Consider the following 115,343-nt stretch of genomic DNA (forward strand, 5'->3'; position numbering starts at 1 on the left):
GTACGCGCGGGTGACCTGTTCCTCGCCGTGCCGGGCGGCAAGTTCGATGGCCGTGCGCACATCGCCGATGCCTTGCAGCGCGGCGCGGCGGCGGTTGCCTATGAAGTGGAAGGCGCCACCGTGCTGCCGATCACCGAAGTGCCATTGATTCCGGTCAAAGGCCTGGCGGCGCAGCTGTCCGACATCGCCGGGCGCTTTTATGGCGAGCCGAGCCATCACCTGAACCTGATCGGTGTCACCGGCACCAACGGCAAGACCAGCGTGACCCAATTGGTCGCGCAGGCACTCGATCTGCTCGGTCAGCACTGCGGCATCGTCGGTACGCTGGGCTCCGGCTTCTATGGCGCGCTGGAAAGTGGTCTGCACACCACGCCGAATCCGATTGCCGTGCAAGCAACTCTTGGCGACCTGAAAAAGGCCGGGGCCAAAGCCGTGGCCATGGAAGTGTCGTCTCACGGTCTGGATCAGGGCCGGGTCACCGCGTTGGCGTTCGACGTCGCGGTGATGACCAACCTGTCCCGCGATCACCTGGATTATCACGGCACCATGGAGGCGTATGCCGAGGCCAAGGCCAAGCTGTTCGCCTGGAATGACCTGAAGTGCCGCGTGGTCAACCTCGACGACGATTTCGGTCGGCAACTGGCCGCCGAAAAACGCGATTCGCGCCTGATCACTTACAGCCTGCTCGACAGCAGCGCCTATCTCTATGTCCGCGAAGCGCAGTTCGATGACCACGGCGTACGCGCCACGCTGGTCACGCCGCAGGGCGAACATCATCTGCGCAGCACGCTGCTGGGTCGTTTCAACCTGAGCAATGTACTGGCGGCAGTCGGCGCCTTGCTCGGTCTGGATTACGCGCTCGACGAAATTCTCAAGGTGCTGCCGAAACTCGAAGGCCCGGCCGGACGCATGCAGCGTCTGGGCGGCGGTACTCAGCCGCTGGTGGTGGTCGATTACGCCCACACCCCGGATGCCCTGGAAAAAGTTCTGACTGCATTGCGCCCACACGTCAAAGGCCAGTTGCTGTGCCTGTTCGGCTGTGGCGGTGATCGTGATCGCGGCAAGCGTCCGCTGATGGCCGAAGTGGTCGAGCGTCTGGCTGATCGCGTGCTGGTCACCGATGACAACCCGCGTACGGAAGATCCGGCACAGATTTTCGACGACATCCGCGCCGGTTTCACCGCTGTGGATAAAGTCACTTTCGTCGCCGGCCGCGGTCAGGCGATTGCTCAACTGATTGCTTGTGCTTCGGCGGATGACGTGATCGTGCTGGCCGGCAAAGGTCACGAGGACTATCAGGAAATCAATGGCGAGCGGCACGCTTTCTCCGATCTGGTCGAGGCCGATCATGCCCTCACCGCGTGGGAGGTGGCCCATGCTTAAGGCCCTGACATTGAGCGAACTGACCAACGTGCTCGACGCCCGTCTGATCAGCACCGATGCCAGTTTCGCTGGCGTCAGCATCGACAGCCGTGCGATCACCGCTGGCCAACTGTTTATTGCCCTGACTGGCCCACGCTTCGATGGTCACGACTATCTGAATGACGTTGCCGGCAAAGGCGCGGTCGCGGCACTGGTCGAGCGCGAAGTCGTCGACAGCACCTTGCCGCAACTGCTGGTCAAGGACACCCGCCAGGCCCTCGGCCAGTTGGGGGCGCTGAACCGCGCCGCGTTCACCCAGCCAGTCGCGGCCATCACCGGGTCCAGCGGCAAGACCACGGTCAAGGAAATGCTCGCAAGCATCCTGCGTACCCGCGGTCCGGTGCTGGCGACGCGCGGCAATCTGAACAACGATCTCGGCGCACCGCTGACCCTGCTCGAACTGGCGCCGGAACACACCGCCGCCGTAATCGAACTGGGCGCTTCGCGTCTGGGCGAAATCGCCTACACCGTCGGGCTGACCAAACCACACGTGGCGATCCTCAGCAACGCCGGCACCGCCCACGTTGGCGAGTTCGGCGGGCCGGAAAAAATCGTCGAAGCCAAAGGCGAGATCATCGACGGACTGGCGGCGGATGGCGTCGCTGTGCTTAACCTCGATGACAAGGCTTTCGGCATCTGGAAGCTCCGCGCCGGCGCACGCAAGGTGCTGACCTTCTCCCTGAACAATCCTCAGGCGGATTTCTACGCCAGCGACCTGAGCACCGATGCCCGGGGTTGCCCGGCCTTCAACCTGCATACACCTGAAGGTGTGGAGCACGTTCAACTGAACCTGCTCGGCACCCATAACGTCGCCAACGCCATGGCTGCCGCCGCTGCCGCTCACGCCTTGGGCGTGTCGCTGTTTGGCATCGCCACCGGGCTTGGCGCGGTACAACCGGTCAAGGGTCGCACCGTCGCGCAATTGGCGAAGAACGGCATGCGCGTGATCGATGACACTTACAACGCAAACCCCACCTCCATGTGCGCTGCCGTTGATATACTCGCCGGCTTTTCCGGCCGCACCGTCCTGGTGCTCGGAGATATCGGCGAGTTGGGCGACTGGGCGGAGCAGGGGCACCGCGACGTGGGCGAATACGCCCGGGGCAAGGTTTCCGCGCTTTACGCGGTCGGGCCGAACATGGTCCACGCCGTGAACGCATTCGGTAAAGAGGCGCATCACTTCGGCACGCAAGCCGAACTGATCCAGGCCCTCGACGCCGAGCAGGACACAAACACCACCATTTTGATCAAGGGTTCGCGCAGTGCAGCGATGGAAAACATCGTTGCGGCTCTGTGCGGGCCCAGTCTGGAGAAACATTAATGCTGCTGCTGCTAGCGGAGTATCTGCAACAGTTCTACAAAGGCTTCGCGGTCTTCCAGTACCTGACCCTGCGCGGGATCCTCGGTGTGCTGACCGCGCTGGTTTTGTCGCTGTGCTATGGCCCGTGGATGATCCGCACCCTGCAGAACCGTCAGATCGGCCAGTCCGTTCGCAATGACGGCCCGCAATCACACCTGTCCAAGTCGGGTACGCCGACCATGGGTGGCGCACTGATTTTGTCTTCCATCGGTGTCAGCACCCTGCTGTGGGCTGACCTCAGCAACCGCTACGTGTGGGTCGTGCTGCTGGTAACTCTGCTGTTCGGCGCCATCGGCTGGGTCGACGATTACCGCAAAGTGATCGAGAAGAACTCCCGTGGCTTGCCAAGCCGCTGGAAATATTTCTGGCAGTCGGTGTTCGGTCTGGGCGCAGCAATCTTCCTTTATATGACCGCCACCACGCCGGTGGAAACCACGCTGATCCTGCCGATGCTCAAGGATTACAGCATTCCGCTGGGCGCCGGGTTCATCGTGCTGACCTACTTCGTGATCGTCGGTTCGAGCAACGCGGTCAACCTGACTGACGGCCTCGACGGTCTGGCGATCATGCCAACCGTGATGGTCGGCGGCGGTCTGGGGATCTTCTGCTACCTGTCGGGTAACGTGAAATTCGCCGAATACCTGCTGATCCCTTACGTGCCGGGAGCAGGCGAACTGATCGTATTCTGCGGCGCACTGATCGGTGCCGGTCTGGGCTTCCTCTGGTTCAACACCTACCCGGCGCAAGTGTTCATGGGTGACGTCGGTGCTCTGGCACTGGGCGCGGCACTGGGCACCATCGCGGTGATCGTCCGTCAGGAAATCGTCCTGTTCATCATGGGCGGCGTGTTCGTGATGGAGACCCTGTCGGTCGTCATTCAGGTTGCTTCCTTCAAGCTGACCGGTCGCCGTGTGTTCCGCATGGCTCCGATTCACCACCACTTTGAACTCAAGGGCTGGCCCGAGCCGCGCGTGATCGTCCGTTTCTGGATCATCACCGTGATTCTCGTGCTGATAGGCCTTGCCACCCTGAAGCTGAGGTAGAACGAGTGTCTCTGATCGCTTCTGACCACTTCCGCATCGTTGTCGGCCTCGGCAAGAGCGGCATGTCCCTGGTTCGCTTCCTGGCGAACCGGGGCGTGTCGTTTGCCGTCGCCGATACGCGGGACAATCCACCGGAACTGGCCACGCTCAAGCGTGACTATCCGCACGTGGAAGTGCGTTGTGGCGAGCTGGACGTCGAATTCCTGTGCCGCGCCGACGAGCTCTACGTGAGCCCCGGCCTGGCGCTGGCGACCCCGGCCCTGCAAGCCGCTGCAGCCCGTGGCGTGAAAATGGCCGGCGACATCGAGCTGTTCGCGCGTAACGCGCGGGCGCCGATCGTGGCCATCACCGGTTCCAACGCGAAAAGCACCGTCACCACTCTGGTCGGCGAGATGGCGGCTGCGGCCGGCAAACGCGTCGCGGTGGGCGGCAACCTCGGTACGCCAGCGCTGGAGTTGCTCAGCGATGACGTCGAGCTGTACGTGATGGAGCTGTCGAGCTTCCAGCTGGAAACCACCGACCAGCTCAACGCTGAAGTGGCCACCGTGCTCAACATCAGCGAAGACCACATGGACCGCTACAGCGGCCTGCCGGCGTACCACCTGGCCAAGCACCGGATCTTCCGTGGCGCGAAGCAGTTCGTGGTCAATCGTCAGGACGCACTCAGCCGTCCGCTGATCGGCGAGGGCCAGCCATGCTGGACCTTTGGCCTGAACAAACCGGATTTCAAGGCTTTCGGCCTGCGCGAGGAAGACGGCGAGAAATACCTGGCCTTCGAATTCCAGAACCTGATGCCGGTGCGCGAACTGAAAGTGCGCGGCGCGCACAACCAGGCCAATGCCCTCGCGGCGCTGGCGCTGGGGCATGCGGTCGGCCTGCCGTTCGACGCCATGCTTGATGCCCTGCGTAACTTCACCGGCCTCGAACACCGCTGCCAGTGGGTGCGGGATCTCGACGGCGTCGGTTATTACAACGATTCCAAGGCCACCAACGTCGGTGCTGCACTGGCCGCCATCGAAGGCCTGGGCGCGGACATCGACGGCAAGGTTGTGCTGATCGCCGGTGGCGATGGCAAGGGTGCCGAGTTCAACGATTTGCGCGATCCGGTAGCGGCCAACTGCCGCGCCGTGATCCTGATGGGCCGCGACTCCGACAAGATCGGCGAGGCTATCGGCGACGCGGTGTCGCTGATTCGCGCCACGTCGCTGGTCGACGCTGTCGCGCAGTGCCGCGCAGTCGCCCAGCCGGGTGACGTAGTGCTGCTGTCGCCGGCCTGCGCCAGTTTCGACATGTTCAAGAATTACGAAGACCGTGGTCACCAGTTCGTCCGCGCCGTGGAGGATCTGGCATGAGCCTGCGCAATATCATCAAGCCGTACCCGTCGCCGATCATCACCGGCCGTGGCATCGACCTCGACTTCCCGATGCTCGCCGGCTGCCTGGCGCTGCTGGGCCTGGGCCTGATCATGATCGCCTCGGCCTCCACTGAAGTGGCGGCGGCGCAATCGGGCAGCGCGCTGTACTACATGATTCGCCACCTGATCTACGTGGCACTGGGTCTGGGCGCCTGCATCGTTACCATGATGATTCCGATCGCCACCTGGCAGCGCCTGGGCTGGATGATGCTGATCGGCGCGTTCGGTCTGCTGGTGATGGTGATCATCCCGGGGATCGGCCGTGAAGTGAACGGATCGATGCGCTGGATCGGTTTCAGTTTCTTCAACGTGCAGCCGTCCGAGATCGCCAAGGTGTTCGTGGTGATCTACCTCGCCGGTTATCTGGTGCGTCGGCAGAAAGAAGTGCGCGAGAGCTGGATGGGCTTCTTCAAGCCGTTCATCGTGCTGCTGCCGATGGCGGGTCTGTTGCTGATGGAGCCTGACTTCGGTGCCACCGTGGTAATGATGGGGGCTGCGGCAGCGATGCTGTTCCTCGGCGGAGTCGGGCTGTTCCGCTTCTCGCTGATGGTGGTACTGGCCGTCGGGGCCGTGGTGCTGCTGATTCAGATGCAGCCGTACCGGATGGCACGTCTGACCAACTTCGCCGACCCGTGGGCCGACCAGTTCGGCGCCGGTTATCAATTGTCGCAGGCGTTGATCGCCTTCGGTCGCGGTGAGTGGCTGGGCGTTGGCCTGGGCAACAGCGTGCAGAAACAGTTCTACCTGCCTGAAGCACACACCGACTTCGTGTTCTCGGTGCTGGCCGAAGAGCTGGGCGCCGTCGGTTCGCTGTGCACCGTCGCGCTGTTCGTCTTCGTGTGTATTCGCGGCATGTACATCGGTTTGTGGGCCGAGAAGGCCAAGCAGTTCTTCGCCGCTTATGTGGCTTACGGTCTGTCGTTCCTGTGGATCGGTCAGTTCCTGATCAACATCGGCGTGAACGTCGGCCTGCTGCCGACCAAGGGCTTGACCCTGCCGTTCCTCAGTTACGGCGGCAGTTCCCTGGTGATCTGCTGCGCCTGCCTTGGCTTGTTGCTGAGGATCGAGTGGGAGAGTCGAACCCACCTGGGCAGTGAAGAGATGGAGTTCCATGAGAGCGACTTCGCCGAGGAGCCGAACCATGGGCGCTAACGTATTGATCATGGCCGGCGGCACCGGCGGCCACGTGTTCCCGGCATTGTCCTGTGCCCGCGAATTCCAGGCGCGTGGCTACACCGTGCACTGGCTCGGCACGCCACGCGGGATCGAAAACGAACTGGTGCCGGCTGCAGGTCTTGAACTGCATCGCATCAATGCCACCGGGTTGCGTGGCAAGGGCAAGCTGTCGCTGCTCAAGGCACCGTTCATGTTGCTCAAGTCGGTGTGGCAGGCGCGGGCGGTGATTCGCAAGCTGCGTCCAGTCTGCGTGGTCGGCTTCGGTGGTTATGTGACCGGGCCTGGCGGGATTGCCGCGAAACTGGCCGGTGTGCCGGTGATCGTTCACGAGCAGAACGCCGTGGCCGGCACCGCCAATCGGTTGCTGGTGCCGTTCGCCGCCCGGGTGTGTGAAGCATTCCCCGACACCTTTACTCTGTCGGACACCCGCCGTACCACCGGAAACCCGGTGCGCAGCGAGCTGTTCCTCGAAACATCGCGACCAGCCCTGGCCGGTCGCAAAGCGCGTTTGCTGATCCTTGGCGGAAGCCTGGGCGCAGAACCGTTGAACAAGTTGCTGCCTGAAGCCCTGGCGCAAGTCCCTGCCGATTTGCGCCCGGAAGTGTTTCATCAGGCCGGCAAAAACCACGATGAAGTGACTGCAGAGCGCTACCGCGCCGCCGGCGTGGATGCGCAGGTGCAGCCGTTCATCAAAGACATGGCCCAGGCCTATGGCTGGGCTGACCTGGTGGTGTGCCGCGCTGGCGCGCTGACCATCAGTGAGCTGGCTGCCGTTGGTCTGCCCTCGATGCTGGTGCCTTTGCCCCACGCGATCGACGATCACCAGACCCGCAACGCCGATTATTTGGCCCGTGAAGGCGCAGCCTTCGTGATGCCGCAAAGAACGACTGGTGCCGCGGACCTTGCCGCGCGCCTGACAGAGGTCTTGATGCAACCGCAACGACTCGAAGAAATGGCCCAAGCGGCCCGCCGTCTGGCCAAACCCGATGCCACCCGTAGCGTGGTCGATACCTGCCTGGAGGTGGCCCATGGTTGAGAATCAGAAAGCCATGCCGCAACCGGAAATGCGCCGCATCCGTCGCATCCACTTCGTCGGTATCGGCGGCGTGGGCATGTGCGGCATCGCTGAAGTGTTGCTGAACCTGGGCTATGAAGTGTCCGGGTCCGACCTGAAAGCTTCGCCGGTGACCGAGCGTCTGGAATCGTTCGGTGCGCACATCTATATCGGCCACCGCGCTGAAAACGCTGCGACCGCCGACGTGCTGGTGGTCTCGAGCGCCGTCAACACTTCCAACCCGGAAGTGGCGACCGCTCTTGAGCGTCGTATCCCGGTGGTACCGCGTGCCGAGATGCTCGCCGAGCTGATGCGCTATCGCCACGGTATCGCCGTCGCCGGCACCCACGGCAAAACCACCACCACCAGCCTGATCGCTTCGGTGTTCGCTGCCGGCGGTCTGGACCCGACCTTCGTCATCGGTGGCCGTCTGAATGCGGCGGGCACCAATGCCCAGCTCGGCACCAGCCGCTACCTGATCGCCGAAGCCGACGAAAGCGATGCGAGCTTCCTGCACCTGCAACCGCTGGTGGCCGTGGTCACCAACATCGACGCCGACCACATGGCGACCTACGACGGTGACTTCAACAAACTGAAGAAAACCTTCGTCGAGTTCCTGCACAACCTGCCGTTCTACGGTTTGGCGGTGATGTGCCTGGACGATCCGGTGGTGCGTGAAATCCTGCCACTGGTCAAGCGTCCGACCGTGACCTACGGCTTCAGCGAAGACGCCGACGTGCGCGCCATCAATGTGCGCCAGCAAGGCATGCAGACCTTCTTCACTGTGCTGCGTCCGGATCGCGAGCCGCTCGATGTGTCGGTGAACATGCCGGGCAACCACAACGTGCTCAACTCGCTGGCGACCATCTGCATCGCCACCGACGAAGGCGTCAGCGACGAAGCCATCGTCCAGGGCCTGTCCGGGTTCCAGGGCGTTGGCCGACGCTTCCAGGTCTACGGCGAACTGCCGGTGGACGGCGGCAACGTGATGCTGGTCGACGACTACGGTCATCACCCGACCGAAGTCGCCGCGGTGATCAAAGCCGTGCGCGGTGGCTGGCCGGAGCGCCGTCTGGTGATGGTCTACCAGCCGCACCGTTATAGCCGCACCCGTGACCTGTACGACGACTTCGTCAATGTACTGGCCGACGCCAACGTGCTGTTGCTGATGGAAGTCTATCCGGCCGGCGAAGAGCCGATCCCGGGCGCGGACAGCCGCAAGCTGTGCAACAGCATCCGTCAGCGCGGTCAGCTCGACCCGATCTACATCGAGCGCGGTGTCGACCTCGCGCCGCTGGTCAAACCATTGCTGCGTGCCGGCGACATCCTGCTGTGCCAGGGCGCCGGGGATATCGGCGGTCTCGCGCCGAAGCTGTTGAAAAGTGAATTGTTCGCCGGCGCCGTGGCTGCGTCGGTCGAGGGGAAGTTGAAATGACTGCTGCCTACGCCAACCTGTTCTCCACCATTGCGCCGAAAGACTTCGGCCGTGTCGCCGTGCTGTTCGGTGGCATGAGTGCCGAGCGTGAGGTTTCGCTGAAATCCGGTAACGCCGTGCTCGACGCGCTGCAAAGTGCGGGTGTGGACGCGTTCGGGATCGACGTCGGCGAGGATTTTCTGCAGCGTCTGCTGAACGAAAAGATCGACCGCGCGTTCATCATTCTCCACGGTCGTGGCGGTGAAGACGGCTCCATGCAGGGCCTGCTCGAATGCGCCGGCATTCCCTATACCGGCAGCGGCATCCTCGCTTCGGCACTGGCGATGGACAAACTGCGCACCAAGCAGGTCTGGCACAGCCTCGGGATTCCGACGCCGCGTCACGCCGTGCTGTGCAGCGAAGCCGATTGTATTTCGGCGGCGACGGAACTGGGCTTCCCTTTGATCGTCAAACCGGCGCATGAAGGTTCAAGTATCGGGATGGCCAAAGTGAGTTCTGCGTCCGAGTTGATCGACGCATGGAAAGCGGCCAGTACCTACGATTCGCAAGTCTTGGTTGAGCAATGGATTCAAGGTCCGGAGTTCACCATCGCCACCCTGCGTGACCAGGTGTTGCCTCCTATCGCCCTGGGTACACCGCACACGTTCTACGACTACGACGCCAAATACATCGCCAACGATACCCAGTACCGCATTCCGTGCGGGCTGGATGCCGCCAAGGAACAGGAACTCATGGATCTCACGGCCAAGGCCTGTGAGGCGCTGGGTATTGCCGGTTGGGGCAGGGCGGACGTGATGCAGGACGCCGACGGGCAGTTCTGGTTCCTGGAAGTGAACACCGCACCGGGCATGACCGATCACAGCCTGGTGCCGATGGCGGCCCGTGCTGCCGGTCTGGACTTCCAGCAACTGGTTCTGGCCATTCTGGCCGCCAGTGTTGAAGGCTCCGGTAACACAGAGGCGCGAGGTTAAGACCATGCAAGGCGCTCATCTCAGACATCAGCCACCCGCACCCGGCCGCAAGCCGGTGCCGCGGGGTGCCAGCCGAATGGTGGCCAAAGAGCCGATGTCCGCGCGCCTGCCGAAAGCCAATTTCGGCTTTCTGAAAAGCCTGTTCTGGCCGGTGCTGCTGGTGGCGCTCGGGTTCGGTACCTACGAAGGCGCACAGCGTTTGCTGCCGTACGCCGATCGGCCGATCACCAAGATCGCCGTGCAGGGCGACCTGAGCTACATCAGTCAGCAAGCGGTGCAGCAGCGAATCGCGCCGTACGTGGCGTCGAGCTTCTTCACCATCGACCTGGCCGGGATGCGTACCGAGCTTGAGCAGATGCCGTGGATCGCCCACGCCGAAGTACGCCGGGTGTGGCCGGACCAGGTGGTGATCCGCCTCGAAGAGCAACTGCCGGTGGCCCGTTGGGGCGACGAGTCGCTGCTGAACAACCAGGGCCAGGCGTTCACGCCGAAGGAACTGGCGAACTACGAACACCTGCCACAGCTGTTCGGCCCACAACGGGCCCAGCAGCAGGTGATGCAGCAGTATCAGGTGCTGAGCCAGATGCTCCGGCCGCTGGGTTTCTCGATCGCGCGCCTGGAACTGCGTGAACGTGGCAGCTGGTTCCTGACCACCGGTGCCGGCAGCTCCGGCCCCGGCATCGAGTTGCTGCTGGGACGCGGCAACCTGGTGGAAAAGATGCGCCGCTTCATTGCCATCTATGACAAGACGCTTAAAGACCAGATTACGAACATTGCGCGCATCGATCTGCGCTACGCCAACGGCCTCGCTGTTGGCTGGCGGGAACCAGTAGCGCCGACGACAGCCCAACCCGCTGTCGCAAAGAATTAAGAAGAGGCAGGACCCATGGCAAACGTGCAAAGCGGCAAAATGATCGTCGGTCTGGATATCGGCACCTCCAAGGTGGTGGCGCTGGTAGGCGAGGTCGCGGACGACGGCACGCTGGAAATCGTCGGTATCGGTACTCACCCGTCCCGCGGCCTGAAGAAGGGCGTGGTGGTGAACATCGAGTCCACCGTGCAATCGATCCAGCGCGCGATCGAAGAAGCCCAGCTGATGGCGGGCTGCCGCATTCACTCGGCTTTCGTCGGCGTGGCCGGCAATCACATCCGCAGCTTGAACTCCCACGGCATCGTGGCGATTCGTGACCGCGAAGTGAGCTCGGCTGACCTGGAGCGCGTACTCGACGCTGCCCAGGCCGTGGCGATTCCGGCTGACCAGCGCGTGCTGCACACCCTGCCGCAGGATTACGTGATCGATAACCAGGAAGGCGTCCGCGAGCCTCTGGGCATGTCCGGCGTGCGTCTGGAAGCCAAGGTTCACGTGGTCACCTGCGCCGTCAATGCTGCCCAGAACATTGAAAAATGCGTGCGTCGCTGCGGTCTGGAAATCGACGACATCATTCTCGAGCAACTGGCCTCGGCCTACTCGGTACTGACCGACGACGAAAAAGAGCTGGGCGTGTGCCTGGTCGACATCGGCGGCGGCACCACCGACATCGCGATCTTCACCGAAGGCGCGATCCGCCACACCGCGGTGATCCCGATTGCCGGTGATCAGGTGACCAACGACATCGCCATGGCGTTGCGCACCCCGACCCAGTACGCCGAAGAGATCAAGATCCGCTACGCCTGCGCCCTGGCCAAACTGGCCGGTGCCGGCGAAACCATCAAGGTGCCGAGCGTGGGCGACCGTCCACCGCGCGAACTGTCGCGTCAGGCCCTGGCCGAAGTGGTCGAGCCGCGTTACGACGAACTGTTCACCCTGATCCAGGCCGAGCTGCGTCGCAGCGGCTACGAAGACCTGATCCCGGCGGGCATCGTCCTGACCGGCGGTACCTCGAAGATGGAAGGCGCCACCGAACTGGCCGAAGAAATCTTCCACATGCCGGTGCGCCTGGGCGTGCCGCATGGCGTGAAGGGCCTGGATGACGTGGTGCGCAACCCGATTTATTCCACTGGCGTTGGCTTGTTGATGTATGGCCTGCAGAAGCAGTCCGACGGGATCTCGTTCTCGGGCATCGGCAGCCGCGACAGCTACAGCAACGAAGAGCCACAGGCGCCGTTGCTGGACCGATTGAAGAAGTGGGTTCAAGGCAACTTCTAAAGCTTTACCGCAACACCGCTACAAAAATGCAGTAGGCGAAAAAACTAGAGAATGTAAGGAGAGGGAAAATGTTCGAACTCGTAGACAACATCCCCGCAAGCCCGGTAATCAAAGTTATCGGTGTTGGCGGTGGCGGCGGCAACGCTGTCAATCACATGGTCAAGAGCAACATCGAAGGCGTCGAATTCATTTGCGCCAACACTGATGCTCAAGCGCTGAAAAACATCGGCGCGCGCACCATCCTGCAACTGGGCACCGGCGTGACCAAAGGTCTGGGCGCTGGCGCCAACCCTGAAGTAGGTCGTCAGGCCGCTCTCGAAGACCGTGAGCGCATTGCCGAAGTCCTGCAGGGCACCAACATGGTGTTCATCACCACTGGCATGGGCGGCGGTACCGGTACCGGTGCTGCACCGATCATCGCCGAAGTGGCCAAGGAAATGGGCATCCTGACCGTTGCGGTCGTGACCCGTCCGTTCCCGTTCGAAGGCCGCAAGCGTATGCAGATCGCCGACGAAGGCATCCGCATGCTCTCCGAAAGCGTCGACTCGTTGATCACTATTCCCAACGAGAAGCTGCTGACCATCCTCGGTAAAGACGCAAGCCTCTTGTCGGCTTTCGCCAAGGCTGACGACGTACTGGCCGGTGCCGTTCGCGGTATCTCCGACATCATCAAGCGTCCGGGCATGATCAACGTCGACTTCGCCGACGTGCGTACCGTGATGAGCGAAATGGGCATGGCGATGATGGGCACTGGCTGCGCCAGCGGTCCGAACCGTGCACGTGAAGCGACCGAAGCGGCCATCCGCAACCCGCTGCTGGAAGACGTGAACCTGCAAGGCGCACGCGGCATCCTGGTGAACATCACCGCCGGTCCTGACCTGTCCCTGGGTGAGTACTCCGACGTGGGTAGCATCATCGAAGCCTTCGCTTCGGAGCACGCGATGGTCAAGGTCGGTACCGTTATCGATCCGGACATGCGCGACGAACTGCACGTCACCGTGGTTGCCACCGGTCTGGGCGCGAAAATCGAGAAGCCTGTGAAGGTCATCGACAACACCGTTCACACCTCCATGGCTGCCGCTCAGGTTCAACAACCGGCTCCTGCGCGTCAGGAAGCTCCGGCGGTGAACTACCGTGACCTGGACCGTCCGACCGTCATGCGCAACCAGGCTCAGGCCGGTGCTGCGACTGCCGCGAAGATGAACCCGCAGGACGATCTGGATTACCTGGACATCCCGGCATTCCTGCGTCGTCAGGCCGATTGATGGAATGTATCAGGGCTATGACGGTGATTGGTGTTCAGCAAAGGCTCGGTCTGCTATTATCGCCAGCCTTTGTTGATACCAGTTCGCAATTTGCGCTGAAGCGGCCCAAGCCATGATTAAACAACGCACACTGAAAAATATTATCCGTGCCACGGGTGTAGGCCTGCATTCCGGGGAGAAGGTCTACCTGACCCTCAAGCCTGCGCCTGTCGACACTGGCATTGTGTTTTGTCGCGCTGACCTCGACCCTGTGGTGCAGATTCCTGCCCGCGCGGAAAACGTCGGTGAAACCACTATGTCGACGACGCTGATCAACGGCGACGTCAAAGTGGACACGGTAGAGCACTTGCTCTCGGCCATGGCTGGCCTGGGCATCGATAACGCCTACGTCGAGCTCTCCGCGTCCGAAGTCCCGATCATGGATGGCAGCGCTGGACCGTTCGTATTCCTGATTCAATCGGCTGGCCTGGAAGAGCAGGACGCCGCCAAGAAATTCATCCGCATCCTGCGTGAAGTGACAGTGGAAGACGGCGACAAGCGCGCCACTTTCGTCCCTTTCGAAGGGTTCAAGGTGAGCTTCGAGATCGACTTCGATCACCCGGTTTTCCGGGACCGCACCCAAAGTGCAAGCGTGGATTTTTCCAGCACTTCGTTCGTAAAAGAAGTCAGCCGCGCCCGTACTTTCGGTTTCATGAGTGACATCGAGTACCTGCGCAAGCACAACCTCGCACTCGGCGGCAGCGTTGAAAACGCGATCGTGGTGGATTCCGATGGTGTACTGAACGAAGACGGCCTTCGCTACGAAGACGAATTCGTGAAGCACAAGATCCTCGATGCGATTGGCGACCTGTACCTGCTGGGTAACAGCCTGATTGGTGAGTTCAAAGGCTTCAAGTCCGGTCATGCACTGAACAACCAGCTGCTGCGCAAGTTGATTGAGCAGACAGATGCGTGGGAAGTGGTGACGTTCGAAGACGCCAGCACTGCACCGATCTCTTACATGCGCCCGGTTGCGGCAGTGTAAGTAAAAAACCTCTCTAGTTTTTTGAAGGCCATCCTCGGATGGCCTTTTTTTATGCCTGCGGTTTTTGTGTTGCCTGGGCTGGCCTCTTCGCGAGCAAGCTCGCTCCCACATTTGGAATGCGTTCCCTTGTGGGAGCGGGCTTGCTCGCGAAGAGGAATCGCCGCAAAAATCAGCCAGCCACCACCACCCGATTGCGCCCACCTTCCTTTGCCTGATACAGCGCCTTGTCCGCTGCAAACAACAACTGCTCCAGCGTCATCTCGCTCGCCGCCGTCCACGTCGCGATGCCAATACTCACCGTCATCGGCCGTTCGGCCCCGTCGACCAACGGCAACTGCTCGACCGCCTGACGAATATGCCCGGCAATCTGCTGTGCACCATGGCCATCGGTCTCGGCGAGGATCACCGAGAACTCTTCGCCGCCGTAACGGGCGACCAGATCCGCCGGTCGTCGCACGTTCGCCGTAATCACCTTGGCCAGCTCACGCAACGCCTGATCGCCGGCCTGATGCCCATGACGGTCATTGAAAGCCTTGAAGTGATCGGCATCGATCATCATCACCGACAGCGGCTTGCCCGAGCGCTGGGCGCGGAACCATTCGTGGCGCAGCGCCTGATCGAGCATCCGCCGGTTGGCCACGCCGGTCAGCGCATCGGTGGCGGCCAGTTGCGCCAGTTCACGCTCGGCGCGCTGGCGCAAGCGCAGCTCACGGGCGAGCAGCCAGGTCAGCCACAGCAGCCCGGCGCACAGCACGCCGGTGGCGCCGCTGATCAACAGCGCGGTGCGGCGCCAGGTGCCGAACACCTCATCACTGGACAGCGCGACCATAACGGTCAATGGCAGATTGCCGACCCGCGAGTAGGTGTAGAGCCGTTGCTGATGATCCATGCTCGAGGTGCTGGTGAAACTGCCACTGCCATCCTTGTCGCCGAGAATCCGCACCACGTTGGGCCGGTTGCTGAAACTCTTGCCGATGGAATCGCTTTGCAGGTACGGCTTCTGCGCGAGCAGTATGCCGTCGCTGTTGATGATGTTCAGCGTGCTGTCTTTGCCAATGTCAAGGCTATTGAAGAGTTGATCGAAGTAGTCGAGTTTCATCGAGGCCACGGCCACGCCAGCGAATTCGCCGGTGTCCGAGGAGATCCGCCGGCTGAAGCTGATGCGCCATTGATTGGCTTCGTCGCAATCGCAGCGGGTCTTGAACGGGCGGCTGATAAACATGCCGGTATCGCGGTTGAAGGCGTGGGCGAGGAAGTAATCGCGGTCGGCAAAGTTGCCTGGCTTGGGTTCGATACGGGATGAGTCGGCGACCACATCGCCTTGCTTGTCCAGCAGCAGGATGTCGCCCTTGAAGCGTGCGGTGGTCGAGCGGTCGAACAGTGCCAGATGGCGGATCTGCGGGGTGACGTCGCGCAAGTCGTCGCGTTGCGCGGCGGCGATCAGGCCTTGCAGGGTCAAGTCGTACAACTCGACCGTGCGCAAGACATCGGCGTCGATGAGCTGGGCGATGGTGGTGGCACTGCGGGTGGCCGATTCCTGAGCGTTGGCGTGCTCACGAATCAGCAGAAAGGTGACGATGCACAGAATCGCGATCACGGTCAGCGTACTGCCGCAGATCAGCAGCAATTCGGGGCGTCCGGTCTTGCCCGCCAGAGGTGGGGTACGGCTCGCGATCATGATGGGGGCTGTCGGTTGAGAGGATCTTATTAGCGTAGTTGCATGAAGTCAGTGACGGTATTCCATTGTGGGAGCGGGCTTGCTCGCGAATGCGCCGTGTCATTCAACATGGATGTCGACTGATGCAGCGCATTCGCGAGCAAGCCCGCTCCCACAGGGTACATCTCTCAATTCAAGACCGTGGTGCAGGGGGGATCTTAGAAGACGTTGATCGGGTAGTCGACAATCACCCGGTATTCATCGGTATCCGTATCAATCGCGCCGTAGCCGTTGCCACCCCGATTGGTCGCCCATTGCAGGCGTACCGCGAGGTCTTTCGCCTGGCCGCTCTGCACCACGTATTTCAGATCAAGATCGCGTTCCCAGTGCTTGGCGTTGCGACCGTCGGCGCTGTACCACGAGGCATAGCCCTTGCTGTGCGGATCGACCTTGGTCAGGTCCACGGTGCCGCGCGAATAGGAAACCGCCGAAGTCAGGCCCGGCAAGCCGAGACCGGCGAAGTCGTAGGCGTACTTGAGCTTCCACGAGCGCTCGTTCGGGCCGTTGAAGTCCGAGTACTGCTGCGAGTTATCGAGGTAAACGCTGTCGCCCTGGCTGATGTAGTCGAACGGCGTGTTGCCGTTCACGCGCTGGTACGCAGCCGTGACGCTGTGGTTGCCGATGCCGACGATGAAATGCAGGCTGTAGGTGTTGTTGTCGATGTCGCCCAGCAGCGCGTCGCCGGTGTCCTGCGTGTGATAGAAGTGCAGGCCCGGGTTGAGGCTGACCAGATCGTTCAACTGCCAGGTGTAGTCCAGGTCGTAGTAGTACTGGTTCCAGATGTCCTTGAGCTCGGCGGCGTACAGATTGCTGGTCAGGCCATCGACGCCGCTCCAGGACACGCCGGCCCAGTTCAGGTGGCGGCTTTCGTCGCCCTCGGCGAGTTTGCCGTAGGACGTGCCGATGCGCTGGCGACCGCTCTGGTTGTACGGCTTGGTGAAACTGGCCTGGCCACCTTCGAACATCCAGCCGTCGAAACTGTGGTTGGTCAGACTGACGCCACGGAAGGTCTGCGGCAGCATGCGCGAATCACCACCGGCAATCACCGGGTTGGTGAGGAACAGGTCACCGGCCTTCAGCTCGGTATCGAACGCGCGCATTTTCAACGTGCCGCCCGCAGTCGAGAACGAGCCCGGCGCTTTGCCGTTGCCATCACTGATCGGCAGGATGCTCGAGCCATCGGTGCCGCCACCGCCGTCGAGCTTCAGCCCGAGCATGGCGTGGGCATCGATGCCGAAGCCGACCGTGCCTTCGGTGTAACCCGACTGGAAGATCCCGAGAAAACCCTGGCCCCACTCGATGTTGTCGTCCGTCTGCTGCAGACGGTTGCGATTCATGTAGTAGTTGCGAGCGTTGAGGTTGAGGCTCGAGCCTTCGACGAAACCTTCCCTGGCGGCTTCGTCGGCATGGGCGGCGGGGGCAATCGTTGCGGCAATTGCAATGAACAGCGGGGTGAAGCGGACTGGGTAACGCACTTGCGATGGAGCTCCTTGGGTCAACTGACACTTCAATGTCTTGAGGTGCGGGATGTTTCTTGTTTTTTACAGACGAACCAAACGGCTTTCAGACCACAACGAAAAAAGGCCGCTGAAAGGCAGCGGCCTGGAAGGACGACGGTTGAACGGGAAGAGCCAAACAACCGCGTCGAGGGAAATGTTTCGCGGTGCGCGACTCAGCTGTCTTTCTCGAATGCTTGAGCCTGGGAAGTGGCGGCTTGAGGGGCTTGCGAGGCGTCCTGCGACTTGACCATCACTTCTGCCTGAGACTGCTCGAAGGCGTGAGCGCGAGCGGCATTCTGCGCTACGAACGCTTGCGATTCTTCAGCCATCGCCATCGGCGACAGGATCAATGAGGACAAAACGAAAGCGCTGGCAATACCCATACTGTTGGACATCTGGAAAACCTTCTTGCTTGGCAAGTGCTGTTTGGTGCGGGCAAAGATAAGGTCGCCGGGCGTTGGGAAACAGCGTGATTTTCATAAATGACTGTTACAGCAGAAGCAAAGATCAATCACGGGTGAACGCCATTCCTTGTGGTGAGGGGATTCATCCCCTCGCCACAGGGATTTTGCTTTTCAGTTAGACCGGGAGGTGAATCCCGAAGGTATTCATCCCCCGATCACTGCGCACAAACACATCCCCACCATGCATCAGCGCAATCGCCTTGACGATCGCCAGCCCCAACCCATGGTTGTTGCCGCTGTTGCTGCGCGAGGCATCGACCCGGTAGAAGCGCTCGAACAGACGCGGCAAGTGCTCGCTGGCAATCGGAGTGCCCGGGTTGGCCACGCCGATGCTGACCTGATGGTCTTCAACTTCGATGCGCACCTCGATCACCTGGCCCGGCTCGGTGTGCTGCACGGCGTTGCTCAGCAGATTGATCAGTGCCCGACGCAGATGCGCGATCTCGATCCGCACCTGCGCATCGCCACTCACGCGCACCTGCACCTGTGCGTCTTCGAGGATGAAATCCAGATACTCCAGCGTGGTCGCGACTTCATCGGCCAAAGAAGTCTCGGTCAGTTTGGTGGCCTTGCTGCCCTGGTCGGCGCTGGCCAGAAACAGCATGTCGTTGATGATCGAACGCAGGCGTTCCAGCTCTTCGAGGTTCGATTGCAGCACTTCGAAATAGTGTTCGGCGGAGCGCCCGCGGGTCAGCGCGACCTGGGTCTGACCGATCAGGTTGGTCAATGGCGAGCGCAGCTCATGGGCGACGTCGGCGTTGAACGATTCCAGGCGCGAATAGGCCTGTTCGACTCGCTCCAGCGTCGAGTTGAACGAGTCGACAAACTGCTCCAGCTCCGGCGGTAACGGCGACATGCGCAGGCGTCCGGCCCGTAGTGGCGGTGCCAGGCGCTGGGCTTCGTGAGACAGTTTGATCAACGGCTTGAGGCCGATCCGCGCCACCCAGTAACCCAGCGCCGAGGCCATCAGTACACCGACAATGGCCAGGCTGACGAGAGCGATCAGCAGGCTATGCTGAGTCTCGTGGAAAGTCTCGGTATCGATGCCGATCATGAAGCGCAGCGGTGGGCGTTGATCCTTGGCCGGCAGTTCGGTCAGCAGCACTTTCAGCGGATAGGGATGGTCGGGCAACTGCAGGTCATGCATGCCCGTCGGGCCTTTGGCGAAGGCGCGGATCCGCGCGTCCGGCGCGCCGTACTCGTAACCGGGATCGCCGCTGACCACCCAGAAACGGATGCGCTTGTCCTCTTCGCCGAGCAGCTTGAGCTTGGCGTTGATCTTCACCCAATGCTCAGGCGTGCCATAACGATTGAGCGCCGATTCAAGCACGCTGTAACGCGCGTCCAGCTCGGCTTCCGGCAGCAGGCCCAGGCCCTTGTCGACCTGCTGATACAGCGCGCCGCCGATCAACAGAAACACCAGCAGCGCCACGAGGGTGAACATGCCGCTCAGGCGCAGGGCAATCGAGTTACTGGACACCACGGCTCTCCAGCACATACCCCATGCCGCGAATGGTGTGCAGCAGTTTCTCGTCGAATGGCCCGTCGAGCTTGGCTCGCAGACGCTTGATCGCGACTTCGACGACGTTGGCATCGCTGTCGAAATTAATGTCCCAGACCATCTCGGCAATCGCGGTTTTCGAGAGGATTTCACCTTGTCGGCGTGCCAGCACGCTGAGCAGCGAAAACTCTTTGGCGGTCAGATCCAGCCGCGTGCCGGCGCGGGTGGCCTTGCGGCTGATCAGGTCGATCCATAGGTCGGCGATGCTCACTTGCACCGGTTCATGACCGCCGCTGCGCCGGGTCAGCGCTTGCAGGCGGGCCACCAGTTCAAGGAAGGAAAACGGCTTGCCGAGGTAATCGTCGGCGCCGTCACGCAGGCCCTTGATCCGGTCTTCGACGCGCTCGCGGGCGGTGAGCATGATCACCGGGGTCTGCTTGCGGGCACGCAATGCGCGCAACACGCCGAAACCATCCAGGCCCGGCAACATGACGTCGAGGACGATCACCGCGTAGTCGCTTTCCAGCGCCAGATGCAGGCCTTCGACGCCGTCGCGGGCCAGGTCCACGGTGTAACCCTGTTCCGTCAGACCGCGGTGCAGATAGTCCGCGGTTTTTTCCTCGTCTTCGATAATCAGAACGCGCATGACCCTGCCTCAGTCTGTGGTCGCCAGTGCCGTCGTGGGCATTGGTTTGGGCCTGTGAAATAGCCGCTCAAGCCACAAGTATATGACCGGCGTGGTAAACAGCGTCAGCATCTGGCTGACCAGCAAGCCGCCCACCACCGCGATTCCCAGCGGTTGGCGCAGTTCGGCGCCGGTGCCATAACCGAGCATCAGCGGCAACGCGCCGAGCAGCGCCGCGAGGGTGGTCATGATGATCGGCCGGAACCGCGTCAGACAGGCTTCGAAAATCGCATCCTGCGGCGCCAGTCCGCGATTGCGCTGGGCTTCCAGCGCAAAGTCGATCATCAGGATGCCGTTCTTCTTGACGATACCGATCAGCAACACCAGCCCGATCAACGCCATGATCGAAAAGTCCTGACCGCAGATCCACAGCATGATCACCGCACCAAGACCGGCCGCCGGCAGGGTCGAGATGATCGTCAGCGGATGCACGAAACTCTCGTAGAGCACGCCGAGAATGATGTACACCGCCACCAGCGCCGCGAGAATCAGCCACGGCTGACTGGCCAGCGAACTCTGGAACGCCTGCGCCGCGCCCTGGAAATTGCCGCTGATCGCGGTGGGCATGCCGATCTCGGCCTTGGCCTGATTGAGCAGGATCACCGCGTCGCCCAACGCCACGCCGGGCGCCAGGTTGAACGACAGGTTGGCGGCCGGGAACATGCCGTCATGGGCAATCGACAGCGGGCCTATGGTCGGCGCATCGAATTTGGCCAGCGCCGACAGCGGCACCATCTCGCCACTCAGCGGCGAGCGCAGGTAGAAATAGTTGAGGCTTTCGGCCTTGCCGCGTTGTTTGGTGTCCAGCTCCAGAATCACGTTGTACTGATTGACTTGAGTCTGGAATTCGTTGATCTGCCGCTGGCCAAAGGCGTCGTACAGCGCCTCATCGACATCGCTGGCGGTCAGGCCGAAACGCGCGGCAGCGCTGCGGTCGATGCTGATGTGGGTGATGCTGCCGCCCAGTTGCAGGTCGTTGGAAATATCGCGGAACGCCGGGTTGCTGCGCAGTTTTTCGGTCAGGCGCTGGGTCCAGGTGGCGAGGGTCGCGCCGTCGTTGCTCTTGAGCACGTATTGGTACTGCGCGCGGCTCGGGCCGGAGCTGAGGTTGATGTCCTGGCCGGCGCGCAGGTACAGGACGATGCCCGGGACTTTCATCAGTTGTGGACGAATGCGGTCGATGAACTGGCTGGCCGAGACGTCGCGGTCACCGCGTTTTTTCAGGGTAATCCAAAAGCGGCCGTTGGCGATGGTCTGGTTGCTGCCGGACACTCCCACCGTGTGCGAGAACGCCTGCACGGCCGGATCGGCGGCGACGATTTCGGCCATCGCCAGGTGTTTTTTCACCATGTCGCCGTAGGAAATATCCGCAGCGGCTTCGGTGGTGCCGAGGACGAAACCGGTGTCCTGCACCGGGAAGAAACCTTTGGGGATAAAGATGTAACCGGCGATGGCCAAAGCGAGGGACAAACCGAACACGCCGATCATCAGTTTCTGGTGGGCGAGGGCGCGGCGCAGACCTTTTTCGTACCAGCCGAGCAGGCGTTCGCTGAAGCCCGGTTTGTCGTGGGCGTGATGCACCGGTTTGCGCATGAACAGCGCTGCCAGCGTCGGCGCAAGGGTCAGCGACACCACCACCGAAATCAAAATGGTCGAGGTCGCCGTCAGGGCGAATTCCTTGAACAGCCGCCCGACCACGCCGCCCATGAACAGCAGCGGAATGAACGCCGCCACCAGTGAGAAACTGATCGAAACCACGGTGAAGCCGATCTCGCCGGCACCCTTTATCGCCGCCTCGCGCATGTCGTCGCCGGCCTCAAGGTGTCGGTGGATGTTCTCCACTACGACAATCGCATCGTCCACCACAAACCCCACGGCCACGACAATCGCTACCAGCGTCAGGTTGTTCAGACTGAACCCGAGAAGGTACATCAAAGCGAAACTGGCGATCAGCGATACGCCGAGCACCGCTGAAACAATCAGGGTTGCCGACAACTGCCGCAGGAACAGCGCCATCACCGCCACCACCAACAGGATCGCGATCAACAGGGTGATCTCGACTTCATGCAGCGAGGCGCGGATGGTCTGGGTGCGGTCGATCAGGGTTTTCACCTGCACCGAGGCCGGGAGCATGGCTTCAAGGCCGGGCAGGGCGGCTTGAATGCGGTCGACGGTTTCAACGATGTTCGCCCCCGGTTGCCGCGAAATCACCAGGTTCACCCCAGGTCGATCACCGGCCCAGGCTTGCACGTAGGCATCTTCCGAACCGTTGACGACTTTGGCGACATCGCGCAGGTGAACCGGGGCGCCGTCCTTGTAGGAAACGATGAGTTGGCTGTAATCCTCGGGATGAAACAACTGGTCGTTGGTCGACAGCGTCGAGATACTCGATTCGCCGTATAACGCACCTTTGGCGAGGTTGAGGCTGGTCTGCTGGATCGCCAGACGAATATCGGCGAGGGTCAGGCCGATCGCCGCCAGTTTGTCGGCCGAGGCTTGCACGCGGATCGCCGGACGTTGCTGACCGGTGATGTTGATTTGTCCTACGCCGTCGATCTGACTGATCTGGCGCGAGAGCAGGGTTTCCACCAGGTCGCTGAGTTCGGTGCCGGGCATTTGCGTCGAGCTGACGCTAAGGATCAGCACCGGGCTGTCGGCCGGGTTGACCTTCTTCCACGTTGGCAAGGTCGGCATGTCCTTGGGCAGTTTGCCGGCAGCGGTGTTGATCGCCGCCTGGACTTCCTGAGCGGCGGTGTCGATGCTCTTGTCTAAGGTGAATTGCAGGGTCAGCAGACTGGAGCCGAGCGCGCTGCTGGAAGTCATCTGGGTCATGCCGGGTATGGCGCTGAATTGCACCTCCAGCGGCGTGGCCACGGACGAGGCCATGGTGTCGGGGCTGGCGCCGGGCAACTGCGCCGAGACCTGAATTGTCGGGAATTCCGCTTCCGGCAGTGGGGCAATCGGCAGGCGCGGGAAGGCAATTACGCCGACCAGCACCAAAGCGATGGTCAGCAGAATCGTCGCGACCGGGTGATCGATGCACCAGGTGGAGACGCCTTTGTGCGCCTTCATGGTTTCGGCTCCGCTTGCACCACTTGCGGCGGCTCACTCATGACCTGCACGGTCGAGCCGGGTTTGAGCCGCGACTGGCCGTCGGTCACCAGCACGTCACCGGCCTTCACGCCTTTGATGATGTCCTGGCCGCTGCCCTGATAGACCATCTGCACTTGTACGGCTTCGACTTTGTCGCCATTCACGCGGTAAACGAAGTGTTGATCGAGACCGCGCTGTACGACGGTGGGCGGCACCACCAGCGCATTTTTATCCAGTGCCGTCTGAATTTTTACCGTCACCAGCAGGCCCGGCCAGAGCTTCTGGCTGGCATTGTCGAATTCGGCCTTGGCGCGGATGGTGCCGGTGTTGGCGTTGATCTGGTTGTCGATCAGGGTCAGGTGACCTTCGCCGAGCAGGTTGCCGGTTTCGCCGTCGGTATCAGCGCCGATGTAGGCCTTGACCTGTGCGTGCTGCGGATCGTTGATCAAGCCTTGCAGGGTCGGCAGCATTTGTTGCGGCAGGGAGAATTCCACGGCGATCGGGTCGATCTGGGTCACGGTGAACAGGCCGGCGGTGTCGGTCATGCGCAGGAAGTTGCCTTCGTCGACGGTGCGAATACCGACGCGGCCGGTGACCGGGGAGCGGATCTGCGTGTAGGAAAGTTGTACTTGCGCCGCGTCGATTGCGGCCTGGTTGCCTTGGGCGGTGGCTTTGAGTTGGTTGACCAGTGCTTGTTGCTGGTCGTAGGTCTGTTTGGAGACGCCGTCGTCGACGCTGAGCAGTTTGTAGCGTTTGAGGTTGACCAGGGCGACTTGCAGTTGCGCCTGGCTTTCGCCCAGTTGTGCGCGGGCCTGGTCGAGGCTGGCGCGGATCGAGCGGTCGTCGATGGTGGCGAGCAGGTCGCCTGCTTTGACGAGTTGGCCTTCTTTCACGAGGATTTTGGTGAGGATGCCGTCTATTTGTGGGCGCACCACGACGCTGTGTAATGAGAGTACGGAGCCGATGCCGGTGGTGTAGCGGGGGACGTCTTTTTCGCTGACCGCTATCACTCGCACGGGGATGGCGGTGGGGGTGGCGAGTTTGGTCGGGGCGGGTTTCAGGGTGTACCACAGACCTGCGCCTGCGAGGACGATCAATAGGGTGGCGAGCAGGGCTTTGTTCTTTTGGATTCGCATGCGGGGTGGGCGCCGGACGGAGTTTGGGCAGGGTTGTTGTCTTTATAAACCTGTCTGCAGGTCAGTAGGGTGACGGCTAGCTGTCAGCGCTGTCAGTTTCGCCGGGGTGTATATCCGTTTCTGCGGGTGTGGCTGATTACGGTTTCGCCCTTACGGCGAGTCACTTTTGACAAACGCCTCAAAAGTAACCAAAAACGCTTGCTCCTGCGTTCGGCCCGCTCGCTGGGGCTCGGGGTCCCTTCGCTGCGGGATTGATCCGGGCGCAGCGCCTACGGTTTGCTTCGCTGCACCTCCTCTCGCTGTGTTTGGCTTCGCCAAACGGTCGCTGCGCTCCCACCCCCGGATCAATCCCTCCACTCAGCCTTCCGACGTCGCCCGTGGATCAAGATCAAGAGCTGCAGCCGAGCTTGCGCTCATCCTGGAGTGGGGCGGCATGCGCCGCGTGCGGGTTGTACTTATGTTCCCTGTAGGAGCTGCCGGAGGCTGCGATCTTTTGATCTCGCTTTTGCTTTGCTCTTTTGTGGGAGCTGGCTTGCCAGCGATGGCGGCCTGATAGCCGACCAATCTCCAACTGACTCACCCAATCCCACTGTGGGAGCGGGCTTGCTCGCGAAGGCGGCCTGATAGCCGACCAATACTCAACTGAATGCACTCAATTCAACTGTGGGGAGCCAGCCTGCCGGCGATGAGGCCAGTCCATCCGCCCCATGGTCTGAGGCTGTTTAATTCTGTGCCAAACAACCAGAACCTTCCCACAAGGTTTTCAGGTTGTCCGTCGGAAGTGCGGTCTTTAGGCTTTGGTTGTCACCGCAAATCGGTGATCGGGTGTGAGAACCCGCTGAGAGGTTTTAATCAAGCGCCAGCCGCACCATAATCGCCGTCAGCTTATTTGCTGCCGACGATCTTCTATGGCGGCTGTGTGCGGGCGGACTTCGGTTCGGCCGGGTTGATCTCTTACCGGTTTCTCACTCCGCACATAGCTGCCACCTCTTCGTCGCGTGAGAAACGACAGAGATGGCTTTAATCAGATGATTAGAGATCAATTCAATGTCGAAACCCGTACCCGATCCTCCCGTAGAAACCACAACCCCGCTCGCCGAAGCCATCCGCGCTGAAGACCTCGCCAAAAACCGCGAAGCCATCAAACGCGCACTCGATTTCTACCTCAGTCCACAACCCGCCCAGCCGCGACAGCCAAGCACGATGTTTCTGGTCAACCCAGGCATCGACACCGAAACCCTGCTCGCCCACGCTTACGAATCGTTGGCCTCTGCCAGTGCCATGGCCAGCAATTTCGCCAATGAACTCGGCGGTCCGCAACGCAGCACGGCGTTGGCGATCCAGCAGATCGTCATGCTCGCCGAACTGGCGGTGAACCGGGCGCTGGATCGGGTCGATCCACGCACTTGATTCGTCCGAGCACCGCGTCATCGTTCATCGCGAGCAGGCTCACTCCCACAGAAAAGCGCACTCCACCTGTGGGAGCGAGCTTGCTCGCGAAGGCGTCTGTGCGGGCGACGCATCTCTCTCGGCTCTTGTTGTTAGCCAGTCCCAAAAAGGGACCGATCATTCCCAATTTGGCAAACATTGCACCATCACCTACCTCTAAACCGTTCGGCGTGCGCTGCAAATCTTCAGGTGCTGTCGCAAGGCGCGCAGGTATACTGCGCGCCTTCGCGGCTCACTGTTCGGGCCCGACTTTTTGCTTTGCGGAGCTTTTATGACTTCCCCGATCCAACCGCCGGTTGACGACGCTTTGAGCGATGTCCCGGCCGAGCTGACTGACGCCAGCGAAACCAAACCCGAGATCCCGGCTTTCAAGTTCCCGTTCAAACCGGGGGAGCTGGCGGCGGCCAAGGGTTCGAATCAGCCCTGGTACAAGAACGGCGCCAAGAACGGCCACACCAAGACCCCGGGCATGGCGCCGCCAGGTACCCGTCGCTCGATGGGCAAGCGCTGAGTTTCATCCCTCTTTTGGCCATCGACTGCGATTTTCGGTCGCAGTGATGGCTAAGTGCTCAGATCCTGAGCCAGATCAATATTTGACCAATTGGTGCGCTTAGAGTCAGCAGCCCTGCCGACTCTTCCCATAAAACGAGCGCGCTTTCCATGAAGATCAATCTCCCGGTAACCGGCCGTAACGTCGATGTGGCGCCGGACGCGAACATTCTTTCGACCACCGATCTGACCAGCGCGATCACCTACGCCAACGAAGACTTCATCAGAATCAGCGGTTACAGCCGCGACGAATTGCTCGGCACGCCACACAACCTGTTGCGCCATCCGGACATGCCGGCGCAGGCGTTTGCGCATATGTGGCAGACGCTGAAGGGCGGACGCTCGTGGATGGGGCTGGTGAAGAATCGTTGCAAGAATGGCGACCATTATTGGGTCAGCGCGTATGTCACGCCGGTCACGCAGAGCGGCGTGGCGGTGGAGTATCAGTCGGTGCGCACCCGGCCTGATGCACGGCGGGTGGCGGCGGCAGAGCGGGTGTACGCGCAGTTGCGCGGAGAAATGAAGGGGCGGCGGCCGCTGCCCACGTTAGGTCTGCGCGGCAGGATCACGGCGTTGGCCAGTGCGTTGCTGGGGTTGGTGTTGGGGATCGAGGCCTGGTTGCGTCCGGAGTCGGCATGGATCGATGGGCTGGCATTGGTGGTCGGCAGCAGTCTCTGCGCGTTGGGCGTGCGCTGGATCTTGCGGCCGCTGGAACGCCTGACCGAGCGCGCGCGGCAGGTCGCGGACAATCCGTTGAGCCAGAGCATCTATACCGGGCGCCGCGATGAGTTCGGCCAGATCGAGTTTGCCCTGCAAATGCTCGAAGCCCAGGTCGGCGCGGTGGTCGGGCGTATCGGTGATGCGTCGCAGCAGTTGGCCGGGCATGCGGCGCAACTGGTCGATCATCTGCAAAGCAGTCACAACAGTTCGCTGGCGCAACAGGCGGAGACCGATCAGGTGGCGGCGGCGATTCATCAGATGGCCGCCAGCGTCGCGCAAGTTGCCAGCCATGCGCAGCAGGCGTCGGTGGCGGCGGACATGGCCGGCACGGAAACCCGCGAAGGGCATTGGCTGGTCGGTGAAAGTCGCAGTGCGGTGTTGCGTCTGGCCGAGGAGTTGCGGCGGGCGACCGAGGTGATTCATCAGCTCGAAGGCCACAGCAGCGAGATTTCCGGAGTACTGGAGGTGATCCGCAGCATCGCCGAACAGACCAATCTGCTGGCGCTCAACGCAGCGATCGAAGCGGCGCGTGCTGGCGATGCCGGGCGCGGCTTTGCGGTGGTGGCCGATGAAGTACGTGGGCTGGCGCAGCGCACGCAGCAGTCGACCAACGAGATTCAACGGATGATCAGCACCCTGCAGAACGGTGCACGGGACGCCGTGCTGGTGATGCAGCAGAGCAGCGAGCATGTGGATAACAGCGTCGAACAGGCACAGCGCGCGGCGCGGGCGTTGGACGGGATCAGTGAGCGGGTCGAGCAGATCACCGAGATGAGCCTGCAGATCGCCGCGGCGGTGGAGCAGCAGAGCGCGGTGAGCGAAGACATCAACCGCAATATCGTCAGCATTCGTACGGCGTCCGAGTTGACGGTGAATGAGGGGCGGCAGAGTCAGCGCAATTCTGAAGATGTGGCGGGGCTGGCGGGGGATTTGCGGTTGCTGGCGCGGGAGTTCTGGGGGCGGCGGCAGGTTCGGGATTGAGGTTATCTGGGCCGGCCTCTTCGGGAGCAAGCCCCCTCCCACAGGTTTGTGAGTTGATCATTTATTCTGTGTACAACTCAAAACCCTGTGGGAGGGGGCTTGCTCCCGAAGGGGCCATTGCAGGCAGTACAAAATCCGGATCAAGCCGCCCGCAGCGAAATGAATGCATACGTCTGCGCCGGCTCAGTCACCACCCGCGCCCCAGCCGCCACCAACTGCCCGGCCACATCATCCCCGGACAAATGAAACAGCCATTCGCTGGACGCTTCACTCAGCGGCTGTGCTGAAACCTGATCGATCACGGCCGCAAAAGCGTCCATCTGCGGCAAATACGCGGTAAAGCCGTCGCCCTTGAGCGCCGTGGTGCGAATCCCCAGCGCGGCGCAGATCGCATCCTTGATGCGGATATCATCGCGATCGGCCTGACGCGAACGCTGGATCAGCTCCAGCAGTTCCTGATCGACCAACTCCCCGCCGACAATCAGCAGCGGCCCCTGTTGCCACGACTCTGGCGGACAATCCTTGGCCGCCGGATTGAGCGGGATGTGCGGGTTGATTTCCGCCGGATAAATCCTGCACACCAACGGCCGGCGTTCGTAGATGCGGCACAGGTTTTCTTCGTCAAGATTCCGGCAGCGCCCGACGTTGTATGCGGCGAAGGTGATGGCCACGTGGGCCTCGGTCGTGCCGCTGCGTACCACCAGCGAACGTCGTTCGGCGTGCTCACGCTGCTGCGCCGGCAGGCCCAGGCCGTTGCCGAGAAAGGCCTCCACCAGCACGATCACCTGACCGCCATCCGCCGCCCACATGCGGGCTTCGGCGAGGGTCAGGGGCACATGGTGGTCGGTGCAGCATTTGCCGCAACCGACGCAGGAAAATGTCGTATTCATTGCACGATCAATCTTCAATCAGGGGGTGAAACGGCGACGTAAAGTCGTCAGGCTGGGGCTGATCGAAGCAAGTTGTACGCCAGCCTTCAAGGCTTGTTGGTGGGGCGGATCGAGTCCCATTCGGTGACGAACGCGGTTTTCGACTTTTTGCTGTACAGGCACAGCTCGCTGCCTTGCTGGCCTTTCATGTGTTTTTGCGGGTATTGGCCTTGCAGCAGCACGGCGGTGTAGCCGACGCGGTCATCGAATTGCGCGGGGCTGCCGACGGGTTTGGCGTCTTTCAGGCCGCTGGCCTTGGTGCAGCTGGCGAGCACGGTTTTGTCGTAAGCGGCCCAGGCGTCGGGGCTGGAGGAGTGGGCCTGGGAGGCCAGGGCGGTGAGGCAGAGCAGGCTCAGGGAGAGGGTTTTCATGGTTGGGCATCCTTGGGTTTGGCCAAGGTTTGAGTATGCCTGAGGGGGAGAAGTTGCCTGGGCCGGCCTCTTCGCGAGCAAGCTCGCTCCCACAATTTGAAATGCATTCCAGGGTGGGAGCGGGCTTGCTCGCGAAGACGGTCGATCAGTCCGGCACAAGTTCCCGGCGAACCACAATCATCCCGGCACTCTCATACAAACGCTGCGCCCGCAGGTTGTCTTCCAGCACCTTCAGATCGACAAAACCTTCACGGCGTTGCTGAAACACCTTGAACGCATTCAGCAACAGCGCTCGACCCAGTCCACGACCCTGAGCGCGCGGATGCACCACCAGATTCTTGATGTATGAACTGGTCCAGCATTGCGCCACGCCGATCACGCCTTCGTTATCGCGGGCGATGAAGCACAAATCAGGATCGTATTCGGGATCGCTTTCGAAGCGCTGCTGCCATTCCTCCAGTGCTGGCACGCGGCCGCCACCCTCGCGGTAGCCGAGTTGCATCAGCTGATGCACGGCCGCAGCGAGTTCCGGACGATAAGTGTTCAGCTCAATGCCTTCCGCCCAGTGGATCGGCGGCACGTCTTGACGAAGGTCGCGCCGCATCAAAAAGCAGTATGTCTGGCCCAAGACTCAGTGACCGTTGGCGGCGACGTGTTTGGCCGCTTCGATCAGGCGCTGGGTCAGCTCTGGCGAGGAGAACTTGGTCAGCACCGCGTTGGCCCCGGCCAGGCGTGCTTTCTCGCTGTTCATCGCGCTGTCGAGCGAGGTGTGCAGCAGCACGTAGAGGTGGGAGAAGTCCGGCGTCTCGCGCAGGGTGCGGGTGAAGGCGTAGCCGTCCATCTCGGACATTTCGATGTCGGAGACGATCAGGTTGATCTGCTGTGCGGTGCCTTGCAGATCCAGCAGGCAGTCGATGGCTTCCTTGGCACTGCGCGCGGTGTGGCATTGCAGGCCGAGGTTGCGCAGGGTGTGCACCGATTGCTGCAACGCTACTTGGCTGTCATCGACCACCAGAATCCGCGCGTTGCCTAACACTTCGGCGTCTTCCATGCTCAGGTCGGTCGGGGCCATCTCGATCTGCGCCGGAGCGATGCTGTGGATGACTTTCTCGATGTCGAGCACTTGTACCAGCGTGCCGTCCACCGAGGTCACGCCAGTGATGTAGGCGCGCGAACCGCCGGAGCCGAACGGCGGCGGCTTGATGTCGGTGGTCAGGCAATGGACGATTTTGCTCACCGCCTGCACATGCAGGCCCTGCTTCGAACGGCTGACATCGGTGACGATCAGGCAGCCGCCGTTCGGGTCTTCCAGTGGTCGTTCACCGATGGCGCGGCTGAGGTCGATCACCGACAGCGACGCGCCGCGCAGGGTGGCGATGCCTTTGATGTGCGGGTGCGACTCGGGCATTTTGGTCAGCGGCGGGCAGGGGATGATTTCACTGACTTTCAGCAGGTTGATCGCCATCAGCTTGCCGCTGCGCAAGGTAAACAGCAGAAGCGAAAGTGAATCTGCGCGGGCTTTGGTGGAAGACATATAAACCTTCTGTGGAAAAAGGTGATGGGCGAGGGTGCAAATCGCCAGAAACTATTGATGCCGGGTTATCGACTTGTCGGGGGCAGGCTTTAGGCTCAATCCTCAATCCGGGTCAAACGGTGTGGCGAGGGAGCTTGCTCCCGCTGGAGTGCGAAGCGCTCCCATAACCATCCACCGCGGTGTATCAGGTTGGTCATGTCCGCTGCTTTTGCGACTGCTGCGCAGCCGAGCGGGAGCAAGCTCCCTCGCCACAATGGAGGTCTATCTCATCCCAAGGCGTTTAGCCATCCGCCCTAGATTCGCCCGGTCCAGCCCCAACTCTCGCGCCGCACTTGCCCAGTTATCCTGATTTCGCGCCAACGCAGCACTGATCAACTGCCGCTGATATTGCTCGGTCGCGCTGCGCAAATCGCCGCTGATCAACGGCATCGCGGGCACCTCGGCAACCGGCTCCACCGAGTTATCCACAACCTCCCGCGGCAAATCCAGATCCGCCGCGCTCAAACTGAGGATCTTCGGTCGCACCTTACAATTGCCCAGCGCCTTCAAAGCACTACGTCCGATCAAGTGTTCCAGCTCGCGCACGTTGCCCGGCCAAGTGTAGGCGAGCAACGCGTCCTGGGCGTCGCTGCTCAGGCGCAGGCTGTTGAGGCCCATGCGCGAGCGGTTCTGTTCCAGAAAGAAGCCGCTGAGCAGCAACACATCGCGGCCGCGATCGCGCAGCGCCGGGACTCGCAGCGGGTACACGCTCAAGCGGTGATAGAAGTCGGCGCGGTAGCGGCCGCTGCGCACTTCTTCGGCCAGATCGCGGTTGGTCGCGGCGATCAGGCGCACATCGACCTGATGTTCCTTGTCCGAGCCGAGCCGCTGCAACTGGCCGCTTTGCAGCACGCGCAGCAACTTGGCCTGTACGGTCAGCGACAGTTCGCCGACTTCATCGAGAAACAGCGTACCGCCATTGGCCAGTTCGAACTTGCCGCGGCGGTCGCTGGTGGCACCGGTGAAAGCGCCGCGCACGTGGCCGAACAGTTCGCTTTCGACCAGAGTATCGGGCAGGGCCGCGCAGTTGAGGCTGATGATCGGTTTGTCGGCGCGCGGGGAGGCGGCGTGGATCGCTTGCGCCACCAGTTCCTTGCCGACCCCGGTTTCGCCGGTGATCAGCACCGTCAGATCGCTGCCGCCGACCAGGTTGATTTCCTCCACCAGCCGTTTGTGCGCCTTGCTCTGGCCGATCATTTCGCGCTGCTGACCGCTGGCCTGGCGGTAGACCTCGGCGCGCTGGTGCTCGTCTTCGGCACGTAGCGCCAGGCGTTCGATGCGTTCGGCGGCGTTGACCGTGGCCGAGGCGAGGCTGGCGAAGGCTTGCAGGGCGTCGAGTTCAATCGGTTCAAAACGCTCCGGATCAAGCGCGTCGAGGGTGATCAGGCCCCAGAGTTTTTCATCGACGAACAGCGGACAGCCGAGACAGTCATGTACCTCAAGGTGATCGCCCAGACCATCGACCAGACCGTCGTAAGGATCGGGCAAGTCGCTGTCGGCGGCGAACCGCGTTGGCCCGGCGCCGTCCAGCAGGATCTCGAAACGAGGATGTTCACTGACCTTGAAGCGCCGGCCGAGGGTGTCGGTACTCAAACCATCCACCGCCAGCGGCACCAGCCATTCGCCGTCCAGGCGCAGCAGTGCGGCGGCATCGCACGGCAGCAGGGCGCGCATAGCTTCGAGCAGGCGTCGATAGCGCTCGCCCTCGGGCAGTTCGCGGGACAGGTCGGAGACCAGTGGCAGTAGAGCGGTGAGCAAGGATTTCGCGGTCATGGTCTTGTAGTCAAAGAGACTCTATGTAGTCGCGATGACTATAAAACGCTTTGAGTCTAAATGACTACGTAAAAAATAAACCATTGATTTATAACGATAATTAATCTGGCACGAAAACTGATAAGCCTAAGGTAATTCTCAAAAAGCTCAGGAGTCACTCTTATGCTTAGCGTCCAGGATCGTGCCATTATCAAATCCACTGTGCCGCTGCTGGAAAGCGGTGGTGAAGCGCTGATCACCCACTTTTACCGCATGATGCTCTCTGAATACCCTGAGGTTCGCCCGCTGTTCAACCAGGCGCACCAGGCCAGTGGCGATCAGCCGCGCGCGTTGGCCAACGGTGTGTTGATGTACGCCCGGCACATCGATCAGCTCGACCAGTTGGGCGATCTGGTGGCGAAGATCATCAACAAGCACGTCGCCCTGCAAATTCTCCCGGAGCACTACCCGATTGTCGGTACCTGCCTGCTGCGAGCCATCTCCGAAGTGCTCGGTGACGAGATCGCTACGCCGGAAGTGATGAGCGCATGGGGCGCGGCGTACGGGCAACTGGCCGAGATCCTGATTGGCGCTGAAGCCGCGATCTACGACCAGAAAGAACAAGCGGTCGGCGGCTGGCGCGGGGCGCGGGAGTTCATCGTGGTGGACAAGGTCGAGGAGAGCGCGGAAATCATTTCGTTCTACTTCGAGCCGGCGGACAAAGGCCCGATCCTTGCTGCAGAACCGGGACAGTACATCGGCATGAAGCTGATCCTCGATGGCGAAGAAATCCGCCGCAATTACTCGCTGTCGGCACTGGCCAATAAAGGTCAGTACCGCATCAGCGTCAAACGCGAACCGGGTGGCCGTGCGTCCAACCACTTGCATGATCAACTGCACGTCGGCGCGAGCATTCAGCTGTTCCCGCCATCGGGCGAGTTCACCCTGACTGAGAGCGACAAGCCGTTGGTGCTGATCAGTGGCGGGGTCGGCATCACGCCAACTTTGGCGATGCTCGAAGCAGCGCTGCAAACCGAGCGCCCGGTGCACTTTATCCACTGCGCGCGCAATGGCAACGTGCATGCGTTCCGCGACTGGGTCGATGGGCTGGCGGCGCGTCATCCGCAGCTCAAGCGCTTTTATTGCTACGCCGAAGACGACGGCGTGAGTCCGGCGGCGGACAAAGTCGGGATCCTCAGTCAGGAGCAGTTGGGCGAATGGCTGCCGGCGCAACGGGATGTCGACGCTTACTTCCTCGGGCCGAAGGGCTTCATGGGCGCGATCAAGCGGCATCTGAAAGCGTTGGGCGTGCCGGAGCAGCAGAGCCGTTATGAGTTCTTCGGGCCGGCTGCTGCTTTGGAATAATCCTTAGGACTGAGTCGCCTTCATCGCGAGCAGGCTCACTCCTACAGGGGCGGTGGCGTACATGAAAATGGTGTACGAAGCAGATCTCTTGTAGGAGTGAGCCTGCTCGCGATGGCCGTAACGCAATTTTGATTCTTAAAAAGTGTTTAAAGGTTAATCGTTTCTTAACCGGTTTATCGTTTATTCCCCGATGCTGATGATAGGCGCTCGTTCGTTTAACTGATCAGGATCGCCCCCATGTCGCACATCATCTTCTCCTCTCGTTTGAGCCTGGCAATGCTTGGCTTGTCGGCCGCTTTGCTGGCCAGTCCGTTTGCTTCGGCCGAATCGGCGTTGATCGCACCGCAGAGTCTGATCGTCGATCAGAGCCTGCCCAAGGCGCAGCGCGATGCAATGGAATTGGCGGCGCGGCGTTACGGCAGCTTCTGGAACAGTGGGGAAGAGGCCCTGGCCACGGCAGCCTTGTCGCCGCAGTTTGTCGACAAGACCCCGCCTGAAGGTCGAGTGCAGGGCCCGACCGGGCCGTTGCTGGCATCGAAGTTCTTTCGTACGGCGGTGCCGGACCTGAGCTGCGAGATCGAGCAAATGATCATTGCCGGTGACCGCGTGGTGGTGCATCTGCACTTTCGCGGACACTTCAGTGGGACGTTCAAGGCTCTCAAAGGACAGGGCCAGCGTGTAGACTTCCGGGCAACCGATATCTATCAGATCGACAACGGTCGCATCGCGGCCAATTGGCATATCGAAGACAACATCAGCCTGCTGGCGCAACTGCAAGCGCAGCCGCCAGCCAGCTGAACCATGGACATACAAGGGAAACGCGATGAGCGAGGAAACGATTCGACTGGGACGTGAGCGGCGCTTTCTGGTGCTGCTGGGCATCATCTGCCTGGCGTTGATTGGTGGCGCGCTGTACATGCAGATCGTGCTGGGCGAGGCGCCATGCCCGCTGTGCATCCTGCAGCGTTATGCGTTGCTGCTGATTGCGCTGTTTGCCTTTATTGGCGCGGCGATGCGCACCCGCCGCAGCATCACGGTGTTCGAAGTGCTGGTGGTGATCTGCGCGATCGCCGGTGCCGGTGTCGCCGGGCATCATGTGTACACCCAGTTCTATCCGGCGGTGAGCTGCGGCATCGATGTGTTGCAGCCGATTGTCGATGACCTGCCGCTGGCGAAGATCTTCCCGCTGGGCTTCCAGGTCGACGGTTTCTGCTCGACGCCGTACCCGCCGATCCTCGGTCTGTCGCTGGCGCAATGGGCACTGGTGGCGTTCGTGCTGGTGGTGATCCTGGTGCCGCTGCTGACCTCCCGTAACCGAAAAGCACTGCGCTGAATCAACTCTTCGGCAGATTGGCCGATACAGAAAACGCCCCGATTTGCGTATCAGCCGATCGGGGCGTTTTGCATTTCAGAGTGATTGTGAAATCACCGTGACGAACGGCAATGGAGAGTGCGGCAGATGTGCGACATGTTGTCACACGCGCCCTGTCGCAGGGGCTTTCGGCGACCCGGATTGGCGTAATGTTACAAAAAAGGATTGGTCTGTTTCGGCGTTTTTCTGGTTTTGCACGCGGGTGCCAGATCAGGCAGTTTTAACAGGCTCTGGCAGATGGCCAGAGGCCTTTGAATATCGGGCTTTGCGCCGATTCGCTGCCGGGAAAATCCCTTCAGAGCTGTCTGAACTGAGGTGTATAGGCCTACATTTTTTGGTGTTTTTGTTGAGAATCGATTTCGATAACATGCGGAACTTTTGCAAAAACGGTGATGGATTGTTGCTCTGAGCGATAAAAATTATTTCGGGATAAGACATGGTGTATAGGGCGCTACCTATCTACAATCGCCCGCACTGAATTCCCGGCACTGTTCAGCCTTTATTAAGGAACTGGACAGGAAGTCGGGTGTCGAGCGGGCCGAAAGGCTTTTGCGACACCCAGGTGTCGGTGCCTTCCAACTTTCCGCACCAAATGGAATTGGTCTGTAACAAGGCCTTTGACCACGAATTCGAATAAGAACTGACCGCTGTCCCAAGGTTTTGTCGAGCGTCTGACGCGCGACGGGCGGCCCTTATTCAATCCAAAGAAAATGCCAACCCTTGGCAGGGTGAAGTGTTGGCGATCAAAACCCAACTGCATTGCGCAAGCTGCTTTAGAGGTCGTGAGATGAGTAAAAACAGGTACCCCAGATTACTAGGCCTAGTGCCGCTGCTCGGCACGTTGTTGCTGGGAGGCTGCAACATGACCCTGCTCAATCCAACGGGCCAGGTCGGCCTGGAACAGCGCAACCTGATCATCACCGCCACGCTGCTGATGCTGTTGGTCGTTGTGCCGGTTATCGTCATGACCTTCCTGTTCGCCTGGAAGTACCGCGCGTCCAACAAGGATGCCGTCTACACCCCGAAATGGTCGCACTCGACCAAAATCGAAGTGGCGGTCTGGACCATCCCGGTTCTGATCATCATCGCCCTGGGTTACATCACCTACATTTCGACCCACAAACTGGACCCGTACCGTCCGATTGAATCCGACGTCAAGCCGGTGACCATCGAAGTCGTTGCGCTGGACTGGAAGTGGCTGTTCATCTACCCGGAACAAGGCATTGCCACGGTCAACAAGATCGTGTTCCCGGCGCACACCCCGGTCAACTTCCGGATCACCTCCGACGCCGTGATGAACTCGTTCTTCATCCCGGGCCTGGGCGGCCAGATCTACGCGATGGCGGGCATGACCACCAAGCTGCACCTGATCGCTGACCGCAACGCTGAAATGGACGGTATCTCCGCCAACTACAGCGGCGCTGGTTTCACCGGTATGAAATTCAAAGCGATCGCAACTTCTCAGGAAGATTTCGACGCCTGGGTAAGTGAAGTCAAAAAGGCACCTAAACAGCTTGAACAAGCTGAATACGCAGCCCTTGCCAAGCCAAGCCAGAACAATCCAGTCGAGCTCTACTCCTCGGTCACGCCGAACCTGTTCCAGACCATCGTCGACAAGTACGAAGGCATGAAACCGGGCAAGCCGCTGAAGCACGAGAAGAAAGAGAAAGAAGTGGCGGCAACGGACATGGACTCGAATTCGCATTCAGCTGCCGGGGCAGAGGAGTAAACGATGTTTGGTAAATTAAGTTGGGAAGCGATCCCTTTCCACGAGCCGATCGTGATGGTCACCATCTCGATGATCGCGCTCGGTGGTCTGGCGTTGTTCGCTGCAATCACCTACTTCAAGAAGTGGACCTACTTGTGGACCGAGTGGCTGACGTCGGTCGACCACAAGAAAATCGGTGTGATGTACATCATCGTTGCCATGGTCATGCTGCTGCGTGGCTTTGCCGACGCCATCATGATGCGTACCCAGCTGGCCATGGCCACCGAGGGTTCGCCTGGCTACCTGCCGCCTGAACACTATGACCAGATCTTCACCGCTCACGGTGTGATCATGATCATCTTCATGGCGATGCCATTCTTCACCGGCCTGATGAACCTTGCAGTGCCGCTGCAGATCGGCGCGCGTGACGTTGCCTTCCCGTTCCTGAACTCCCTGAGCTTCTGGCTGCTGGTGTCCGGCGTTGTGCTGATCAACCTGTCGCTGGGTGTCGGCGAATTCGCCAAGACTGGTTGGGTTGCCTATCCGCCGCTGTCGGGTCTGCAGTACAGCCCTGGCGTGGGGATGGACTATTACATCTGGGCGCTACAGCTATCCGGGTTAGGTACGACGCTGACGGGGGTCAACTTCCTCGCCACCGTGCTGAAAATGCGTACCCCTGGCATGAAACTGATGGACATGCCGATCTTCACCTGGACCTGCACCTGGGCTAACGTCCTGATCGTGGCTTCGTTCCCGATCCTGACCGCTACCCTGGCACTGCTGACCCTCGACCGTTACATGGATTTCCACATTTTCACCAATGAACTTGGTGGCAATCCAATGATGTACGTCAACCTGTTCTGGGCCTGGGGCCACCCTGAGGTTTACATCCTGATCCTGCCGGCATTCGGCATCTTCTCGGAAGTGATCTCGGCGTTCACCGGCAAGAAACTGTTCGGTCACCACTCGATGATCTACGCTTCGGGCGCGATCTCGGTACTGGGCTTCATGGTTTGGCTGCACCACTTCTTCACCATGGGTTCGGGTGCCAGCGTCAACGCCTTCTTCGGTCTGGCGACGATGCTGATTTCCATCCCGACGGGTGTGAAACTGTTCAACTGGCTGTTCACCATCTACCAGGGCCGTCTGCGCTTCACCAGCCAGGTTCTGTGGACCCTGGGCTTCATGGTGACCTTCGCCATCGGCGGCATGACCGGCGTACTGCTGGCCATCCCGGGTGCTGACTTCGTTCTGCACAACAGCCTGTTCGTGATCGCGCACTTCCACAACGTGATCATCGGCGGTGCGGTATTCGGTTACATCGCAGGTTTCGCGTTCTACTTCCCTAAAGCGTTCGGCTTCAAGCTGCACGAAGGCTGGGGTAAAGCAGCGTTCTGGTTCTGGATCTCGGGCTTCTTCGTCGCGTTCATGCCGCTCTATGCACTGGGCTTCATGGGCATGACTCGTCGTCTGAACGCCACCACCAACCCTGAGTGGGTACCGTACCTGTACGTTGCCATGTTCGGTGCGGTGATGATCGCTGTCGGTATTGCCTGCCAACTGATCCAGCTGTACGTCAGTGTGCGTGACCGCAACAAGCCAGAGAACATGTGCGAACACGGTGACCCGTGGAATGCCCACACTCTGGAATGGTCGACCTCGTCGCCACCTCCGTTCTACAACTTCGCTGTGCTGCCTAAGGCTGACTGCATCGACCCGTTCACCGAAGCCAAGGAAAACGGTACTGCGTACCAGGCTCCGGCCAAGTACGAGCCGATCCACATGCCGAACAACACCGCCACTGGCGTGGTGATGGGCGCACTGCTGACCGTCTTCGGTTTCGCGATGATCTGGCACATCTGGTGGTTGGCGATCGCCAGCCTGGCCGGCACTGTCATCTACTTCGTGATCCACGCGGCACGTGACGACCAGGGCTACATGGTTCCGGTTGAAACGATCGAGCGCATCGAAGCCGAGCAGCACAAGCGTCTGGTCGCGGCAGGGAAAATCCCGGCCAATGCCACCCGTGTAACCTCGTTGGAACAGGCTTAAACCATGTCGAACTTAGTGACCAATGTTGGACACGCCCATGGTGACCATGGGCACGATGACCATCACCACGACTCGGGCGAGATGACCGTATACGGTTTCTGGCTCTACCTGATGACCGACTGCATTCTGTTTGCGTCGATCTTCGCGGTGTACGCGGTACTGGTAAACAACGTCGCCGGTGGCCCGTCGGGCCACGACATCTTCGAACTGCCATACGTGCTGGGCGAAACCGCTCTGCTGTTGTTCAGCTCGATCACCTACGGCTTCGCCATGCTGGCGTTGTACAAAGGTAAAAAGCAGCAGGTTCTGGGCTGGTTGTTCATGACCTTCCTGCTCGGCGCAGGCTTCATCGCCATGGAGATCAACGAGTTCCACCTGCTGATCTCCGAGGGCTTCGGTCCTAGCCGTTCGGGCTTCCTGTCGGCGTTCTTCACCCTGGTCGGTACCCACGGTCTGCACGTATCCGCGGGTCTGATCTGGATGGGCATCATGATGTACCAGGTCAACAAGCACGGCCTGACGGCGACCAACAAGACCCGTCTGAGCTGCCTGAGCCTGTTCTGGCACTTCCTGGACGTGGTGTGGATCTGCGTATTCACCGTTGTTTACCTGATGGGGACTCTGTAATGGCTAATGCACACTCCCATGACAGCCATGATGCTGGCCACGGCAGCGTAAAGTCGTACGCCATCGGCTTCATCCTGTCGGTGATCCTGACCGTCATTCCGTTCGGCCTGGTGATGTACCCGACCTTGCCGAAATCCACCACGCTGGCAATCGTCCTGCTGTTCGCGGTAATCCAGGTGATCGTTCACCTGTACTACTTCCTGCACCTGGACCGTTCGATTGCACAACGTAACAACGTGATCGCGTTTGTCTTTACGGCCATCGTGATCCTGCTGCTGGTTGGCCTGTCGCTGTGGATCATGTTCAGCATCCACACGTACATGATGGCGAAGTGAGGTAGACCCGATGTCGCTCAAGCACTTTATCCAAATCACCAAACCGGGGATCATTTTCGGTAACGTGCTTTCTGTGGCAGGCGGGTTCTTCCTGGCCTCGAAAGGGCATGTAGATCTGGCGGTGTTCCTGGCCGCCATGATCGGCACTTCCCTGGTTGTGGCCTCCGGTTGCGTGTTCAACAACTGCATCGACCGCGACATCGACCTGAAGATGGAACGCACCAAGAACCGGGTGCTGGTGCAGGGCTTGATCTCCCTGAAACTGGCCCTGGTCTACGCGACCATCCTTGGTGTTCTCGGCGTTGCCTTGTTGTACAAGGTGGCCAACCCGTTGGCCGCCCTGTTCGCGGTAATCGGCTTCATCATCTACGTCGGCTTCTACAGCCTGTACCTCAAGCGCAAGTCGGTTCATGGCACGCTGGTGGGCAGTCTGTCGGGCGCCATGCCGCCAGTGATCGGTTACGTTGCCGTAACCAACAGTTTCGACATGGCCGCACTGACCCTGCTGGTGATGTTCAGCCTGTGGCAGATGCCGCATTCCTACGCCATCGCGATCTTCCGTTTCAACGACTACCTGGCCGCATCGATTCCGGTGCTGCCCGTCAAGCGCGGAATCGAAGTGGCCAAGAAGCACATCCTGCTCTACATCCTGGCGTTCCTCGTGGCGACCTTGATGCTGACCTTCAGCGGTTATGCCGGCATGAGCTACCTCGCGGTCGCCGCGGCCATGGGCATGTACTGGCTGTACATGGCCTGGACCGGCTACAAGGCGGTGGATGACACGGTCTGGGCACGCAAGCTGTTCGTGTTCTCGATCTTCACCATCACCGCCCTGAGCGTCATGATGTCCCTGGACTTCAAGGTGCCGGCCGAGCTGCTGCTGACGTACGCGCCGTAAGGCTGGATGGCTTCACGAAAAACCCCGCACATCGAGAGATGTGCGGGGTTTTTTGTTGGCTGGCTTTCGGTGAGGCGTCGGCAATCGCGAGCAGAGGTCACTTCGACGCGATACCTTTGTAGGAGCTGCGGCACGCTGCGATCTTTTGATCCTGATCTTTAAAAATACAATCAAAATCAAAAGATCGCAGCGTGCCGCAGCTCCTACAGCGTTTAGTTGCGATATCGGCGTAAACCCCCTAGATTTGGATCCAACCATAACGGTGATAGCGCCATGCCACTTCGCAGGGACACTGTTATTCATGCATCAATCGAGAGGCTGGGCGAAATGACTGAGAGGATGACCTGCGACGAACGCTTCATTGCCCTGGCACAAGAGCTGAACTACGACATCTATGGCGAGAACACCGCCGGCGGCAATTACGCGCCGCTGATCCGCCATCGCGATGAGTTGTACATCAGCGGCATGGTGCCGCGGGTCAATGGCAGGATTCTGTATCCCGGTCGCGTCGGGTTGGAGTTGACCCTCAAGGATGCCCAGGCTGCCGCGAGCATCAGTGCCATGCGCTGCCTGGCGCTGATTGTCGATGCGGTGGGTTCGCTGGACAAGATTCGGGCGTTGTTGCGGGTCACCGTGTATGTGAAGTCGACTCCGGACTTCGTGGACCTGAGCGAAGTGGCCAACGGTGCATCGGACGTGTTCAGCCATGTGCTCGGCGATGCCGGCCGGCACACCCGCACTACCGTCGGTGTCTATCAGTTGCCGAAGAACGCCGCGATTGAAGTCGACATGATCGCGGCGGTACAGCCGGAAATCTGACCGGCGAACCGCCCAACAAAAAGCCCCGCCTGAATCTCAGAGCGGGGCTTTTTGTTGGGCCGGGATTACTGCGCGGCGATGCTGTAACCATCGAACGCGGTCTGCTGTTGCAGCGCGGTGATGATGTTCTTGCGGTTGATCGCGTGTTCGGTGCCAGCGTTGTCGACGAAGGTATCGCCTTCCAGCTCGGCTTCTTCGCCTTCACCGACGAAAGTGAAACCGAGGAACTCCAGCGCTTCACGGTCAACGTTCAGGCGCGAACGCGGAGTGCGCAGCGGCAGGGTCACACTGCTGCCGTCCTTGCTGATGGTGAAGATTTCCAGTTCTTTCTTCTTGGCAGCCTTGCCCTTGCCGCCACTCGGATTGCTGATCGCCTGGTGGGTCTGATTCAGCACTTTGAGCGCCAGGCCGTAAACGATTTCCTGGAACGCCGGATCGTCCTTGAAGCAGGACAGGATGCGGCCGATCGAGAACTTGCTGCTCAGGTCTTCAAGGGCGGCGAGGTCGGCGGCTTCGGCGTCTTTCAGAGCCTTGAGCTGACCCATCAGCTCGTAGGCCTTGTCGTCATCGAAGCTGTCGTGCGCCTGACGGATCGCGGCGCGCAGCTCGCGGATCTGGTCGCTTTCGCGGGTCGACTGGAAAGCATCCAGCACCATCTCGCTGATGATTTTGGCTTGTGGAAGGTGTTGTGAAAGATTGATGGAGTTTTCGTATTCCGCTTTGGACGATTCGGTGACTACGGATTCAGCGGTGTTGAAATCGGACATTGAAATTTCACTACTTTTTTAACTTGAGTGGAGACGAGAAAGCGCGAGGTCTTTTTCAGGCCGGTTAATTTAGGGGAGCGGGGCGGCGTTGTCACGGACCAACCGGTCTGCCGGTCGAGTTTTCTATCGGCATCCACACATGAGCGGTATGCGCCGCGCTATCTCAGGCGCGGACGCTCCATGGCTATTACCGATGAGTGAAACCCCAGACTCGCAAAAAACGCATCCGCGCCTTCTCGCCCTGCCCGCAGCATCCAGGTGATTTCAGCGTTATCGCCCATGACGTGCTCGACGAGTGCGCGCCCGACGCCAGCGCGGCGGTGCTGGCCATCAACCACGACCATTGATAGATAACCGTTGGATAAACCATCGGTGATGCCCCGGGCGAAACCGATGATTTGCTCGCCGCTCAGTGCGACGGCAGTGCGTTGCGAGTTTTCGATCAGTTGAGCGAAGTAATCGCTGGAGCCTGTTCGGTGTCCCCAGCCATGTTGTCCGAGAAACAGCCGGACTGGCTCCACTTCAACGCGCAGCAGATTACGTATGGTGATGTTGGTGTTCATAGTCTGACAGCGTCCTTGGTGGCAGTTATTCGAGCGTAGTTGATCGCGACCGGCGTCAGGCTCTGCCCCACGTCTGCATCGCGAATTCGACAAACCGACGCAGCTTCGGCAAACGATAACGATCCGGCACATACAGCAGATGCAAAGGGCGGCTTGGGGGCTGGTAATCGGGGATTACCGTCACCAGTTTGCCGTCGCGCAGGTCTTGTTCCACCAGCGCATCCGGCAGCATGACGATGCCCATCCCGGTGCGTGCGGCCTGATGCAGGCCGGCAGAGGTATTCATCAGCATCGGGCCGCTGACGTCGACCAGAATCTCGCCGTCCGGGCCGCTGAGGCGCCAGCGTTTTTCCACCGATTGCCAGTCATCGCCGGCAGGGTAGGCGAAGGACAGGCAGTCGTGTTGTTGCAGGTCTTCCGGGGTGATCGGCATGCCGCGTCGGGCGACGTAGGCCGGCGAGGCGCACACGGTCAGGGTGTAGTCGATCAGCGGTCGGGCGATCAGGTTCGACTGCTCGAAATGCCCCAGCCGAAACGCTACGTCGAGGCCGCTTTCCAAAAGGTCCGGACGACTGTTGGTCAGCACCACGTCCATTTTCACCTGCGGGTATTGCAGGGAAAATTCGCTGAGCGCGGGGGCCAGGCGTTCGACGCCAAAAGTCAGCGGTGCGGTGATGCGCAGCAAGCCGCGCGGCTCGTCGAGGGCCTGTTCGGCCAAGCGCTCGGAGTCGGCCACCAGACCCAGAACGTCCAGGCAGCGCTGGTAGTAAACGCTGCCGAATTCGGTCAGTCGCTGGCGGCGGGTGGTGCGCTGCAACAGTTGCACGCCGAGCCGTTGCTCCAATGCGCGCAGGTGATTTCCGACCATGGTCGTGGACATTTCGCACTGCAACGCAGCTGCCGTCATGCTGCCCGCTTCCACGACCTTCACGTACACGCTCATTGCCTGCAACAGGTCCATTATCAAGCTCTGCTTTTAAATGATTGAAGTTTTGCCGAGTTTATCCAGTTCTGGTGGCTAACCATACTGCAAACACACCGACCTTCACTGGAGTTTGAAGTCATGACCGCCGCCCTGATGAACACCTACCAATCGCTGGCCCTTAGCTTCACCAGAGGCCTGGGCACTCGCCTGTGGGATCAGGCCGGTCGTGAATACCTGGATGCTGTCGCCGGGGTTGCGGTGACCAATGTCGGGCACTCGCACCCACGGATCGTCGCAGCCATCAGCGAGCAGGCCGCAATGCTGCTGCACACCTCCAACCTGTACAGCATCGACTGGCAGCAGCAACTGGCCAAACGGCTGACGGAACTGTCGGGAATGGATCGCGCGTTCTTCAATAACTCGGGGGCTGAGGCTAACGAAACCGCACTGAAACTGGCGCGCTTGTACGGCTGGCGCAAAGGCATCGAACAGCCGCTGGTGGTGGTCATGGCCAACGCATTTCATGGCCGCACCTTGGGCACCTTGTCGGCCAGCGATGGGCCGGCGGTACGTCTGGGCTTCAATGATCTGCCGGGAGATTTCGTCAAAGTGCCTTTCGGTGATCTGGCGGCGCTGGATCAGCTGCAGCAAAAATATGGCGAGCGCATCGTGGCGATTCTGGTCGAGCCGATCCAGGGCGAAAGCGGTGTGCAACTGGCGCCACCCGGCTACCTCAAAGCCCTGCGCGACCTGTGCAATCGGCACGCCTGGCTGTTGATGCTCGACGAAATCCAGACCGGCATCGGCCGCACCGGCCAGTGGTTCGCGTTCCAGCATGAAGGCATCGTGCCGGACGTCATGACCCTGGCCAAAGGCCTCGGCAACGGTGTGCCGATCGGCGCCTGTCTGGCGCGGGGCAGAGCGGCTGATCTGTTCACCCCCGGCAGCCATGGCAGCACCTTCGGCGGCAACCCGCTGGCCTGCCGGGTAGGTTGCACGGTGCTGGAAATCATCGAAGAGCAAGGCTTGCTGGAAAATGTCCGGGTGCAGGGCGAGCGCCTACTCACCCGCCTGCGCGCCGAACTGGCAGACAACCCCAATGTGTTGGCGATTCGTGGGCAGGGTTTGATGATCGGCATCGAGCTGAAACAGCCGATTCGCGATCTGACGCTGATTGCTGCGCGCGATCATGGGCTGCTGATCAACGTCACCCGCGGCAAGACGATACGGCTGCTGCCGCCGCTGACGATTGATGAGCGGGAGGTGGGGATGATTGTCAGAGGAATTGGACGGATTGTTTCCGCGAATTAATGGATATCCGATAACCCTGTGGGAGCGAGCTTGCTCGCGAAGGCGTCGTCACAGTCGACATTAATGTTGAATGCTCGACCGCATTCGCGAGCAAGCCCGCTCCCACATGGGAAAAATATGTGATGTTAATCAGGATAATCCCCCAACTCCGGCGCCAGCATCCGGGTCTTCACCGCCCCGTTCGAATTGTGCTGAATGATCTCGCTCGGCTGTCCCTGCTCATTGAAAAACACCTGGCCGATCCCCGCCGAATTCCACAGCCGCTCACCCGCTTCGGCATGTTCCGGGGTGTACGGCACGATGCGCATGCGTCGGCGTTTGGTGAACCAGTTCAACGGCGAGCGCGGCGAATAGAGCCAGCGGTTGAGGCGGTCGAACCATTCCAGCAGGGTTTTCGGGAACTCGTTCTTGATCCCGCTGCTGGTGATCTGCCAGATCCGTGGCCCGGCCTTGCGGTGTCGGATAAGCACTTCGTAGACGAAGGAATAATGCACATCGCCCGACAGCACCACGTAGTTCCCGGGTGTGCGGGTGTGTCGGAAAATGTTCAGGATCACCTGAGCGGCGCCACGGTGGGCCATCCAGTTTTCCGCGTCGACCAGCAGCGGATAGCCGCACCAGCTGAAAACCTTCTGCACGGTTTCGATCAGCTTCACGCCGAAGATCGGCGCGGGGGAAACGATGATTGCTGACGGATGATCGAGCAGTTCCTGCTGCAGCTCGCTCAGCGCCTCCCAGTCCAGCAAACCGGAGGGTTGCTTGAGTGCTATTTCGCTGCGCCAGCGCCGGGTGCGGGTGTCGAGCACCACCAGCGCGGGGCTGCTCGGCAGCACGAAATGCCAATGCTGAAAGCGCAACAAGTCATCAATCAGCGCGTCCTGCACCGGGCTGTCGAGATAACGATCATCACCGCTGGCGCTCAGACGTCGTGTGTTCTCCAGCACATCCTTGAACGCATCCGGATTGTTGCCCCAGCCTTGGCACAACATATAGGCGATGAGCGCGTTGCCGATGATGCGTTTGGAGAACGGATGGCCGTAGGCGGTTTCCTCCCATTGCGCGGAAAGGTTCCAGTCATCGGTGATGTCGTGGTCATCGAAAATCATCAGGCTCGGCAGGTGCGCCAGCGCCCGGGCAACCTTGCCCAAACCGGCCTTGAAGCCATCGATGCGGGTCTGCTCCAGGGTGTATCGCTTCAAGCGTTCAGGCGTCAGCGATGGGGCAGCAGGATTGATTAACGCCCAGGCAACCGGCGACCACACCAGCAGATACATCGCCATGACTTCGGCGAACGTCACCAGATGATTGTCAGCACTGCTGCTGGTGAAAATCGGCTTACGCGCACCGCCGAAAAATCGCTCGCGCAATGTCTCGTTGCTCTCCAGCGCCGGTAACAAATCCGCGCGGTGGTAGTAACTGGCCGGGTGTTCGTAGAGTTTGGCGCTGTCGCTGACCACGGCACCTTCGAGGTGTTCGTCGAACAGGCCGAGACGTTCGATCAAGGTATGAATCGCCCGCAGCATCGGGCCGGCGACATCGTCTGCGTAAACCTGATCGCCGCTCATCATCAGCAGGGCCGGACGTTGTTGAGGATCGGTTTCGCCTGACAGCAGTTGGTCAACGCACAGCAGACCGTCAGCCGCCGGATGATGGGGCTTGCGGCAGGAGCCATGCAGCAACTGATCAATCCGTGAGCGCACGACAAGGTTTGGACTGCGGGCATTGCCGTACAGCAGGTGCGGCGCCCATTCGGCGATGGGCGTCTGGCCGTCGATCAGCAGGTCATAGTCGATGCGCGTGTCGCGGGGCAGGGGGCTGTCGAGCGTAACGTCAATCAAATGGACGAACGCTTGACGGCCTACAGCAATGACCGTGCATTTCCCTGCATCGAGAGGAATGTCTCCTACACCTTGCAGGCGCAGGGTCAACGACAGTTCGCGGGTGCCAACCAGCCACAGCACCACGCGCGTCGGTTCCAGCCGTCGCAGCAGCGGGCCGGCCAACACGGGAGGCAGCGGGTTCAGATCAGCAGGTATCGAGGACATTCGGGGGCAAAGAGCTCAAGGCGCACAAGCCGGCGATGATAGCGCAGCCGACGCCTTGAAACCCTTAAACGAGGCTTAAGAGTCAGCCTTCTGCAGCTTCAGCGCGAGCAGTCGCCATTCGGCGGACGCGGCTTGCTCCTGCACCGAGCAGTCGAAGCGATAAGTGACGTCATCACCGTTCATGTTGCGCGCGGTGATCTTGTTGCTGAGGGTGTAGACCTGATCCTTGAAGCGCTGGGTGACGATGGCAGAGCTGTCGGCGAAACGCGCCGACGCCGGGAAGCGCAAAGCCCCCGTCACGTAAGGGCTGCACATGACATACGCGAGCATCGATTTATCACTGTCGGCATTCTGCCCAAGCTTGTCGCGCAGCGCGGTGAACGCTTTGCGGCCCTGCGCGTCGCTCTGATCCAGAACGGCTTTTTCCGACATCGACTTCGGTGCCCGGCTGGCGTAGTTCGGCAGCAGTGCGGAATCCGGCGGAGAAGGTTGGTTATCCGGTTCGATCGCGGCAAAGCCCGGCGCGTTTTCCAGCACCGCGGACGTCGAATCCGACTCGGCTTCGGGCAACAGACTGGTGGTCACATCGCTCTGTGTGATCACGTCTTCGATTGGCGCCTTTTCGGATTTATGCGCCGACGGGAACAGCGACAGGAAGATCGACAGCACCACCATGCCGACGATAAAACCGCCCGCCGCGCCAACGATGTTGCCGTAAAACAGATTCCAGCTGCCGCGGTTTTTCACCACCCAGCGCCACATCAAACCCCAGGCCGCGACAAATGCCAGAAAACTCAGAAACTCCATTCGATCCTTTCCTTAACCCTTCAATAGCCTGCAAAACAGTGCTCACTGGCAGTGAGTGCTGAAGATGGACGGCAAGATATCAAAATAGAGGTCTGACGCCACGAAGACATTCACATGCCGCGATTGGGCGGATTGATCTGAGCAAAAAACATGATCGCCGTTATGCCGGCCACAACGCCGCAAAGGCCGGCCAGTAGCTGACGCGCGACAGGATGTTCGACCTGCGAGCGACGGGCCACCAGCATCCATACACCGCTCAGCGCCGCAGCGGTTGCGAGCATTTCCAGAATCGACCCAACGAGCCCCGGAACCGGTGGCCGGCTAGAGCCGAACAGACCGACACAAAGCTGCGAAACCACCAGGCCGACAATCATGCCGCTTGCGGCGCCCAACACATTGGCGAGTAGCAGGTTCCACGCGCCACGCTGCCTGACGACCCAGACCCACATGCCTATCCAGGCGATAAAGAAAAACACAACATCCATCGTATCCATCCTTCGAAACCAGTCGCTGTACATACGCTCGGCACCTTGCCGACAGTGGACGGCAAGATAGCAAAATAGTAGCGTCGCGCCACTTTGTTGATTCCTGTAATGGACTACTCATGTCAAAAGTCGCTTCTGCTCTGCGCACGCTTTGTGCAATCACCTGCGCCGCTGTCATTACCCCGGCATTTGCCGAGTGGAAGGAGCCCCCGGAAAGCAGCTGGGAGTATTACCTCGCCAACTGCAAGCGAATGCAGGAAAAAATCGCCGACGTCCAAAGCGGTCGCGTACCCAGCGCCTATGAGGTGATCGGCGACCTCGACAACAGCCTGCGGAGCATGAACCAGCGCCGCTCGAACCTGACGCCCCAATACCTCGGCTCCCGCGAATTCGCGCAATGCGAAAACGTCGCCGGCCAAGCCGAGGCAACCATTGCGCAAGGCAATGCCGAGTTCGCCGCCAGAATGAACCAGGCCGCCGAGCAAGGCCGCATCGCCCACCAGAGCTCCCCCGAATACAAACGCGCCCGTTCACTCGGCTACAGCGACGTTGGCGAGATCTCCTTCCTGAAACTGCACGAAGACATGGACGGCGAAGCCCGCCTGAAAACCATGCTGATCACCGTCGACGAAATATGCGGCCAACACTTCCGCGCTACGCAGTATGTGAAGCCGTATGTGATTTATACCGTTCGCCCGTCGGATGGCGGCTGTGGCGAGGAAAAACGCGTGGCGATCGTCGGTGGCCGGTCGGTGGAGAAGGGCGATTACATTGATGAGCGGGGCGAGTTTCAGTATCTGGGTTGGAAGAAACTTGTGGGGGCGGATGGGTTTCCCACGGATATCCGGGTGTTGAAGGCGCGGCGCTGAAAGGTCAGCGCGTGAAGCAACTGATCAGAGAATGTCTTTCAGATAACCCTTGAGCGCGAGGAGCGGCTGATCAAGCTGCTCCAGCGACTGCGCCTGCCTGAAGTCGGCTGACAGCTTGTGCAGCTCCCGCCCCAACGGCTTCTCGACACCGCCCAAGGCTTCCATTGCCAAGCCCAGGCACTCGTTCATCTTAAACTGGATGGTTTCGACATCCCTGCGACGCACCAGCAATTCGAATACATCTTTCTGGTAGTCACCCATGACCATGTCATCCCGCAGAATCGGACTCAGGCCTTCCTCCTCGTAAGCGAGTTTGAGGGAGAACAGGGCGACGGTTTCCAGTGACGTTTCCATGGTGTGCCTTTAGCGACGTCCGTCAGTGTGAGAGTTGATGCCTGAATGTAACCACCGTTAGGTGCAAGATGCGGTGAACTACTTCAGAGGGGTGTGATTATACGGAGCGAGATCAACAAGTGCAGCCTAAAGGCAAGGCCGGGCACGCTGGAGCCGATCAACCTTGACGGTGAGCCTTCATACACTTGACGTTAACTGTTGGTTGCGAAGATGGCGACGACCATGGATTACGACGACAAGCACTGGATGAAGAACTGGAGGAGTTTTCGCATTGGGACATTTTTTGAGTGAGCCAGAACTGAAATATGTAAGGGTCGCACTTTCTGATCCGTTCAACGATTTCCCTGTGGATTACGACTACATAGCTAGTCAGGTAAAGAACATCGATCCCGGTGTGCTGTACGAGATCCTTTATTCAGAAGTCGCACCGGTGTGTTTCACCAATATTGCGGCTGCCGTGCCCTCTGTCTGGACGGGTTTCGACCCCGAGTCGCTCAATAGCATGATCAACGAAAGGCTGGCGGAGAGAGAGCGCAGTTGGTTTCGCAGGCAATTCGATAAAGCGCTGGTTCTCTGGCTCAAATACAACTACGGCTATATCTGGAAGGAAATTGCCCGCAGGTTGTGAGCGTTCACGTACCGGATTTCTGATCAAAAACAAATCGCGGGGAGGTGCGTGGCGCGCGAGGTCAGCGCCACACGTCCACTTTCCGACAGACGAAAAAAAAGGCCTTGCTAAGCAAGACCTTTCTTAATTTTGGTGCCCCGAGGGAGACTCGAACTCCCACTCCTTTCGAAAACGGATTTTGAATCCGCCGCGTCTACCAATTCCGCCATCAGGGCTCAATGGCGGCGAAGTATAGAGAGGTGATTACCGTTGGTCAATCACGTTTCATGGTCAATTTTTGATAATTCCGCTAGACTTTCCGGCCCTGCTAGACGAACCCCATCATGCGCGTTGCTGACTTTACCTTCGAGCTTCCTGATTCGCTGATCGCTCGCCACCCTTTGGCCGAGCGTCGCGGTAGTCGCCTGCTGACCCTTGATGGGCCGAGCGGCGCCCTTGCACACCGTCAATTCACTGATTTGCTTGAGCATTTGCGCCCGGGCGACTTGATGGTATTCAACAATACCCGGGTGATTCCGGCGCGGTTGTTCGGGCAGAAAGCCTCGGGCGGCAAGCTGGAAATCCTCATCGAACGCGTGCTCGATACGCATCGCGTGCTGGCCCATGTGCGTTCCAGCAAGTCGCCGAAGCCGGGTTCGAAGATCCTTATCGACGGCGGTGGCGAAGCCGAGATGCTCGCGCGTCACGATGCGCTGTTCGAGCTGGGCTTTGCTGAAGAAGTGCTGCCGCTGCTCGATCGCGTCGGGCACATGCCGTTGCCTCCTTATATAGACCGTCCGGACGAAGGTTCGGATCGCGAGCGCTATCAGACCGTGTACGCCCAGCGTCTCGGTGCGGTGGCGGCGCCGACGGCGGGATTGCATTTCGATCAGCCGCTGATGGAGGCGATTGCCGCCAAGGGCGTCGAGACCGCGTTCGTCACGCTGCACGTCGGTGCGGGGACGTTCCAGCCGGTGCGCGTCGACAAGATCGAAGATCACCACATGCACAGCGAGTGGCTGGAAGTCGGCCAGGACGTGGTCGACGCCGTTGCCGCATGCCGTGAGCGTGGCGGGCGGGTGATTGCCGTGGGTACCACCAGCGTGCGTTCGCTGGAAAGTGCCGCGCGCGATGGCGTGCTCAAGCCGTTCAGTGGCGACACCGACATCTTTATCTACCCGGGCCGGCCGTTCCATGTGGTCGACGCCTTGGTCACCAACTTCCACTTGCCGGAATCGACGCTGTTGATGCTGGTTTCGGCGTTCGCCGGTTATCCCGAAACCATGGCCGCCTATAAAGCCGCCGTCGACAACGGCTACCGCTTTTTCAGCTACGGTGATGCGATGTTCATCACCCGTAATCCCGCCCCGACTGCCCCTGAACACACAGGCCCAGAGGAAACAGAATGAGTCGCGAATGTCGCATGTCCTTTGAACTGCTTGCCACCGATGGCAAGGCTCGTCGTGGTCGGCTGACCTTCCCGCGTGGCACCGTCGAGACCCCGGCCTTCATGCCGGTGGGCACCTACGGCACGGTCAAGGGCATGTTGCCGCGTGACATCGTCGCCACTGGCGCGGAAATCATTCTGGGCAACACCTTTCACCTGTGGCTGCGCCCGGGCACCGAGGTGATCAAGGAACACGGCGACCTGCACGATTTCATGCAGTGGAAAGGCCCGATCCTTACCGACTCCGGTGGTTTCCAGGTGTTCAGCCTGGGCGCGATGCGCAAGATCAAGGAGGAGGGCGTGACCTTCGCCTCCCCGGTCGACGGCTCGAAAGTGTTCATGGGCCCGGAAGAGTCGATGCAGGTGCAGCGCGATCTCGGTTCCGACATCGTGATGATCTTCGACGAATGCACGCCGTACCCGGCTGACGAAGATGTCGCCCGCGTATCGATGGAGCTGTCGCTGCGTTGGGCCCAGCGCTCGAAAAACGCGCATGGCGACAACACGGCGGCGCTGTTCGGTATCGTTCAGGGCGGCATGCACCAGGATCTGCGCATGCGCTCGCTGGAAGGCCTGGACAAGATCGGCTTTGATGGCCTGGCCATTGGCGGTCTGTCGGTGGGCGAGCCGAAGCACGAGATGATCAAGGTGCTGGATTATCTGCCGGGCATGATGCCGGCTGACAAACCTCGTTACCTTATGGGCGTTGGCAAACCGGAAGATCTGGTTGAGGGTGTGCGCCGCGGTGTGGACATGTTCGATTGCGTGATGCCAACCCGTAATGCCCGCAATGGGCATCTGTTCATTGATACAGGCGTGCTGAAGATCCGTAACGCGTTCCATCGCCATGATGATTCGCCGCTGGATCCGACCTGCGATTGCTATACCTGCCAGAACTTCTCTCGCGCTTATCTGCATCACCTGGACAAGTGCGGCGAAATGCTCGGCAGCATGCTCAATACCATCCATAACTTGCGCCATTATCAGGTGCTGATGGCTGGTTTGCGCGAGGCTATTCAACAGGGTACATTGGCCGCCTTTGTCGATGCCTTCTACGCCAAACGCGGGCTCCCCGTTCCGCCTTTGGACTGAGTTTTCTGACCCCAAGATTCAACATTTGCAACTGGAGTGCTAAATGAGCTTTTTTATCTCTAACGCCATGGCTGACGCAGCTGCACCGGCTGCTGCAAGCCCAATGGGCGGCGGCTTCGAGTGGATTTTCCTGGTCGGCTTCCTGGTCATCTTCTACCTGATGATCTGGCGTCCACAGGCCAAGCGCGCCAAAGAGCAGAAGAACCTGCTGAGCAGCCTGCAGAAGGGCGACGAAGTGGTCACCACCGGCGGCATCGCCGGCAAGATCACCAAAGTGGCCGATGACTTCGTGGTTCTGGAAGTTTCCGACACCGTGGAAATGAAATTCCAGAAGGGCGCCATCGCCGCCACGCTGCCAAAAGGCACGCTGAAAGCGATCTAAGGTTCCAACTTCTACTCAATCGACGGGGCGCGCAAGGCGCCCCGCGTTCATAACGGGCGGCGTGATGCTGAACAAATATCCTCTGTGGAAATACATTCTGATCCTGGCGGTGCTGGCGATCGGTCTGATTTATTCCGCTCCCAATCTATACCCCGATGACCCGGCCATTCAGATCAGCGGCGCCAGCACGGCACTGCAGGTCAATCAGGCCGATCTGGATCGCGTCAGCACCGCGCTGCGTGAGTCCGGGATCAACGTCAAGGCAGCCTCGCTGGCGGCCAACGGCAAGGGCGGCCTGATCCGTCTGAGCAAGGCTGAAGACCAGCTGCCGGCCAAGGACGTTGTGCGCAAGGCATTGGGTGATGACTACGTCGTTGCATTGAACCTGGCACAAACCACCCCGCAATGGCTGCGCAGCCTCGGCGCGCACCCGATGAAGCTGGGTCTGGACTTGTCCGGTGGTGTGCACTTCCTGCTGGAAGTGGACATGGACAAAGCCCTCGACGCCCGCCTGAAAGTCTACGAAGGCGACGTCAAGAGCCTGCTGCGCAAAGAGAAGCTGCGCTATCGCAGCCTGCCACAACTCAATGGCGCCATTCAGCTGGGCTTCAGCGATGCTGACTCCCGTGAACAGGCCCGTGCGTTGATCCGCAAGAACTTCAACGATTTCGACATTGTTCCGGCCGACCTCAACGGTCAACCGGTGCTGCGTCTGGCGATGACCCCGGCCAAGCTGGCGGAAATCCGTGAATACTCCATCAAGCAGAACTTGACCACGGTACGTAACCGCGTCAACGAGCTGGGTGTTGCCGAACCGATCGTTCAGCGTCAGGGCGCCAACCGCATTGTGGTTGAGCTGCCGGGCGTGCAGGACACTGCAGAAGCCAAGCGTATTCTCGGCAAGACCGCCAACCTCGAGTTCCGTCTGGCTGCAGAGCCGGGTGCTTCGAAAGCCACCTCCGAATCGTTCGAATTCCGCGAAGGCAACCGTCCTCCGGCGCAGATCGAGCGTGGCCTGATCATCACCGGTGACCAGGTCACCGATGCCAAGGCCGGTTTCGGCGAGCACGGCACACCTGAAGTGAACATCCGTCTGGATGGTCACGGTGGCGAGCTGATGAGCCGCGCGACCCGTTCGAACGTCGGTCGCAGCATGGCGGTGATCTTCATCGAACAGCGTCCGGTGACCACTTACACCAAGCAGGTTGTCGACGGCGTCGAGAAAGACGTGCCGGTGCAGACCTTCAAGGAAGAGAAGAAGATCATCAGTCTGGCGACCATTCAGTCGCCGCTGGGTGCGCAGTTCCGCATCACTGGCCTGAACGGTCAGGGCGAATCGTCCGAACTGGCGCTGCTGCTGCGTGCCGGTGGTCTGGCCGCTCCGATGTACTTCGCGGAAGAGCGCACAATCGGTCCGAGCCTGGGTGCTGACAACATCACCAAAGGTATCGATGCATCGCTGTGGGGCATGCTGTTCGTCTCGCTGTTCATCATCGCCATCTACCGCTTCTTCGGTGTGATCGCCACGGTCGCACTGGCGGTGAACATGGTGCTGCTGCTGGCGCTGATGTCGCTGCTGGGTGCAACGCTGACCCTGCCGGGTATCGCCGGTATCGTCTTGACCATGGGTATGGCGGTCGACGCCAACGTGCTGATCTTCTCGCGGATCCGTGAAGAGATCGCCGCCGGCATGACTGTGCAGCGTGCAATCAACGAAGGCTTCGGCCGGGCATTCACCGCGATTCTCGACGCCAACCTGACCACTCTGCTGGTCGGCGGCATCCTCTTCGCCATGGGCACCGGCCCGGTGAAGGGCTTCGCAGTGACCATGTCCCTCGGGATCTTTACCTCGATGTTCACGGCCATCATGGTGACCCGCGCAATGGTCAACCTGATCTTCGGCGGACGTGACTTCAAGAAGTTGTGGATTTAAGGGGCTGCCATGTTACGTACAATCAACTTCATGGGCGTTCGCAACTTCGCGTTCGGCGTCACAGTATTCCTCACTCTGCTGGCTTTGTTCAGTGTCGCCACCAAGGGCATGAACTGGGGTCTGGACTTCACCGGCGGTACGCTCATCGAGCTGACCTACGAGCGTCCGGCTGACGTCACCAAAGTGCGCGAGCAACTAGCGACTTCCGGTTACCACGAGGCCATCGTGCAGAACTTCGGTGCGACCACCGATCTGCTGGTGCGCATGCCGGGTGAAGACCCGCAGCTGGGCCATCAGGTAGCAGACGCGCTGCAGAAAGTCGGCGGCGACAACCCGGCGACGGTCAAGCGTGTCGAGTTCGTCGGCCCACAGGTCGGTGAAGAACTGCGCGACCAGGGCGGCCTCGGCATGCTCCTGGCGCTCGGCGGCATCCTGATCTACCTGGCTTTCCGCTTTCAGTGGAAATTCGCGGTCGGCGCCATCGTTTCACTGATTCACGACGTGATCGTGACTATCGGTATCCTGTCGTTCTTCCAGATCACCTTCGACCTGACGGTGCTGGCGGCGGTACTGGCGATCATCGGTTACTCGCTGAACGACACCATCGTCGTGTTCGACCGGGTTCGTGAAAACTTCCGTGTGCTGCGCAAGGCTTCGCTGATCGAGAACATCAACATCTCGACCACCCAGACCCTGCTGCGGACCATGGCAACGTCGATCTCCACCTTGCTGGCGATCGCGGCGCTGCTGTTCTTCGGTGGCGACAACCTGTTCGGCTTCTCCATCGCCCTGTTCATCGGGGTTCTGGCGGGTACCTACTCGTCGATCTACATCGCGAACGTGGTGCTGATCTGGCTGAACCTGAGCACCGAGGATCTGATTCCTCCGGCCAACACCGAGAAGGAAGTCGACGACCGTCCATAACGGCCATCGCTTCACCGGTTGTCAGCCCGGAAAAGGCGCGAGTTGAACTCGCGCCTTTTTTTATGCTCCAAGGCTGGGAGAAGCGCGGGCGCGTCCCGCATGTGATGGTCAGGAGGTTCATGTGAACAAGTCGTTGCTGGTTGGTGCGGTATTGGGTGCTGTCGGTGTGACTGCCGGGGGTGCTGTTGCCACCTACAGCCTGGTTAAAAGCGGCCCTGAGTATGCGCAAGTGCTGGCCGTAGAACCGGTCAAAACACAGATCAAGACTCCACGTGAAGTGTGCAAGGATGTTGCTGTAACCCGCCAGGCGCCGGTCAAGGATCAACACCAGATCCTCGGTACCGCGATTGGTGCGGTAGCGGGTGGTTTGCTGGGTAACCAGATCGGCGGGGGTACCGGCAAGAAGATTGCCACGGTCGCTGGCGCGGTGGGTGGCGGTTATGCCGGTAACAAGGTGCAGGAAGGCATGCAGAACCGCGACACTTACACCACCACCCAGACTCGCTGTAACACGGTCAATGACATCAGCGACAAGGTCGTAGGTTACGACGTGCGTTATTCGCTGGATGGCAAGGAAGGCAAAGTGCGGATGGATCGCGATCCGGGCAACCAGATTCCGGTCGACAAGGAAGGCAAGTTGATTCTGTCGCAGAATCAGCCGGCTCAATAACGGTCTGATCGATTAATGAAAAAGCACCCTGCGGGGTGCTTTTTTGTGCCTGCGATTCTACGCCAGATCACCACAATCCCAATGTGGGAGCGCGCTTGCTCGCGAAATCGGTGGGTCAGTCAACATTGATTCCGGATGGTAGATCGCCTTCGCGAGCAAGCCCGCTCCCACAGGGTCTTTGTGGTGGGGCTTGAATCGCAGGCATAAAAAAAGCACCCCGAAGGGTGCTTTTTGCGTTTCGCCGGAAGCTTAGCGCTTCAGCGAAGCCGGCAGGTGCGGCTGGATCGCCGTCAGTACTGCCTTGAAGCATTTGGTGTTGCCGGCAACGATGTGGCCTTTTTCAAGGAAATCGTGACCGCCGGTGAAGTCGCTCACCAGGCCGCCGGCTTCTTGGATCAGCAGGGCGCCTGCAGCCATGTCCCACTCGGACAGGCCCGATTCCCAGAACGCGTCGAAACGACCGGCAGCCACGTAGGCCAGGTCCAGGCTGGCGGAACCGGCGCGGCGGATACCGGCAGTCTGGCCAACCAGGGCACGGAACATGCCCAGGTAGTTGTCGAGGTTGTCCATCTGGTCGTCACGGAACGGGAAGCCGGTACCCAGCAGGGCGCCTTCGAGGCTGGTGCGACCGCTGACGCGCAGACGACGACCGTTCAGTTGAGCGCCGCGACCACGGCTGGCGGTGAATTCTTCCTGGCGAACCGGATCCAGAACCACAGCGTGTTCCAGGCGACCACGGTATTTGCAGGCAATGCTGACAGCAAAGTGAGGAATGCCGCGCAGGAAGTTGGTGGTGCCGTCCAGCGGATCGATGATCCACAGGTACTCTTCGCCTTCGATGCCGTTACCGACGTGCATGCCGGTTTCTTCACCCTGGATCGAGTGATTCGGGTAAGCCTTGCGCAGAGCATCGATGATTTTCTGTTCGGCGGCGCGATCGACCTCGGATACATAATCCTTGGCGTCTTTTTCGTCGACCTTGATGGTATCCAGGCGCTCGATGGAGCGGAAGATCAGTTCACTGGCGCTGCGGGCGGCGCGCAGCGCGATATTCAGCATGGGCTGCATGGATGTGTCACCTAAGGTTGTTAAAGAAAGCCGCGCATTCTATCAGAACTTTTCTTCAGGTGAAGGTCGCTGTTCGCTTTCATAGCTTAACGGTAGGCTGTTCTGTAAGATTTGCACCCCTTTCCTGTGTCCGAGAGCGCCTCCCTTGCTGCAGAACATTCGTGTCGTCCTGGTCAATACCAGCCACCCCGGCAACATCGGCGGGGCCGCGCGCGCCATGAAAAATATGGGTCTGTCGCGGCTGGTGCTGGTCGAACCGCGCCTGTTTCCGCATCACGAAGCCGATGCACGAGCTTCCGGTGCCGGTGACATCCTTGAAAATGCGCAGGTCGTCGCCACCTTGGAAGATGCCCTGGTCGGCTGCAATCTGGTGCTCGGCACCAGCGCCCGTGACCGCCGCATTCCCTGGCCGCTGCTCGATCCACGCGAATGCGGGAGCAAAGTGGTCGAGGAGGCCGGGCAGGGTGCAGAGATCGCGCTGGTGTTCGGCCGTGAGGATTCCGGCCTGACCAACGAGGAGCTGCAGCGATGTCACTTTCACGTGCATATCCCCTCCGATCCTGAGTTCAGCTCGTTGAACCTCGGGGCGGCGGTGCAGGTGTTGAGCTACGAAGTGCGCATGGCCTGGCTGGCTGCTCAAGGGCAGCCGACCAAGATCGAGAAAGAAGAAGTGGCTTCGGTGAAAAGCGCCGAGCTCGCGACCATGGATGAGCTGGAGCGCTTTTATGAGCATCTGGAGCAGACGCTGGTCGCCATCGAATTTCTTGATCCGGAAAAGCCGCGGCACTTGATGGCGCGCCTGCGCCGGTTGTACGGACGCAGCTCGGTCAGCCGGGCGGAAATGAATATTTTGCGTGGCATCCTCACGGAAACCCAAAAAGCGGCCCGTGGTGAGCTTCTTAAGCGGAAGGACTGAATGATGTTTGAGCGTTTGCGTGAAGATATCCAGAGCGTATTCCATCGAGACCCGGCGGCGCGTAACGCTTTTGAAGTCCTGACCTGCTACCCCGGTATGCACGCGATCTGGATTCATCGGTTGGCCGGGATGCTGTGGCGCAACGAGCTGAAATGGCTGGCGCGGCTGGTATCGAATTTCGGTCGCTGGTTGACCGGGATCGAGATTCATCCGGGTGCCAAGGTCGGACGGCGCTTCTTCATCGATCACGGCATGGGCATCGTCATTGGTGAGACCGCCGAGATCGGTGATGACGTGACCATTTACCAGGGAGTGACCCTTGGTGGTACCAGTTGGAATAAAGGCAAGCGCCACCCGACGCTGGGTGACGGCGTTGTCGTGGGTGCCGGCGCCAAAGTACTGGGGCCGTTCACGGTGGGGGCTGGCGCGAAAGTCGGTTCCAATGCAGTTGTCACCAAAGAAGTGCCGCCGGGCGCTACAGTGGTGGGGATTCCGGGGCGGATCATCGTCAAAACCGATGAAGAGCAGGACGCCAAGCGCAAGGCGATGGCTGAGAAGATCGGTTTCGATGCCTACGGGGTCAGCGAAGACATGCCTGACCCGGTGGCTCGCGCCATCGGTCAGTTGCTCGATCACCTGCAAGCGGTGGACGGACGGCTGGAGGGGATGTGCGGCGCGCTGAAGGATCTGGGCAGTAATTACTGTGCGAAAGATCTGCCTGAGCTGCGTGAAGAAGACTTCGCCTGCGTGAAGGGCAAGGATCAGAGCCAGGCCAGCTAAACCGCGGCGCTGCTTTTCGCGAGCAAGCCCGCTCCCACATTGGAATGCATCTTCCCTGTGGGAGCGGGCTTGCTCGCGAAGAACGATAACGCGGTACCGCTGGCTGTACGCCGCCAGCCTTTGCTATGATGCGCGCGCTCTTTTGCGGGTAAACCCGACTAAAGCACTAGGTCTTATAGTTGACTTAAATGCTCGGGAATTGCATACTCCCGCCCATTCCGAACTCCGTGGTAATTGTCCATGCGACTGACTACAAAAGGCCGATACGCCGTGACCGCCATGCTTGACCTGGCGTTGCACGCGCAGCACGGGCCGGTGTCCCTGGCCGATATCTCCGAGCGCCAAGGCATCTCCCTGTCCTATCTCGAACAGCTTTTCGCCAAGCTGCGCCGCAGTAACCTGGTTTCCAGTGTTCGCGGTCCAGGCGGTGGTTACCAGCTGTCGCGCGACATGCAGGGCATCCAGGTGGCTCAGGTGATCGATGCGGTCAACGAATCGGTCGATGCTACAAAGTGCCAGGGCCAGGGTGATTGCCATTCCGGCGACACTTGCCTGACTCACCACTTGTGGTGCGACCTGAGCCTGCAGATTCACGAATTTCTAAGTGGTATCAGCTTGGCTGATCTTGTGACTCGCCGTGAGGTGCAAGAAGTAGCCCAGCGTCAGGACCAGCGCCGTTGCAACAGCAAGGCGCCACGCCTGGACAAGATTGAAGCGTCCGCCGTCGAATGACAGCCGAAGAGCTAGCGGAACGCCAGCCCTGATTTAGGAGATAGTCCATGAAATTGCCGATTTACCTTGATTACTCTGCGACCACCCCGGTCGATCCGCGCGTTGCGCAAAAGATGAGTGAATGCCTGCTGGTCGACGGAAACTTCGGTAACCCGGCGTCCCGTTCCCACGTGTTCGGCTGGAAAGCTGAAGAGTCCGTCGAAAACGCTCGTCGTCAGGTGGCCGACCTGGTCAATGCCGACCCGCGTGAAATCGTCTGGACCTCGGGCGCTACCGAGTCCGACAACCTGGCTATCAAGGGTGCGGCACATTTCTATGCCTCCAAGGGCAAGCACCTGATCACCAGCAAGATCGAACACAAGGCTGTCCTCGACACCATGCGCCAACTGGAGCGTGAAGGTTTCGAAGTGACCTACCTCGAGCCGACTGAAGACGGTCTGATCACCCCGGCGATGATCGAGGCAGCACTGCGCGAAGACACCATCCTGGTGTCGGTCATGCACGTGAACAACGAAATCGGCACCATCAACGACATCGCTGCCATTGGCGAACTGCTTCGTTCGAAGGGCGTTCTGTTCCATGTCGACGCCGCTCAGTCCACCGGCAAGGTCGAGATCGATCTGCAGAAGCTGAAAGTCGACATGATGTCGTTCTCCGCCCACAAAACCTACGGCCCTAAAGGCATCGGCGCGCTGTACGTCAGCCGCAAGCCGCGTGTGCGCATCGAAGCGACCATGCACGGCGGCGGTCACGAACGTGGCATGCGTTCCGGCACCCTGGCGACCCATCAGATCGTCGGCATGGGCGAAGCGTTCCGTGTGGCCAAGGAAGACATGGCTGCCGAAAACGTACGCATCAAAGCCCTGAGCGACCGCTTCTACAAGCAGGTCGAGCATCTGGAAGAGCTGTACGTCAACGGCAGTCTGACCGCCCGCGTTCCGCACAACCTGAACCTGAGCTTCAACTACGTTGAAGGCGAGTCGCTGATCATGGCGCTCAAGGATCTTGCGGTATCGTCCGGTTCGGCCTGCACCTCGGCCTCCCTGGAACCTTCGTACGTTCTGCGCGCCCTCGGCCGCAACGACGAACTGGCGCACAGCTCGATCCGTTTCACCTTCGGCCGCTTCACCACCGAAGAAGAAATCGACTACGCCGCGCAGAAAGTCTGCGAGGCCGTTACCAAGCTGCGCGCTCTGTCGCCGCTGTGGGACATGTACAAAGACGGTGTCGACATTTCGAAAATCGAGTGGGCGGCACACTGATTTCAAGTCGCCGCGAACCGGCCCTGCGACCCCGGGTTGCAGGGCTTAAAGAGCGACTCTCTGATGAGTGAGGATTAAGCACCATGGCTTACAGCGAAAAGGTCATCGACCACTACGAAAACCCGCGCAACGTCGGCAAGATGAACGCGGAAGACCCGGATGTCGGCACGGGCATGGTCGGCGCTCCGGCGTGCGGCGACGTGATGCGTCTGCAGATCAAGGTCAACGATCAGGGCGTTATCGAAGACGCCAAGTTCAAGACCTACGGCTGCGGTTCGGCAATCGCTTCCAGCTCCCTGGCCACCGAGTGGATGAAGGGCAAGACCCTGGACGAAGCCGAGACCATCAAGAACACTCAGCTGGCCGAAGAACTGGCCCTGCCGCCAGTGAAAATCCACTGCTCGGTACTCGCTGAAGACGCTATCAAAGCGGCTGTTCGCGACTACAAGCAGAAGAAAGGCTTGATCTAAGCATTGCGCGACGAGTAAGGAGTCAACGATGGCTATCAGCATGACAGAAGCGGCTGCTCGACACGTGCGACGCTCCCTCGACGGGCGCGGCAAAGGTGAAGGGATTCGTCTGGGTGTTCGCACCACAGGCTGTTCCGGCCTTGCCTACGTGCTGGAGTTTGTCGACGAGGTGGTCGCCGAGGATCAGGTGTTCGAAAGTCACGGCGAAAAAGTGATCATCGACCCGAAAAGCCTGGCCTACCTGGACGGCACCGAGCTCGATTTCGTCAAGGAAGGGTTGAACGAAGGCTTCAAGTTCAACAACCCCAACGTACGCGGTGAATGTGGCTGCGGCGAAAGCTTCAATATCTGAGGCTTGTCGTGGGTATTCCTTGTCATTTCGCTTTATTCGAGCTGCAACCGAGCTTCCGTCTGGATCTCGAGCAGTTGGCCACGCGCTATCGTGAGTTGGCGCGCGGCGTTCATCCTGACCGCTTTGCCGACGCTTCCGAGCGCGAGCAGCGCTCGGCGCTCGAGCAGTCTGCGCGGCTCAACGACGCGTACCAGACGCTCAAGAGCCCGGCCCAGCGCGCACGCTACCTGCTGACCATCAGCGGGCACGAAGTGCCGATGGAAGTCACGGTCCATGATCCCGAGTTTCTCTTGCAGCAGATGCAATGGCGCGAAGAGCTCGAAGACCTTCAGGACAGTGCCGACCTCGACGGTGTCGCGGTATTCAAGCGGCGCCTGAAAGTGGCTCAGGAAGAACTCAACGAAAGCTTCGCAGCCTGTTGGGATGATGCAGCGCAGCGCGAACAGGCCGAACGCCTGATGCGGCGCATGCAGTTCCTCGACAAGCTCACCTACGAAGTGCGCCAGTTAGAAGAGCGCCTCGACGATTAACCCAGTGCCGCTCCGGTCGCACGCCTGATATACAGATAAGTCCTGATCACGATGGCCCTACTGCAGATCGCCGAACCCGGCCAAAGTCCTCAACCGCACCAGCGTCGTCTGGCTGTGGGGATCGACTTGGGCACTACAAATTCGCTGGTCGCTGCGTTGCGCAGTGGTCTTTCCGAGCCACTGGCCGACGCTGACGGGCGGGTCATCCTGCCGTCCGCCGTGCGTTATCACGCCGACCGCGTCGAGGTTGGCGAGTCGGCCAAACTGGCCGCGTCCTCCGATCCCTTGAACACCGTGCTGTCGGTCAAGCGCCTGATGGGGCGTGGTCTGTCCGACGTCAAGCAATTGGGCGAGCAACTGCCATACCGCTTTGTCGGTGGCGAATCGCACATGCCGTTCATCGACACCGTGCAAGGCCCAAAAAGCCCGGTCGAAGTCTCCGCCGATATCCTCAAGGTCCTGCGTCAGCGTGCTGAAGCGACCCTGGGTGGCGAGCTGGTTGGGGCGGTGATCACCGTGCCGGCGTATTTCGACGATGCTCAGCGCCAGGCCACCAAAGATGCGGCGAAACTCGCCGGTCTGAACGTGCTGCGTCTGCTCAATGAGCCGACCGCTGCCGCCGTGGCGTATGGCCTGGATCAACACGCCGAAGGTCTGGTCGCAATCTACGACTTGGGCGGCGGTACGTTCGATATTTCGATTCTGCGTCTGACTGGCGGTGTTTTTGAAGTGCTGGCCACCGGCGGGGACAGCGCGCTGGGCGGCGATGACTTCGATCACGCGATTGCCGGCTGGATCATTGAGAGCGCGGGCCTGTCCGCCGACCTCGACCCGGGCGCACAACGCAATCTGCTGCAAACCGCCTGCGCGGCCAAAGAGGCCCTGACCGACGCGGCCAGCGTTGAAGTCGCCTATGGTGACTGGAAAGCGCAGCTGACCCGCGAAGCCTTCGATGCGCTGATCGAGCCAATGGTCGCGCGCAGCCTGAAAGCCTGCCGCCGCGCCGTGCGTGATTCCGGTATTGAGCTGGAAGACGTGCACGCCGTGGTCATGGTCGGCGGTTCGACCCGCGTTCCACGTGTACGTGAAGCCGTTGCCGAAGCCTTCGGCCGTCAGCCATTGACGGAAATCGACCCGGATCAAGTGGTGGCCATCGGGGCCGCGATCCAGGCGGATACGCTGGCTGGCAACAAGCGTGATGGCGGCGAACTGCTGCTGCTCGACGTGATTCCACTGTCCCTGGGGCTGGAAACCATGGGCGGGCTGATGGAAAAGGTGATTCCGCGCAACACCACCATCCCGGTCGCCCGCGCGCAGGACTTCACTACTTATAAAGACGGCCAGTCGGCCATGGCGATCCACGTGTTGCAGGGTGAGCGCGAGCTGATCAGCGACTGCCGCTCTCTGGCGCGTTTCGAATTGCGCGGCATTCCGGCGATGGTGGCTGGTGCGGCGAAGATTCGCGTGACCTTCCAGGTCGATGCCGATGGCCTGCTCAGCGTTTCCGCCCGTGAACTGGGTTCGGGCGTTGAAGCGAGCATTCAGGTCAAGCCGTCCTACGGTCTGACCGACGGCGAAATCGCCAAGATGCTCAAGGACTCGTTCCAGCACGCCAATGACGACAAGGTCGCCCGCGTTCTGCGTGAGCAGCAAGTCGATGCCCAGCGCCTGATCGAAGCGGTGCAGGGTGCTCTGGAGGCCGATGGCGAGCGTTTGCTCGACGCCGAAGAGCGCATGGTCATCGAGCTGCAGATGCAGGAACTGGCCGAACTGATGAAAGGCACCGATGGTTACGCCATCGAGCAGCAGACCAAGCGTCTGTCGCAAGTGACCGATGCTTTTGCTGCCCGCCGCATGGATCTGACGGTGAAAGCCGCTCTGTCGGGGCGCAATCTGAATGAAATCGAGGATATCTGATGCCGCAGGTCATTTTTCTGCCCCACGAGAAGTTCTGCCCTGAAGGCATGGTCGTCGAGGCCGAACCCGGCACTTCGATTCTCGAGCTGGCTCACGAACACCACATCGAGATGGAAAGCGCCTGCGGCGGCGTCTGCGCCTGCACCACTTGCCACTGCATCATCCGCGAGGGTTTCGACTCGCTGGAAGAGGCTGACGAGCTGGAAGAGGACTTTCTCGATCGCGCCTGGGGCCTGGAAGCGCAATCGCGCCTGGCCTGTCAGGCTATCGTTGGTGAAGAAGACATCACCGTCGAGATCCCGAAATATTCGCTTAACCATGCGGCCGAAGCGCCGCACTGACTGGTAAGACTGTCATGAGCTACGGTTGGAATGATGTTCAACGTATTGCAGAAGAGCTGGCCGAGACCCATGAGGGGCTCGATCCGTACTCTGTAGGTTTCGTCCGTCTGCAGCATATGATCGAGGGGCTGCCTGACTTCGATAAGACTTCTGGCCGCGTTGGCGAGAAGGTGTTGGAAAGGGTTCAGGAGCTTTGGGCCGCAGAATTGGACTGATCGTCCCCGCAGGTTAGGCAATACCCAAGAACCCGCGTATAATTCGCGGGTTTAATTTTTCGCAAATTACTGTTTCTGGAGTTACACCATGGCTGTTCAACGTACTTTCTCCATCATCAAGCCTGACGCTGTTGCAAAAAACGTCATCGGCGAGATCACCACTCGTTTCGAAAAAGCAGGCCTGCGCGTTGTAGCTTCGAAACTGAAGCAACTGTCCAAAGCCGAAGCTGAAGGCTTCTACGCTGAGCACAAAGAGCGCGGTTTCTTCGGTGACCTGGTTGCTTTCATGATCTCCGGTCCTGTTGTTGTTCAGGTTCTGGAAGGCGAAAACGCTATCGCTCTGAACCGTGAGCTGATGGGCGCTACCAACCCTAAAGAAGCTGCTGCCGGCACCATCCGTGCTGACTTCGCCGAGTCGATCGACGCCAACGCCGTTCACGGTTCGGACTCCGAAGCCGCTGCTGCTCGCGAAATCTCGTACTTCTTCGCAGCTACTGAAGTAACCACTCGCTAAGCATTGCTTAAAGAGTGAAGGTGAATCCATGACTACATCGACTGTTAAAACAAACCTGCTGGGTCTGACCCAGCCGGAAATGGAAAAATTCTTCGACTCAATCGGGGAGAAGCGTTTCCGTGCCGGTCAGGTAATGAAATGGATTCACCACTTTGGCGTCGATGATTTCGACGCCATGACGAACGTCAGCAAGGCCTTGCGCGACAAGCTCAAGGCTATTGCCGAGGTCCGTGGTCCCGAAGTGGTCAGCGAGGACATTTCCAGCGACGGCACCCGTAAGTGGGTGGTGCGCGTGGCGTCCGGCAGCTGTGTCGAGACCGTGTACATTCCCCAGGGCAAACGCGGCACGCTGTGCGTTTCGTCCCAGGCAGGCTGTGCCCTGGACTGCAGTTTCTGCTCCACCGGCAAGCAAGGCTTCAACAGCAACCTCACCGCCGCCGAAGTCATCGGTCAGGTGTGGATTGCCAACAAATCCTTCGGCAGTGTTCCCGCCACCATCGACCGCGCCATCACCAACGTGGTGATGATGGGCATGGGCGAACCGCTGCTGAACTTCGACAACGTCGTGGCCGCCATGCATCTGATGATGGATGACCTGGGCTACGGGATCTCCAAGCGCCGCGTGACCCTGTCCACTTCGGGCGTGGTGCCGATGATCGATGAGCTGGCCAAGCACATCGACGTCTCCCTGGCGTTGTCCCTGCACGCACCGAATGACGCATTGCGTAACCAATTGGTGCCGATCAACAAGAAATATCCGCTTAAGATGCTGCTCGAGTCGTGCCAGCGCTACATGTCCGCCCTGGGCGAGAAACGTGTGCTGACCATCGAGTACACCTTGCTCAAGGACGTCAACGACAAGCTTGAGCACGCGGTGGAAATGATCGAGCTGCTCAAAGACATTCCGTGCAAGATCAACCTGATTCCGTTCAACCCGTTCCCGCATTCCGGGTACGAGCGGCCGAGCAACAACGCCATTCGTCGGTTCCAGGATCAGTTGCATCAGGCCGGTTTCAACGTCACTGTCCGCACCACCCGTGGTGAAGACATCGACGCCGCATGTGGTCAATTGGTAGGGCAGGTGCTGGATCGCACCCGTCGCAGCGAACGTTACATCGCCGTACGCGAGTTGAGCGCCGACAGCGATCTGGCACAGAACGCCGCGAACACTAACTAAGAGAGGATCTCTATGTCCCTGCGCTTTGCGCTGCTGTTGCTGATGGCCAGTCTGTGTGCTGGTTGTGTCCTGTCGGGTGACTACAACCCGATGAAGACCAGCAAGGGCCGCGACGAAGCGCGTGCCGCCTACGTGCAGCTGGGACTGGGATACTTGCAGCAAGGGATGACCGAGCGCGCCAAGGTGCCGCTGAAGAAGGCGCTGGAGCTGGACGGCTCCGATCCTGATGCCAACGCTGCCCTCGGGCTGGTGTTCCAGGCCGAAATGGAGCCGAAGCTGGCCGACGAACATTTCCGCAAAGCCCTGTCCTCGCGTCCCACCGATGCACGAATCCTCAATAACTACGGCAGTTTTCTCTACGAAGAACAGCGTTACAAGGAAGCCTACGAGCGTTTTGAGCAGGCAGCCGCCGATACCCTGTATCCTGAGCGTTCGCGAGTCTTCGAGAACCTCGGCATGACCGCCTCGAAACTCGGGCAACGGGATCTGGCACAGCAGCAACTGGAAAAAGCCCTGCGGCTGAACCGTCAACAACCGCGCGCTTTGCTGGAAATGGCTGAGTTGTCCTTCGAAGACAGGCATTATGTGCCCGCGCGTGACTATTACGACCGTTTCAGCCTGCTAACCGAGCAAAATGCACGTAGTCTATTGCTCGGCGTTCGGCTGGCAAAAGTGTTTGAAGATCGCGACAAGGCCGCCAGTTATGGCCTGCAATTAAAACGACTCTATCCCGGTACGCCGGAATATCAGCAATACCTGTCGGAGCAATGATGAAAGCGGCGCATCCCGAAGTTGTAGCAGCGAATCGCGTTAATCCCGGTGAGACTTTGCGCCAGGCCCGCGAAAGCAATGGCTGGTCGCTGGCCGAAGTGGCCCTCAAGCTCAACCTCACCGTGACTTCCCTGAGCAATCTTGAAGCTGGCGCTTTCGACAAGCTGCCAGGGCATACCTTCGCTCGCGGTTACATTCGCGCTTATGCCAAATTGCTCGGCATGGACCAGACCGTTCTGGTTCAGCAATTCGACCAGTCCACCGGCACCGACTCCCAGGGCAGCAATGTGCACGCGCTGGGCCGTATCGAAGAGCCGGTACGGGTTTCCCACACTATTTTGCGCATCGTCAGCCTGTTGTTGCTGGTCGCGGTCATCGGCGGCGGTTTCGTCTGGTGGCAGGATCAGACCTCGCAGCGCAGCAAGGACGTGACCAGCCTGGCCCCGGAGCACGTTGAAGTCGAAGGCGCCGACGGCACCACGCAGATTCACCCGATCGACGAGCCGGAAGACCAGGCCGTTGCCGAAGGTCAGGCCGAAGGCGCAACCGCGCTGGCACTGCCACAATCGGAAACCACCGCGGAATCGACCGGTGCCGAGCCAGTTGCTCCGGCCACCGCACCAGCCGCCCCGGCAGCAACCACGCCAGCCGCACCGGTTCATACGCCGGCCCCGGTTGTGGCCACTCCGGCGACTCCGGCACCGAACGTTCCGGCCACACCAGCGCCGACCGTCACCGCACCAGTGGTAGCGGCTACCCCTGCGCCGACCGCAGAAGCAGCTGTCCCAGCGGCCGGCGACGGTCAGGTGCAACTGCAGTTCACCGCCGATTGCTGGGCACAGGTCACCGACGGTCGTGGCAAAGTGCTGTTCAGCGGTCTGAAACATAAAGGCGACAGCGTCTCGGTTTCCGGCAAGCCGCCGCTGGCGGTACGCCTGGGTGTGGCTCGCGCCGCACAGGTCAGCTACAACGGCCAACCGGTCGATATCGCTCCGTTCACCAGTGGCGAGACTGCTCGCCTGAAGTTGGGTCAATAAGTCATGCACGGCGAATCTCCAATCAAACGTCGCGTTTCGCGCAAGATCTGGGTCGGTAACGTACCTGTTGGCGGCGATGCGCCTATCGCTGTGCAGAGCATGACCAACAGCGACACCAATGATGTGGCTGCCACCGTCGCCCAGATCAATCGTCTGGAAGCCGCCGGTGTCGACATCGTCCGCGTTTCGGTACCGGACATGGACGCCGCCGAGGCGTTCGGCAAGATCAAGCAACTGGTCAAGGTGCCGCTGGTTGCCGACATCCACTTCGACTACAAGATCGCTCTGCGCGTCGCCGAACTGGGTGTGGATTGCCTGCGCATCAACCCGGGCAACATCGGTCGCGAAGACCGGGTGCGCGCCGTGGTCGATGCCGCCCGTGACCGCGGGATTCCGATCCGTATCGGCGTCAACGCCGGCTCGCTGGAAAAAGACCTGCAGAAGAAATACGGCGAACCGACCCCGGCTGCGCTGGTTGAGTCCGCGCTGCGTCACGTCGAGCACCTCGAACGCCTGAATTTCCAGGACTTCAAGGTCAGCGTTAAGGCCTCCGACGTGTTCATGGCCGTCGAAGCCTACCGTCTGCTGGCCAAGGAAATTGTCCAGCCGCTGCACCTGGGCATCACTGAAGCCGGTGGATTGCGTTCGGGCACAGTGAAATCCGCCGTGGGCCTAGGTATGCTGCTCGCCGAGGGGATTGGCGATACTATCCGCATCTCGCTGGCGGCCGATCCGGTCGAGGAAGTGAAGGTCGGTTACGACATTCTCAAGTCTTTGCATCTGCGTTCCCGTGGCATCAACTTCATCGCCTGCCCGAGCTGCTCGCGGCAGAACTTCGATGTGGTCAAGACCATGAACGAGCTGGAAGGGCGCCTTGAAGACCTGCTGGTGCCGCTGGATGTCGCGGTGATCGGTTGTGTGGTCAACGGCCCCGGCGAAGCCAAGGAAGCCCATATCGGCTTGACCGGCGGCACGCCAAACCTGATTTACATCGACGGCAAGCCGTCGCAGAAACTGACGAATGACAATCTGGTGGACGAGCTGGAAAAGCTGATCCGCGAGAAAGCGGCCGAGAAGGTCGAAGCTGACGCAGCGGTTATCGCACGCGGCTGACCTGACTGAAGCGCCGAACGAATTTAAGGATTTAAAGTGAGCAAGTCTCTGCAAGCCATTCGTGGCATGAACGACATCCTGCCCGAACAGACCCCGCTGTGGCGTTATTTCGAGGGCACTGTCGCGCGTCTGCTGGATAACTACGGTTACAAGCAGATCCGCATGCCGATCGTCGAGTTCACCGAGCTGTTCAAGCGCTCGATCGGTGAAGTGACCGACATCGTCGAAAAAGAGATGTACACCTTCGAAGACCGCAACGGCGACTCCCTGACCCTGCGTCCGGAAGGCACCGCGGCGTGCGTGCGTGCGGTGCTCGAGCACGGCATCACCGGCGGTGGCCAAGTGCAGAAACTCTGGTACATCGGCCCGATGTTCCGCCACGAGCGTCCACAGAAAGGCCGTTATCGCCAGTTCCACCAGATCGGTCTGGAAGTGTTCAACCTCGACGGTCCGGACATCGACGCCGAGCTGATCATCATGACCTGGCGCCTGTGGGGCGAGCTGGGTATCCGTGATGCGGTCAAGCTCGAACTCAACAGCCTGGGCACCAGCGAGTCCCGTGGTCGCTATCGTGAAGCGCTGGTCGAGTACCTCTCGGCGCACCACGACAAGCTCGACGAAGACAGCCAGCGTCGCCTGAAAACCAACCCGTTGCGCGTGCTCGACACCAAAAATGCCGACACTCAGGCGGTACTGGTCGATGCGCCGAAGATGGCCGACTATCTGGATGACGAATCCCGTGCGCACTTCGAAGGTCTGAAGGCGCGTCTGGACGCGGTTGGCATCCCGTATGTGCTCAACCCGAAACTGGTGCGCGGCCTCGATTACTACAGCAAAACCGTATTTGAATGGGTCACCGACAAGCTCGGCGCCCAGGGCACTGTCTGCGCGGGCGGTCGTTACGACGGTCTGGTCGAGCAGATGGGCGGCAAGCCGACTGCCGGCGTGGGTTTCGCCATGGGCATCGAGCGTCTGGTGTTGATGCTCGAAACCCTGGAGCAGATCCCGGAAGAAATCTCCCGTCAGGTCGATGTCTACCTGTGCGCCTTTGGCGAGGAGGCCGAACTGGCCGGTCTGGCCCTGGCCGAGCGGGTACGTGACCAGCTTCCGAACCTGCGCCTGCAAGTCAATGCCGGCGCCGGCAGCTTCAAAAGCCAGTTCAAGAAAGCCGACAAGAGCGGTGCGCTGTATGCACTGATCCTGGGTGACGACGAAATGGCCCAGCAAGTGGTAGGTTTCAAACCCCTGCGTGGCCAGGGCGAACAACAAAGCATTGCCTGGGATGCGCTTGCCGCTCACCTGGCCACCTGCGTCGTGCAGGGTTGAAGCTGTCTAAACAGCCGATTTAGCGATTAAGGAGTATTGGGGTGTCGAGTACCGAAGACGAACAGTTGGCGGATTTGAAGGACTGGTGGACACGCAACGGCAAACCTCTGGTCACCGGCGGCCTGTTGGCGCTGGTCATCGTGTTCGGCTGGCAGGCTTTTCACAAGTATCAGAGCAACCAGTCGCAAGGCGCCTCGGTGCTCTATCAGCAACTGCTGGAAACCACGCTGACCCCGGACGGCAAGCCTGACGCTGCCCGCGTTGCGGATCTGGCCGGCAAGCTCAACAGCGAATTCGGCGGCACCGCGTACGCGCAGTACGGCAGCCTGTTCGTGGCCAAAGTAGCGGTCGACAGCGGCAAGCTGGACGACGCTGCGACTGAACTCAAAGCCATCGTTGCCAAACCGGCCAACCCGGCGCTGGGCGAAATCGCCCGTCAGCGTCTGGCGCAGGTGCTGGGTGCGCAGAACAAGGCCGATGAAGCCCTGAAGCTGCTCGACGGCGATGCCGACAAGGCGTTCCTGGCCACTCGCGAAGAACTCAAGGGTGATCTGCTGGTTCAGCTGGGTCGTACCGACGAGGCGAACACCGCGTATCAAAAAGCCAAGGCGGCACTGTCGGATGAAGCGGCAGTCGGTGGCCTTCAAATCAAGCTTGACGACCTGGCCAAAGGGGATGCGTGACGTGATCCGTTGGAAGCATGCAGCATTGCTGGCTCTGGCCATTCTGGCCGCGGGTTGCAGCAGCAACAGCAAAAAAGAACTGCCACCGGCCGAGCTGACCGACTTCAAAGAAGAAGTGGTTCTGCAAAAGCAGTGGAGCCGCTCGATCGGTGACGGTCAGGGCGAAACCTACAACATGCTGGTGCCGGCGATCGATGGTGACACCATCTACGCGGCCGATGTGACCGGCGTGCTGATGGCCATGGATCGCAGCAATGGCGACGTGAAGTGGAAAAAGGATCTTGAACTGCCTGTCTCCGGCGCCGTTGGCGTGGGTTACGGTCTGGTCACGATCGGTACCCTCAAGGGTGAAATCGTTGCCCTCGACGCCATCAACGGCGAAGAGAAGTGGCGCGCCCGGGTTTCCAGCGAAGTGCTCGCGCCGCCGGCCAACAACGGTGACGTTGTCGTGGTACAGACCCAGGACGATCGTCTGATCGGTCTGGACGCTGCTACCGGCGACCGTCGCTGGACTTACGACAGCACCCCTGCGGTACTGACCCTGCGCGGCACCAGCGCCCCTGTCGTGACGAACCGCCTCGCAGTGGCTGGCCTGTCGACCGGTAAAGTGGTCGCCCTGGACATTTCCAACGGCGTGCCGGTCTGGGAGCAACGGGTCGCGATTCCAACCGGTCGTTCGGAACTGGAGCGCGTGGTCGACATCGACGGCGGTCTGCTGCTGTCCGGCGAAACGCTGTACGTTGCCAGCTATCAGGGGCGCGTTGCGGCACTCGATCTGCAAAGCGGTCGCCAGCTCTGGCAGCGCGATGCATCGAGCTATGCCGGTGTTGCCCAGGGTTTCGGCAACGTCTACGTGAGCCTGTCTTCGGGCACCGTTGAAGGCGTTGACGAGCGTTCGACCACTGCACTGTGGAGCAACGACTCGCTGGCTCGCCGCCAGCTGTCGGCGCCGGAAGTGTTCTCCAGCTACGTAGCCGTTGGTGACATGGAGGGTTACCTGCACCTGTTGAGCCAGGTGGACGGTCGTTTTGTGGGTCGTGAGCGTATCGACAGTGACGGCCTGCGTGCCCGTCCGCTGGTGGTGGGCAACACGATCTATGTGTATGGCAACAGCGGCAAACTGGAAGCCCTGACCATCAAGTAACAACTATGCTTGGGGTTAACGCCCCAGGCAGCTTCATTTGTGGGAGCGGGCTTGCTCGCGAAGAGCGTCAACGAAGACGCGTACAGCCTGAATAAAAGCGGTGCTGCTACGGTTTTTCGCGAGCAAGCCCGCTCCCACAGTGTTGCCCCGAGCACCAGCCGCTGCCTCGCAGCGGCTTTTGTATTTTCTGAAATAACGAAGTGGAGAGCCGCATGGTTCCCGTAATCGCCCTGGTGGGCCGACCGAACGTCGGCAAATCCACCTTGTTCAACCGCCTGACCAGGACGCGTGACGCCATCGTTGGCGACTTGTCCGGTCTGACCCGTGATCGCCAGTACGGTGAGGCCAAGTGGCAAGGGCGTTCCTACATTCTGATCGACACCGGCGGTATCTCCGGTGACGAACACGGTATGGACGAAAAAATGGCCGAGCAGTCGCTGCTGGCCATTGAAGAAGCGGATGTTGTTCTGTTCCTGGTAGATGCCAAGGCCGGTTTCACCGCCGCCGACCAGATGATCGCCGAACACTTGCGCAAGCGTAACAAGCGTTCCCACGTGGTTGCCAACAAGGTCGACAACATCGACCCGGAAATGGCCCGCGCTGAATTTGCCCCGCTGGGCATGGGCCACGCGATCCCGATCGCTGGTGCTCACGGCCGTGGTATCACTCAACTGCTGGAAGCGGCACTGAGCGATTTCCCGCGTGATGATGACGAACCGGCGGAAGGCGAAGAGGAAGAGATCGTTGCCGAAGGCGAGGAAGCCAAGCGCATTCCTGGCCCGAGCGAAAAAGACGGGATCAAGATCGCCATCATCGGCCGTCCGAACGTCGGCAAGTCGACTCTGGTCAACCGCATGCTCGGTGAAGACCGGGTAATCGTCTACGACCAACCCGGCACCACCCGCGACAGTATCTACATCCCGTTCGAGCGTAATGACGAGAAGTACACGCTGATCGACACCGCCGGTGTGCGCAAGCGCGGCAAGATCCACGAAGAAGTCGAAAAATTCTCCGTGGTCAAAACCCTGCAGGCGATCAAAGACGCCAACGTGGTGATCTTCGTGATGGACGCCCGCGAAGGCGTGGTCGATCACGACCTCAACCTGTTGGGCTTCGCCCTCGAAGCCGGCCGTGCACTGGTGATCGCGATCAACAAATGGGACGGCATGACCCCGAGCGAGCGCGACTTTGTGAAGGTCGAGCTGCAACGTCGGCTGTTCTTCGTCGACTTCGCCGACATTCACTTCATCTCGGCGCTGCACGGCACTGGCGTGGGCAACCTCTACGCCTCGGTGCAGAACTCGTTCAAGTCCGCGGTTACCCGCTGGCCGACCAGCCGCCTGACGCAGATTCTCGAAGACGCGGTCAGCGAGCACCAGCCGCCGATGGTCAACAGCCGCCGGATCAAGCTGCGTTACGCCCACCTGGGTGGCGCGAACCCGCCGATCATCGTGATCCACGGTAACCAGATCGAGAAAGTGCCGAAGTCGTATGTGCGCTATCTGGAGAACACTTACCGCCGTGTGCTGAAGCTGGTCGGTACGCCGATTCGCATCGAGTTCAAGGGTGGCGAAAACCCGTACGAAGGCAACAAGAACACGCTCACCGACCGCCAGGTCAACAAGAAGCGTCGTTTGATGTCGCACAACAAGAAAGCCAGCAAGAAGCGCCGCGACAAGAAGTGATTCAGGTCTTCACCCGAAAGGCGCCGCTTGCGGCGCCTTTTTTATGGGCTGATGGTTGTCATTGAGCGCCCTTTGGCGTACGACCCTGGTAGCGCAGCAGGAAGAAGTCCGCATACGGAGACAGGCCTTGCGATTTTCCCAGCACCAGAATTCGGCCAATGTCGTCCACCGCGAGATCGATGGCACGCTCAAGCGTGTTTCCCATGCCGTCACTTACCCAGCCCTGGCCTTCGCCAAAGTTCGGGTCCAATTCAGCACTGTCCAGAAAACGCGCCAATAACGGGACAACGTCCAGGTTTTTCTCGGCGTAACCCACAACCAGCGTCGTGTTGTCGGGTTGTTGCAAAGCCTTCAGCCACACGCAACGATCGTGAATCTTCACCTCGCTTCTAAAGGTGTCGTCACTGCCGTCAGCCTTAAGGCGAGCGAGCAGCGCTTGATCGCCCCGTGACCCAGCGCACAACAAACGATCGCCGGGAAGTGCGACGATGCTGGTGATGTTCCAGTCGGGCTTTCGCAGTTCGCCCTCTGTTCCGAATGACGGATCAATCTCGCCGTCAGCCGTGAATCGGTAGATGACCGCATCACTGCTCTCTCCCGAAAGTTCTCCAAATACCAGAATACGGTCATCGTTCTGGATGATCAGGCCCTTCTTGCGAAAGTTGTGTCCAGGTGCTGGTTTGATCGTGAGATGTCCGTTGCCCCGGGCAAAGTTATTGTCCAGCTTTGCGTCTTGGGAGATTCTGGCCAGTACGGCTGTCGAGTTAAGTGCATGCGGTGCGACGAGGTCATGCCAGACATGCTCAAAGGCGAAGACAAAATGACCGGTTGATTGCCTGTCTACGCTGGTGGGTGAGGCGCCCACTGAACTGCTCGGGTCATAGGGTAACTTGTAGACATATCTTCCTCCCCTGCCGAATCCCTCGTCGTAACGGCCGTTCATGTTCAGTCTGGCAAAAGCGGGGACATCCGTTGGCCGGTCATTAGTAAAGACACCTGCTAGCACTACCTTCGACCCGGTTATGAAGATTCGTTGACAGGCAGAGGCCAGTCGAGCGTCATCGGGGTTGAAGCGGTCGGCCATATAACCGTTATTGAAAGGCAAGTAAGGCTCACCTTTCTGGTTGAGGCACGTTATGGCGAAATTTTGCTGCAAGTCATCGCCCGATGGCTGTTCCACGTCGCCGGCAATAAAGATCCTGCCCTCGCTGGCGAGTGTAAGACTATTGGCGTGATAGGCACTCCCGAAATTGAATTTGAGTTTTTTCTTGCCGCCTTTGCCAAACGTGGTATCCAGGTTACCTGCCTTAATGATCATTCGTTTTGTCATCACTGCGATTCCTTGAGACAACGACGTTGTGCCGTAGACCCAGTTAAAAGCTTGCTGCAACTTACCGCTACTGTCAGAAATTACAGGGGAGGGCGTATTGCGCGACCACTCATCCGTTTTCCTCCGGCGCGAGTAGGTTCAAGGTGCCTTTTTTTGATTTCGTAGTGCCGCGCATCGTAGGGAACGACTTTTTTTATCGTATTCGAATGGGCTATTCTCGGGCTCTCCCGCGCCGTCGTCAGAGCCGGGTGTAGAGCAGGGAACCCCTCGATGATCACCAGTAAGCTGCCGGATGTCGGCATCACTATTTTCACGCAGATGTCTCAGCTCGCGGCGCAGACCGGAGCGATCAACCTGTCCCAGGGTTTTCCTGATTTCGACGGCCCGCAGTCCCTGCGTGACGCGGTCGGTCGGCATATCGCCAGCGGCCATAACCAGTATTCACCGATGACCGGCCTGCCGGCGCTGCGCGAGCAGATCGCGGCGAAAATCGCGCGCAGCTATGGCGTGAAAGTCGACGCCGACAGCGAAGTGACCGTGACGCCGGGTGCCACCCAGGCGATCTTCTGTGCGATTCAGGCGGTTATCCACAGCGGCGACGAAGTCATCGTGTTCGATCCGTGCTACGACAGCTATGAACCGGCGACGCAGTTGGCGGGTGGCCGCTGCGTGCATGTGCAACTGAACCCGCACGATTTCTCCATCGATTTCGACAAGCTCGCCGCGGCCCTTAGCCCGCGCACGAAAATGATCGTCATCAACACCCCGCACAACCCGAGCGGTGCACTGATCAGCCGTGCCGAACTGGATCAACTGGCGGAGTTGATCCGTGGTCGCGACATCTATCTGATCAGCGACGAGGTGTACGAACACTTGGTGTTCGACGGCGTGCCGCATGTCAGTTTGTTGGCTCACGAAGAGCTGTATCAGCGCGCCTTCGTGGTCAGCTCGTTCGGCAAGACCTACCACGTCACCGGCTGGAAAACCGGTTACGTGGTTGCGCCCCCGGCGCTGACCGCCGAGCTGCGCAAGGTGCACCAGTACGTCAGTTTCTGCGGTGTCACCCCGCTGCAATACGCCTTGGCCGATTACATGGCCGAGCACCCGGAACACGTCGAAGAGCTGCCGGGTTTCTATCAGGCCAAGCGCGACCTGTTCTGCGATTTGCTGGCGCCGTCGCGCTTCACCTTCACCCGCGTCACCGGCACGTATTTCCAACTGGTTGATTACTCGCAGATCCGCCCTGACTTGAACGACGTCGACATGGCGATCTGGATGACCCGCGAACACGGCGTGGCGAGTATTCCGGTGTCGGTGTTCTATCAGAATCCACCGCAAGGCCAGCGCCTGGTGCGCCTGTGCTTCGCCAAACGCGAGGAGACGCTGCGCGAGGCAGCGGCAAAACTATGCGTGATCTGAGTGCATTGCCCGATCTCAATCTGGCGCTGATCCAGACCAGCCTGGCCTGGCATGATCGTCAGGCCAACCTCGAGCACTTCGAGGTGCTGCTGGAGCAGGCCCGGGGCGCCGACCTGATCATCCTACCGGAGATGTTCACCACTGGCTTCTCCATGGAGTCGGAAACCCTCGCTGAAGCCGAGCATGGCCCGACCAGCAAGTGGATGAAGGTGCAGGCCGCGAAACTGAATGCGGTGATCACCGGCAGCGTGATCATTCAGGCGGCGGACGGCAGCCATCGCAATCGCCTGCTGTGGGCGCGCCCGGACGGTGAAGTCTGGCATTACGACAAGCGCCACCTGTTCCGCATGGCGGGCGAACACAATCACTACACCCCCGGCGAGCGCCAGGTGCAGTTTGAGCTCAAGGGTTGGCGCATTCGGCCGCTGATTTGCTACGACCTGCGTTTCCCGGTGTGGAGTCGCGACGCGCAGGACACCGATCTGCTGCTGTACACCGCCAACTGGCCGGGTGCGCGGCGTCTGCACTGGAACCGCTTGTTGCCGGCGCGGGCGATTGAAAACCTGTGCTACGTGGCGGCGGTGAACCGGATCGGCACCGACGGCAAGGGCTTTGCCTATACCGGCGACAGTCAGGTGCTGGATTTCCAGGGCGAGACGTTGCTGGCGGCGGGGGAGGCCGACGGCGTGTTCAAGGTTGTGCTGGAGGCTGCGTCATTGGCGGCGTATCGCGAGCGTTTTCCGGCGAATCTGGATGCGGATACCTTCGAATTCACTTGATACTCGCAGCGCCTGGCCTCTTCGCGAGCAAGCCCGCTCCCACAGGTAGAGCGCAATACCCTGTGGGAGCGGGCTTGCTCGCGAAGAGGCCAGATCAGGCGGCACAAAACCAGCAGGCATAAAAAAGGCCCCGGAACTCACACTCCGGGGCCTTTTGCATTTCAGCGAAGCTTACGCCGCTTTCGCTTCCGGCTGGCTCAACGAGCGGTTCAGCGCACTGAACAGCGCCTTGAAGCTGGCAGTGGTGATGTTTTCATCGATACCCACGCCGTGCACCGCACGCTCACCGTTCACTCGCAGCTCGATGTAAGCCGCTGCCTTGGCATTGGTGCCCGCGCCGATCGCGTGTTCGTTGTAGTCCATGATCTCCACCGGAATCGGCAGGCCGGCCACCAGTGCTTCCAGCGCACCGTTGCCCTTGCCGCGCCAGTGCAGGTTGGTTTCGCCCTGACCCTTGCTCGCCACTTCCACTTCGACGGCGCTGTTGCCGTTTTCTTCCTGCAGGCGATGGCTGACCAGCGCGTACGGGGTGTTGGCTTGCAGGTATTCGCTGATCAACAGCGAGTGGATCTGCTTGGCGGTCATCTCCAGGCCGAGGCGGTCGGTTTCCCGCTGCACCACCTGGCTGAACTCGATCTGCATGCGTCGCGGCAGGCTGATGCCGTATTCCTGCTCCAGCAAGTAGGCGATACCGCCCTTGCCCGACTGGCTGTTCACACGAATCACTGCCTCATAGCTGCGGCCGATGTCGGCCGGGTCGATCGGCAGGTACGGCACTTCCCACAGGGTGTCCGGTTTCTGCTGGGCGAAGCCCTTGCGGATTGCGTCCTGGTGCGAGCCGGAGAATGCGGTGTGGACCAGGTCGCCGACGTACGGGTGGCGCGGGTGCACCTGGATCTGGTTGCACTCTTCAACGACTTTGCGCACGCCGTCAATGTCGGAGAAATCCAGCTCAGGGTCAACGCCCTGGGTGTACATGTTCAGTGCCACGGTGACCAGGTCGACGTTACCGGTACGCTCGCCGTTGCCGAACAGGCAGCCTTCGACGCGATCCGCGCCGGCCATCAGGCCCAGCTCGGTAGCGGCGACGCCGGTGCCACGGTCGTTGTGGGTGTGCAGGCTGATGATCACGCTGTCACGACGGTTGATGTTGCGGCCGAACCATTCGATCTGGTCGGCGTAGACGTTCGGCGTTGCACATTCAACGGTGGCCGGCAGGTTGAGGATCATCTTGTGCTCAGGCGTCGGGTTCCAGACCTCGATCACCGCGTCACAGACTTCCTTGGCGAACTCCAACTCGGTGGCGCTGAAGGTTTCCGGCGAGTATTCGAAAGTCCACTCGGTGTCCGGCTGCATCGCCGCGTATTTGACGAACAGCTTGGCGGCGTTGACCGCGATCGCCTTGATGCCGTCCTTATCCTGGTTGAAGACGATGCGACGAAAGGACGGCGAGGTGGCGTTGTACAGGTGAACGATGGCTTTCTTCGCCCCGCGCAGGGATTCGAAGGTGCGCTCGATCAGGTCTTCACGGCCCTGGGTCAGCACCTGAATGGTGGTGTCGTCCGGGATGTGGCCTTCTTCGATCAGGGTACGCACGAAGTCGAAGTCGGTTTGCGAAGCGGCCGGGAACGAGGCTTCGATTTCCTTCACGCCGACCTGCACGAGGGTTTTCCAGAAGCGCAGCTTCTTCACCGCGTCCATCGGCTCGATCAGCGACTGGTTGCCGTCACGCAGGTCGGAGCTGCACCAGATCGGCGCGGCGTCGATGGTTTTCGACGGCCAGGTGCGATCCGGCAGATTGATGACGGGGAACGCGCGGTATTTCGAAGACGGGTCTTTGAGCATGCTCATCGGGAAAATCCTTATTGTCTGGGCCGAAAAGAGGCGGCCTGCCGGTGGAACGAATGTTCGGGAACAGCTTGGGACGAGGCGCAGCGATTCAGCCCGGCAGTCGTGCGCTGACGAGGCACAGACTGCGGTGCTGGCGAAGCTGAATAAGGGTGTGAGAGGTTTTCATGCCTTCAACCCTAACCGCGAGGGGAGAGGATGGCAAGCAGTCGAAAAAAATTGAGAGGAATACTCGAAAAGCTGCGAATGGCGCGATTTTATTGTGCTTCAGGCGGATGATCTTATTGATGTTTGCGCGGGGTTGGATTGGGGCGCAATTGAAACTGGTGGGGGTGTGAGCAGTATTTGCGGTGTGGGATGGGCCGCCTTCGCGAGCAAGCCCGCTCCCACAGTTGATCGTGTTCACAACACAAATCCAGTGTGGGAGGGGGCTTGCTCCCGAAGGGGCCGGTAGCCTCAATCAGGAATTACGGCTGAAATGCACCAATGAAAATCGCCGGATCCACCCGCGCATCATTCAGGCTGATGTTCCAGTGCATGTGCGGCCCGGTTGCCCGGCCGGTCGAGCCGACCTTGCCAACCACCGCGCCACGGGCCAGTTGATCGCCGACCTTCACGTCGATTTTCGACATGTGGCAGAACATGCTGATAAAGCCTTGTCCGTGATCGACAAACACCGTATTGCCGTTGAAGAAGTAGTTGCCGGTCAGAATCACTTTGCCCGCTGCCGGGGTCTTGATCGGCGTGCCGGCCGGCACCGCAAAGTCGAGGCCGGCATGGGGGTTGCGCTCTTCGCCATTGAAGAAACGGCGCACACCGAACTTGCTCGACAGCGGCCCGTTGACCGGTTTGTCCAGCAACAGGTTGCTCGGAGTGTTCGGGCTGAAGCTGCGGTAAGCCTTGATCTGCTCGGCCAGTTCACCCTCGATGCGCTTGAGATTGGCCGGGTTCGGATTGACCTGTTGAGTGTTCTTCAGGGTGATGTGCTGTTCCGGGTATTTCTTGTTGCCGACGGTGAACGGCAGATTGCGCCCGCCGCTGCTGATCTGCTGGCTGCCGGGCTTGACCGTCAGCGGCACACCGACAATCGCCAGCCAGTTGTTCTGTTCTTTCACCACCAGCACCGGTTTGCCCTGATAGGTGGCTTTTGGCGCCTGCGCGGCGCTGCCCAGATCAATCACCGCGACGCCGCCCGGCACCGGTTTGTTCAGCAAACGGGTGATGTAGCTGTCGGCGTGGGCGTTGAAGGTGGTCAGGCACAGCAACAATAACGGAGCAAGAAAACGCGGCATGGATCAGTCCAGTAAAGAAAGGGTGACGGGCGTCAGGTGATTGTCCTCGACGCGCACTTGCAGTTCGCCTTCGCCCAGTCTGGCCTTCAGGCGTTGGCCGGTGTGGGTCTGCGCGGCGTTGCGAATGGCGTGCCCGCGCTCATCCAGCAGAATGCTGTAGCCACGGCCGAGGGTTGCCAGCGGACTGACCACATGCAGCGTCTGCATTTGGCTGTGCAGTTGCAGGCGACGGCTTTTCAGACCTTCGCGCATGGCTCGCGGCAGGCGTTCGGCGAGGCTGTCGAGGCGCTGGCGCAGCATCGCCAATTGGCGTCCCGGGTGTTGCCCGGCGAGCCGGGTTTCCAGACGGATCAGCCGTTCGCGGCGGGTATTCAGTTGGCGCTCGAAGGCCCGGCGCATGCGCATGTCCAGGTCATCCAGGCGTTGTGCTTGCTGACGCAGGCGTTCGCCGGGGTGGCGCAGGCGGCGGGCCATGCCTTCCAGGCGCAGACGATCGCGCATTAGCCGGTCGCGCATGCGCATCACCAGACGCCGGTGCAGGCTTTCGACCTGACGGATCAGGTGACTCGAATCCGGGGCCAACAGCTCGGCGGCAGCGGAGGGCGTTGGTGCGCGCACGTCAGCCACGAAATCACTGATCGACACGTCTGTTTCATGCCCGACGGCGCTGACAATCGGCGTCACGCAGGCATCGACCGCGCGGGCCACGGCTTCTTCGTTGAAGCACCAGAGGTCTTCCAGCGAACCACCGCCACGGGCGAGGATCAGCGCGTCGAAACCACGGGCGTCGGCCATTTTCAGCGCGCGGACGATTTGCGCGGTGGCTTCACGGCCCTGCACGGCGGTCGGGATCAGCGTCAGTTGCACCTGCGGCGCCCGGCGGCGGAACACGCTGATGATGTCGCGAATCACCGCGCCGGTCGGCGAACTGATGATGCCGATGCGTTGCGGATGCGCCGGCAGCGGGACTTTGCGTTCGGCACTGAACAGACCTTCGGCGCTGAGCTTTTCCTTCAGCGCATCAAAGGCCAGGCGCAGCGCGCCGTCACCGGCCGGCTCCACGGTATCGAGAATCAGCTGATAGTCGCCACGCCCTTCGAACAGCGAGACCTTGCCGCGCACCTTCACGGCCAGACCGTCCTTCAACGCCTGACGCACCCGCGCCGCATTGTTGCGGAACAGCGCGCAACGCACCTGCGCCCCGCTGTCCTTGAGGGTGAAATACACGTGGCCGGACGCCGGGCGGGCGAGGTTGGAGATTTCGCCTTCGACCCAGATGTTGCTGAACACGTCTTCGAGCAACACCCGCGCGCGGCCGTTGAGCTGGCTGACGGTCAGGACTTCACGGTCAAGGCCGAGCCTTGAAAAGGGATCTTTAATCATGGGGCGCAGTTTAAAGCTAATTTCCGACGCAATACACGAATCCCTGTAGGAGCTGCCGAAGGCTGCGATCTTTTGATTTTTTTTGGAGAGCCAGATCAAAAGATCGCAGCCTCGTTTCACTCGTCAGCTCCTACAGGGGATTTGTGAAGGTCTGGATGAAGTGTTGAACCAGTGACGTGGGGTTCTGGCGATGGGCGAGGGCGATGGTGCTTTGGCAATCGGGATCGCTCAGCGGCAGAAATCGTACGCCGCCGGGGGCGATGTCCTGCATTGATTCGGGCAGCAGGGCGATGCCGAATCCAGCCTGGATCAACTGCAACTGCGTGGTCTTGCGCGACATCACCCGCGCCGCTTTGGGAAAAAAGCCCTGACGCATACACAGGTCGGCACACAAATAGCTGAGCCCGCCACGCTGCGGATGCGGGATCGAGATAAACGGCTCGTCCTTCAGTTGCGCCAATTCGACAGCGGCTGAATCGGCCAGGCGATGATCGTTCGGCACCGCCAGCAGCAGGCGTTCGGTGAACAACGGCACAACCTGAATGCCTTCGCGCTGACGCAACACCGGCAGGCGCAACAGACCAATGTCGAGGCGTCCTTCCGCGAGTTCCTCAAGCTGCGCCTCGGAGGACAGCTTGCCGATGTCCAGCGACACGCCTTGCTGCTGATCGAGATAAGTGCTGATCCGACGTAATAAATGCCCACTGATCGACACGGTGCTGGAATGACTCAGGCGCAAGGTGCCGAGCTGACCATTGCCGACCTCAGTGGCCATCGCGCTGGCTTTGCTCAGTTCATTGAGCAGGTTTCTGGCCCGCGGCAAAAACGCCTCACCCGCCGCCGTGAGCCGGGGCTGGCGCGCGGTGCGTTCGAACAGCGGGGTTTGCAGGCGCGCTTCCATGTCCTTGACCTGACGGCTCAGCGCTGACTGCGCGATGAACAGGCGTTCAGCGGCGGCGCTGAAACTGCCGCATTCGGCGATTTCCACGAAGTAGCGCAATTGTCGGGTTGAAAGCACCAGGTATGCCTTTTCGAGATGAGTGAGCGACTTTGATCATATTAGTCGCAAGGCTTGGCGCTGGCTAAAGTCATCACAGGCTTATAAAGGAAGCGGATCGATGAGCGTGGCGGGGTTGTTGAGTGAATGGGCGTGGGGCGCGGGTGGCTGGGCGGTGATCGGCTCGGGAATCGCGCTGGCCTATATCGTGTTCGGAATTGCCGGGTTCGGTACCGCACTGGTCGCGGGGCCGATTCTGATTCTGTTCATGCCGTTGTCGAAAATCGTGCCGCTGCTGGTGCTGCTGGATTTCGTCGCGGCGTTCGGTAATCTGCTGCCCTCGCGCCGGGACGTGGCGAAATCCGAGTTGTTACGGCTGCTGCCGTGCATGGCGGTGGGGTGCACGTTGGGGGTGATTTTCCTGCTTAATCTCAAATCTGATCTGTTGTTGCTGTTGATGGGGTTGTTCATCAGCACTTATGCGGTTTACAGCCTGTGGGTGAAAACCCGGCCGACGCAGTTGTCTGCTGCATGGGCATTGCCGATGGGCACGGTGGGCGGGCTGTTTGGCGCGCTGTTTGGCAGCGGCGGCTTTTTATATGCGATCTATCTCAACAGCCGCCTGCCCAAGGACGCGGCGCGGGCCACGCAAAGTGCACTGATCAGTTGCAGCACGGTGGTGCGTTTGAGCCTGTTCGCCATCGCCGGGGTGTATGCCGAGCTACCCTTGTTGATGCTGGCGGTGTGTCTGTTGCCTGCCATGGCGCTGGGCTTGTGGATCGGGCGGCGGTTGACCATGAGATTGTCGCGCGAGGCGTTTGTGCGATTGGTGACCTGGCTGGTGCTGGCGAGCGGGATTGCGTTGATCGGGCGCTACATTATTAGTATGGCGTGAGTACTTGACCGGATTTCTTCAGGGATTAAGCTGCCGGCCGCAATTCCTTTGTAGGAGTGAGCCTGCTCGCGATAGCGGTGTATCAGTTGATCTTGATGTGTCTGACCCACCGCTATCGCGAGCAGGCTCACTCCTACAGGGGTAAATCTCGGTATTTGCAGCAGGCTTGCACCATGAATTCGCAAAGCATCATCGTCCCGAAAATCTCCACCCTGCCGGTCCACGAGCCCCGGGCGCGGGCGATCGTGCGCTGGCTGGTGCGCAAGAACATCATCGAAGAACAGCTGACCACTTGCGGCCGCACCGGCAACCGCATGGCCCATGCGATTGCCGACGGCGCGCGTGCGGTGGTGCTGCACCCCGAAGCGCTGCCTTTCGGTGAGCCGATCAATGGCCTGGAGATCATCGTCAAACGCTGTATCTACACCCCGGCCAAGGGCTTTCTCGAAGAGGCCGGGTGCGCCGAATGCCGCCGCGAAGTCGGCGAAGCGCTGTTCGAAAGCCTGGAAGACTGGATGCCCGGGCGCACCGACAACTTCACCTGCCCGGAATGCGGGCACGAAGATGACATCAACGGCTTTCTGTACTTGCAGGAATGTGCGTTTTCCAACCTGGGTTTCATCTTCAACAACTGGCTGGAAGCAGGGTTCAAGCAGAGCTTTATCGATGAGTTCGCCGATTGGCTCGACCAGCCTGTCAGCTGGGTAAAAGTCGAACTCTGACCCTGAATTTGTCCCTGTAGGAGCTGCCGAAGGCTGCGATCTTTTGCTATTGTTTTCGAGAATCCAGAGCAAAAGATCGCAGCCTTCGGCAGCTCCTACAAAAAGCAGGGTTTTCCGTATATCAGTAACATTGATATCAGGTTGAGTTTTACATTGAACAGCAGGGGGTGTCTGACTATAATGGCGCGCTTCCATTTTCCCGCTCGGGAGCCCCCGCGATGCTGCGTATCAGCCAAGAAGCTCTGACATTCGACGACATTCTCCTAGTGCCTGGTTATTCCGAGGTGCTTCCTAACGAAGTCAGTCTCAAGACCCGCCTTACCCGTGGCATCGAGCTGAATATTCCTCTGGTTTCTGCCGCCATGGACACCGTCACTGAAGCCCGTCTGGCAATCGCCATGGCTCAGGAAGGTGGTATCGGTATCATCCACAAGAACATGACCATCGAGCAGCAAGCTGCCGAAGTGCGTAAGGTCAAGAAGTTCGAAGCCGGCGTCGTCAAGGATCCGATCACCATCGAGGCTGATGCCACGGTGCGTGACCTGTTCGAACTGACCCGCATGCACAACATTTCCGGCGTTCCGGTGCTGCACGATGGCGACCTGGTCGGCATCGTCACCTCCCGTGACGTCCGCTTCGAAACCCGTCTGGAAGCCACCGTACGTGAAGTGATGACGCCTAAAGAGCGTCTGGTCACCGTCCGTGAAGGCGCCGACAAGACCGAAGTCCGCGAGCTGCTGCACAAGCACCGCCTGGAAAAAGTCCTGATCGTCGACGACAAGTTTGCCCTCAAAGGCATGATGACCGTCAAAGACATCGAAAAAGCCAAAGCCTACCCGCTGGCCAGCAAGGACGATCAAGGTCGTCTGCGCGTTGGCGCTGCCGTCGGTACCGGTAAAGACACCGGTGACCGCGTTGCCGCGCTGGTCAACGCCGGTGTGGACGTGGTGGTGGTCGACACCGCACACGGTCACTCCAAGGGCGTGATCGACCGCGTTCGCTGGGTCAAAGAGAATTTCCCTGAAGTGCAGGTGATCGGCGGCAACATCGCCACCGGCGCAGCTGCCAAGGCCCTGGCCGAAGCTGGCGCCGATGCGGTCAAGGTCGGTATCGGCCCTGGCTCGATCTGCACCACCCGTATCGTCGCCGGTGTCGGCGTGCCGCAAATCAGTGCCATCGCCAACGTCGCCGCTGCCCTTGAAGGCACTGGCGTGCCGTTGATCGCCGACGGCGGCATCCGTTTCTCCGGTGACCTGTCCAAGGCCATCGTCGCTGGTGCGTCCTGCGTGATGATGGGTTCGATGTTCGCCGGTACTGAAGAAGCCCCGGGCGAGATCGAACTGTTCCAGGGCCGTTCGTACAAGGCTTATCGCGGCATGGGTTCGCTGGGCGCCATGTCCCAGGCGCAAGGTTCTTCCGACCGTTACTTCCAGGACTCCTCGGCCGGCGCCGAGAAACTGGTTCCGGAAGGTATCGAAGGCCGTGTGCCGTACAAAGGCACCCTGACTGCGATCATCCACCAGTTGATGGGCGGTCTGCGTTCCTCGATGGGTTACACCGGCAGCGCCAACATCGAAGAAATGCGCACCAAGCCTGAGTTCGTGCGGATCACCGGTGCCGGTATGGCCGAATCCCACGTTCACGACGTGCAGATCACCAAAGAAGCACCAAACTACCGCGTAGGTTGATGCTTCAAGCAAATCGTTAAGCAACCGGGGCTGTTTTATTCAGCCCCGAGTTGTTTCTGAATCACGACTGTTTCTGAATTACTTAGACGAGACTGAATCATGGCCCTCGACATTCACGCTCACCGCATCCTGATCCTCGACTTCGGTTCGCAATACACCCAACTGATTGCCCGCCGCGTGCGCGAGATCGGTGTGTACTGCGAGCTGCACCCGTTCGACATGGACGAAGAGGCGATCCGCGAATTCGCGCCTAAAGGCGTCATCCTCGCCGGCGGCCCCGAGTCCGTGCACGAAGCCAACAGCCCGCGCTGCCCACAAGCGGTGTTTGACCTGGGCGTGCCGGTCTTTGGTATCTGCTACGGCATGCAGACCATGGCCGAGCAACTGGGCGGCAAGGTTGAAGGTTCCGAGCTGCGTGAGTTCGGTTACGCCCGCGTTGACGTAGTCGGCAAGAGCCGCCTGCTCGACGGCATCGAGGACCACATCGACGCCGATGGCCTGTTCGGTCTCGACGTGTGGATGAGCCACGGTGACAAGGTCACCAAGATGCCGGAAGACTTCCACATCCTCGCCAGCACCCCAAGCTGCCCGATCGCCGGCATGTTCAACGACGAACGCGCTTACTACGGCGTGCAGTTCCACCCGGAAGTGACCCACACCAAGCAGGGCGGTCGCATCCTGTCGCGCTTCGTGCTGGACATCTGCGGCTGTGAAGCCTTGTGGACTCCGTCGAAGATCGCTGAAGACGCCATCGCCAACATCCGCGCACAAGTCGGCACCGACAACGTGTTGCTGGGTCTGTCCGGCGGCGTTGACTCCTCGGTGGTTGCGGCGCTGCTGCACAAGGCCATCGGCGACCAGTTGACCTGCGTGTTCGTCGACAACGGCCTGCTGCGTCTGCACGAAGGCGAGCAAGTGATGGCCATGTTCGCCGAGAACATGGGCGTCAAGGTGATCCGCGCCAACGCTGAAGAGCAGTTCCTGAACAACCTGGCCGGCGAAGCCGATCCAGAGAAGAAGCGCAAGATCATCGGCCGTACCTTCATCGACGTGTTCGATGCCGAATCCTGCAAGCTGGACAACATCAAGTACCTGGCGCAAGGCACCATCTACCCGGACGTGATCGAGTCGGCTGGCGCGAAAAGCGGCAAGGCGCACGTGATCAAGTCGCACCACAACGTGGGTGGCCTGCCGGAAGAGATGAACCTGAAACTGGTCGAGCCACTGCGCGAACTGTTCAAGGACGAAGTCCGTCGTCTGGGTCTGGAACTGGGCCTGCCGTACGACATGGTCTACCGTCACCCGTTCCCGGGCCCGGGCCTGGGCGTGCGCATCCTCGGTGAAGTGAAGAAGGAATACGCCGACCTGCTGCGTCGTGCCGACCATATCTTCATCGAAGAACTGCGCAAAGCCGACTGGTACCACAAAGTCAGCCAGGCATTCGTGGTGTTCCAGCCAGTGAAATCGGTTGGCGTGGTCGGCGACGGCCGTCGTTACGCCTGGGTCGTGGCCCTGCGTGCTGTAGAAACCATCGACTTCATGACCGCACGTTGGGCACACCTGCCTTACGAACTGCTGGAAACCGTCTCTGGACGTATCATCAATGAAATCGAAGGCATTTCGCGCGTTACTTATGACGTGTCGAGCAAGCCGCCGGCGACCATTGAGTGGGAATGATTGGACGTCCGGCATTGCCCGGCACGATCTAGCAAGAAATGCCCTGGAGCCCGCGTAATTGCGGGCTTCTGGCTTTTTGGGTCTGGCAAATTCTGGCAGCTTTATGCATCGCCAAGCACCGTGTTTGTATGGCATGGTAAGGGGCATTGACTGAGCCAAATGCCATGTTCGGTGCTCGATACCATGTCGCCCTAGCAGGGCAGGGCATGGTATCAAATCTCATCATCAGCCCGGTTTCATTGGGTTTTATCGTGGTGCATGAGTGCTTTTCTGAGCATGGTATTTTTTTCCACGGAATCCGTAACTGCCATGCTGACCGATACCAAGCTGCGTAACCTCAAACCGCAAGAAAAGCTCTACAAGGTGAATGACCGCGACGGGCTGTACGTGGCCGTCACTGCTGCCGGTTCCATCTCATTTCGTTACAACTACTCAATCAATGGCCGTCAGGAGACCATCACGTTCGGTCGTTATGGCGTGGGTGGTATCACACTTGCGGAAGCCAGAGAGCGCCTGGGCGAGGCTAAAAAGATGGTTTCGGCGGGTAAGTCACCTGCCAAAGAGAAAGCCCGTGCCAAGGCACGCACCAAAGGGGCAGAGACGTTTGATGCGTGGGCTGAGAAATGGCTGCGTGGGTATCAGATGGCTGACTCAACCCGGGACATGCGCCGATCGGTTTACGAGCGCGAGCTAAAGCCGCACTTCGGTAATCAGAAACTGGTGGAAATCAATCATGAGGATCTGCGAACGCTGACAGATGCAATTGTGGAGCGTGGAGCTCCAGCCACGGCCGTGCACTCCCGCGAGATTGTGATGCAGGTATTCCGATGGGCGATAGAGCGTGGCCAGAAGGTTGAGAATCCGGCTGATCTGGTGCGTCCTGCAAGCATCGCTAAATTCGAGCCACGTGATCGCGCTCTAGGGCCTGACGAAATCGCGTTGATGTATCAATACCTGGACCGCATCGGCACTGCCTCATCCGTGAGAGTCGCCGCTAAGCTGCTGTTGCTGACCATGGTTCGCAAAAGTGAATTGACCAACGCTACTTGGAACGAAATCAATTTCAGCGAAGCCCTGTGGACCATTCCGAAAGAGCGGATGAAGCGGCGCAATCCCCATTTGGTGTTCTTATCTCAGCAGGCGCTGGATTTTTTCATTGCTCTGAAGACGTTTGCCGGTGGTTCGGATTACGTCTTTCCCTCTCGGTACGATTCCGATTTGCCAATGAGCACCGCGACGATCAATCAGGTGCTGACGCTGACCTATCGGCTCGCGCAGAAAGAGGGGAAGCCGTTGAGCAAGTTCGGACCGCATGATTTGAGGCGGACAGCGAGCACGCTGCTGCATGAAGCGGGTTATAACTCAGACTGGATTGAGAAGTGCCTTGCGCACGAGCAGAAGGGCGTACGGGCCGTCTATAACAAGGCTGAATACCGCGATCAGCGTCGGGCGATGTTGCAGGATTGGGCGGATATGATTGACGAGTGGACGCTAAAAAAGCCACGTGCGAAGGTTTGATTCAAGAGTCCGGTTCGGCCGCGTGAACCCCTATTGATTGTGTATTTTAGTTGACGCTAAAACGAGCTACTAACCGGATCGGTGTGGCTGACTCAACCAAAATATCTCTGGGATTGAGGCAATTGCTTTGGATACCGCTTGGCGTTCGATACCCAGCCTGCGCGCAATCGCTGATTGATTGAAACCAAGCCGTTGGAGCATGAGTATCTGTTTTTTTCTATCAGATAATCTTGAGTCCACCATAAGCCGCGCTAGGTCCCGTAACTCTGCTTCCTCTGCTAGCGTTAACGTTTGGCCAAGCATGTAGCTATGTATGTAGCTGTCAACCAACTCGTCACCTGATTTCGCCTGCGGAGTACCTCTCGAGGCGCATTGGCGGCTGACTCTGGCTAATTCTAGGTCGAATTGCGCTATAGATCGTTTCGCTTTTCTGTACGCAGGATTCCATTCGCCATCCGGTAACTTAGGGCGATGAGCCGCGCAATAAAGGTTGCTGAGGCGCAGTTTTTCATCCATGCCGCGCTGGCCATCGTCGCCGCTGGATTCGGCGAATGTGGCCAGCTCTGCAAGCGTGCCGCAAAATCTACAAAAAACTTTTAAGCGTTGACCATTCAAGCCACGAACATTTCTTTTCGCTGGTTGCTTGCGCTTGCATGCCCATACAAGCTCTATCAGCGTTTCGAGTGTGGCGATAAATCGCTGATCTCTCTTGGACTGCTGGTCTTCTGTTAGGACAAAAGCTCTTAGCAATCGGCGCTGTACGCGAACCATTGCTTCAGAACCAACCAATCGCATGATCTCACTGAATGCTACGCCGGTACCGGCTCCTGGTACGTGCCCTAGATAGCGCGACGGGAGTGTTGCCGTATACGTAGCAACAGCGGGGTCGATGAGTTCTTCTACAAGGCGAGCGATAGGGTAACGCTTCGATGCTGCGGAGTACGGCTCCCAGCAATCTCGAAATCGTCTGATGGCATCTGCGACGGTTGGGTCGCATCCCTTCCAAATGGCGATAGCTGAGCAATTTTTCATGTCAACCATTTTAGCCAATCATTCCGTCGAAGCAAGCGGCACATAGGGGCACGATCAGGCACACATTTGCTGTGACTGATAGAGGCCAAGGTATGCACGTATCGACGAACAGAACGCTCATCGACAAGAAGACGCTTCTAGCGATGATCCCGCTGTGTGAGCGCACGATTTACAACTTTGAAAGCAAAGGTCGATTTCCTCGCCGCATTGCGATCAGTAGTCGTAAGGTGGTCTGGGATTTGGCTGAGGTCGAAGAATGGATTGATGCTTGCAAGGGTTCAGGCCCGGCTCCCAGGCCCGGAGTTGGAGCCTGAATAGTGCGAATCGGGCCCGACGTAGGGCCCATATCGCAGCTTGCGCTGTTCAGTTCTCACGGCGAGGCGCAGATGTATCACGACAGCAGCAGGAGCGGGTTTTTCTCGCTGCTGGTTGACGTGCGTGGCGAAAAACGCCAGTCCTCCCACCGGTTAGCGGACATGCCCACCATTCTCAATTTGGTGGATAAAACCCGCGACACATGGATGTCTCAAGCAGAGTTCATCCGCCCTAATCGGCGGGTCGTGAACCTTGCCCGTTTGGGGCTGTTGTTCACCGATCTTGACACCTACCGCATACCAGCCCTTGCCGGTCGCACGCCTGACCAACTGGCGACGTCTGTGCTGTACTTCTGCACAGAAGAAGGATTGCCAGCACCATCGGTATTGATCTACAGCGGCCGGGGCATCCAAGCAAAATGGCTACTCGACGGCACTATCCCGCGTCAGGCGTTGCCCCGCTGGAATGCGTGCCAACGCTACCTAGTGGATCGCCTAGCACACGTCGGTGCCGATCCGATGGCCAAAGATGCAAGCCGCGTGCTACGAACCATCGAGACGGTCAACAGCAAGAGCGGCGAAGTCTGCCGCGTGGTTCACGTCACGAACGACACCGATGGCCAGCCCGTCCGCTACAACTTCGAGTATCTGGCCGAGGCCCTGCTACCAACTGCCCGTTGGACAATCGAGCAACAGCGGCAGAAGCATTCCGAGCGAGTCAAACGCAAGCCTAAGCCCTTCCATTTGGTGCCCGGCGGTAAAGCTGACAATCTCCGCGGATTCTCCGGCCGCCAGCTTGCTTGGGATCGCCTCGAAGACCTGCGCAAGCTTGCCGAGCTGCGCGGCGGCGTCAACGAAGGCAGCCGGATGCAGCACCTGTTTTGGCGCTTGAACTTCCTGCTACTGTCCGGCGCGACCAACAGCAAGCAGATGTATCACGAAGCCTCGGCGCTGGCCCGCGAGCTAGATCCGCAATGGAATAGCCGCTCCAAAGAGCTGATGACTTTATTTTGCAAGGCCAAGGCCTTCGAGGCGGGGGAAAAGGTAAGTTTCGGAGGTAAGGACTATCCACCACTCTACACCCCAAAGAACGGCACCCTGATTAACCTATTCAGGATCACCGTGGACGAACAGCGGCAGCTCAAGACGATCATCAGCTCGGAGATGGCCCTAGAGCGTGACAGGAAGCGCGATGAGGTCCGTAGGCGCGCCGCCGGTGCCGTAGACCGGAAAACCTACCTCGAAGCGGCTAACGCTAAGCTGGCGAAGGCTCAAGCGCTCAGAGCGGAAGGTATGAGCGTGCGTGCCATTGCTAAGAAAATGGGCATCTCTGTAGGAGCCGTTTCCGGCTATCTCAAGGCACAGCCTTTAGAGTGTTCAGAGTCCGTGCGTATTACTAATGGCTAAGCCCCAGTGTTGAGTGTTCAATGTCCCTCCGTATTACTAATGGCGAAGCCTCCGCGTCGTCGACTGCTATTCGTTCTTGCTGATGCAGGCGGGGGTAGAGCTCGTCGCGCGAGCCTTTAGATGTGTTCCAAGACGACGGTGCTTGTACCCGCGATAGCTGTCCCATGTTCGTGCATATTACTAATCGAAACCCTTTGGTTTCGTAGGTCGCAGAGATGCAATCCATCTGGCCACGTGTTCGCATCGGACTTGGCAGCTGGATGTAGTTATTTCATTGCGGCGACGTCCGATTAACCGGCACCCTCGGTCCACTCGGTTGGTTTGTCCCGACATACAGCATGGTTAGCACTCCATGCTCGTAGCTACCAGGTACTGCGCCAAATTCAACCTGATCCCCGTTGTTGAAAAAACCATCGTGAAGAACGATAGGGCTGCCATTCCTCGGTGTGATTGTGACTCGGGTCTTGCCTGATGGACGACATGATGCACGGACAACGGCATCTGTGTAGGTTTCACTGTCCCCAAACTGGTAGGTCCCGATGTCGCTTTTGCCACCAGGCCGTCGGCAGTCTCGGCCCAATAGTGAGACTCCCATGATCTCTGCGGAATGATCAGTCGTGAGCTTCGCCGGCATATAGAAGGTGAGTTGCGCGACTATCTGTTGGTCTGCTGGCATTGGCATGACGTGGTCCTGAGCCCACGCGATCAACGACAAGCATAGGGGGCCGATGTTTTGAGAAAGGAAGCTTGTGTAAGACTCCATCAACGCTCCGCCGGTGGCGGATAGGAAGGCAATCCATAGCGCCTTGATCCCGCCTTTTTTCCGGTCTGCTGATTCGGGAGGCGATGTTTCTGATTCCTGCTTCTTTGATCTTTCTGTAATGCGCACGTTCGTCCGCTCGATTGTTCAGTCAGTTAAAGCAAGGTTGTATTTTCAAACCAGGGTGACCGCCTGGCCATTTGAGAAAGCGTCAACGATCAGTGTCGGCCAGGTATTCGTCGTAAATTTTATTGGTAAATGGATCAGCACGCGAGAGGCGTCGAGAGGGATACACCCTGACCGGTGGACACCAAAAAGAAAATCGGGGAGCTGGTTTGTCTATCTACTTCCCCCGAAAGGCCTCAGGAGACGGTGAGCCGCTTTTCAGTTGTTCAGTAATGGTACACGCCGGTGAGAGGCGAAAATCGCTCCTAGCGCAGCACATATGCCTTCTTGATGAGCAGCAGGCAAACAAAACCCCGCACTTGAGCGGGGTTGTCTGTAGGGCAGGGTAGTGATTAGCGATTGGCAGGGGGCTCTTGCTGCTGTGCTTGCTGCGCGGCTTGGATGGCCATCAAAACTTGCCGGTTCAAGTTCGCGTTAGTCTTGCTGCCTAGCAAAGGTAGTCGATTTAGAGCCTCTGCCCCGACAAACATGCGATACGAAGCGGACATTGCGAGCGGGCTAACGCGAAGCTGCAGCGCCGTGTACTGCCGATCCAGCTTATCTAGCTGCGGCCCGTAACCTTTGCTTCGAAGCCATCGGCCGAGTGCCCACATGCCAACGGCGAACGTAAAGGCGAATACTGCGAATCCAGCGAACATCAGAAATCCCATCATGATTATTTCTCCGTTTTTTCATTGTTGGAGACCGTACCCGGCACACTCAGCGAGGCTAGGCGACCATTAGTAGGGCTTGCGTCTGAGGCTGGACGGATCACGTTGAAATCCCCCTGCTCGGAATTAGCGGCTAACTCTCCGCTGCTGTTTGGAGCGGCCGAATTGGCATCGCTATTTGAAGGTGGGGTTGATCCAGCACCAAGGGATAGGCCGTGCGCGTTCTCCATGCCAGGTACAGCCATTGAAGCCATCACCCCGAGCACCTTCGCACCTCCATTCGCCGCTTGAGAAAGGGAATTCCCCGACACTTGAATACCCCTTTTGGGTGTCTCTTGTTGTTTGTCTTTGTCGTCGTTGTCTTGCACTACCTTTCCAGCCTGCTTGGCGGCCTGCTGCACGCCGCTGTTAGGTGGCTGGGCAGGGCTGGCCGTCGCTTTAGCGGTACCGCCACTTACGCTCGACCCTGCTGATGTAGAGACTTTGATTGCTGCACCGCCACCAGTGCTGGCACCCACTCCAGAGGACGCGGCGTTGCCCATTGAGGCCGCTGCACCGATGCCGGAGTTTGCCGCACCGGCAAAGCTGGAGTTAATAGAGCCAGCCAATCCTCCGCTACCAGCCGCCCCTGCGACACTTGCACCACCACCGGCAGCGCCAAGCGCACCGGCTGCTGCGGGCGCAGCGGCACCGGCCGTGGTGATGGTGGCGACTGCAGCAGCAGCACCGGCAGCGCCGGCCGCTGCCATTCCGCCGATAGCCGAACCTCCACCCATTGACGTGCCGCTGATCATCCCGCCAATCAGTTCGGGAATAGTCTTGGTCAGGTAGGCGCATACCAAAGCTAAACCTGCCAATGTCATCAGAGATGCTTCGTCATTGGTATAAGCGGCTAACCAGGACTTCGCCGATGTGACGATAATTCCTACGATCAATGTTAAGACGAACAGCTTGGCACCTACGGCAACAACGAAGCGGAGTGGTGCAATTGCAAAATCGCGTGTCCATTGCGAACCACCGAAACCGAAGAAAAGCACGGAGGCATTGATGATGACGTACGACTCTACGAGCGTCACAAACATGAATGCCGCAATAAAGGCGAAGCACAGTAAAACCAAGCAACCAACAAGCGCGATAAGGACTGCTTTACCCGGAGAAAAAAGTGAAATGCCTTCCACGATGGTGCGTGAGAAGTTGACAGCCACCGCGAACATATCACCGGGCTGAAGCGCACGGCCCAAACCGCTAGCCGTGCCCGCAGCTTCTCGGAAACTGTCCACTACGGCTGTCGCCCATGGCACGGAATGTTCAATGACTGCGTAGAAAAAGCCAATGGTCATGAAGAAGCGGATCAGCTCGCCGACAATTTCGCCTAAGTCAGCTTGTCTCATCACTAAAGGCATGAACGTCCAAACCAACTGGATGAGAGCGAGAGATGCCAGTAATTTGAGTGCATAACCCTGTAGCCGTGGTGACCATTCACTTGCGGCTTGATAGAGCATCCGCAAAAGCCCGTTCATTTCATTGCTTTGAGTTACATCTCCTGCTGCCATCGCGCTACCGGCCGAAAGCAAGAGTATTGCACTAACCAGTGCTACAACTGCTGAGCGTTGCATAGTTAGAAATCCTCAGATGGGCCCCAGTTGTTTATCCGTGCTTCAAAGTTCTTATCCGTGTCTGATTGCATCGACCGTTCAACAGCCACGCAATCGGTGCGGATAGAAACAATGAATCCAGATAGAGCAGAGCCACCAAGAGCAGAGGCGATGCATAACCCAACGATCAGATTTTTAGATATGAACATGGTTAGAAATCCTCGGAAGGCCCCCAATTATTTTTACGGGCCTCAAACTTTTGCTCGGTGGCTTCGCTAGCAGCCTTCCGGTCGCCCTGCTGAGCCATATAGTTGCCTTGCATAGTTATTTGCGTGGCCAGTAGATCGCGCAGCTTTTGCAATTGCTGAACGTTCTGAGAGGCTATCTCGTTGCCTGCCTGAATGGCTTGCATCCGGCCCACGGCCGACTGTGAGCGAGCCACTATGTGATCGAGCTGGGTATCCTCAGACTCGAAAGTGCTGGTGTTGAGGTTCGCCGCCTCAAGCGCCATTTTCACGCTGTCGCGGTTTTGCTCTGACCACTTTTGATATCGCTCACCCGCCGGTACTTCTGCCGAGTTTGCAGCTTGATTCAGATAGGATTGAAAGCCGGGAAAAGCCGTATTGAACTGCGAGTCCATGTTCTGGATCTGGCGGCCTAGAGACTGCGAGCGGGTGTAGATGTTGGCCACTTTTTTGAGATCGGCCGCGACGCTACCGAACATTGAGCTGGGCAAGCCGGTGCCTTGAGTGACCATGTTCTGATACTGCTGAATTTGCGTTTGTAATGTCTCGGCGGTGTTCAAGGCGGTATTAACAGCCTCGACGTACTCGAACATCTGCTGATAGAACGTCGAGCAGTTCGAGCAATAGATGGCGTAAGCCGGCGGTGGAGCGATGTACATGGCCAATCCGAAAAAGACGGCTACGGCAATTTTGGCACCATAGGCCGTCTGACGACGGAGTTTCCGAGCAGGAGAAACGGTCGTTTCGTGCAAGGGAATTGTTGCCAGCGGCGTTTTGCCGATAATGGGCGTTATGATTTTTTGCTGCATTTCCCGGCCTCTATCAGTCACTTTGGTCAGTGCCTGATCGTGCCCGGACGTGCTGGTTGCATCGATGGAATGATTGGCTAATTAGGTTGACATGGGGATGATCAATTCTTGGCGATTATTTGTTCAATCCGCAAAGGCTAAACCCTTAGAAGGCTATATAAGATCATCACGGTTGCCGCTGCTTGGGTCATGCCGGAACCCAGGTCGGGGCTTCGACATAGGGGCTGGTACCGTTGGGAGGGCGGACTGCATTTGTTCTGGCACCGACGCTACCGGAATTGTTATTTCGTCAGGAATTGTGGGCTGCTGGGCGCCACGTTTGGTCGGCTTGCGGATGTACTTTCCTACGTACCGAGCGAACTGGCTGTAGCTCAGCCCCGTGTTATCTCCGCCGTGGTTCTCATAAACGACTGTTACCGGCCAACCGGCTTGAATGAGACCCCGAAATTCATCGAGACGCGCTAAAAACGCCACCCGCCCCGCGCCAGTAAGCCCTTCTTTTGGTGTCTTCATCATCAAACCTCCGCTTAAGCATGATTACGCAAGTATGCGCAAAAAATTGTTTACGTACCATGCGTAATCTAGCTTATAAATGCGTAGGTATGCGTAGGTATGCGTAGGTATGCGTAGGTATGTTAGATATGAACCGTTCGCAGAGATACGCATGTATTAGCGTCGAATTGGACGGCAAGATGTGTGTTGTAGGCCTACGCTGCTCCGCAGCTAGGGCCTCCACCACCTACCCTTACTCGCCTGCGGCTCTACGGATCTTGCTCTGCGAGGCGAACAGCCGCTGCCGCGTCTAAAAGCAAAAACACGGCAACAACAGGAGCGCCCATGACAGGCGGCACCAAAGAAAAAACAATGGCTCGCCGACGCGGCAAGCCCATTGAGGTTTGGTTCACTGACGAGGAAAAGGCGGTGATCACGAATAAGGCCAAAGAAGCTGGCATGTCCCGATCGGGCTACTTTCGCGCCATAGGCACTAACACGCCCATTCGGTCGGTCGTGGACCTGACCGCCGTGGGTGACTTGGCCAAGGTGAGTGGCGACCTCGTGCGGGTTGCTGGTCTGTTAAAACTCTGGCTTGCAGAGAAGCGTGGAGAAGGCGCGAACGCCATTGATGTGGAAATTGTGATGATGGAGTTTCGGAGGTTGCAGGTGGCTGTAGGAATGAAGATGGGAGCGATTGTCTAAGCTCACAGGTAAGTCTTAGTTCTGAACAGCTTTTGGATTGTGCAATCCACAAAGACTGATAGCCGATTGGCTGCCCCTCGGACTGTTTTGAGAACGATGCCGTCGCTCAATTGCTCAACGTATGCTATTGGTTGGCTTGAGCTCGCAGGTCACTAGGCGATAGGGGGAGGACCAGATGAAAGATCGACCGCACAGTGAAGCAATGTCCGAGCAGCTTCGTGCTGATCCAGCATACGCGGCTGAACTACTTGCCGACGTGCTACGCGAAGGCAGCCCAGCAGAACTGGCTCTTTTGTTACAACAGCTATCCCTAGCGTTTAGAGCACACGAGTAGTACCAGCATGCCTAATTTCGGCGAATCGTTGCATCCAGTTTTCCCCAGATCTGATTCTGTGCTTGAGGATCTGCTCGCTTAGCCGCCGCATTGCGTGTGCGCTGACAGCAGTTGATAGGAGCGAAATTTTTAATGGACCATACTGCCGCATGAACTATGACTTTAGAAATCTCTCATCGGCAGACTTTGAGGACCTGGTCCGGGACCTCATTGGAAAAGAAGAGGGACTTCGCTTCGAGGCATTCTGTGCAGGGCCAGATGGCGGTATTGATGGTCGGCACGCGCAGGCCAGCGGTAACGTCATTCTCCAGGCGAAGCATTACGAAGGTTCGCCGTTCAGCCAACTGATGGCCGCGATGAAACGTGAGCGCTTGTCCATCGATAAGCTGGCTCACACCCGATATATTCTTGCGACCTCTTGTAAGTTCACTCCGCTTGGCAAGGGCAAGCTCGCCTCGCTCATAGGGACAAGCCTGAAGTCTGAAGCGGATATTTTTGGTCCAGAGGACATCAACGGTCTTCTCCGGAAGTACCCAGACATCCTCAAGTCGCACATCAAACTGTGGCTCTCGGGAGCGGGTGTTTTGGAGCGGGTCGTACGTGCGGCGGCCCACACCTTTGCAGCGTTCACGAAGGAAGACATCGAACAAAAGGTTCGCGTCTATGCATCAAACCCCAGCTTCGACGAATCACTAGCTTCACTAGAGAAACATCGGCTTCTCATCATCTCTGGTCCACCGGGCGTTGGCAAAACGACCCTGGCCGAGATGCTTTGCTACACCTTCCTGAGCGAGCAGTGGGAGCTAGTTCCCATCCGCAGTCTCGAAGACGGCTTCGCTGCCATTACCGACAGCAAAAAGCAGGTATTCCTCTTCGACGACTTCTTAGGAAAGGTCGCTCTTGACCGACAAGCTCTAGCGCACAAGGATTCTGATCTAGCGCGGTTTATGAGTCGCGTACGACGCTCACCGAACGCCCGTTTTATACTGACGACGAGGGGTTACATATTTGAGGAAGCCCGGAGAGTCTCCGAACATCTTGGCGACCAGCGCCTCGATGTGACGAAGTACGTGCTTGATGTTGGCATCTATACCCGCCGGATCAAGGCGCGGATTCTCTATAATCATCTTCTAGTACTAGAGACACCGCAGTCGCATATCCTGGCGCTATTGGAAAGCAATAAGCTCGCGGAAATTGTTGATCACAAGAACTATAACCCACGTGTCATTGAGGCAATGACCGATGCATTTCGCATCGGTGATATTGAACCGGCAAACTATTCCGAAGCTTTCATCGGCGCCCTGAACAACCCTAGCCAGATTTGGGACACCGCTTTCCGGATGCACATTGATCATCGGTGCAGGCACCTCCTGATGGCGATGTTTTTCCTCGCGGAATACGGCGTTTACCTCGGCACTCTTCGCTCCTCTTTCGAGACCCTGCATACCGCGATGAGCACTGCCTACGGTCTGGCACATGGACCTAAGGATTTCGAAGAAGCCCTTCGCATTCTGGAAGGTAGCTTTGTCAGCATAGTCAACATCAGCGGCCCAATCGTCTCTTTTCTCAACCCTTCACTTAAGGACTATCTCTCAACATACTTGCTGGACACTGACCTTCTTATTCGCCTTGTTCCCACAGCGGCTTCCATCGACTGGTTGTCGCGCCTGTGGGACTTCGTGCATCCGAACGGGCTTAGCGAAATCGATCAAACGAAGATCGCCAGAGCCTGCGTTGGCATGCTGGGGATGATCGAAACGCGTCCACACTGGCGTCCGCGAGCTGGGGACGTCCGCTCGCTCGAATACAATGATGCCGCAAACTCCAAGCGGCTCCGAATGCTGATGGATTGGTGGCAGCTCACGAACGAACAGCTGTTTGCCGACAGCATCATGGTGATTGTCCGCAATCCACAGCAAGGCTTCGGTGCCTGGTCAGATGGGGAGGCTCTGATCGACTTATTTTGCCGGCTAAGTGACAGGGGCTATGGTCGCCAGTTCATTTACGAGGCGGAGTTCCTTGAGCTCCTAGAAAAGGCGCTCACGGACACTATACGCTGGAGCTCATGTGACATGCTCTCCACACTTGTCGATGCGGTGGACGCAAAGGAGGGGCTGCCCGCCAACATTACCAGTGCCTTGCGGGCAGCAGTGCTCGAAGATTTCGATGAGAATACTAGCCGCATTCGCGAGGATGATAGCGAGTCCTCTCTGTCGGATCGGATTGATGCCCTGAAAAAGTTCGCGCCGCGTTTCGGTGTGTCGAACGCTGTTTTGAATAGCGCCGTTTCAGCCATCGAGGATCGCATATACGAGATTGAAGACCGTAGCAGTCGCGCCTCCTCTCCAAGTTTTCCGTCGTCTAAAAAGAGTGACGAGGAGAACTTTGACGACAAAGCGCTTCGAGACCTATTCACCTCTCTTCTTGAACGCTAGGCTGACCTACATATAGTGGGTTACCTTTCGTTTAGGGAAGCGAGCCTTATGAAGACGTGCCTCGACACCATATTCGGATTAGGATTCTTGATACTGAATCGTGAGTGATCAATCGATTAGATCTTTCTGGATATGAAAGGCTTTTTATCAGTAGGCAGTGTATTAAAGATGTTGATCCGGTTCTTAGTTAAAGCTGATATTTTTTTTGAAGTCTTCCGACGCTGGAGTGATTAGAATCCATAGTGCGTCGGAAGTTTTTGTCACATTCCTGTATCGCATATTATGCGGTATCGAATAATTTTTTTACTCCAGATAGTAGCGCGTTCACTCTCGAAATATTACAGTTTTCGTATTTTAGCTGCCTGACTAAATAACCATACGCGACGGCAGCCCGTTCGCGTTTACCCACGGACACCGTTTCTGCCCATTTACGGCACTCACTGAAAAACTCGGGAGCTGGGCATTGGTCGTCTATAAATTCTGGCTGCCCCCAAGATAATGCTGTGCTTTCACTTGGCCATTCGATATTTTTATACGGACCTTCTGGATGGAAAAATACGCTGAGTTCAAAAGTAATAGCATCAGTACTAAGCGGCCCCTCTCCTACATCGCCGTAGTCAATCAATACTGGAACTGAGCCTGGCGATACGAGAATATTTAGGCCATGTAGGTCGCCATGTACACAACCCCACATCACATAAATGGGATTGGTCTCAAATTTTTCCGTCCAGTCATTGGCGATGAGATGCGATACAGCTTTAAAAGCATCGTCATCGATAAAGATTCTTCGAATATCCTTGACTGTAGTTCTACGTTGAGTGGCAGACACTGTCCAAGGATGAACGCAATCTTTCAATCTTTCGATTAGAGCAAGTGAATCATTTTCTATAAACGAAAAACCGTTTAATTCGGATGCTGACGCTAAGCTATAAAATACGCCGGAAGTCTTCTTGGCGCCATGGGCTAATACTGCCACCTTACGCGGAGTAGCATTCGGTTCTAATCTTGATATAAATCTATCGTGTCGCTCAACTTCATCCTGGATTTCAGAAGGCGGGCCAATTTTTGCAATTGAGTTGTGAATCCTGCTCCCACTTCCGTCATTAACCTCAAGTTTATAAACAGATGCGACAGACAATCCGCTGTTTATTCTCGCCACCTTGCAGAATACGCCACCTACAGATGCAGTGAAAATCCTTATCAATCTGTTTGTAGGAATGGATATCTCACACGACAGGTCTAGCTCCACCTCGCATACGCTATCGAATGCATCTATATATGGCTTAATTTTATCATCCAACATATCGAGTCGATGCTTGGGCTGAAATCCTATAAGCGGTAGGACTTTCCCTTGGCCCCATATGTCGACTTGGTGGCTTAGAGCCATCATGTCGGAAAGAAACTGTTCAGCGGATGACCCCGTAAGCATAAATACTGGCGTGCCCGGCGCGTTAGCTATAGCAATGTCTAATAGATTTCGCCCATGTTGGGGATCACTGTCCATTCCGCCCGGTACCGTAGGTATTTTTAAATCCAGAAATATCAGATCAAAAAAATCAGACTCAATTGCGCTGGATGCTTCTTGGAAGCTTCCCGCTATTGTATATGAAGGCTCTCGGCATATTGCGGTTACTCGAGACTGTATTTCCCCAACAAATTCTACGTCATCTTCTACAATCAATATTTTCATGCGTTCAAGCTCCATCTCAATTTAAAAACAGCTCCATCTGATCCAGAGTTACGGAGCTCGACAGTACCATGTAGCGTTTCAATTGCCTGATTCGCTATACCCAGTCCGAAGCCTAAGTGCCCAGGCTTGCTTGTTTCGCCCAGAGTGAATGAATGTGTGACATTGCTTGGTAGCCCGGGTCCGTTGTCAATGACGCTAATCCAGTTGTCAATATCTGTCTGACCCCAGCTCACCACTACAGAAGCTTTTCTCTCTGCATTGGCAATAGATAGAGAGGCTTCAATTGCGTTTTTAATACCGTTGCATAAAGCTAACTTCAAAAGCCCTCGATCGCAGAAAATAATTAACGGGGTTCGACCTACAAGTGAAATTTCAATTTCTTTGTCTGTAGCTTCGAGCTCTACTAAGTCACTAACTAACGTTGGAAGATCCATTTCAACTGGTTTAGGCACAGAAGTGGCTTTTTTAAGTTCTTCAATTCCATCAAATGTGTCTTGTAAATGTTCGATACGTCTTTTTGTGTCTGAGTCAGCATAGTTGAGTAATTCTTTAGAGACGGTACTGGCTAAAAGGCCCAGTTTAGAGCCTATCTCATGAAGCAGAAGTCCTGCCACCCACTCAATAGCTTCTGCGCGGAGTTTTTTTCTAACTTCAGGAGGAGTAGGATCGATTTCGAAAGTTTCGGTGGGTCTACTGTTTCCAAGGCCAGTGATCAAGCGCTCAATTCGTCTAATCAGTATTAAATCTGTTTCTGCTGCTTTTATTTTTAATAATGTCTGGATGTCTGTGTCAAGTGCCAAGCGCTCTAAAGCTCGCATTGCTGTAAATCTAGCATGCGAATTGCCATTCGATAGAGTGATTAGCGCTTCCTCTCGGGTCATTATTTTATATGCTCCCCGTAGAACTTCGCTCGCTGACTAAAAGCTTTGGCGCCACCCTCCATTACTGTGCTGATTGCATTTACAATACTTATGTTTTCTAACGGTCCTGATGAAAGTCTAAACCCTCGACGACCATCCGACCCTAGGTGTAGGACTAAGTCGGCATCACCTAATACGGGAATATTAGGGTTATGAGTAGAAAAAATGATTTGTCCCTGGTCACCCCTTGATAAGATTACTTTAATCAGGGTTTCCGCAATGAATGCATTGTCGATATGGTCCTCAGGCTGGTCCACAATCAACATTCGGTTCATGTGCGAGAGTATTAATGGAAGTACTACCGTGCAGCGCTGGCCGGTCGATAGCTCTGATATATCCTTGTAATCGGTTCCGTCCAGTAGCTGTAAAGAAGTTTCGTCTTCAATGTTTATAGTGCATAAGTCGCCTAGCTCGCAACTCTTTAAGTGCAAAAGTATGCGAGATGCTCTATCCGAAGTGATGCTAGCAGCGTCTTCGATTAGCCCCACATCAAAGTTATCGACAGCCTCAAGCAAAGCGCGTGGACTCAAGTTCGCTGCTATGCCGTCTGCCGCGTCAGCATATCTAAGCCCACTTCCCCTAAGCGCTTCAGAAATGGCCGCAGAAAATCCTTTGGACTGTCCATTTCTGTAGACGGATACCTTAATATTCGGAGCTACAATTTTATTCAGCCAATCTGCTGCTGCAGAACGAGCGGAAAAACGTTCCTCGCGTATTTTGTCAAGTTTATCGAGTGCTTCTGATCTTTTTCCTATGAGTTGCGCGAGTATTGTCTTTCTCGAAGTCAGATAGGATGTTATTGACTCAAGCTTTGCTATTTTTTCCCGAATTTCTTGTCCTTTTCTAAGGACGCTTCCGGAACCTGCTTGTAGACTTTCTACTTCCTGTCGCAGCTGTCGGGCTTGGTCCTCTAAGATTACTTTGTTGCTTGTAAAGTTAGTAATTACGCCGTCCAGTTCATGATATATGCTTACTGCCTCGTTTAGTTCTGCTCCGAGTCTGCCTTTCACACCCTCGATTCTTTCCAGTAGTGGTTTTAATAACACGAGCGCAGCGTGCTCAAATTCTACTGAGTTTACAGGTGCATTATCGATGCCTCGTTTTATTTCATGGCTCCAGTTTGCTACATTGTTTTTAATGCGCGTTACCTGCTCTAGCATTACACTTACGCTAGATATTGTAGTAGTCTGTACGGAGAGCAAGTTTGTTTTTTGCTGGAGCGCCTCAGAGCTTTTTGAAACATTTTCCTCTGCTGGTATTATTAGTTTCAGTTCTTCTCTTAATGCAGGCAGTGCTTTTTGCGTTTGTTCAAAATCGTCGATTTCTTTTCTACACAGCTCGACCTGCTGTGTCAGAGTTCGGCACTCTGTGATCAACTCTCTCTCTTGAGTATCAGTGTCCGGTCGCGCTTTCACGAATCCATCGAGTAATCTGAGTCGACCTGCTGCCTCAAGTCCCACAGTTTCGATTTCGGTTTGCGAGAAAATTACGGGTTTTCTATATTGGGCCGTTGCTCTAGGTGCTGCATCGCTGGCTGTACGGCTAACTAAAATAGTATTTTCGCCGTCTACGAGTGTTACAGTCACCTGGCCAGAGCCGAGAACTGATAGCGCGTGGTCTTTACTTCGTCTAGTGGTCTCCGATGTGGTGCTGTTTACATCGAGACAAAACCTAATTATTTCTATTAGTGAAGTTTTACCTGTTCCTCTCGCACCAATTACTGCGTTTAATCCTGAAGTGAACTCTACATCTAGGCCGTCTAAAAAGCCTTCTTCAATCTGCACTCTTTTTATATACATGCTTAAACCAGTCCTTTGCTTAAAGTGATTCTTTTCGTTTTCCTACTCTCTGTCCTTGCCTGAGCACTCAGGCAGCTGAGTTCGCAACAGAGGTGGGAGCCCTATAAACGTCTTCAGCATCATGCTCTCGGGAGGTTTGGGTAGCAACGATTAGCCTTGAGAGTGTGGATGATGGCACCTTAATATTCCTCGGTCCCTCGATTTTCGGGCTGCGGAATGACGTAGATGGTGACTTTTCGTTGGTTTTCCGCAGGCGTGTGGGAAAGGCGCTGCGGATTGAGCCCTAGTCAAACATCACCACTTTGACAGCTCGTACAAGGGTGACTTCTTCATTGCGGTACACGCTGTGCCCGTCCGCGTTGCGAGATTCCAAATGATGCAGGGCGGTTCAGCTGGGTCCAATTGTCGAAGCCCCGGCATTGGATGACGCATATAACTGGCTCCCATCCAAGCTCGTAGCCACCTTGAGTCCAGCATCGGACTGCTTATTCCTTCACATTTGACCGAAAGGATCAGCACTGCTCAGCACGCAAATGTTGCGAAGGTGTCATAAGCCCAACCGAGCCTGGATTGCATTTCTCGAGGCCGGACGGAGAACTGTATTTCCTGGGCTTGCTGGCTGGGGTGCTAGGTAGACGCTGCTTTCATCGATATGGCGGCGTCTATAATGGTATTATCCATGGTATTTTAAAAGAAGGTGCCATTAATGCTTAGTGTTACAGGCATATCTGGCTGTTATTGATAATAGAGTGGGAGTAATGCCGAGCAAGCCGTAAAGGCTTGATCGCTGCAACCGAAAAGCCGTGTGAAATTCGTTTCACACGGCTTTTCTGTTTTTGCGTTATAGCGGTTTTGACCATCCGCCCAGTTGCATGCCCATGTCATCCAGAGCTTGCAGCAGCGCTTTCATGCTCGGGTAGCGTTTACCGCTGACCGAAGGCCAGCCGGGGCGTTCGATGTAGAAATGTTTGCCGTCGGTGTCGATGACGGTCCGTACCAGTTCTCGCGTGCGGCTGCGATGCACGATGAATGTCAGGTTGGGTTGTTGCTTCAGGGAGTACATGCCATGGCGAGGCAGCAGGGTTTCGAATTCGGTCATGGTGTGCGCGGTCCAGGGTGTTTCGATTTGCAGGCGCAAGTCGCCCCTGACCAGCGCGGAACGATCGTGCGCCGTACCGCCCAACGGCAGGATTCTCCCGGGATCCGCTTCAATGCCCCGTGAAGTCCCTTCGGCAACATCCTCGACGCGAATGCCGATCGCCTCTTCCAGTTCGCTTACGCCGGCAACCCCATCAAAAGTGTTGGAGTGAGAGTTGCCCATCAGCGCCACCCATTTGTGCGCGCCACGTGCGGATTGGTCAGCACGGATCATCAGGCGGGCGAAGTAATTCATCATTTTCTGCCGCGCGGTGTTATTGCCGGCCGGCAGATCCATGCCGTTGAGTCGGTAACTCGCCATGCAATCGATGGCTTGCACATGGATCCCCTGCTTTCTGGCTTCCTTGACCAATTCCAGGAACGTGTAGCGCTCGAGCGGATCGGTCATGTTGCCGACGTCGAGTGACTTGAGATAGGCCTCCAGTTTTTGCGGCATGTTGCCCGTGCGGAAGAACTCATCCAGCGCGGCTTGATGGAAGTCGGTCAGCAGGTGCTCCATGTACAGGCTCTTCACCTGTTTGCTGGCGAGCAATTGCATGTTCTCGATCAGCCATTGCTTGCTGCCGATGGCCGTGTGGCTCTCGCCGATGACCAGGCCCCGGGCATGTTCGAGGATTTTTTCGATGATTTCTTCGGCGGTCGCATCTGCCGCCAGGGCGGGCACCGGAGGACGATCGGGCAGGCGCAGCGTGCTGAAAAAATCCAGTGCATCGTGATACAGGCGTTTGCGGATGACCTTGAAATCGCGGTAGGCATCGAACTCGTTCAGGCTGTCGTAGAAGTCACGCAGGGCTTCGTCATTCATCCCGGCCGCGCCTTCCTCCAGATGCGTCTTGAGGGGGGCAGGCACGTCGTATTGCGAGGCGGGCAGGGCGACCACCGGGCTGCGACTGCTCGATCCGGCCAGACCCGAAGGCTTGCCGCCGCCGCTGAGTCCCGCGCGCGGCATGGTTTCCCATTCACCCTCAGGGTTCAGGCGTACCGGGATCGAACGAGTAAAGCCGTGGGGATGCTCGGGATCAATGACCGCCCAGTGTCCGCTGCCGTTGATATCGGCTTCGTAGCGTACGTAATAGGCGGTGTCATCCATCAAAATGGCGGTCGACGGGTTTGAATCGAGCAGATAAATGCCCTGGAATTTTCCGGGCTCGCTCACCGGTGTAATGCCGTCGAGCAACTCATTGGCTTGCCAGTTCGGCGGAACGACCGGTCGCGGGGTGTCTTCAATCAAGGGCGTGGCAATCGGCAGTTGAGGCCCACCCATCGGCGTCCCGCCTTTATCGGTCAGGTCAGCCATCTCCGCCGCTTCGGCGGCATCCACTTCGGGGCCGACCTCGGCTAGCGATCCCGGACCCTTGAGTGCCAGCAGGTTGAACAGCATGTCGATGCCGCTGAGCACCGCACCCAGAATCCCGGCCTTGCGCTCGGCGGCGGTTTTGCCATTGACCGCCTGATCGATGTTCAGCCCCATGTTGGCAATGCTGGCGCCGATCACCGGCAATGCGACTGGCCAGCCGACCACCGCCATCGGCCCGAACACCTTGACCCCGGCGCTGAGGTAGCCGATCCACAGCTTCTTGCGCAGTTCACCGTTGGAGGTCAGGGACAGGCTGGCTTCGGCAAACATCGCCGTACGGGTCGAGTCACTCAGCCAGGTGAAGGCGTCGCCGCTGACCGCGCGGTTGTCCTGATTGATCATCGAGTGATCGTAGCGGCCCCACGTGGCCACCAGGCGATTCATCAGGTCACCAAGATTGGCGTTGATCTGCTGCCGGTCCGCCAGCGAGAAATGCGCAAGGAATGTCTCGCGCACGACGGGTGTGTTCATCCGCTGCAGGATCCAGAAGTGCAGGTCGGTGGCGCTTTCCAGTACATGGAAGGCATCGCTGTCACCGGGCAGGTAGAGGATCTGCCGACCCTGGGGCGCGACGAAACGCAGGACGTTGATAGCGGCGTAACCGGCAATGTCCAGCGTGCGCACACTGTTCGGGCAAGGGTGTTGGGCCTGCAGCATTGGCAGGCTGACCGGCCACGTCAGCGGGCCGATCACCGCTTGCGTGACAAACTGGAAATCCTCGTCACTCAGCTGACGTTTATCCCGCGCCTGTAGCGCTTTGATCAGGAAATTGCATTTGGCCAGGGTACGAAAGTCGCTGCCGCGGGTGTTCCAGTATGCGTTCAGTTGAGCGTCGTACAGCGCGCTGAAGTCGATGCTCCAGAAGTCCTTGAGCACATCGTTGCCATGCAGGCGCACTTCATCGCGTTCATCGAAGGTACGGGCATCGGGACCGGCAGTATAGAAACCGCCATAGACGTCGAGCAGGTCGGCGTTATCCTGATCGGCGACGCGGAAACGGTGAATCACCAACTGGGTCAGGGTCATGCTTGAAGTGGGCGTGGCGTGCGCGTGCTCCCAGCCAGTGAAGGTATTCGAGCTGCTTTGCGAGGCGTTGAAGCGGTGGAAATACACTTGATCCGGATCCAGGCCGTGGACCTGGTATTTGTTCAGCAGGTCGCTGGCGACCTGTCGAGCGGCGTCCTGTAGGCTCGGGCAGGTCTGGATGACGGTGGCGGCAATCGCCTTGAGCGCGGCCTTGTCGGCGGCGTTGGGCATCGGGTTGGTCATGTGATCGGGCTCTCTGTCCTTGAGAAACGGGTGTCACAGGATGGCCCGGCTGTTCGCTGCATGTGCACTACATAGTTATGTCACCTGAGCGATCGAAATCATGTACGCGCGAGGCGCAACTGCGTCCATCCGCCGCGCTGCCCTTACTGTTTCGCAATTGCAGGTGTATCGTATTTGCCTTTTGCGGGCCCGGTGCCCGACGCAGATACGTGAGGTAGTTGAGTTCATGTCCTTTACCCGTCGCCAAATCCTCGGTGGCCTGGCCGGTCTTGTTGTCGTTGGTGTCGGGGCGGGAGGTGCGTCGCGCTACTGGCTGGGCAAGATGGCCGATGCTGACGCGGGCCACGACTACGAGCTGATCGCGGCGCCACTGGACGTCGAGCTGGTGCCGGGGCACAAGACCGAAGCCTGGGCGTTCGGCCCATCGGCGCCGGGCACTGAATTGCGTGTGCGTCAGGGCGAGTGGTTGCGGGTGCGCTTCATCAACCACCTGCCGGTGGCGACCACCATTCACTGGCACGGTATCCGTCTGCCGCTGGAGATGGACGGCGTGCCGTACGTATCGCAATTGCCGGTGCTGCCCGGTGAATACTTCGATTACAAATTCCGCGTGCCGGACGCCGGCAGCTACTGGTATCACCCGCACGTCAGCAGCAGCGAAGAGCTGGGGCGCGGGCTGGTCGGGCCGTTGATTGTCGAAGAGCGCGAGCCGACCGGTTTCAAGTACGAAAAGACTCTGAGCCTGAAGAACTGGCACATTGACGAGCAAGGCAATTTCGTCGAATTCAGCATCCCCCGTGAAGCGGCCCGTGGTGGTACGGCGGGGCGCTTGTCGACCATCAACGGCGTGCCAACGCCGGTGATCGAGTTGCCGGCGGGGCAGATCACCCGGGTGCGTTTGCTCAACCTCGACAACACCCTGACGTATCGCATCAACATCCCCGGCGTTGAGGCGCAGATCTATGCGCTGGACGGCAACCCCATCGAGCCGCGGCCGCTGGGCAAGGAATACTGGCTCGGCCCGGGCATGCGTATTTGTCTGGCGATCAAGGCGCCGCCGGCCGGTGAAGAGTTGTCGCTGCGCAACGGCCCGGTGCGACTGGGAACCTTGCGCTCGGTGGCCAATAACGATGCGCCAACCGAGTGGCCGAAAGCCTTGCCCGCCAACCCGGTGGCCGAGCCGGATCTGGCGAATGCCGAGAAACTCAACTTCAATTTCGAATGGGTCGGTTCGGTGTCGGTGAATGTCGACAACGGCAAGCCACCGAGCCTGTGGCAGATTAACGGCAAGGCCTGGGACATCACGGACAAAACCTGCGCCGATCGGCCGATTGCCAGCCTGAAGCTGGGCCAGAGCTACATCTTCGAACTGAAGAACATGACCCAGTACCAGCACCCGATTCACCTGCACGGCATGAGCTTCAAGGTGATTGCGTCGAACCGGCACAAGATCACTCCGTACTTCACCGACACTTATCTGCTGGGCAAGAATGAGCGTGCGCAAGTGGCGCTGGTGGCGGATAACCCGGGGGTATGGATGTTCCATTGCCACGTGATCGACCACATGGAAACCGGCCTGATGGCCGCCATCGAGGTGAAGTGATGCGCCAGATTCGCCCCGCCGCGATCATCGACCGCAGCCGTGACCGCGATTTCATGCGCGAAGCCCTGGAGCTTGCTGCCCAAGGCGCAACCCTCGGCGAGGTGCCGGTGGGCGCGGTGCTGGTGCAGAACGGCGAGATCATCGGGCGTGGCTACAACTGCCCTATCACCACCAGCGACCCGAGTGCCCACGCGGAAATGGTCGCGATCCGCGCCGCTGCGCAAGCTGTGAGCAACTATCGCCTGCCGGGCAGCACCCTCTACGTGACGCTGGAGCCGTGCAGCATGTGCGCCGGGCTGATCGTGCATTCACGCATTGCGCGGGTGGTGTATGGCGCGCTGGAGCCGAAGGCCGGGATTGTGCAGAGTCAGGGGCAGTTCTTTACCCAGGGCTTTTTGAATCACCGGGTGTTGTATGAAGGTGGGGTGCTGGCGGAGGAGTGTGGGGCGGTGCTGACCGAGTTCTTCCGCGCCCGGCGCGCAAAACCATCTGAATAAACACAACCCCCAACTGTAGGAGTGAGCCTGCTCGCGATAGCGGTCTGACATTCAAAATTGCTTTGACTGTCAGACCGCTATCGCGAGCAGGCTCACTCCTACAAGGTTATGCGGTGTTTGAGAGGGTTACTTACGGGCCACAATCACCGCGCGCATCGGCGCCGGCAGCCCTTCGATGGTCTTGCTGTGATCCTCGGGATCAAGGAAGTCGCTCAACGACTGGTACTTCATCCACTCGGTACCGCGCTGTTCTTCAACGGTGGTGGTGCTGACGTCCACGCATTTCACATCGGTAAAGCCTGCTCGGCGCAGCCACAATTCCAGGGCCGGTACCGATGGCAGGAACCACACGTTGCGCATCTGTGCGTAGCGATCTTCCGGCACCAGCACCTGATGCTTGTCGCCTTCCACCACCAGCGTTTCCAGCACCAGTTCGCCGCCCTTGACCAGGCAATCCTTCAGCGCCAGCAAATGCTCGATCGGCGAACGGCGGTGGTAGAACACACCCATCGAGAACACTGTGTCGAAGCCTTCAAGGTTCGGCGGCAGGTCTTCGAACGGGAACGGCAGGTGCCAGGCATTCGGCTCGGACAGGTAACGCTGCACGGCCTGAAACTGGCAGAAAAACAGCCAGTTCGGATCAACGCCGATCACGCTGTCAGCACCGGCGCCGAGCATGCGCCACATGTAGTAACCGTTGCCGCAACCGACGTCGAGGATGCGTTTGCCCTTCAGGTCCAGATGCGGAGCGACCCGCGACCACTTCCAGTCCGAGCGCCATTCGGTGTCGACGTGTACGCCGAACAGGTCGAACGGCCCCTTGCGCCACGGCGACAGGCCCATCAGCGCGGTGCGCATCTGCGCGCGGGTTTCGTCGTCGCAGTCGGTGTCGAGTTTCAGGCCGTTGAGCAAATCGACTTCAGTCGGCTGGAGTTTCGGCAACGCGTCCAGCGCGCTCTGCCAGCGCTCCAGATCGCCGTGACCTTTCTCCATTTTCCTGTCGAGTTGCACTTGCAAGGTGTTGGCCCAGTCGGCCAGCGGGGTGCCGGCCAGACGGCGGGCGAGGGGGGACAGATCAATCATGGCAAGGCAATCAACGAGGCAAAGTTAAGACACTGGAACCACGGCACGACTTTCGAGAACCCGGCGGCCAACAGGCGTTCGCGGTGTTCTTCGAGGCTGTCGGGCTTCATGACGTTTTCGATGGCGCTGCGCTTCTGGGCAATTTCCAGTTCGCTGTAGCCGTTGGCGCGTTTGAACGCGACGTGCAGATCGGTGAGCAGCGCGTGCTCTTGCGCATCGTTGAAGCGCAGTTTCTCCGACAGAATCAGCGCGCCGCCGGGCAGCAGCGACTGACGAATACGCGAGAGCAACGCGGTGCGCTGCTCGGGGGCGATGAATTGCAGGGTGAAGTTCAGTGCCACCACCGAGGCCGGTTTGAACTCGAGCGCGAGAATGTCGCCTTCGATCACTTCGACCGGGAGCAGCTCCTGGAACATCGAATCCTGACCGTTGAGGTATTCACGGCAGCGTTCGACCATCGCCGCCGAGTTATCCACCGCGATCACCCGGCAACCGTCGGTGCGCACGTGACGGCGCAGGGCCTGAGTCACGGCGCCGAGCGAAGCACCGAGGTCGTACAGCACGCTGTTCGGTTGGGCGAACTGTGCCGCCAACACGCCGAGGTTTTCGACGATGGTCGGGTAACCCGGCACCGAGCGCTTGATCATGTCCGGGAACACCCGCACCACGTCCTCGTTGAAGGCGAAGTCAGGCACCTGGGCCATCGGCTGGGCGAAAATGCGATCGGGTTCTTTGCTCACGGCGGTTCCGGCGGTGTCGATGAAAAGGCCGGCATTTTAGCCAAAGTGGCGCTGGGATGCTTGGGTTGTCCGACGTGGCGAGGGGATTTATCCCCGATGGGCTGCGAAGCAGCCCCAAGATCTGTGCCTGCGGTCTGTCTGACATATCTGATTGGCCGGTTTCAGGGCCGCTGCGCAGCCCATCGGGGATGAATCCCCTCACCACAGGTATTAGCGGCGTTTCACGGAAAACGCCGAAGCGGCGATCCCCCACTGCCCCAGCCAATAACTGAGGATGATCACGTACGGCGCGGCGTGAAACGGCGCCACAAAGCGGTCGATGCCAATCACACTGTCGGAGAACACGAACGCCAGCGCACCCGCCGCCGCCAGCAGCGCCGAACGCTTGGGCACATCGGTGCCGAGGCGGGCGAGGGCGCGCCAGAGCATGGCGCTGATCGCGGTGCCATAGACGAGCACTGGCACCAGCAACGGCCCGAGGCCACTGGAAATCAAAATCCCCAGCAGCACCGCGCCGACGCCGAGCGCGAGCAGCAGCGGCAGCAGCGCCAGACGTTTGCAATCGCTGAGGTAAGCCTTGAGGTACGCCAGATGCGCCACCAGAAACGCACCGAGGCCAAACACAAACAAATCCCCCGGCCACGCCAGCAGCACGTCACCGAGCACAGAGAAAATCAGTCCCAGACTGATCCAGCGCCGATAGTCGCTGGGTGGCGCATCGTGCAGCCAGCCGAGCAGCGCCAGGACGGGCAACGGTTTGACCAACAGACACAGCAGCGCCGCATGGGTGCTGACGCCGTAGAGAAAGGTCACCGCACCCATCAGTGCCAGAATCAGCCAGCCCACGATCAATTCACCGAGATGGCGCAGTCGAAGGTTTCTGCCGGCTCGACTTCCGGTTCCCACGGCTGCTGCGAAGTCAGGCGCAGGCGGCCGGTGCCGGTGGCGAAAGCCTGAAAGCGCCAGGTGGAGAAACCGCCCGCACCGACCATGCCCGAGTCTTTCGGGCTGCTGTAGACCTCAGGGCTGAGGGCATGCAGCACGCCGCCGGCCGAATCCTGAATTGCCCAGCGATAGCCCGTGGTCGGGTTGCTCGGCAGCATCACGATCAGGTTTTGTCCGTTGGTCAACTGCACGGGGCATTCGCTCTGGTTTTCCACGGTCACGTTCTGTTTTGGCTGCGTGGCGCAGGCGGCCAGCAAAGAGAGGGCGAGAGGGACAAACAGGCGAGTGGCGGACATAGGCTCAGTGGCTCCGGCGTTGACGACGAACGGCGAGCATAACTGAAGATGAGACAAAGTGTGACGGTCAGGCGGTTCTGTGGTGTTGCCACAGACGCCTTCGCGAGCAAGCCCGCTCCCACAGTAGTTGTGTGGTGACCACAAATGCTGTGTTCACTACAGAACCCTGTGGGAGCGGGCTTGCTCGCGAAGGCGGCGTGTCAGGCTCTGAATAACTGTCAGAACAACACTTTCGCCATATCCGCAAAGCGCTTGGCGAAGTGCACGGTAATGCCTTCCTTCAGATAGTCCGGCAACGTAGCGCCGGCCGATGCAAAAATGCTGATTTTGATCAGCAGCAGATTATTGATGGATC

103 protein-coding genes, 1 tRNA gene and 2 pseudogenes (2 of these 106 only partly in view) are annotated in these 115,343 nt (G+C 58.9%); 66 read left to right on the top strand and 40 right to left on the bottom strand.

Going from position 1 to position 115,343, the window contains the following annotated elements:
* The 12 genes from CKW11_RS06110 to lpxC all read left to right on the top strand — a co-directional run.
* Positions 1-1,383: the 3' portion of a UDP-N-acetylmuramoyl-L-alanyl-D-glutamate--2,6-diaminopimelate ligase gene (locus CKW11_RS06110; protein WP_095136855.1), read on the top strand. It extends 81 nt beyond the left edge of the window; only the last 1,383 of its 1,464 coding nucleotides appear in the window; its start codon lies off the left edge, out of view; its stop codon occupies positions 1,381-1,383.
* Positions 1,376-2,743, top strand: coding sequence for a UDP-N-acetylmuramoyl-tripeptide--D-alanyl-D-alanine ligase (gene murF, locus CKW11_RS06115; RefSeq protein WP_095136856.1), 1,368 nt, complete (start codon positions 1,376-1,378; stop codon positions 2,741-2,743). Before CKW11_RS06110 ends, murF begins: the two co-directional genes overlap by 8 nt.
* On the top strand, positions 2,743-3,825 hold the full coding sequence (gene mraY / locus CKW11_RS06120) for a phospho-N-acetylmuramoyl-pentapeptide-transferase (protein ID WP_025109289.1): 1,083 nt from the start codon (positions 2,743-2,745) through the stop codon (positions 3,823-3,825). The genes murF and mraY overlap by 1 nt, the downstream gene beginning before the upstream one ends.
* A gap of 5 nt (positions 3,826-3,830) precedes the next feature.
* On the top strand, positions 3,831-5,177 hold the full coding sequence (murD, locus tag CKW11_RS06125; RefSeq protein ID WP_095136857.1) for a UDP-N-acetylmuramoyl-L-alanine--D-glutamate ligase: 1,347 nt from the start codon (positions 3,831-3,833) through the stop codon (positions 5,175-5,177).
* Positions 5,174-6,391: a putative lipid II flippase FtsW gene (gene ftsW, locus CKW11_RS06130; protein WP_047599228.1), complete on the top strand. Its 1,218-nt coding sequence runs from the start codon at positions 5,174-5,176 to the stop codon at positions 6,389-6,391. The genes murD and ftsW overlap by 4 nt, the downstream gene beginning before the upstream one ends.
* Positions 6,381-7,451 carry an undecaprenyldiphospho-muramoylpentapeptide beta-N-acetylglucosaminyltransferase gene (murG, locus tag CKW11_RS06135; protein ID WP_027612180.1) on the top strand — a complete coding sequence of 357 codons (1,071 nt, stop codon included), beginning with the start codon at positions 6,381-6,383 and terminating at the stop codon, positions 7,449-7,451. The genes ftsW and murG overlap by 11 nt, the downstream gene beginning before the upstream one ends.
* Positions 7,444-8,904: a UDP-N-acetylmuramate--L-alanine ligase gene (gene murC, locus CKW11_RS06140; protein WP_007961634.1), complete on the top strand. Its 1,461-nt coding sequence runs from the start codon at positions 7,444-7,446 to the stop codon at positions 8,902-8,904. The genes murG and murC overlap by 8 nt, the downstream gene beginning before the upstream one ends.
* Positions 8,901-9,875 carry a D-alanine--D-alanine ligase gene (locus CKW11_RS06145; RefSeq protein WP_027612179.1) on the top strand — a complete coding sequence of 325 codons (975 nt, stop codon included), beginning with the start codon at positions 8,901-8,903 and terminating at the stop codon, positions 9,873-9,875. Before murC ends, CKW11_RS06145 begins: the two co-directional genes overlap by 4 nt.
* A gap of 4 nt (positions 9,876-9,879) precedes the next feature.
* Positions 9,880-10,746, top strand: a complete 867-nt coding sequence (locus CKW11_RS06150; protein ID WP_095136858.1) for a cell division protein FtsQ/DivIB — start codon at positions 9,880-9,882, stop codon at positions 10,744-10,746.
* A gap of 15 nt (positions 10,747-10,761) precedes the next feature.
* Positions 10,762-12,021: a cell division protein FtsA gene (gene ftsA, locus CKW11_RS06155; protein ID WP_007989901.1), complete on the top strand. Its 1,260-nt coding sequence runs from the start codon at positions 10,762-10,764 to the stop codon at positions 12,019-12,021.
* Positions 12,022-12,089: 68 nt separating this feature from the next.
* A complete protein-coding gene (gene ftsZ / locus CKW11_RS06160) occupies positions 12,090-13,286 on the top strand; it encodes a cell division protein FtsZ (RefSeq protein ID WP_007961637.1) in 1,197 nt (398 codons plus the stop codon).
* Positions 13,287-13,398: 112 nt separating this feature from the next.
* A complete protein-coding gene (gene lpxC, locus CKW11_RS06165; RefSeq protein ID WP_007961638.1) occupies positions 13,399-14,310 on the top strand; it encodes a UDP-3-O-acyl-N-acetylglucosamine deacetylase in 912 nt (303 codons plus the stop codon).
* 169 nt (positions 14,311-14,479) lie between these two features.
* On the opposite strand, the gene CKW11_RS06170 is transcribed toward lpxC, so the two are convergent.
* From CKW11_RS06170 to CKW11_RS06200, 7 genes are all read right to left on the bottom strand, one after another.
* Positions 14,480-15,988: a sensor domain-containing diguanylate cyclase gene (locus CKW11_RS06170; protein WP_095136859.1), complete on the bottom strand. Its 1,509-nt coding sequence runs from the start codon at positions 15,986-15,988 to the stop codon at positions 14,480-14,482.
* Between the two features lie 197 nt (positions 15,989-16,185).
* A complete protein-coding gene (locus CKW11_RS06175; protein WP_095136860.1) occupies positions 16,186-17,502 on the bottom strand; it encodes an OprD family porin in 1,317 nt (438 codons plus the stop codon).
* Positions 17,503-17,699: 197 nt separating this feature from the next.
* Entirely contained in the window at positions 17,700-17,921 is a 222-nt protein-coding gene (locus CKW11_RS06180) for a hypothetical protein (RefSeq protein WP_095136861.1), read from the bottom strand.
* A 184-nt stretch (positions 17,922-18,105) separates the two neighbouring features.
* Complete coding sequence (locus CKW11_RS06185) at positions 18,106-19,470, bottom strand: heavy metal sensor histidine kinase (RefSeq protein ID WP_095136862.1); 1,365 nt, start codon at positions 19,468-19,470, stop codon at positions 18,106-18,108.
* Complete coding sequence (locus CKW11_RS06190; protein WP_007916978.1) at positions 19,460-20,137, bottom strand: heavy metal response regulator transcription factor; 678 nt, start codon at positions 20,135-20,137, stop codon at positions 19,460-19,462. The genes CKW11_RS06185 and CKW11_RS06190 overlap by 11 nt, the downstream gene beginning before the upstream one ends.
* Positions 20,138-20,146: 9 nt before the next feature.
* On the bottom strand, positions 20,147-23,248 hold the full coding sequence (locus CKW11_RS06195) for a multidrug efflux RND transporter permease subunit (protein ID WP_095136863.1): 3,102 nt from the start codon (positions 23,246-23,248) through the stop codon (positions 20,147-20,149).
* Positions 23,245-24,405: an efflux RND transporter periplasmic adaptor subunit gene (locus CKW11_RS06200; RefSeq protein ID WP_095136864.1), complete on the bottom strand. Its 1,161-nt coding sequence runs from the start codon at positions 24,403-24,405 to the stop codon at positions 23,245-23,247. Before CKW11_RS06200 ends, CKW11_RS06195 begins: the two co-directional genes overlap by 4 nt.
* Before the next feature lie 1,047 nt (positions 24,406-25,452).
* On the opposite strand from CKW11_RS06200, the gene CKW11_RS06205 reads away from it, so the two are divergent.
* The 4 genes and pseudogenes from CKW11_RS06205 to CKW11_RS06215 all read left to right on the top strand — a co-directional run bounded on the left by CKW11_RS06205 (position 25,453) and on the right by CKW11_RS06215 (position 28,104).
* Positions 25,453-25,815 carry a DUF6124 family protein gene (locus CKW11_RS06205; protein WP_095136865.1) on the top strand — a complete coding sequence of 121 codons (363 nt, stop codon included), beginning with the start codon at positions 25,453-25,455 and terminating at the stop codon, positions 25,813-25,815.
* Between the two features lie 310 nt (positions 25,816-26,125).
* The gene (locus CKW11_RS06210) at positions 26,126-26,365 is read left to right on the top strand and encodes a hypothetical protein (protein WP_095136866.1); all 240 of its coding nucleotides are present in this window, start codon (positions 26,126-26,128) and stop codon (positions 26,363-26,365) included.
* A 149-nt stretch (positions 26,366-26,514) separates the two neighbouring features.
* Positions 26,515-26,796, top strand: a pseudogene (locus tag CKW11_RS29035) (PAS domain-containing protein); the annotation flags it as partial.
* A 201-nt stretch (positions 26,797-26,997) separates the two neighbouring features.
* Positions 26,998-28,104, top strand: coding sequence for a methyl-accepting chemotaxis protein (locus tag CKW11_RS06215; protein ID WP_371917865.1), 1,107 nt, complete (start codon positions 26,998-27,000; stop codon positions 28,102-28,104).
* 140 nt (positions 28,105-28,244) lie between these two features.
* Here the strand turns inward: CKW11_RS06215 and CKW11_RS06220 are convergent, their stop codons facing one another.
* The 5 genes from CKW11_RS06220 to norR form a co-directional block, all read right to left on the bottom strand.
* Complete coding sequence (locus CKW11_RS06220; RefSeq protein ID WP_095136868.1) at positions 28,245-28,994, bottom strand: YkgJ family cysteine cluster protein; 750 nt, start codon at positions 28,992-28,994, stop codon at positions 28,245-28,247.
* A gap of 86 nt (positions 28,995-29,080) precedes the next feature.
* Entirely contained in the window at positions 29,081-29,404 is a 324-nt protein-coding gene (locus tag CKW11_RS06225) for a hypothetical protein (protein WP_095136869.1), read from the bottom strand.
* Between the two features lie 145 nt (positions 29,405-29,549).
* Positions 29,550-30,008 (bottom strand): GNAT family N-acetyltransferase, encoded by a 459-nt coding sequence (locus tag CKW11_RS06230; protein ID WP_095136870.1) that lies wholly within the window; start codon positions 30,006-30,008, stop codon positions 29,550-29,552.
* 27 nt (positions 30,009-30,035) lie between these two features.
* Positions 30,036-30,938: a chemotaxis protein CheV gene (locus tag CKW11_RS06235; RefSeq protein ID WP_095136871.1), complete on the bottom strand. Its 903-nt coding sequence runs from the start codon at positions 30,936-30,938 to the stop codon at positions 30,036-30,038.
* Positions 30,939-31,199: 261 nt separating this feature from the next.
* A complete protein-coding gene (gene norR / locus CKW11_RS06240) occupies positions 31,200-32,750 on the bottom strand; it encodes a nitric oxide reductase transcriptional regulator NorR (protein ID WP_095136872.1) in 1,551 nt (516 codons plus the stop codon).
* A 162-nt stretch (positions 32,751-32,912) separates the two neighbouring features.
* On the opposite strand from norR, the gene hmpA reads away from it, so the two are divergent.
* The 9 genes from hmpA (at position 32,913) to CKW11_RS06290 (ending at position 41,905) form a co-directional block, all read left to right on the top strand.
* Complete coding sequence (gene hmpA, locus CKW11_RS06245) at positions 32,913-34,094, top strand: NO-inducible flavohemoprotein (protein WP_095136873.1); 1,182 nt, start codon at positions 32,913-32,915, stop codon at positions 34,092-34,094.
* Between the two features lie 237 nt (positions 34,095-34,331).
* Positions 34,332-34,892, top strand: coding sequence for an ester cyclase (locus CKW11_RS06250; protein WP_095136874.1), 561 nt, complete (start codon positions 34,332-34,334; stop codon positions 34,890-34,892).
* Between the two features lie 25 nt (positions 34,893-34,917).
* On the top strand, positions 34,918-35,427 hold the full coding sequence (locus tag CKW11_RS06255) for a disulfide bond formation protein B (protein ID WP_025109264.1): 510 nt from the start codon (positions 34,918-34,920) through the stop codon (positions 35,425-35,427).
* 826 nt (positions 35,428-36,253) lie between these two features.
* Positions 36,254-37,195, top strand: a complete 942-nt coding sequence (gene cyoA / locus CKW11_RS06265) for a ubiquinol oxidase subunit II (protein WP_027612162.1) — start codon at positions 36,254-36,256, stop codon at positions 37,193-37,195.
* A 3-nt stretch (positions 37,196-37,198) separates the two neighbouring features.
* Positions 37,199-39,226 carry a cytochrome o ubiquinol oxidase subunit I gene (cyoB, locus tag CKW11_RS06270; protein ID WP_095136875.1) on the top strand — a complete coding sequence of 676 codons (2,028 nt, stop codon included), beginning with the start codon at positions 37,199-37,201 and terminating at the stop codon, positions 39,224-39,226.
* Between the two features lie 3 nt (positions 39,227-39,229).
* Positions 39,230-39,853 carry a cytochrome o ubiquinol oxidase subunit III gene (gene cyoC / locus CKW11_RS06275; RefSeq protein ID WP_003227982.1) on the top strand — a complete coding sequence of 208 codons (624 nt, stop codon included), beginning with the start codon at positions 39,230-39,232 and terminating at the stop codon, positions 39,851-39,853.
* Entirely contained in the window at positions 39,853-40,188 is a 336-nt protein-coding gene (cyoD, locus tag CKW11_RS06280; protein ID WP_041071757.1) for a cytochrome o ubiquinol oxidase subunit IV, read from the top strand. The genes cyoC and cyoD overlap by 1 nt, the downstream gene beginning before the upstream one ends.
* Before the next feature lie 10 nt (positions 40,189-40,198).
* Positions 40,199-41,086: a heme o synthase gene (gene cyoE, locus CKW11_RS06285; RefSeq protein ID WP_003227980.1), complete on the top strand. Its 888-nt coding sequence runs from the start codon at positions 40,199-40,201 to the stop codon at positions 41,084-41,086.
* A 327-nt stretch (positions 41,087-41,413) separates the two neighbouring features.
* Positions 41,414-41,905 (top strand): RidA family protein, encoded by a 492-nt coding sequence (locus CKW11_RS06290; RefSeq protein ID WP_095136876.1) that lies wholly within the window; start codon positions 41,414-41,416, stop codon positions 41,903-41,905.
* A gap of 65 nt (positions 41,906-41,970) precedes the next feature.
* Here the strand turns inward: CKW11_RS06290 and CKW11_RS06295 are convergent, their stop codons facing one another.
* The 3 genes from CKW11_RS06295 to CKW11_RS06305 form a co-directional block, all read right to left on the bottom strand.
* Positions 41,971-42,672, bottom strand: a complete 702-nt coding sequence (locus CKW11_RS06295; RefSeq protein ID WP_095136877.1) for a hypothetical protein — start codon at positions 42,670-42,672, stop codon at positions 41,971-41,973.
* A 158-nt stretch (positions 42,673-42,830) separates the two neighbouring features.
* Positions 42,831-43,235, bottom strand: coding sequence for a GNAT family N-acetyltransferase (locus CKW11_RS06300; RefSeq protein WP_095136878.1), 405 nt, complete (start codon positions 43,233-43,235; stop codon positions 42,831-42,833).
* 55 nt (positions 43,236-43,290) lie between these two features.
* A complete protein-coding gene (locus CKW11_RS06305) occupies positions 43,291-44,196 on the bottom strand; it encodes a LysR family transcriptional regulator (RefSeq protein ID WP_095136879.1) in 906 nt (301 codons plus the stop codon).
* Between the two features lie 102 nt (positions 44,197-44,298).
* Here CKW11_RS06305 and CKW11_RS06310 point away from each other — a divergent pair, with 102 nt between their 5' ends.
* The gene (locus CKW11_RS06310; protein WP_095136880.1) at positions 44,299-45,471 is read left to right on the top strand and encodes an acetylornithine transaminase; all 1,173 of its coding nucleotides are present in this window, start codon (positions 44,299-44,301) and stop codon (positions 45,469-45,471) included.
* Between the two features lie 125 nt (positions 45,472-45,596).
* Here the strand turns inward: CKW11_RS06310 and CKW11_RS06320 are convergent, their stop codons facing one another.
* From CKW11_RS06320 to CKW11_RS06330, 3 genes are all read right to left on the bottom strand, one after another.
* Entirely contained in the window at positions 45,597-47,516 is a 1,920-nt protein-coding gene (locus tag CKW11_RS06320) for an alkaline phosphatase D family protein (RefSeq protein WP_095136881.1), read from the bottom strand.
* Positions 47,517-47,591: 75 nt separating this feature from the next.
* The gene (locus tag CKW11_RS06325; RefSeq protein ID WP_095136882.1) at positions 47,592-48,323 is read right to left on the bottom strand and encodes a hypothetical protein; all 732 of its coding nucleotides are present in this window, start codon (positions 48,321-48,323) and stop codon (positions 47,592-47,594) included.
* Between the two features lie 110 nt (positions 48,324-48,433).
* Complete coding sequence (locus CKW11_RS06330) at positions 48,434-48,841, bottom strand: hypothetical protein (RefSeq protein WP_256582028.1); 408 nt, start codon at positions 48,839-48,841, stop codon at positions 48,434-48,436.
* An 86-nt stretch (positions 48,842-48,927) separates the two neighbouring features.
* Between CKW11_RS06330 and CKW11_RS06335 the strand changes: the two genes are divergently transcribed.
* Positions 48,928-49,677 carry a hypothetical protein gene (locus CKW11_RS06335; protein ID WP_095136883.1) on the top strand — a complete coding sequence of 250 codons (750 nt, stop codon included), beginning with the start codon at positions 48,928-48,930 and terminating at the stop codon, positions 49,675-49,677.
* Positions 49,678-49,701: 24 nt separating this feature from the next.
* On the opposite strand, the gene CKW11_RS06340 is transcribed toward CKW11_RS06335, so the two are convergent.
* Complete coding sequence (locus CKW11_RS06340; RefSeq protein WP_095136884.1) at positions 49,702-50,031, bottom strand: hypothetical protein; 330 nt, start codon at positions 50,029-50,031, stop codon at positions 49,702-49,704.
* A gap of 271 nt (positions 50,032-50,302) precedes the next feature.
* Between CKW11_RS06340 and CKW11_RS06345 the strand changes: the two genes are divergently transcribed.
* Entirely contained in the window at positions 50,303-50,659 is a 357-nt protein-coding gene (locus CKW11_RS06345; RefSeq protein ID WP_095136885.1) for a hypothetical protein, read from the top strand.
* A gap of 130 nt (positions 50,660-50,789) precedes the next feature.
* Here CKW11_RS06345 and CKW11_RS06350 read toward each other — a convergent pair.
* Positions 50,790-50,874: transfer RNA gene (locus CKW11_RS06350), tRNA-Leu, on the bottom strand.
* A gap of 108 nt (positions 50,875-50,982) precedes the next feature.
* Between CKW11_RS06350 and queA the strand changes: the two genes are divergently transcribed.
* The 6 genes from queA (at position 50,983) to CKW11_RS06380 (ending at position 57,086) form a co-directional block, all read left to right on the top strand.
* The gene (gene queA / locus CKW11_RS06355) at positions 50,983-52,047 is read left to right on the top strand and encodes a tRNA preQ1(34) S-adenosylmethionine ribosyltransferase-isomerase QueA (protein WP_095136886.1); all 1,065 of its coding nucleotides are present in this window, start codon (positions 50,983-50,985) and stop codon (positions 52,045-52,047) included.
* Positions 52,048-52,061: 14 nt separating this feature from the next.
* Positions 52,062-53,177, top strand: a complete 1,116-nt coding sequence (tgt, locus tag CKW11_RS06360; protein WP_161794909.1) for a tRNA guanosine(34) transglycosylase Tgt — start codon at positions 52,062-52,064, stop codon at positions 53,175-53,177.
* A gap of 43 nt (positions 53,178-53,220) precedes the next feature.
* A complete protein-coding gene (yajC, locus tag CKW11_RS06365) occupies positions 53,221-53,559 on the top strand; it encodes a preprotein translocase subunit YajC (protein WP_016773317.1) in 339 nt (112 codons plus the stop codon).
* Positions 53,560-53,623: 64 nt separating this feature from the next.
* Entirely contained in the window at positions 53,624-55,492 is a 1,869-nt protein-coding gene (gene secD / locus CKW11_RS06370; protein ID WP_095136887.1) for a protein translocase subunit SecD, read from the top strand.
* Positions 55,493-55,501: 9 nt separating this feature from the next.
* Complete coding sequence (gene secF, locus CKW11_RS06375; RefSeq protein ID WP_095136888.1) at positions 55,502-56,416, top strand: protein translocase subunit SecF; 915 nt, start codon at positions 55,502-55,504, stop codon at positions 56,414-56,416.
* Between the two features lie 121 nt (positions 56,417-56,537).
* A complete protein-coding gene (locus CKW11_RS06380; protein WP_027612139.1) occupies positions 56,538-57,086 on the top strand; it encodes a glycine zipper 2TM domain-containing protein in 549 nt (182 codons plus the stop codon).
* A 249-nt stretch (positions 57,087-57,335) separates the two neighbouring features.
* On the opposite strand, the gene suhB is transcribed toward CKW11_RS06380, so the two are convergent.
* Positions 57,336-58,154: an inositol-phosphate phosphatase gene (gene suhB / locus CKW11_RS06385; protein WP_007964419.1), complete on the bottom strand. Its 819-nt coding sequence runs from the start codon at positions 58,152-58,154 to the stop codon at positions 57,336-57,338.
* Between the two features lie 145 nt (positions 58,155-58,299).
* On the opposite strand from suhB, the gene trmJ reads away from it, so the two are divergent.
* From trmJ to der, 19 genes are all read left to right on the top strand, one after another.
* A complete protein-coding gene (trmJ, locus tag CKW11_RS06390; RefSeq protein ID WP_041071810.1) occupies positions 58,300-59,070 on the top strand; it encodes a tRNA (cytosine(32)/uridine(32)-2'-O)-methyltransferase TrmJ in 771 nt (256 codons plus the stop codon).
* Between the two features lie 3 nt (positions 59,071-59,073).
* The gene (gene cysE / locus CKW11_RS06395) at positions 59,074-59,850 is read left to right on the top strand and encodes a serine O-acetyltransferase (RefSeq protein WP_003227913.1); all 777 of its coding nucleotides are present in this window, start codon (positions 59,074-59,076) and stop codon (positions 59,848-59,850) included.
* A gap of 240 nt (positions 59,851-60,090) precedes the next feature.
* Positions 60,091-60,582, top strand: a complete 492-nt coding sequence (gene iscR / locus CKW11_RS06400) for a Fe-S cluster assembly transcriptional regulator IscR (RefSeq protein WP_003227911.1) — start codon at positions 60,091-60,093, stop codon at positions 60,580-60,582.
* 47 nt (positions 60,583-60,629) lie between these two features.
* Positions 60,630-61,844, top strand: a complete 1,215-nt coding sequence (locus CKW11_RS06405; protein WP_041071812.1) for an IscS subfamily cysteine desulfurase — start codon at positions 60,630-60,632, stop codon at positions 61,842-61,844.
* 83 nt (positions 61,845-61,927) lie between these two features.
* Positions 61,928-62,314: a Fe-S cluster assembly scaffold IscU gene (gene iscU, locus CKW11_RS06410; protein ID WP_003227907.1), complete on the top strand. Its 387-nt coding sequence runs from the start codon at positions 61,928-61,930 to the stop codon at positions 62,312-62,314.
* A gap of 28 nt (positions 62,315-62,342) precedes the next feature.
* The gene (gene iscA, locus CKW11_RS06415) at positions 62,343-62,666 is read left to right on the top strand and encodes an iron-sulfur cluster assembly protein IscA (RefSeq protein WP_003227904.1); all 324 of its coding nucleotides are present in this window, start codon (positions 62,343-62,345) and stop codon (positions 62,664-62,666) included.
* An 8-nt stretch (positions 62,667-62,674) separates the two neighbouring features.
* Positions 62,675-63,196, top strand: a complete 522-nt coding sequence (gene hscB / locus CKW11_RS06420; protein WP_008084660.1) for a co-chaperone HscB — start codon at positions 62,675-62,677, stop codon at positions 63,194-63,196.
* 51 nt (positions 63,197-63,247) lie between these two features.
* On the top strand, positions 63,248-65,113 hold the full coding sequence (gene hscA, locus CKW11_RS06425; protein ID WP_095136889.1) for a Fe-S protein assembly chaperone HscA: 1,866 nt from the start codon (positions 63,248-63,250) through the stop codon (positions 65,111-65,113).
* Complete coding sequence (gene fdx, locus CKW11_RS06430) at positions 65,113-65,454, top strand: ISC system 2Fe-2S type ferredoxin (protein ID WP_007964424.1); 342 nt, start codon at positions 65,113-65,115, stop codon at positions 65,452-65,454. Before hscA ends, fdx begins: the two co-directional genes overlap by 1 nt.
* Positions 65,455-65,468: 14 nt before the next feature.
* Positions 65,469-65,669: a Fe-S cluster assembly protein IscX gene (iscX, locus tag CKW11_RS06435; RefSeq protein ID WP_095136890.1), complete on the top strand. Its 201-nt coding sequence runs from the start codon at positions 65,469-65,471 to the stop codon at positions 65,667-65,669.
* An 88-nt stretch (positions 65,670-65,757) separates the two neighbouring features.
* On the top strand, positions 65,758-66,183 hold the full coding sequence (gene ndk, locus CKW11_RS06440) for a nucleoside-diphosphate kinase (RefSeq protein WP_007964426.1): 426 nt from the start codon (positions 65,758-65,760) through the stop codon (positions 66,181-66,183).
* Between the two features lie 28 nt (positions 66,184-66,211).
* Positions 66,212-67,360: a 23S rRNA (adenine(2503)-C(2))-methyltransferase RlmN gene (rlmN, locus tag CKW11_RS06445; RefSeq protein WP_003227893.1), complete on the top strand. Its 1,149-nt coding sequence runs from the start codon at positions 66,212-66,214 to the stop codon at positions 67,358-67,360.
* 12 nt (positions 67,361-67,372) lie between these two features.
* On the top strand, positions 67,373-68,131 hold the full coding sequence (gene pilW, locus CKW11_RS06450) for a type IV pilus biogenesis/stability protein PilW (RefSeq protein WP_007964430.1): 759 nt from the start codon (positions 67,373-67,375) through the stop codon (positions 68,129-68,131).
* Positions 68,131-69,168 carry a RodZ family helix-turn-helix domain-containing protein gene (locus CKW11_RS06455; RefSeq protein ID WP_095136891.1) on the top strand — a complete coding sequence of 346 codons (1,038 nt, stop codon included), beginning with the start codon at positions 68,131-68,133 and terminating at the stop codon, positions 69,166-69,168. The genes pilW and CKW11_RS06455 overlap by 1 nt, the downstream gene beginning before the upstream one ends.
* A 3-nt stretch (positions 69,169-69,171) precedes the next feature.
* On the top strand, positions 69,172-70,281 hold the full coding sequence (gene ispG, locus CKW11_RS06460; RefSeq protein ID WP_025109215.1) for a flavodoxin-dependent (E)-4-hydroxy-3-methylbut-2-enyl-diphosphate synthase: 1,110 nt from the start codon (positions 69,172-69,174) through the stop codon (positions 70,279-70,281).
* A 36-nt stretch (positions 70,282-70,317) separates the two neighbouring features.
* The gene (gene hisS, locus CKW11_RS06465) at positions 70,318-71,607 is read left to right on the top strand and encodes a histidine--tRNA ligase (protein ID WP_095136892.1); all 1,290 of its coding nucleotides are present in this window, start codon (positions 70,318-70,320) and stop codon (positions 71,605-71,607) included.
* 41 nt (positions 71,608-71,648) lie between these two features.
* Positions 71,649-72,290 (top strand): tetratricopeptide repeat protein, encoded by a 642-nt coding sequence (locus tag CKW11_RS06470; protein ID WP_007964436.1) that lies wholly within the window; start codon positions 71,649-71,651, stop codon positions 72,288-72,290.
* A complete protein-coding gene (gene bamB, locus CKW11_RS06475; protein ID WP_095136893.1) occupies positions 72,283-73,434 on the top strand; it encodes an outer membrane protein assembly factor BamB in 1,152 nt (383 codons plus the stop codon). The genes CKW11_RS06470 and bamB overlap by 8 nt, the downstream gene beginning before the upstream one ends.
* A gap of 212 nt (positions 73,435-73,646) precedes the next feature.
* Positions 73,647-75,119, top strand: a complete 1,473-nt coding sequence (gene der / locus CKW11_RS06480) for a ribosome biogenesis GTPase Der (protein ID WP_027612132.1) — start codon at positions 73,647-73,649, stop codon at positions 75,117-75,119.
* A 58-nt stretch (positions 75,120-75,177) separates the two neighbouring features.
* Here the strand turns inward: der and CKW11_RS06485 are convergent, their stop codons facing one another.
* Positions 75,178-76,449 carry a hypothetical protein gene (locus CKW11_RS06485; RefSeq protein ID WP_095136894.1) on the bottom strand — a complete coding sequence of 424 codons (1,272 nt, stop codon included), beginning with the start codon at positions 76,447-76,449 and terminating at the stop codon, positions 75,178-75,180.
* A 270-nt stretch (positions 76,450-76,719) separates the two neighbouring features.
* Between CKW11_RS06485 and CKW11_RS06490 the strand changes: the two genes are divergently transcribed.
* Together CKW11_RS06490 and CKW11_RS06495 are read left to right on the top strand one after the other, a co-directional pair.
* Positions 76,720-77,868, top strand: a complete 1,149-nt coding sequence (locus CKW11_RS06490) for a pyridoxal phosphate-dependent aminotransferase (protein WP_095136895.1) — start codon at positions 76,720-76,722, stop codon at positions 77,866-77,868.
* Positions 77,856-78,647 carry an amidohydrolase gene (locus CKW11_RS06495; protein ID WP_095136896.1) on the top strand — a complete coding sequence of 264 codons (792 nt, stop codon included), beginning with the start codon at positions 77,856-77,858 and terminating at the stop codon, positions 78,645-78,647. Before CKW11_RS06490 ends, CKW11_RS06495 begins: the two co-directional genes overlap by 13 nt.
* Positions 78,648-78,818: 171 nt before the next feature.
* Here CKW11_RS06495 and leuA read toward each other — a convergent pair whose 3' ends face one another.
* From leuA to CKW11_RS06520, 4 genes are all read right to left on the bottom strand, one after another.
* Positions 78,819-80,498, bottom strand: coding sequence for a 2-isopropylmalate synthase (leuA, locus tag CKW11_RS06500; protein WP_027612129.1), 1,680 nt, complete (start codon positions 80,496-80,498; stop codon positions 78,819-78,821).
* Between the two features lie 464 nt (positions 80,499-80,962).
* The gene (locus tag CKW11_RS06510; protein WP_095136897.1) at positions 80,963-81,787 is read right to left on the bottom strand and encodes a peptidoglycan DD-metalloendopeptidase family protein; all 825 of its coding nucleotides are present in this window, start codon (positions 81,785-81,787) and stop codon (positions 80,963-80,965) included.
* Between the two features lie 3 nt (positions 81,788-81,790).
* Positions 81,791-83,170, bottom strand: coding sequence for an exodeoxyribonuclease VII large subunit (gene xseA / locus CKW11_RS06515; RefSeq protein WP_095137384.1), 1,380 nt, complete (start codon positions 83,168-83,170; stop codon positions 81,791-81,793).
* 130 nt (positions 83,171-83,300) lie between these two features.
* Entirely contained in the window at positions 83,301-84,188 is an 888-nt protein-coding gene (locus tag CKW11_RS06520; RefSeq protein WP_095136898.1) for a LysR family transcriptional regulator, read from the bottom strand.
* Between the two features lie 100 nt (positions 84,189-84,288).
* Between CKW11_RS06520 and CKW11_RS06525 the strand changes: the two genes are divergently transcribed.
* From CKW11_RS06525 to CKW11_RS06545, 5 genes are all read left to right on the top strand, one after another.
* A complete protein-coding gene (locus CKW11_RS06525; RefSeq protein WP_095136899.1) occupies positions 84,289-85,062 on the top strand; it encodes a sulfite exporter TauE/SafE family protein in 774 nt (257 codons plus the stop codon).
* A 173-nt stretch (positions 85,063-85,235) separates the two neighbouring features.
* The gene (locus CKW11_RS06530; protein WP_064589059.1) at positions 85,236-85,784 is read left to right on the top strand and encodes a hypothetical protein; all 549 of its coding nucleotides are present in this window, start codon (positions 85,236-85,238) and stop codon (positions 85,782-85,784) included.
* 218 nt (positions 85,785-86,002) lie between these two features.
* Entirely contained in the window at positions 86,003-87,472 is a 1,470-nt protein-coding gene (gene guaB / locus CKW11_RS06535) for an IMP dehydrogenase (RefSeq protein ID WP_095136900.1), read from the top strand.
* Positions 87,473-87,571: 99 nt separating this feature from the next.
* The gene (gene guaA, locus CKW11_RS06540; RefSeq protein ID WP_003227864.1) at positions 87,572-89,149 is read left to right on the top strand and encodes a glutamine-hydrolyzing GMP synthase; all 1,578 of its coding nucleotides are present in this window, start codon (positions 87,572-87,574) and stop codon (positions 89,147-89,149) included.
* Between the two features lie 309 nt (positions 89,150-89,458).
* Positions 89,459-90,667, top strand: coding sequence for a site-specific integrase (locus tag CKW11_RS06545; protein WP_095137385.1), 1,209 nt, complete (start codon positions 89,459-89,461; stop codon positions 90,665-90,667).
* A 69-nt stretch (positions 90,668-90,736) separates the two neighbouring features.
* Here the strand turns inward: CKW11_RS06545 and CKW11_RS06550 are convergent, their stop codons facing one another.
* On the bottom strand, positions 90,737-91,708 hold the full coding sequence (locus tag CKW11_RS06550; protein ID WP_095136901.1) for a LuxR family transcriptional regulator: 972 nt from the start codon (positions 91,706-91,708) through the stop codon (positions 90,737-90,739).
* A gap of 83 nt (positions 91,709-91,791) precedes the next feature.
* Here CKW11_RS06550 and CKW11_RS06555 point away from each other — a divergent pair, with 83 nt between their 5' ends.
* Positions 91,792-92,013: an AlpA family transcriptional regulator gene (locus CKW11_RS06555; protein ID WP_058423359.1), complete on the top strand. Its 222-nt coding sequence runs from the start codon at positions 91,792-91,794 to the stop codon at positions 92,011-92,013.
* A gap of 72 nt (positions 92,014-92,085) precedes the next feature.
* Positions 92,086-93,420: a hypothetical protein gene (locus tag CKW11_RS06560; RefSeq protein WP_058423430.1), complete on the top strand. Its 1,335-nt coding sequence runs from the start codon at positions 92,086-92,088 to the stop codon at positions 93,418-93,420.
* A 1,278-nt stretch (positions 93,421-94,698) separates the two neighbouring features.
* On the opposite strand, the gene CKW11_RS06570 is transcribed toward CKW11_RS06560, so the two are convergent.
* The 3 genes from CKW11_RS06570 to trbJ all read right to left on the bottom strand — a co-directional run bounded on the left by CKW11_RS06570 (position 94,699) and on the right by trbJ (position 97,665).
* On the bottom strand, positions 94,699-95,019 hold the full coding sequence (locus tag CKW11_RS06570; protein WP_095136903.1) for a hypothetical protein: 321 nt from the start codon (positions 95,017-95,019) through the stop codon (positions 94,699-94,701).
* 2 nt (positions 95,020-95,021) lie between these two features.
* On the bottom strand, positions 95,022-96,632 hold the full coding sequence (gene trbL, locus CKW11_RS06575) for a P-type conjugative transfer protein TrbL (RefSeq protein ID WP_095136904.1): 1,611 nt from the start codon (positions 96,630-96,632) through the stop codon (positions 95,022-95,024).
* 190 nt (positions 96,633-96,822) lie between these two features.
* On the bottom strand, positions 96,823-97,665 hold the full coding sequence (gene trbJ / locus CKW11_RS06585) for a P-type conjugative transfer protein TrbJ (RefSeq protein WP_095136906.1): 843 nt from the start codon (positions 97,663-97,665) through the stop codon (positions 96,823-96,825).
* Positions 97,666-98,502: 837 nt separating this feature from the next.
* On the opposite strand from trbJ, the gene CKW11_RS06595 reads away from it, so the two are divergent.
* Both CKW11_RS06595 and CKW11_RS06600 read left to right on the top strand, forming a co-directional pair.
* A complete protein-coding gene (locus tag CKW11_RS06595; protein WP_095136908.1) occupies positions 98,503-98,862 on the top strand; it encodes a CopG family transcriptional regulator in 360 nt (119 codons plus the stop codon).
* Between the two features lie 483 nt (positions 98,863-99,345).
* Positions 99,346-101,631, top strand: a complete 2,286-nt coding sequence (locus tag CKW11_RS06600) for a restriction endonuclease (protein ID WP_095136909.1) — start codon at positions 99,346-99,348, stop codon at positions 101,629-101,631.
* A gap of 280 nt (positions 101,632-101,911) precedes the next feature.
* Here the strand turns inward: CKW11_RS06600 and CKW11_RS27655 are convergent, their stop codons facing one another.
* The 4 genes from CKW11_RS27655 to CKW11_RS06615 form a co-directional block, all read right to left on the bottom strand.
* Positions 101,912-103,321, bottom strand: a complete 1,410-nt coding sequence (locus tag CKW11_RS27655) for a hypothetical protein (RefSeq protein WP_143499933.1) — start codon at positions 103,319-103,321, stop codon at positions 101,912-101,914.
* Entirely contained in the window at positions 103,318-104,202 is an 885-nt protein-coding gene (locus tag CKW11_RS06605; RefSeq protein ID WP_095136910.1) for a HAMP domain-containing sensor histidine kinase, read from the bottom strand. Before CKW11_RS06605 ends, CKW11_RS27655 begins: the two co-directional genes overlap by 4 nt.
* Positions 104,202-106,040, bottom strand: coding sequence for an ATP-binding protein (locus CKW11_RS06610; RefSeq protein WP_143499935.1), 1,839 nt, complete (start codon positions 106,038-106,040; stop codon positions 104,202-104,204). The genes CKW11_RS06605 and CKW11_RS06610 overlap by 1 nt, the downstream gene beginning before the upstream one ends.
* A gap of 841 nt (positions 106,041-106,881) precedes the next feature.
* Complete coding sequence (locus tag CKW11_RS06615; protein ID WP_095136912.1) at positions 106,882-109,824, bottom strand: membrane-targeted effector domain-containing toxin; 2,943 nt, start codon at positions 109,822-109,824, stop codon at positions 106,882-106,884.
* 226 nt (positions 109,825-110,050) lie between these two features.
* On the opposite strand from CKW11_RS06615, the gene CKW11_RS06620 reads away from it, so the two are divergent.
* Together CKW11_RS06620 and tadA are read left to right on the top strand one after the other, a co-directional pair.
* Complete coding sequence (locus tag CKW11_RS06620) at positions 110,051-111,427, top strand: multicopper oxidase family protein (RefSeq protein WP_095136913.1); 1,377 nt, start codon at positions 110,051-110,053, stop codon at positions 111,425-111,427.
* On the top strand, positions 111,427-111,924 hold the full coding sequence (gene tadA, locus CKW11_RS06625) for a tRNA adenosine(34) deaminase TadA (protein ID WP_095136914.1): 498 nt from the start codon (positions 111,427-111,429) through the stop codon (positions 111,922-111,924). Before CKW11_RS06620 ends, tadA begins: the two co-directional genes overlap by 1 nt.
* 126 nt (positions 111,925-112,050) lie before the next feature.
* On the opposite strand, the gene cmoB is transcribed toward tadA, so the two are convergent.
* From cmoB to CKW11_RS06650, 6 genes and pseudogenes are all read right to left on the bottom strand, one after another.
* Entirely contained in the window at positions 112,051-113,007 is a 957-nt protein-coding gene (gene cmoB, locus CKW11_RS06630; protein ID WP_095136915.1) for a tRNA 5-methoxyuridine(34)/uridine 5-oxyacetic acid(34) synthase CmoB, read from the bottom strand.
* Positions 113,004-113,711, bottom strand: a complete 708-nt coding sequence (gene cmoA, locus CKW11_RS06635) for a carboxy-S-adenosyl-L-methionine synthase CmoA (RefSeq protein ID WP_208101786.1) — start codon at positions 113,709-113,711, stop codon at positions 113,004-113,006. The genes cmoB and cmoA overlap by 4 nt, the downstream gene beginning before the upstream one ends.
* 246 nt (positions 113,712-113,957) lie before the next feature.
* Positions 113,958-114,593, bottom strand: coding sequence for a lysoplasmalogenase (locus tag CKW11_RS06640; RefSeq protein WP_177439984.1), 636 nt, complete (start codon positions 114,591-114,593; stop codon positions 113,958-113,960).
* A gap of 2 nt (positions 114,594-114,595) precedes the next feature.
* A complete protein-coding gene (locus CKW11_RS06645) occupies positions 114,596-114,988 on the bottom strand; it encodes a protease inhibitor I42 family protein (protein WP_007964468.1) in 393 nt (130 codons plus the stop codon).
* A 218-nt stretch (positions 114,989-115,206) separates the two neighbouring features.
* A pseudogene (locus CKW11_RS29040) lies at positions 115,207-115,284 on the bottom strand (hypothetical protein); the annotation flags it as partial.
* Positions 115,285-115,330: 46 nt separating this feature from the next.
* On the bottom strand, positions 115,331-115,343 hold the 3' end of the coding sequence (locus tag CKW11_RS06650) for a hypothetical protein (RefSeq protein ID WP_095136917.1). The gene runs 416 nt beyond the window's last position; 13 of the gene's 429 nt are visible here — the last part of the coding sequence; the start codon falls outside the window, past its right edge; it ends in the stop codon at positions 115,331-115,333.

This window comes from Pseudomonas sp. Irchel s3a10, from assembly GCF_900187525.1.
Lineage (GTDB): Bacteria > Pseudomonadota > Gammaproteobacteria > Pseudomonadales > Pseudomonadaceae > Aquipseudomonas > Aquipseudomonas koreensis_G.

Excerpts from the sequence above, each read along its gene's own strand:
- murF (WP_095136856.1), top strand. The coding sequence starts at position 1,376 with ATGCTTAAGGCCCTGACATTGAGCGAACTGACCAACGTGCTCGACGCC.
- mraY (WP_025109289.1), top strand. The coding sequence starts at position 2,743 with ATGCTGCTGCTGCTAGCGGAGTATCTGCAACAGTTCTACAAAGGCTTC.
- ftsW (WP_047599228.1), top strand. The coding sequence starts at position 5,174 with ATGAGCCTGCGCAATATCATCAAGCCGTACCCGTCGCCGATCATCACC.
- murG (WP_027612180.1), top strand. The coding sequence starts at position 6,381 with ATGGGCGCTAACGTATTGATCATGGCCGGCGGCACCGGCGGCCACGTG.
- murC (WP_007961634.1), top strand. The coding sequence starts at position 7,444 with ATGGTTGAGAATCAGAAAGCCATGCCGCAACCGGAAATGCGCCGCATC.
- CKW11_RS06145 (WP_027612179.1), top strand. The coding sequence starts at position 8,901 with ATGACTGCTGCCTACGCCAACCTGTTCTCCACCATTGCGCCGAAAGAC.
- CKW11_RS06150 (WP_095136858.1), top strand. The coding sequence starts at position 9,880 with ATGCAAGGCGCTCATCTCAGACATCAGCCACCCGCACCCGGCCGCAAG.
- ftsA (WP_007989901.1), top strand. The coding sequence starts at position 10,762 with ATGGCAAACGTGCAAAGCGGCAAAATGATCGTCGGTCTGGATATCGGC.
- ftsZ (WP_007961637.1), top strand. The coding sequence starts at position 12,090 with ATGTTCGAACTCGTAGACAACATCCCCGCAAGCCCGGTAATCAAAGTT.
- lpxC (WP_007961638.1), top strand. The coding sequence starts at position 13,399 with ATGATTAAACAACGCACACTGAAAAATATTATCCGTGCCACGGGTGTA.
- CKW11_RS06170 (WP_095136859.1), bottom strand. The coding sequence starts at position 15,988 with ATGATCGCGAGCCGTACCCCACCTCTGGCGGGCAAGACCGGACGCCCC.
- CKW11_RS06180 (WP_095136861.1), bottom strand. The coding sequence starts at position 17,921 with ATGTCCAACAGTATGGGTATTGCCAGCGCTTTCGTTTTGTCCTCATTG.
- CKW11_RS06190 (WP_007916978.1), bottom strand. The coding sequence starts at position 20,137 with ATGCGCGTTCTGATTATCGAAGACGAGGAAAAAACCGCGGACTATCTG.
- CKW11_RS06195 (WP_095136863.1), bottom strand. The coding sequence starts at position 23,248 with ATGAAGGCGCACAAAGGCGTCTCCACCTGGTGCATCGATCACCCGGTC.
- CKW11_RS06200 (WP_095136864.1), bottom strand. The coding sequence starts at position 24,405 with ATGCGAATCCAAAAGAACAAAGCCCTGCTCGCCACCCTATTGATCGTC.
- CKW11_RS06205 (WP_095136865.1), top strand. The coding sequence starts at position 25,453 with ATGTCGAAACCCGTACCCGATCCTCCCGTAGAAACCACAACCCCGCTC.
- CKW11_RS06210 (WP_095136866.1), top strand. The coding sequence starts at position 26,126 with ATGACTTCCCCGATCCAACCGCCGGTTGACGACGCTTTGAGCGATGTC.
- CKW11_RS06220 (WP_095136868.1), bottom strand. The coding sequence starts at position 28,994 with ATGAATACGACATTTTCCTGCGTCGGTTGCGGCAAATGCTGCACCGAC.
- CKW11_RS06225 (WP_095136869.1), bottom strand. The coding sequence starts at position 29,404 with ATGAAAACCCTCTCCCTGAGCCTGCTCTGCCTCACCGCCCTGGCCTCC.
- CKW11_RS06230 (WP_095136870.1), bottom strand. The coding sequence starts at position 30,008 with ATGCGGCGCGACCTTCGTCAAGACGTGCCGCCGATCCACTGGGCGGAA.
- CKW11_RS06235 (WP_095136871.1), bottom strand. The coding sequence starts at position 30,938 with ATGTCTTCCACCAAAGCCCGCGCAGATTCACTTTCGCTTCTGCTGTTT.
- norR (WP_095136872.1), bottom strand. The coding sequence starts at position 32,750 with ATGACCGCGAAATCCTTGCTCACCGCTCTACTGCCACTGGTCTCCGAC.
- hmpA (WP_095136873.1), top strand. The coding sequence starts at position 32,913 with ATGCTTAGCGTCCAGGATCGTGCCATTATCAAATCCACTGTGCCGCTG.
- CKW11_RS06250 (WP_095136874.1), top strand. The coding sequence starts at position 34,332 with ATGTCGCACATCATCTTCTCCTCTCGTTTGAGCCTGGCAATGCTTGGC.
- CKW11_RS06255 (WP_025109264.1), top strand. The coding sequence starts at position 34,918 with ATGAGCGAGGAAACGATTCGACTGGGACGTGAGCGGCGCTTTCTGGTG.
- cyoA (WP_027612162.1), top strand. The coding sequence starts at position 36,254 with ATGAGTAAAAACAGGTACCCCAGATTACTAGGCCTAGTGCCGCTGCTC.
- cyoB (WP_095136875.1), top strand. The coding sequence starts at position 37,199 with ATGTTTGGTAAATTAAGTTGGGAAGCGATCCCTTTCCACGAGCCGATC.
- cyoC (WP_003227982.1), top strand. The coding sequence starts at position 39,230 with ATGTCGAACTTAGTGACCAATGTTGGACACGCCCATGGTGACCATGGG.
- cyoD (WP_041071757.1), top strand. The coding sequence starts at position 39,853 with ATGGCTAATGCACACTCCCATGACAGCCATGATGCTGGCCACGGCAGC.
- cyoE (WP_003227980.1), top strand. The coding sequence starts at position 40,199 with ATGTCGCTCAAGCACTTTATCCAAATCACCAAACCGGGGATCATTTTC.
- CKW11_RS06290 (WP_095136876.1), top strand. The coding sequence starts at position 41,414 with ATGACTGAGAGGATGACCTGCGACGAACGCTTCATTGCCCTGGCACAA.
- CKW11_RS06295 (WP_095136877.1), bottom strand. The coding sequence starts at position 42,672 with ATGTCCGATTTCAACACCGCTGAATCCGTAGTCACCGAATCGTCCAAA.
- CKW11_RS06300 (WP_095136878.1), bottom strand. The coding sequence starts at position 43,235 with ATGAACACCAACATCACCATACGTAATCTGCTGCGCGTTGAAGTGGAG.
- CKW11_RS06305 (WP_095136879.1), bottom strand. The coding sequence starts at position 44,196 with ATGGACCTGTTGCAGGCAATGAGCGTGTACGTGAAGGTCGTGGAAGCG.
- CKW11_RS06310 (WP_095136880.1), top strand. The coding sequence starts at position 44,299 with ATGACCGCCGCCCTGATGAACACCTACCAATCGCTGGCCCTTAGCTTC.
- CKW11_RS06320 (WP_095136881.1), bottom strand. The coding sequence starts at position 47,516 with ATGTCCTCGATACCTGCTGATCTGAACCCGCTGCCTCCCGTGTTGGCC.
- CKW11_RS06325 (WP_095136882.1), bottom strand. The coding sequence starts at position 48,323 with ATGGAGTTTCTGAGTTTTCTGGCATTTGTCGCGGCCTGGGGTTTGATG.
- CKW11_RS06330 (WP_256582028.1), bottom strand. The coding sequence starts at position 48,841 with ATGTACAGCGACTGGTTTCGAAGGATGGATACGATGGATGTTGTGTTT.
- CKW11_RS06335 (WP_095136883.1), top strand. The coding sequence starts at position 48,928 with ATGTCAAAAGTCGCTTCTGCTCTGCGCACGCTTTGTGCAATCACCTGC.
- CKW11_RS06340 (WP_095136884.1), bottom strand. The coding sequence starts at position 50,031 with ATGGAAACGTCACTGGAAACCGTCGCCCTGTTCTCCCTCAAACTCGCT.
- queA (WP_095136886.1), top strand. The coding sequence starts at position 50,983 with ATGCGCGTTGCTGACTTTACCTTCGAGCTTCCTGATTCGCTGATCGCT.
- tgt (WP_161794909.1), top strand. The coding sequence starts at position 52,062 with ATGTCCTTTGAACTGCTTGCCACCGATGGCAAGGCTCGTCGTGGTCGG.
- yajC (WP_016773317.1), top strand. The coding sequence starts at position 53,221 with ATGAGCTTTTTTATCTCTAACGCCATGGCTGACGCAGCTGCACCGGCT.
- secD (WP_095136887.1), top strand. The coding sequence starts at position 53,624 with ATGCTGAACAAATATCCTCTGTGGAAATACATTCTGATCCTGGCGGTG.
- secF (WP_095136888.1), top strand. The coding sequence starts at position 55,502 with ATGTTACGTACAATCAACTTCATGGGCGTTCGCAACTTCGCGTTCGGC.
- suhB (WP_007964419.1), bottom strand. The coding sequence starts at position 58,154 with ATGCAGCCCATGCTGAATATCGCGCTGCGCGCCGCCCGCAGCGCCAGT.
- cysE (WP_003227913.1), top strand. The coding sequence starts at position 59,074 with ATGTTTGAGCGTTTGCGTGAAGATATCCAGAGCGTATTCCATCGAGAC.
- iscR (WP_003227911.1), top strand. The coding sequence starts at position 60,091 with ATGCGACTGACTACAAAAGGCCGATACGCCGTGACCGCCATGCTTGAC.
- CKW11_RS06405 (WP_041071812.1), top strand. The coding sequence starts at position 60,630 with ATGAAATTGCCGATTTACCTTGATTACTCTGCGACCACCCCGGTCGAT.
- iscU (WP_003227907.1), top strand. The coding sequence starts at position 61,928 with ATGGCTTACAGCGAAAAGGTCATCGACCACTACGAAAACCCGCGCAAC.
- iscA (WP_003227904.1), top strand. The coding sequence starts at position 62,343 with ATGGCTATCAGCATGACAGAAGCGGCTGCTCGACACGTGCGACGCTCC.
- hscA (WP_095136889.1), top strand. The coding sequence starts at position 63,248 with ATGGCCCTACTGCAGATCGCCGAACCCGGCCAAAGTCCTCAACCGCAC.
- fdx (WP_007964424.1), top strand. The coding sequence starts at position 65,113 with ATGCCGCAGGTCATTTTTCTGCCCCACGAGAAGTTCTGCCCTGAAGGC.
- iscX (WP_095136890.1), top strand. The coding sequence starts at position 65,469 with ATGAGCTACGGTTGGAATGATGTTCAACGTATTGCAGAAGAGCTGGCC.
- ndk (WP_007964426.1), top strand. The coding sequence starts at position 65,758 with ATGGCTGTTCAACGTACTTTCTCCATCATCAAGCCTGACGCTGTTGCA.
- rlmN (WP_003227893.1), top strand. The coding sequence starts at position 66,212 with ATGACTACATCGACTGTTAAAACAAACCTGCTGGGTCTGACCCAGCCG.
- pilW (WP_007964430.1), top strand. The coding sequence starts at position 67,373 with ATGTCCCTGCGCTTTGCGCTGCTGTTGCTGATGGCCAGTCTGTGTGCT.
- CKW11_RS06455 (WP_095136891.1), top strand. The coding sequence starts at position 68,131 with ATGAAAGCGGCGCATCCCGAAGTTGTAGCAGCGAATCGCGTTAATCCC.
- ispG (WP_025109215.1), top strand. The coding sequence starts at position 69,172 with ATGCACGGCGAATCTCCAATCAAACGTCGCGTTTCGCGCAAGATCTGG.
- bamB (WP_095136893.1), top strand. The coding sequence starts at position 72,283 with ATGCGTGACGTGATCCGTTGGAAGCATGCAGCATTGCTGGCTCTGGCC.
- der (WP_027612132.1), top strand. The coding sequence starts at position 73,647 with ATGGTTCCCGTAATCGCCCTGGTGGGCCGACCGAACGTCGGCAAATCC.
- CKW11_RS06485 (WP_095136894.1), bottom strand. The coding sequence starts at position 76,449 with ATGACAAAACGAATGATCATTAAGGCAGGTAACCTGGATACCACGTTT.
- CKW11_RS06490 (WP_095136895.1), top strand. The coding sequence starts at position 76,720 with ATGATCACCAGTAAGCTGCCGGATGTCGGCATCACTATTTTCACGCAG.
- CKW11_RS06495 (WP_095136896.1), top strand. The coding sequence starts at position 77,856 with ATGCGTGATCTGAGTGCATTGCCCGATCTCAATCTGGCGCTGATCCAG.
- leuA (WP_027612129.1), bottom strand. The coding sequence starts at position 80,498 with ATGAGCATGCTCAAAGACCCGTCTTCGAAATACCGCGCGTTCCCCGTC.
- CKW11_RS06510 (WP_095136897.1), bottom strand. The coding sequence starts at position 81,787 with ATGCCGCGTTTTCTTGCTCCGTTATTGTTGCTGTGCCTGACCACCTTC.
- xseA (WP_095137384.1), bottom strand. The coding sequence starts at position 83,170 with ATGATTAAAGATCCCTTTTCAAGGCTCGGCCTTGACCGTGAAGTCCTG.
- CKW11_RS06525 (WP_095136899.1), top strand. The coding sequence starts at position 84,289 with ATGAGCGTGGCGGGGTTGTTGAGTGAATGGGCGTGGGGCGCGGGTGGC.
- CKW11_RS06530 (WP_064589059.1), top strand. The coding sequence starts at position 85,236 with ATGAATTCGCAAAGCATCATCGTCCCGAAAATCTCCACCCTGCCGGTC.
- guaB (WP_095136900.1), top strand. The coding sequence starts at position 86,003 with ATGCTGCGTATCAGCCAAGAAGCTCTGACATTCGACGACATTCTCCTA.
- guaA (WP_003227864.1), top strand. The coding sequence starts at position 87,572 with ATGGCCCTCGACATTCACGCTCACCGCATCCTGATCCTCGACTTCGGT.
- CKW11_RS06545 (WP_095137385.1), top strand. The coding sequence starts at position 89,459 with ATGCTGACCGATACCAAGCTGCGTAACCTCAAACCGCAAGAAAAGCTC.
- CKW11_RS06550 (WP_095136901.1), bottom strand. The coding sequence starts at position 91,708 with ATGGTTGACATGAAAAATTGCTCAGCTATCGCCATTTGGAAGGGATGC.
- CKW11_RS06555 (WP_058423359.1), top strand. The coding sequence starts at position 91,792 with ATGCACGTATCGACGAACAGAACGCTCATCGACAAGAAGACGCTTCTA.
- CKW11_RS06560 (WP_058423430.1), top strand. The coding sequence starts at position 92,086 with ATGTATCACGACAGCAGCAGGAGCGGGTTTTTCTCGCTGCTGGTTGAC.
- CKW11_RS06570 (WP_095136903.1), bottom strand. The coding sequence starts at position 95,019 with ATGATGGGATTTCTGATGTTCGCTGGATTCGCAGTATTCGCCTTTACG.
- trbL (WP_095136904.1), bottom strand. The coding sequence starts at position 96,632 with ATGCAACGCTCAGCAGTTGTAGCACTGGTTAGTGCAATACTCTTGCTT.
- trbJ (WP_095136906.1), bottom strand. The coding sequence starts at position 97,665 with ATGCAGCAAAAAATCATAACGCCCATTATCGGCAAAACGCCGCTGGCA.
- CKW11_RS06595 (WP_095136908.1), top strand. The coding sequence starts at position 98,503 with ATGACAGGCGGCACCAAAGAAAAAACAATGGCTCGCCGACGCGGCAAG.
- CKW11_RS06600 (WP_095136909.1), top strand. The coding sequence starts at position 99,346 with ATGAACTATGACTTTAGAAATCTCTCATCGGCAGACTTTGAGGACCTG.
- CKW11_RS27655 (WP_143499933.1), bottom strand. The coding sequence starts at position 103,321 with ATGAAAATATTGATTGTAGAAGATGACGTAGAATTTGTTGGGGAAATA.
- CKW11_RS06605 (WP_095136910.1), bottom strand. The coding sequence starts at position 104,202 with ATGACCCGAGAGGAAGCGCTAATCACTCTATCGAATGGCAATTCGCAT.
- CKW11_RS06610 (WP_143499935.1), bottom strand. The coding sequence starts at position 106,040 with ATGTATATAAAAAGAGTGCAGATTGAAGAAGGCTTTTTAGACGGCCTA.
- CKW11_RS06615 (WP_095136912.1), bottom strand. The coding sequence starts at position 109,824 with ATGACCAACCCGATGCCCAACGCCGCCGACAAGGCCGCGCTCAAGGCG.
- CKW11_RS06620 (WP_095136913.1), top strand. The coding sequence starts at position 110,051 with ATGTCCTTTACCCGTCGCCAAATCCTCGGTGGCCTGGCCGGTCTTGTT.
- tadA (WP_095136914.1), top strand. The coding sequence starts at position 111,427 with ATGCGCCAGATTCGCCCCGCCGCGATCATCGACCGCAGCCGTGACCGC.
- cmoB (WP_095136915.1), bottom strand. The coding sequence starts at position 113,007 with ATGATTGATCTGTCCCCCCTCGCCCGCCGTCTGGCCGGCACCCCGCTG.
- cmoA (WP_208101786.1), bottom strand. The coding sequence starts at position 113,711 with ATGGCCCAGGTGCCTGACTTCGCCTTCAACGAGGACGTGGTGCGGGTG.
- CKW11_RS06645 (WP_007964468.1), bottom strand. The coding sequence starts at position 114,988 with ATGTCCGCCACTCGCCTGTTTGTCCCTCTCGCCCTCTCTTTGCTGGCC.